This window comes from Streptomyces achromogenes subsp. achromogenes (assembly GCF_000720835.1).
Lineage (GTDB): Bacteria > Actinomycetota > Actinomycetes > Streptomycetales > Streptomycetaceae > Streptomyces > Streptomyces achromogenes.
Genome location: NZ_JODT01000032.1, coordinates 1 through 87,241 on the forward strand (window position 1 = coordinate 1; position 87,241 = coordinate 87,241).

The 87,241-nt window shown below is 72.5% G+C and carries 84 protein-coding genes and 5 pseudogenes; 55 read left to right on the forward strand and 34 right to left on the reverse strand.

Going from position 1 to position 87,241, the window contains the following annotated elements; translation table 11 throughout:
* From IH25_RS0128315 to ctaE, 3 genes are all read right to left on the reverse strand, one after another.
* On the reverse strand, positions 1-692 hold a 692-nt coding region (locus IH25_RS0128315; RefSeq protein WP_030616640.1), incomplete at its 3' end, for a hypothetical protein.
* Positions 689-1,501: a cytochrome bc1 complex diheme cytochrome c subunit gene (qcrC, locus tag IH25_RS0128320; protein WP_030616643.1), complete on the reverse strand. Its 813-nt coding sequence runs from the start codon at positions 1,499-1,501 to the stop codon at positions 689-691. The genes IH25_RS0128315 and qcrC, both read right to left, overlap by 4 nt.
* Before the next feature lie 62 nt (positions 1,502-1,563).
* Positions 1,564-2,184, reverse strand: coding sequence for an aa3-type cytochrome oxidase subunit III (gene ctaE, locus IH25_RS0128325; RefSeq protein WP_030616646.1), 621 nt, complete (start codon positions 2,182-2,184; stop codon positions 1,564-1,566).
* A gap of 154 nt (positions 2,185-2,338) precedes the next feature.
* Here ctaE and IH25_RS0128330 point away from each other — a divergent pair, with 154 nt between their 5' ends.
* Complete coding sequence (locus IH25_RS0128330) at positions 2,339-2,740, forward strand: response regulator (protein ID WP_030616649.1); 402 nt, start codon at positions 2,339-2,341, stop codon at positions 2,738-2,740.
* Positions 2,741-2,821: 81 nt separating this feature from the next.
* Here the strand turns inward: IH25_RS0128330 and IH25_RS0128335 are convergent, their stop codons facing one another.
* From IH25_RS0128335 to ctaC, 4 genes are all read right to left on the reverse strand, one after another.
* Complete coding sequence (locus IH25_RS0128335; protein ID WP_030616651.1) at positions 2,822-4,084, reverse strand: L,D-transpeptidase; 1,263 nt, start codon at positions 4,082-4,084, stop codon at positions 2,822-2,824.
* Between the two features lie 130 nt (positions 4,085-4,214).
* Positions 4,215-4,613, reverse strand: coding sequence for a cytochrome c oxidase subunit 4 (locus tag IH25_RS0128340; RefSeq protein WP_030616654.1), 399 nt, complete (start codon positions 4,611-4,613; stop codon positions 4,215-4,217).
* Positions 4,610-6,343, reverse strand: coding sequence for an aa3-type cytochrome oxidase subunit I (gene ctaD / locus IH25_RS0128345; RefSeq protein ID WP_030616657.1), 1,734 nt, complete (start codon positions 6,341-6,343; stop codon positions 4,610-4,612). The genes IH25_RS0128340 and ctaD overlap by 4 nt, the downstream gene beginning before the upstream one ends.
* The gene (gene ctaC / locus IH25_RS0128350; RefSeq protein ID WP_030616660.1) at positions 6,340-7,299 is read right to left on the reverse strand and encodes an aa3-type cytochrome oxidase subunit II; all 960 of its coding nucleotides are present in this window, start codon (positions 7,297-7,299) and stop codon (positions 6,340-6,342) included. The genes ctaD and ctaC overlap by 4 nt, the downstream gene beginning before the upstream one ends.
* A 258-nt stretch (positions 7,300-7,557) precedes the next feature.
* Between ctaC and IH25_RS0128355 the strand changes: the two genes are divergently transcribed.
* Positions 7,558-8,934: a cysteine desulfurase/sulfurtransferase TusA family protein gene (locus tag IH25_RS0128355; protein WP_030616663.1), complete on the forward strand. Its 1,377-nt coding sequence runs from the start codon at positions 7,558-7,560 to the stop codon at positions 8,932-8,934.
* Positions 8,935-8,948: 14 nt separating this feature from the next.
* On the opposite strand, the gene IH25_RS0128360 is transcribed toward IH25_RS0128355, so the two are convergent.
* A complete protein-coding gene (locus IH25_RS0128360) occupies positions 8,949-9,923 on the reverse strand; it encodes a carbohydrate kinase family protein (protein WP_030616667.1) in 975 nt (324 codons plus the stop codon).
* A gap of 129 nt (positions 9,924-10,052) precedes the next feature.
* Between IH25_RS0128360 and IH25_RS0128365 the strand changes: the two genes are divergently transcribed.
* A complete protein-coding gene (locus tag IH25_RS0128365; RefSeq protein ID WP_030616669.1) occupies positions 10,053-10,262 on the forward strand; it encodes a hypothetical protein in 210 nt (69 codons plus the stop codon).
* A 97-nt stretch (positions 10,263-10,359) separates the two neighbouring features.
* Positions 10,360-11,853: a hypothetical protein gene (locus IH25_RS0128370; protein ID WP_051754165.1), complete on the forward strand. Its 1,494-nt coding sequence runs from the start codon at positions 10,360-10,362 to the stop codon at positions 11,851-11,853.
* Between the two features lie 82 nt (positions 11,854-11,935).
* On the opposite strand, the gene IH25_RS0128375 is transcribed toward IH25_RS0128370, so the two are convergent.
* On the reverse strand, positions 11,936-12,292 hold the full coding sequence (locus IH25_RS0128375) for an iron-sulfur cluster assembly accessory protein (RefSeq protein ID WP_030340884.1): 357 nt from the start codon (positions 12,290-12,292) through the stop codon (positions 11,936-11,938).
* Positions 12,293-12,564: 272 nt separating this feature from the next.
* On the opposite strand from IH25_RS0128375, the gene nadA reads away from it, so the two are divergent.
* Positions 12,565-13,749: a quinolinate synthase NadA gene (nadA, locus tag IH25_RS0128380; RefSeq protein WP_030616673.1), complete on the forward strand. Its 1,185-nt coding sequence runs from the start codon at positions 12,565-12,567 to the stop codon at positions 13,747-13,749.
* 62 nt (positions 13,750-13,811) lie between these two features.
* Here nadA and IH25_RS0128385 read toward each other — a convergent pair whose 3' ends face one another.
* From IH25_RS0128385 to IH25_RS0128395, 3 genes are all read right to left on the reverse strand, one after another.
* On the reverse strand, positions 13,812-16,910 hold the full coding sequence (locus IH25_RS0128385; RefSeq protein WP_030616677.1) for an efflux RND transporter permease subunit: 3,099 nt from the start codon (positions 16,908-16,910) through the stop codon (positions 13,812-13,814).
* Positions 16,911-17,043: 133 nt separating this feature from the next.
* A complete protein-coding gene (locus IH25_RS0128390; RefSeq protein WP_030616679.1) occupies positions 17,044-17,724 on the reverse strand; it encodes a response regulator in 681 nt (226 codons plus the stop codon).
* A complete protein-coding gene (locus IH25_RS0128395; RefSeq protein WP_030616681.1) occupies positions 17,721-18,938 on the reverse strand; it encodes a sensor histidine kinase in 1,218 nt (405 codons plus the stop codon). The genes IH25_RS0128390 and IH25_RS0128395 overlap by 4 nt, the downstream gene beginning before the upstream one ends.
* A gap of 164 nt (positions 18,939-19,102) precedes the next feature.
* Between IH25_RS0128395 and IH25_RS0128400 the strand changes: the two genes are divergently transcribed.
* Both IH25_RS0128400 and IH25_RS0128405 read left to right on the forward strand, forming a co-directional pair.
* Positions 19,103-19,594, forward strand: coding sequence for an EF-hand domain-containing protein (locus IH25_RS0128400; protein ID WP_030616685.1), 492 nt, complete (start codon positions 19,103-19,105; stop codon positions 19,592-19,594).
* A 127-nt stretch (positions 19,595-19,721) separates the two neighbouring features.
* A complete protein-coding gene (locus tag IH25_RS0128405; RefSeq protein WP_030616688.1) occupies positions 19,722-21,086 on the forward strand; it encodes a hypothetical protein in 1,365 nt (454 codons plus the stop codon).
* A gap of 6 nt (positions 21,087-21,092) precedes the next feature.
* Here IH25_RS0128405 and pspAA read toward each other — a convergent pair whose 3' ends face one another.
* The gene (pspAA, locus tag IH25_RS0128410) at positions 21,093-21,371 is read right to left on the reverse strand and encodes a PspA-associated protein PspAA (RefSeq protein ID WP_030616691.1); all 279 of its coding nucleotides are present in this window, start codon (positions 21,369-21,371) and stop codon (positions 21,093-21,095) included.
* A gap of 33 nt (positions 21,372-21,404) precedes the next feature.
* Positions 21,405-22,196, reverse strand: coding sequence for a PspA/IM30 family protein (locus IH25_RS0128415; RefSeq protein WP_078844462.1), 792 nt, complete (start codon positions 22,194-22,196; stop codon positions 21,405-21,407).
* Between the two features lie 304 nt (positions 22,197-22,500).
* Between IH25_RS0128415 and IH25_RS0128420 the strand changes: the two genes are divergently transcribed.
* The 3 genes from IH25_RS0128420 to IH25_RS0128430 all read left to right on the forward strand — a co-directional run bounded on the left by IH25_RS0128420 (position 22,501) and on the right by IH25_RS0128430 (position 25,027).
* On the forward strand, positions 22,501-23,097 hold the full coding sequence (locus IH25_RS0128420) for a DUF3043 domain-containing protein (RefSeq protein WP_030616695.1): 597 nt from the start codon (positions 22,501-22,503) through the stop codon (positions 23,095-23,097).
* 83 nt (positions 23,098-23,180) lie between these two features.
* Positions 23,181-23,882, forward strand: a complete 702-nt coding sequence (locus tag IH25_RS0128425; protein WP_030616698.1) for a class I SAM-dependent methyltransferase — start codon at positions 23,181-23,183, stop codon at positions 23,880-23,882.
* 56 nt (positions 23,883-23,938) lie between these two features.
* A complete protein-coding gene (locus IH25_RS0128430) occupies positions 23,939-25,027 on the forward strand; it encodes a S1C family serine protease (RefSeq protein ID WP_030616701.1) in 1,089 nt (362 codons plus the stop codon).
* Between the two features lie 55 nt (positions 25,028-25,082).
* Here IH25_RS0128430 and IH25_RS0128435 read toward each other — a convergent pair whose 3' ends face one another.
* Complete coding sequence (locus tag IH25_RS0128435; protein ID WP_030616705.1) at positions 25,083-25,295, reverse strand: hypothetical protein; 213 nt, start codon at positions 25,293-25,295, stop codon at positions 25,083-25,085.
* 79 nt (positions 25,296-25,374) lie between these two features.
* On the opposite strand from IH25_RS0128435, the gene IH25_RS0128440 reads away from it, so the two are divergent.
* The gene (locus tag IH25_RS0128440; protein WP_030616706.1) at positions 25,375-26,577 is read left to right on the forward strand and encodes a bifunctional adenosylcobinamide kinase/adenosylcobinamide-phosphate guanylyltransferase; all 1,203 of its coding nucleotides are present in this window, start codon (positions 25,375-25,377) and stop codon (positions 26,575-26,577) included.
* 99 nt (positions 26,578-26,676) lie between these two features.
* On the opposite strand, the gene IH25_RS0128445 is transcribed toward IH25_RS0128440, so the two are convergent.
* Positions 26,677-27,660, reverse strand: coding sequence for a class I SAM-dependent methyltransferase (locus IH25_RS0128445; RefSeq protein ID WP_030616708.1), 984 nt, complete (start codon positions 27,658-27,660; stop codon positions 26,677-26,679).
* Positions 27,661-27,793: 133 nt separating this feature from the next.
* Between IH25_RS0128445 and cobT the strand changes: the two genes are divergently transcribed.
* The 11 genes from cobT to IH25_RS0128500 all read left to right on the forward strand — a co-directional run bounded on the left by cobT (position 27,794) and on the right by IH25_RS0128500 (position 43,324).
* A complete protein-coding gene (gene cobT, locus IH25_RS0128450; RefSeq protein WP_030616710.1) occupies positions 27,794-28,939 on the forward strand; it encodes a nicotinate-nucleotide--dimethylbenzimidazole phosphoribosyltransferase in 1,146 nt (381 codons plus the stop codon).
* A 102-nt stretch (positions 28,940-29,041) separates the two neighbouring features.
* Entirely contained in the window at positions 29,042-30,838 is a 1,797-nt protein-coding gene (locus IH25_RS0128455; protein WP_030616712.1) for a phosphatidylglycerol lysyltransferase domain-containing protein, read from the forward strand.
* 7 nt (positions 30,839-30,845) lie between these two features.
* Positions 30,846-31,583: a hypothetical protein gene (locus IH25_RS41960; RefSeq protein WP_037655768.1), complete on the forward strand. Its 738-nt coding sequence runs from the start codon at positions 30,846-30,848 to the stop codon at positions 31,581-31,583.
* Between the two features lie 71 nt (positions 31,584-31,654).
* Positions 31,655-32,479 carry an adenosylcobinamide-GDP ribazoletransferase gene (locus IH25_RS0128465; protein WP_030616718.1) on the forward strand — a complete coding sequence of 275 codons (825 nt, stop codon included), beginning with the start codon at positions 31,655-31,657 and terminating at the stop codon, positions 32,477-32,479.
* Between the two features lie 228 nt (positions 32,480-32,707).
* The gene (locus IH25_RS0128470) at positions 32,708-34,246 is read left to right on the forward strand and encodes a leucyl aminopeptidase (protein WP_030616721.1); all 1,539 of its coding nucleotides are present in this window, start codon (positions 32,708-32,710) and stop codon (positions 34,244-34,246) included.
* Positions 34,247-34,538: 292 nt separating this feature from the next.
* On the forward strand, positions 34,539-35,927 hold the full coding sequence (gene lpdA, locus IH25_RS0128475; protein ID WP_030616724.1) for a dihydrolipoyl dehydrogenase: 1,389 nt from the start codon (positions 34,539-34,541) through the stop codon (positions 35,925-35,927).
* Between the two features lie 62 nt (positions 35,928-35,989).
* On the forward strand, positions 35,990-37,810 hold the full coding sequence (sucB, locus tag IH25_RS0128480; protein WP_030616726.1) for a 2-oxoglutarate dehydrogenase, E2 component, dihydrolipoamide succinyltransferase: 1,821 nt from the start codon (positions 35,990-35,992) through the stop codon (positions 37,808-37,810).
* Between the two features lie 257 nt (positions 37,811-38,067).
* Positions 38,068-38,691, forward strand: a complete 624-nt coding sequence (locus IH25_RS0128485; RefSeq protein WP_030616728.1) for a GntR family transcriptional regulator — start codon at positions 38,068-38,070, stop codon at positions 38,689-38,691.
* Positions 38,692-38,970: 279 nt separating this feature from the next.
* A complete protein-coding gene (gene aceE / locus IH25_RS0128490; protein WP_030616731.1) occupies positions 38,971-41,673 on the forward strand; it encodes a pyruvate dehydrogenase (acetyl-transferring), homodimeric type in 2,703 nt (900 codons plus the stop codon).
* Between the two features lie 90 nt (positions 41,674-41,763).
* Positions 41,764-42,747: a helix-turn-helix transcriptional regulator gene (locus tag IH25_RS0128495; RefSeq protein ID WP_030616735.1), complete on the forward strand. Its 984-nt coding sequence runs from the start codon at positions 41,764-41,766 to the stop codon at positions 42,745-42,747.
* Positions 42,748-42,805: 58 nt separating this feature from the next.
* Positions 42,806-43,324: a DUF4240 domain-containing protein gene (locus IH25_RS0128500; protein WP_030616737.1), complete on the forward strand. Its 519-nt coding sequence runs from the start codon at positions 42,806-42,808 to the stop codon at positions 43,322-43,324.
* Between the two features lie 194 nt (positions 43,325-43,518).
* Here the strand turns inward: IH25_RS0128500 and IH25_RS0128505 are convergent.
* A pseudogene (locus tag IH25_RS0128505) lies at positions 43,519-44,346 on the reverse strand (peptidoglycan recognition protein family protein); the annotation flags it as partial.
* A gap of 165 nt (positions 44,347-44,511) precedes the next feature.
* On the opposite strand from IH25_RS0128505, the gene IH25_RS0128510 reads away from it, so the two are divergent.
* Positions 44,512-45,693 (forward strand): MarP family serine protease, encoded by a 1,182-nt coding sequence (locus IH25_RS0128510; protein WP_030616742.1) that lies wholly within the window; start codon positions 44,512-44,514, stop codon positions 45,691-45,693.
* A 37-nt stretch (positions 45,694-45,730) separates the two neighbouring features.
* Here the strand turns inward: IH25_RS0128510 and IH25_RS0128515 are convergent, their stop codons facing one another.
* On the reverse strand, positions 45,731-46,219 hold the full coding sequence (locus tag IH25_RS0128515; protein WP_030616745.1) for a GNAT family N-acetyltransferase: 489 nt from the start codon (positions 46,217-46,219) through the stop codon (positions 45,731-45,733).
* 74 nt (positions 46,220-46,293) lie between these two features.
* Between IH25_RS0128515 and IH25_RS0128520 the strand changes: the two genes are divergently transcribed.
* Positions 46,294-47,187, forward strand: a complete 894-nt coding sequence (locus IH25_RS0128520; protein WP_030616748.1) for a TIGR01777 family oxidoreductase — start codon at positions 46,294-46,296, stop codon at positions 47,185-47,187.
* A 183-nt stretch (positions 47,188-47,370) separates the two neighbouring features.
* Positions 47,371-48,822, forward strand: a complete 1,452-nt coding sequence (locus tag IH25_RS0128525; RefSeq protein WP_030616751.1) for an NAD(P)/FAD-dependent oxidoreductase — start codon at positions 47,371-47,373, stop codon at positions 48,820-48,822.
* Between the two features lie 25 nt (positions 48,823-48,847).
* On the opposite strand, the gene IH25_RS0128530 is transcribed toward IH25_RS0128525, so the two are convergent.
* Entirely contained in the window at positions 48,848-50,317 is a 1,470-nt protein-coding gene (locus IH25_RS0128530) for a hypothetical protein (RefSeq protein WP_030616754.1), read from the reverse strand.
* Between the two features lie 240 nt (positions 50,318-50,557).
* Between IH25_RS0128530 and lipB the strand changes: the two genes are divergently transcribed.
* From lipB to IH25_RS0128560, 6 genes are all read left to right on the forward strand, one after another.
* Positions 50,558-51,355, forward strand: coding sequence for a lipoyl(octanoyl) transferase LipB (lipB, locus tag IH25_RS0128535; RefSeq protein ID WP_030616757.1), 798 nt, complete (start codon positions 50,558-50,560; stop codon positions 51,353-51,355).
* 114 nt (positions 51,356-51,469) lie between these two features.
* Entirely contained in the window at positions 51,470-52,435 is a 966-nt protein-coding gene (gene lipA / locus IH25_RS0128540; RefSeq protein WP_030616759.1) for a lipoyl synthase, read from the forward strand.
* A gap of 253 nt (positions 52,436-52,688) precedes the next feature.
* Positions 52,689-52,889: an SCO2195 family GlnR-regulated protein gene (locus tag IH25_RS0128545; protein ID WP_030616762.1), complete on the forward strand. Its 201-nt coding sequence runs from the start codon at positions 52,689-52,691 to the stop codon at positions 52,887-52,889.
* Between the two features lie 81 nt (positions 52,890-52,970).
* Entirely contained in the window at positions 52,971-53,672 is a 702-nt protein-coding gene (locus tag IH25_RS0128550) for a DUF4191 domain-containing protein (protein WP_030616766.1), read from the forward strand.
* 122 nt (positions 53,673-53,794) lie between these two features.
* Positions 53,795-54,880, forward strand: coding sequence for a right-handed parallel beta-helix repeat-containing protein (locus tag IH25_RS0128555; protein ID WP_030616769.1), 1,086 nt, complete (start codon positions 53,795-53,797; stop codon positions 54,878-54,880).
* Between the two features lie 112 nt (positions 54,881-54,992).
* The gene (locus IH25_RS0128560) at positions 54,993-55,988 is read left to right on the forward strand and encodes a methyltransferase (RefSeq protein ID WP_030616772.1); all 996 of its coding nucleotides are present in this window, start codon (positions 54,993-54,995) and stop codon (positions 55,986-55,988) included.
* A 76-nt stretch (positions 55,989-56,064) separates the two neighbouring features.
* On the opposite strand, the gene IH25_RS0128565 is transcribed toward IH25_RS0128560, so the two are convergent.
* From IH25_RS0128565 to IH25_RS0128595, 7 genes are read right to left on the reverse strand one after another with little or no spacing between them, the layout of a single operon-like run.
* Complete coding sequence (locus tag IH25_RS0128565; RefSeq protein WP_030616775.1) at positions 56,065-56,397, reverse strand: TcmI family type II polyketide cyclase; 333 nt, start codon at positions 56,395-56,397, stop codon at positions 56,065-56,067.
* A gap of 20 nt (positions 56,398-56,417) precedes the next feature.
* A complete protein-coding gene (locus tag IH25_RS0128570; protein ID WP_030616778.1) occupies positions 56,418-56,897 on the reverse strand; it encodes an SRPBCC family protein in 480 nt (159 codons plus the stop codon).
* Between the two features lies 1 nt (position 56,898).
* On the reverse strand, positions 56,899-57,153 hold the full coding sequence (locus IH25_RS0128575; RefSeq protein WP_030616781.1) for an acyl carrier protein: 255 nt from the start codon (positions 57,151-57,153) through the stop codon (positions 56,899-56,901).
* Positions 57,154-57,175: 22 nt separating this feature from the next.
* A complete protein-coding gene (locus tag IH25_RS0128580) occupies positions 57,176-58,420 on the reverse strand; it encodes a ketosynthase chain-length factor (RefSeq protein WP_030616784.1) in 1,245 nt (414 codons plus the stop codon).
* 9 nt (positions 58,421-58,429) lie between these two features.
* Positions 58,430-59,689 carry a beta-ketoacyl-[acyl-carrier-protein] synthase family protein gene (locus IH25_RS0128585; RefSeq protein ID WP_030616787.1) on the reverse strand — a complete coding sequence of 420 codons (1,260 nt, stop codon included), beginning with the start codon at positions 59,687-59,689 and terminating at the stop codon, positions 58,430-58,432.
* Positions 59,686-60,126, reverse strand: coding sequence for a cupin domain-containing protein (locus IH25_RS0128590; RefSeq protein ID WP_030616790.1), 441 nt, complete (start codon positions 60,124-60,126; stop codon positions 59,686-59,688). The genes IH25_RS0128585 and IH25_RS0128590 overlap by 4 nt, the downstream gene beginning before the upstream one ends.
* A 35-nt stretch (positions 60,127-60,161) precedes the next feature.
* On the reverse strand, positions 60,162-61,235 hold the full coding sequence (locus tag IH25_RS0128595; RefSeq protein ID WP_030616793.1) for a SchA/CurD-like domain-containing protein: 1,074 nt from the start codon (positions 61,233-61,235) through the stop codon (positions 60,162-60,164).
* A 203-nt stretch (positions 61,236-61,438) separates the two neighbouring features.
* Between IH25_RS0128595 and IH25_RS0128600 the strand changes: the two genes are divergently transcribed.
* Entirely contained in the window at positions 61,439-63,097 is a 1,659-nt protein-coding gene (locus tag IH25_RS0128600) for an FAD-dependent oxidoreductase (RefSeq protein ID WP_030616796.1), read from the forward strand.
* A gap of 116 nt (positions 63,098-63,213) precedes the next feature.
* Here IH25_RS0128600 and IH25_RS0128605 read toward each other — a convergent pair whose 3' ends face one another.
* A complete protein-coding gene (locus IH25_RS0128605) occupies positions 63,214-63,681 on the reverse strand; it encodes an RDD family protein (protein WP_030616799.1) in 468 nt (155 codons plus the stop codon).
* 210 nt (positions 63,682-63,891) lie between these two features.
* On the opposite strand from IH25_RS0128605, the gene glnA reads away from it, so the two are divergent.
* From glnA to pspAB, 4 genes are all read left to right on the forward strand, one after another.
* Positions 63,892-65,301 (forward strand): type I glutamate--ammonia ligase, encoded by a 1,410-nt coding sequence (glnA, locus tag IH25_RS0128610; RefSeq protein ID WP_030616802.1) that lies wholly within the window; start codon positions 63,892-63,894, stop codon positions 65,299-65,301.
* Positions 65,302-65,457: 156 nt separating this feature from the next.
* On the forward strand, positions 65,458-65,715 hold the full coding sequence (locus IH25_RS0128615) for an SCO2583/SCO2584 N-terminal domain-containing protein (RefSeq protein WP_030616805.1): 258 nt from the start codon (positions 65,458-65,460) through the stop codon (positions 65,713-65,715).
* A 76-nt stretch (positions 65,716-65,791) separates the two neighbouring features.
* Positions 65,792-66,712 carry a zinc metalloprotease HtpX gene (gene htpX / locus IH25_RS0128620; RefSeq protein ID WP_030616808.1) on the forward strand — a complete coding sequence of 307 codons (921 nt, stop codon included), beginning with the start codon at positions 65,792-65,794 and terminating at the stop codon, positions 66,710-66,712.
* Between the two features lie 47 nt (positions 66,713-66,759).
* Complete coding sequence (pspAB, locus tag IH25_RS0128625) at positions 66,760-67,344, forward strand: PspA-associated protein PspAB (protein ID WP_030616811.1); 585 nt, start codon at positions 66,760-66,762, stop codon at positions 67,342-67,344.
* Positions 67,345-67,365: 21 nt separating this feature from the next.
* Here pspAB and IH25_RS0128630 read toward each other — a convergent pair whose 3' ends face one another.
* Positions 67,366-67,641 carry a hypothetical protein gene (locus IH25_RS0128630; protein ID WP_030616813.1) on the reverse strand — a complete coding sequence of 92 codons (276 nt, stop codon included), beginning with the start codon at positions 67,639-67,641 and terminating at the stop codon, positions 67,366-67,368.
* 173 nt (positions 67,642-67,814) lie between these two features.
* On the opposite strand from IH25_RS0128630, the gene IH25_RS0128635 reads away from it, so the two are divergent.
* Positions 67,815-68,555, forward strand: a complete 741-nt coding sequence (locus IH25_RS0128635; protein WP_245172904.1) for an alpha/beta hydrolase — start codon at positions 67,815-67,817, stop codon at positions 68,553-68,555.
* A 46-nt stretch (positions 68,556-68,601) separates the two neighbouring features.
* Here IH25_RS0128635 and IH25_RS0128640 read toward each other — a convergent pair whose 3' ends face one another.
* Positions 68,602-68,916 (reverse strand): hypothetical protein, encoded by a 315-nt coding sequence (locus tag IH25_RS0128640; RefSeq protein ID WP_030616819.1) that lies wholly within the window; start codon positions 68,914-68,916, stop codon positions 68,602-68,604.
* Positions 68,917-69,136: 220 nt separating this feature from the next.
* Between IH25_RS0128640 and IH25_RS0128645 the strand changes: the two genes are divergently transcribed.
* The 8 genes from IH25_RS0128645 (at position 69,137) to IH25_RS0128675 (ending at position 76,603) form a co-directional block, all read left to right on the forward strand.
* A complete protein-coding gene (locus tag IH25_RS0128645) occupies positions 69,137-69,505 on the forward strand; it encodes an arsenate reductase family protein (RefSeq protein WP_030616822.1) in 369 nt (122 codons plus the stop codon).
* A 253-nt stretch (positions 69,506-69,758) separates the two neighbouring features.
* Positions 69,759-70,790 carry a glutamine synthetase gene (gene glnII, locus IH25_RS0128650; protein ID WP_030616824.1) on the forward strand — a complete coding sequence of 344 codons (1,032 nt, stop codon included), beginning with the start codon at positions 69,759-69,761 and terminating at the stop codon, positions 70,788-70,790.
* A 281-nt stretch (positions 70,791-71,071) separates the two neighbouring features.
* Positions 71,072-71,194 (forward strand): hypothetical protein, encoded by a 123-nt coding sequence (locus tag IH25_RS42880; RefSeq protein ID WP_258564973.1) that lies wholly within the window; start codon positions 71,072-71,074, stop codon positions 71,192-71,194.
* A gap of 119 nt (positions 71,195-71,313) precedes the next feature.
* A complete protein-coding gene (locus tag IH25_RS0128655; protein WP_030616828.1) occupies positions 71,314-71,892 on the forward strand; it encodes a winged helix-turn-helix domain-containing protein in 579 nt (192 codons plus the stop codon).
* Positions 71,893-71,953: 61 nt separating this feature from the next.
* Positions 71,954-72,952 carry an NAD-dependent epimerase/dehydratase family protein gene (locus IH25_RS0128660; RefSeq protein ID WP_030616831.1) on the forward strand — a complete coding sequence of 333 codons (999 nt, stop codon included), beginning with the start codon at positions 71,954-71,956 and terminating at the stop codon, positions 72,950-72,952.
* A 93-nt stretch (positions 72,953-73,045) separates the two neighbouring features.
* Complete coding sequence (locus IH25_RS0128665) at positions 73,046-74,368, forward strand: sensor histidine kinase (RefSeq protein WP_051754168.1); 1,323 nt, start codon at positions 73,046-73,048, stop codon at positions 74,366-74,368.
* Positions 74,308-74,961, forward strand: a complete 654-nt coding sequence (locus tag IH25_RS0128670) for a LuxR C-terminal-related transcriptional regulator (RefSeq protein ID WP_030616837.1) — start codon at positions 74,308-74,310, stop codon at positions 74,959-74,961. Before IH25_RS0128665 ends, IH25_RS0128670 begins: the two co-directional genes overlap by 61 nt.
* Positions 74,962-75,097: 136 nt before the next feature.
* Entirely contained in the window at positions 75,098-76,603 is a 1,506-nt protein-coding gene (locus IH25_RS0128675) for a DUF1996 domain-containing protein (protein WP_030616840.1), read from the forward strand.
* Positions 76,604-76,679: 76 nt separating this feature from the next.
* Here the strand turns inward: IH25_RS0128675 and IH25_RS0128680 are convergent, their stop codons facing one another.
* Positions 76,680-77,072, reverse strand: coding sequence for a hypothetical protein (locus IH25_RS0128680; RefSeq protein ID WP_030616843.1), 393 nt, complete (start codon positions 77,070-77,072; stop codon positions 76,680-76,682).
* A 116-nt stretch (positions 77,073-77,188) separates the two neighbouring features.
* Here IH25_RS0128680 and IH25_RS0128685 point away from each other — a divergent pair, with 116 nt between their 5' ends.
* From IH25_RS0128685 to IH25_RS42555, 6 genes and pseudogenes are all read left to right on the forward strand, one after another.
* Positions 77,189-77,689: a tetratricopeptide repeat protein gene (locus IH25_RS0128685; RefSeq protein ID WP_209445388.1), complete on the forward strand. Its 501-nt coding sequence runs from the start codon at positions 77,189-77,191 to the stop codon at positions 77,687-77,689.
* Between the two features lie 208 nt (positions 77,690-77,897).
* A pseudogene (locus tag IH25_RS37875) lies at positions 77,898-78,460 on the forward strand (transposase).
* 5 nt (positions 78,461-78,465) lie between these two features.
* On the forward strand, positions 78,466-78,789 hold the full coding sequence (locus IH25_RS42550) for a hypothetical protein (RefSeq protein ID WP_245172905.1): 324 nt from the start codon (positions 78,466-78,468) through the stop codon (positions 78,787-78,789).
* 66 nt (positions 78,790-78,855) lie between these two features.
* The gene (locus IH25_RS0128695; RefSeq protein WP_030616847.1) at positions 78,856-79,263 is read left to right on the forward strand and encodes a hypothetical protein; all 408 of its coding nucleotides are present in this window, start codon (positions 78,856-78,858) and stop codon (positions 79,261-79,263) included.
* Between the two features lie 92 nt (positions 79,264-79,355).
* On the forward strand, positions 79,356-80,630 hold the full coding sequence (locus IH25_RS40000; RefSeq protein ID WP_157847030.1) for a VanZ family protein: 1,275 nt from the start codon (positions 79,356-79,358) through the stop codon (positions 80,628-80,630).
* A gap of 258 nt (positions 80,631-80,888) precedes the next feature.
* Positions 80,889-81,377: pseudogene (locus tag IH25_RS42555) on the forward strand (transposase); the annotation flags it as partial.
* Here the strand turns inward: IH25_RS42555 and IH25_RS42560 are convergent.
* Positions 81,299-81,682 (reverse strand): annotated as a pseudogene (locus tag IH25_RS42560) (YbaK/EbsC family protein); the annotation flags it as partial. The pseudogenes IH25_RS42555 and IH25_RS42560 overlap by 79 nt on opposite strands.
* A pseudogene (locus tag IH25_RS40010) lies at positions 81,630-81,835 on the reverse strand (transposase); the annotation flags it as partial. The pseudogenes IH25_RS42560 and IH25_RS40010, both read right to left, overlap by 53 nt.
* 81 nt (positions 81,836-81,916) lie before the next feature.
* Here IH25_RS40010 and IH25_RS0128710 point away from each other — a divergent pair.
* The 4 genes from IH25_RS0128710 (at position 81,917) to IH25_RS0128725 (ending at position 86,629) form a co-directional block, all read left to right on the forward strand.
* The gene (locus IH25_RS0128710; protein WP_030616850.1) at positions 81,917-83,869 is read left to right on the forward strand and encodes a hypothetical protein; all 1,953 of its coding nucleotides are present in this window, start codon (positions 81,917-81,919) and stop codon (positions 83,867-83,869) included.
* A 97-nt stretch (positions 83,870-83,966) separates the two neighbouring features.
* On the forward strand, positions 83,967-84,845 hold the full coding sequence (locus IH25_RS0128715; RefSeq protein ID WP_030616853.1) for a metal-dependent hydrolase: 879 nt from the start codon (positions 83,967-83,969) through the stop codon (positions 84,843-84,845).
* The gene (locus tag IH25_RS0128720) at positions 84,845-85,903 is read left to right on the forward strand and encodes a PDR/VanB family oxidoreductase (protein ID WP_030616857.1); all 1,059 of its coding nucleotides are present in this window, start codon (positions 84,845-84,847) and stop codon (positions 85,901-85,903) included. The genes IH25_RS0128715 and IH25_RS0128720 overlap by 1 nt, the downstream gene beginning before the upstream one ends.
* 36 nt (positions 85,904-85,939) lie before the next feature.
* Entirely contained in the window at positions 85,940-86,629 is a 690-nt protein-coding gene (locus IH25_RS0128725; RefSeq protein ID WP_107058487.1) for a TetR/AcrR family transcriptional regulator, read from the forward strand.
* A 14-nt stretch (positions 86,630-86,643) separates the two neighbouring features.
* Here the strand turns inward: IH25_RS0128725 and IH25_RS0128730 are convergent, their stop codons facing one another.
* Both IH25_RS0128730 and IH25_RS0128735 read right to left on the reverse strand, forming a co-directional pair.
* Positions 86,644-87,006 (reverse strand): 5-carboxymethyl-2-hydroxymuconate Delta-isomerase, encoded by a 363-nt coding sequence (locus tag IH25_RS0128730; protein ID WP_030616862.1) that lies wholly within the window; start codon positions 87,004-87,006, stop codon positions 86,644-86,646.
* Between the two features lie 32 nt (positions 87,007-87,038).
* A partial coding sequence (locus IH25_RS0128735; protein ID WP_030616865.1) for an alpha-1,6-glucosidase domain-containing protein occupies positions 87,039-87,241 on the reverse strand: 203 nt, incomplete at its 5' end.

Consider the following 87,241-nt stretch of genomic DNA (forward strand, 5'->3'; position numbering starts at 1 on the left):
CCGTCGGGCATGGCGAAGGTCAGCGAGCCGACGGCCACGTCCTCGGGACGCAGCGGCTGGTTGGTGTTCATGTTGACCAGGCGCTTGCCCTTGGCCCACATCGTTTCCCGCAGCTTCGTCTTCGGCGCCGGGCCGAGACCGCCCAGCAGCATCACGCCGGAGAGCGGCACCAGCGCCATCGCGCCGAACATGGTGTTGCGGATCAGCTTGCGGCGCCCGAAGCCGGACTCCGCGGCACCCTGGCGGAAGTCCGCGTGGACCTTCGCCCGCACCTCCGGCGAGGCCTCGATCGGGTGCCGGTCGTCGGCGATCTCCACGTCCGACATCAGGGTGCGCGCCCAGTGGACCGCGCCCGCGCCGATGCAGAACAGCGCCACGCCCAGCGTCAGACCCAGCGCGAAGTTCATCGCGCTCAGGTGCCCGATCGGGAAGACGAAGATCGACTTGTCGTTCGGGATCGCCAGGTACGAGACGATGAAGCCGATGGTGGCCAGCATCGACACCGTGAACAGGAACGCCACCGCGCGCTCGGACCGCTTGGCGGCCCGCTCGTCGACGTCCTGGATCCGGTGCTCGTGCGGGGGCAGCCCCGGGTCCGCGAACGGGTTCTCCTCGTCCGCGGTCGCTACCGCGCCGTGTGCGTGGTCCTGCTCAGCGGGCAGGTTCTCTTCAGGAATGTCTTGGCTACTCATGACTTCTTGGCCTTTGCGGTCCGAGCGGCGACCCAGACGGCGACCGCGATCAGCGTGCCGAGGCCGAAGATCCAGCCGAACAGACCCTCGCTGACCGGCCCGAGGCCGCCCAGCTCCAGACCACCCGGGTTCTCCGTCTTGTCACCGTTGACCGCGTTCAGGTACGCGATGATGTCCTTCTTGTTCTTCTCCGACATCGTGGTGTCGGGGAAGGACGGCATGTTCTGCGGGCCGGTCTGCATGGCCTCGTAGATGTGCTTCGGAGCGACACCCTCCAGCGTCGGGGCGAACTTGCCCTTGGTCAGGGCACCGCCCTTGCCGGTGAAGTTGTGGCACTGCGCGCAGTTGGTGCGGAACAGCTCGCCGCCCTTGGCGATGTCCGCGCCGTCGGGGCCGTACTGCTGCTTGGTGGGCACGCTCGGGCCGGCGCCCAGCGACGCGATGTACGCGGCGAGCTGGTCGATCTGGGCCTGCGTGTAGGTGGGCTTCTTGCGCGGGACCTGGGCGCCCTGCGAGGTCGCGGCGGGCATACGGCCGGTGCCGACCTGGAAGTCGACGGCCGCGGCGCCGACGCCGACGAGGCTCGGGCCGTCGGAGGAGCCCTGGCCACCGGTGCCGTGGCAGCTGGCGCAGCCGACCTCGTAGAGCTTCTTGCCCTCCTTGATGGTCAGGGACTGGGAGGATTCATCAGCCTGCGCCTTGCCCGCGGGCGCGAACGCGGCGTACAGCCCCCCAGTGGCCGCCAGCGCGAGGAGTAGGACGACGACCGCCGCCAGCGGATGGCGTCGTCGTGCGGAGAGCTTTTTCACGGATTACCCCGGTGTCAGGATCTTCTGCGTCGGTGCTTCTGGATGTGCGGGAGCGATCCCCGCTACTTGATCAGGTAGATCGTGGCGAAGAGGCCGATCCAGACGACATCGACGAAGTGCCAGTAGTAGGACACGACGATGGCGGCGGTCGCCTGCTCGTGAGTGAACCTCTTGGCCATGTAGGTACGGCCGAGGACCAGCAGGAAGGCGATGAGGCCGCCCGTCACGTGCAGGCCGTGGAAGCCGGTGGTCAGGTAGAACACCGAGCCGTACGGGTCCGAGGACAGCGAGATGCCGTCCTTCTTCACCAGCTCGGTGTACTCGTAGATCTGACCGCCGATGAAGATCGCGCCCATGATGAAGGTCAGGATGAACCAGCCACGGAGCTTCTTCACATCGCCGCGCTCGGCCGCGAACACGCCGAGCTGGCAGGTGAGGGAGGAGAGCACCAGGATCGTGGTGTTCGTCGCGGAGAAGGGCACGTTGAGCGCGTGCGCCATCTCCTTCCAGTGATCCGGTCCGGTCACCGACCGGAGGGTGAAGTACATCGCGAAGAGGGCCGCGAAGAACATCAGCTCGGAACTCAGCCAGATGATGGTTCCGACGCTGGTGAGGTTCGGCCGATTGACCGACGGGTGCGCGTGCCCGGTTTCTACTGTCGTTGCTGTCGCCACGACCGACATTATGTCGGTCGCTTATCTCGCGCTCACTCCGGGGGGTGCCGTTCGGAGTGTTGCCGCCCGCCGAACCGGTGCTGACGTGGTGTTCGGGGGAGTAGCATCCGCCCAGACGGCCCTGCCCGTCCCGTCCGTACGACGCCGACGTCCCGGAGGAACAATGCAGCCGACCGCCACGGTGCTGGTCTATAGCGACGACTCCACCACTCGCGAGCAAGTACGGCTGGCCGCCGGGCGCCGGCCCGCCCCCGACGTCCCCTTGGTGGAGTTCGTGGAGTGCGCGACCCCGGAGGCGGTGATCCGGGAGCTGGGCAAGGGGGGCATCGACGTCTGCGTGCTGGACGGCGAAGCCGTGCCGATGGGCGGCATGGGCGTGTGCCGGCAGATCAAGGACGAGGTGTTCGGCTGCCCGCCGGTGCTGCTGCTCATGGGACGGCCGCAGGACGCGTGGCTGGCCACGTGGAGCCGTGCGGACGCGGCGGTGACGCTGCCGGTGGATCCGGTGGAGTTCGCCTCCGCGCTGGCCTCCCTGCTGCGTCGGAAGAGGCTCGTGAGCGCCTAGGAGCCCGGGGCGCGAGGAGCGTGCGCGCGGGCGGCCCGGTGGGGTCGTCTCGCGCCGTTCCCCGCGCCTCTTCCGGGGCGTTTACGCCGCCCTCGGCTGGAGGCGTACCGCCTCCGCCGGTGGTGGGGCGTCGGGGGCCTTGTTCGTCAGGGCGCTGCCCGTGCGCCACTTCTTCCAGTCGACGTTCCAGTCGCCGAAGCCGTTGCCGAAGGGCTCCATGGTCTGGCCCTGGGAGTTGACGACCCTGACGATGTCGCCCTCGCGGATGTTGTCGTAGAGCCACTCGGCGTTGGACGTGCTCATCCCGACGCAGCCGTGGCTGACGTTCTCGTAGCCCTGCGAGCCGACGGACCACGGGGCGGCGTGGACGTACTCGCCGGACCAGGTGACCCGGGTGGCGTAGTACACCGGCAGGTCGTAGGAGTCCGAGGTGCCCTCCGCGATGCCGACCGTGGTGCCGCGCATCCGTACGAAGTACTGCTTCTCCAGTACGACCTTGACGCCGTTGCGGGTCTCGAAGCCGGTCTTGCCGGTGGTGACCGGGATCTGCTCGATGGGCTGGTCGTTCCTGTAGTACGTCAGCTGGTGCGCGGCGGCGTCCGTGACGACCTCGACCTTGTCCCCCGTGGTGATCTTCAGCGGCTTGGACGTGCCGCCCCACAGCCGGTCGCCCACGCGGACGCCGTCCAGGTTGCTGTGCACCCGGACGGTCGCGTGGACCGGCCAGTACTCCTTGGGGCGGTAGTGGAGTTCCTTGTCGTTCACCCAGTACCAGGAGCCGGGCACGGCCGGCACGGACTCCACCCGCAGGCCCCGCTCCACGACGGCGCGCTGCGCCTTGTCCTTGATCCCCTGGTCGAGTTGGGCCGTGATGGGCTGTCCGACGCCGTAGGTGCCCGTGCCCGGCCCGAAGGTGACGCCCAGGCGCTTCTTGCCGGCGGGCTTGCTGGTGTCGAACGTGAGAGTTCTGCGGCCGGGCGCGCCGTCCTCGTCCTCGGTGCTCACCGTGACCGTGTAGTGGGCGTTCGCGGCCAGCGGGGAGGTGCTGTGCCAGCGGCTGCCGTCGGCGGCCAGTTCGCCCGTCACATAGCGTCCTGTGGAATCCCGGGCGGTGACGTCCGTGATCCGGCCCTCGCCGCTGTTGGCGGTGACCTCCAGGGGCTTGTCCGGGTCGGCTCGCCCGCCCGCTTCGGTGGGGCCGTTGAAGGAGATCAGGTCCGCTGCGTCGTACGGCCTGGCCGACAGGGGGTTGCCGTCCGAACCGCAAGCGGTGACGCCCGCACCGAGGGCGGTCACCAGCAGGGTGCAGCCGATGACGGTACGGGTCCGCACAGTGTGGTTCATATGATCACGCTATGAGATCAAATGATTACTGGCACGGCGGGTCACTCATCCGAGCGAACGATGCTCCGGCAAACGAGTGGAGCCCGGACCCTCCGTGAGGAAGGTCCGGGCTCCCGGTGCGTCCGGCGCCCTACTGGGTCCGGTTCTCACCGTGGTAGTACTCGAACACCCAGCCGAACAGGCCGATCAGGATGAACGGGGCGGAGAAGTAGATCAGCCACCAGCCGACCGCGATGCTGAGGAAGGCGATCGCACCGCCGAAGCCCAGCATGAGCGGCTGCCAGCTGTGCGGGCTGAAGAAGCCCAGCTCGCCCGCGTCGTCCGCGACGTCGGCCTCCTTGTCGTCCTGGGCGCCCGCGTCGACCCGCCGGGCGGTGAAGCCCAGGTAGAAGCCGATCATGACGGCCAGGCCGAAGGCCAGGAAGAGCGCGGTGGTACCGGCCGGCTCCTTCGACCACACGCCATACACGATGGCCATGATCAGGATGAAGACGCTCAGCCAGATGAACATCCGACCCTGGATCTTCACTTGCCGGCCTCCTTGCTGCCCGCGACGGCGGTGCCGTGACCGGCGTGCTCAAGCTGTTCGAGCGCGGCGATCTCGGGGTGGTGCAGATCGAACGCCGGGGATTCGCTGCGGATCCGCGGCAGGGTGAGGAAGTTGTGCCGCGGCGGCGGGCAGGAGGTCGCCCACTCCAGGGAGCGGCCGTAGCCCCACGGGTCGTCCACGCCGACCGGCTTGCCGTACTTGGCCGTCTTCCAGACGTTGTAGAGGAACGGCAGGATCGACAGGCCGAGCAGGAAGGAGCTGATGGTCGACACCGTGTTCAGCGCGGTGAAGCCGTCGGCGTTCAGGTAGTCGGCGTACCGGCGCGGCATGCCCTCGGCGCCCAGCCAGTGCTGGACCAGGAAGGTGCCGTGGAAGCCGATGAACAGCGTCCAGAAGGTGATCTTGCCGAGGCGCTCGTCCAGCATCTTGCCGGTCCACTTCGGCCACCAGAAGTGGAAGCCGGAGAACATGGCGAAGACGACCGTACCGAAGACCACGTAGTGGAAGTGGGCCACCACGAAGTACGAGTCGGAGACGTGGAAGTCCATCGGCGGCGAGGCCAGGATGACACCGGTCAGACCACCGAACGTGAAGGTGATCAGGAAGCCGGTGGCCCAGAGCATCGGCGTCTCGAAGGACAGCGAGCCCTTCCACATCGTGCCGATCCAGTTGAAGAACTTCACACCGGTCGGCACGGCGATCAGGAAGGTCATGAAGGAGAAGAACGGCAGCAACACCCCGCCGGTGACGTACATGTGGTGGGCCCACACGGTCACGGACAGACCGGCGATCGCGATCGTCGCGGCGATCAGGCCCATGTAGCCGAACATCGGCTTACGGGAGAACACCGGGATGACTTCGGAGATGATGCCGAAGAACGGCAGGGCGATGATGTACACCTCTGGGTGTCCGAAGAACCAGAAGAGGTGTTGCCACAGCAGTGCGCCGCCGTTGGCCGCGTCGAAGATGTGGGCGCCGAACTTGCGGTCCGCCTCCAGGGCGAACAGCGCGGCGGCCAGCACCGGGAAGGCCAGCAGGACCAGCACACCGGTCAGCAGCACGTTCCACACGAAGATCGGCATGCGGAACATGGTCATGCCCGGGGCACGCATGCAGATGATCGTGGTGATGAAGTTGACCGAGCCGAGGATCGTGCCGAAGCCGGAGAAGGCCAGACCCATGATCCACATGTCGGCGCCGACGCCCGGCGAGCGGACCGCGTCCGACAGCGGGGAGTAGGCGAACCAGCCGAAGTCGGCAGCACCCTGCGGGGTGAGGAAGCCGGCCACCGCGATGAGCGAGCCGAACAGGTACAGCCAGTAGGCGAACATGTTCAGCCGCGGGAACGCCACGTCGGGCGCGCCGATCTGCAGCGGCATGATCCAGTTGGCGAAACCGGCGAACAGCGGCGTCGCGAACATCAGCAGCATGATCGTGCCGTGCATCGTGAACGCCTGGTTGAACTGCTCGTTCGACATGATCTGCAGGCCCGGACGGGCCAGCTCGGCGCGCATGATGAGCGCCATCACGCCACCGATCAGGAAGAACGCGAACGACGTCGCCAGATACAGCGTGCCGATCGTCTTGTGGTCGGTGGTCGTCAGCCACTTCACCACGACATTGCCGGGTTGCTTGCGCCTGACCGGCAGCTCGTCGGCGTACGAGCCTTCAGCTGCCGCGGCACCCTGGGGTTCGTTGAGGATGCTCACAGGTTGTTCGTCTCCCGGTTCTTCTCGTGGCTCGTCTGCGCGATGCCGGCGGGAATGTAACCGGTCTGCCCCTTCTTGGCGAGGTCCTTGAGGTGCTGCTCGTAACGCTCGGGGGAGACGACCTTCACGTTGAACAGCATCCGGGAGTGGTCGACGCCGCAGAGCTCGGCACACTTGCCGAGGAAGGTGCCCTCCTTGTTGGGGGTCACCTGGAAGGCGTTGGTGTGGCCCGGGATGACGTCCTGCTTCATGAGGAACGGCACCACCCAGAAGGAGTGGATGACGTCACGCGAGGTCAGGACGAAGCGGACCGTCTTGCCCTTGGGGAGCCAGAGCGTCGGACCGGGGTTGTTCGTCTGCGGGTTCCGCGTGCCGGGCGTACCGACGTCGTAGACACCGCCGGCGTTCGCCGGGAACTGGTCCTTGAACCGGTCCGGAATGGCGTCCAGGTTCTTGTCGGTCTTGGCATCGCCGGTGGAACCGGGGACGTTCTCGATGTAGTTGAAGCCCCAGCTCCACTGGAAGCCGACCACGTTGACCGTGACGTCGGGCTTCTTGGAGGTGTCCAGGAGCTTCGACTCGTCCCGGGCCGTGAAGTAGAAGAGCACCGAGATGATGATGATCGGGACCACGGTGTACAGGGCCTCGATCGGCATGTTGTACCGGGTCTGCGGAGGAACCTCGACCTTGGTGCGGCTGCGCCGGTGGAAGAAAGCACTCCACAGGATCAGGCCCCACACCAGCACGCCGACGGCGAGCGCGGCAGCCCAGGAGCCCTGCCACAGGGAGAGGATCCGCGGAGCCTCTTCCGTGGTCGGGGTGGGCATGCCAAGGCGGGGGAAGTCCTTGTATGTGCAACCGGTTGCGGTCGCCAGGACCAGGCCCGCGGTCAGTGCCTGCAGCAGCTTCCGCCGCATCGGGCGCCGCGGCGAGCGGTCGGAGCCGTTGGGACTCACGTAGCGCCTTCCCGAGAGTCTCGCCCGCGCGGTCGGCTGCGGCCTTCTCGCTGGTCGGTCGCCGCCCTGCGTCGGGCAGGGGTTTGGATGTTTATGCGGACCAAACCCTAGCCCACCCTCTCCGAGGGTTCGCGAGGAGGGGTGCCTACTGGGTGGGGTGGTTCGCTTGATTGGCGGCCGAGGGTGCGTCGTGGCTGGTCGCGCCGCGCCTCGCGCCCCTGGAAGACGCCGCTCTGACCGGCGGTTTAGCGTTGCCGTATGGCCTACTTTGATGCTGCTTCCGCCGCTCCTCTCCATCCCGTGGCCCGTCAGGCGTTGTTGGCCTCTTTGGATGACGGGTGGGCCGATCCCGCGCGGCTGTACCGGGAGGGGCGCAAGGCGCGGATGCTGCTGGACGCGGCCCGGGAGGCGGCCGCGGAGGCCGTCGGCTGCCGGGCGGACGAGGTGGTGTTCACGCCCTCCGGGACGCGGGCCGTACACACCGGGATCGCGGGGGCGTTGGCCGGACGGCGGCGGGTGGGACGCCACCTGATCGTGTCCGCCGTCGAACACTCCTCCGTACTCCATTCGGCGGAGGCGTGGGAGGCGGACGGCGGGACCGTCACCCGGGTGGCCGTCAACCGGGCGGGAGCGGTCGACCCCTCGGGGTACGCGGAGGCGCTCCGGGCGGACACCGCGCTGGCCTGCCTTCAGTCGGCCAACCACGAGGTGGGCACCGAGCAGCCGGTGGCCGAGGTGGCCGAGGTGTGCCGGACCGCCGGGGTGCCGCTGCTGGTGGACGCGGCGCAGTCGCTGGGCTGGGGGCCGGTCGGGGGCGACTGGTCGCTGCTGGCGGCCAGCGCGCACAAGTGGGGCGGGCCCTCGGGGGTGGGGCTGCTCGTCGTCCGCAAGGGGGTGCGGTTCGCCGCCCAAGGGCCGGTGGACGAGCGGGAGTCGGGCCGGGCGCCCGGCTTCGAGAACATCCCGGCCGTCGTGGCGGCCGTGGCCTCGCTGCGCGCGGTACGGGCGGAGGCGGCCCGGGAGGCGGTACGGCTGCGGGAGCTGACGGAGCGGATCCGGGCCCGGGTGCCGGAGCTGGTGCCGGACGTGGAGGTGGTCGGCGACGCCGGGCGCCGGCTGCCCGGGATCGTCACCTTCTCCTGCCTCTACGTGGACGGCGAGGCCCTGTTGCACGAGCTGGACCGGGCCGGCTTCTCGGTCTCCTCCGGCTCCTCGTGCACGTCGAGCACGCTGACGCCCAGCCATGTACTGAAGGCGATGGGGGTGCTGAGCGAGGGCAACGTCCGGGTCTCGCTGCCGCCCGGCACGGCGGAGGAGGACGTGGAGCGGTTCCTCCAGGTGCTGCCGGGGGCGGTGGCGGGCGTCCGGGAGAAGCTGGGCGCACCGGCCCCGGCGACGGCCGTCCGGGCCGGGGAACTGCTCGTCGACTCCCTCGGCAAGCGCTGCCCGATCCCGGTCATCGAGCTGGCGAAGGTGTTCGGCGAGGTCCCGGTGGGCGGCCTCGTACGGGTCCTGTCGGACGACGAGGCGGCCCGCCTGGACATCCCGGCCTGGTGCCAGATGCGGGGGCAGGAGTACGTGGGCGAGGAACCGGCGGAACGAGGGACGGCGTACCTGGTCCGCCGGGTGAGCTGACCGCCCCGCGGACCTCAGCTCAGGTGGGCCCGGACTTCCGCCCCCGCCTCGTCGCCGTACGCCTTCACGAAGCGCTCCATGAAGTGGGTCCGCCGCAGCTGGTACTCCTGCGTGCCCACGGTCTCGATGACCAGCGTGGCGAGCATGCACCCGATCTGCGCCGCGCGCTCCAGCGAGACGCCCCAGGCCAGCCCGGACAGGAAGCCCGCGCGGAAGGCGTCGCCGACGCCGGTGGGGTCGGCCTTGCGCTCCTCCTCGGGGCAGCCGACCTCGATCGGGTCCGCGCCGGTCCGCTCGATGCGTACGCCCCGCGAGCCGAGCGTGGTGACCCGGTGGCCGACCTTGGACAGGATCTCCGCGTCGCTCCAGCCGGTCTTGGACTCGATGAGCCCCTTCTCGTACTCGTTGGAGAACAGGTAGGTGGCGCCCTCCAGCAGTATCCGGATCTCCTCGCCCTCCATCCGGGCGATCTGCTGGGAGAAGTCGGCGGCGAACGGGATGTTCCGGGAGCGGCACTCCTCGGTGTGGCGGAGCATCGCCTCCGGGTCGTCGGCGCCGATGACGACCAGGTCGAGGCCGCCCACGCGGTCCGCGACGGTCTTCAGCTCGATGAGCCGGGCCTCGCTCATCGCGCCGGTGTAGAAGGAGCCGATCTGGTTGTGGTCGGCGTCGGTGGTGCACACGAAGCGGGCGGTGTGCAGGGTCTCGGAGATGCGGACCGAGTCGGTGTCCACGCCGTGCCGGTCGAGCCAGGCGCGGTACTCGTCGAAGTCGAAGCCGGCGGCGCCGACCAGGATCGGGCGGGTGCCGAGCTGGCCCATGCCGAAGGCGATGTTGGCGGCGACGCCGCCGCGGCGGACGTCGAGGTTGTCGACCAGGAAGGAGAGCGAAACCGTGTGCAGCCGGTCCGCGACGAACTGGTCGGCGAAGCGGCCGGGGAAGGTCATGAGGTGGTCGGTGGCGATGGAGCCGGTGACTGCGATGCGCACGACGGGGATTCTCCTGGGGAGGCTGGATTGACAGTTCACGCTACCGGTTCGGCCGCACTCACTGAAGCTGACGAAACTACCCGATAGTAGATCTTTCTTGGCGGGCGCCGCCGTGCGTACGGTGCGCTCATGACGAACCCCGAGGTCTTCTCCTCCGCCCCGGCCGAGCCCGACGGCGGCCTCGCCTCCCTGTGGGGCGACTGCGCCCGGATGGTTCCGCACTGGGCGGCCCCACAGCGGGCCGAGTCCCGTCCGGTGTCCCCGTCCCGTATCCACGGGGTGTCCGTGCCGGCGCGGTCCGCGCGGCTGCTGGACGCGATGTCGGACTACGGCGACTGACCCGGGCACGCCCTCGGGAACCGCGCGCCGCCGTCCCGCGTCCCATCGCCGTCCCCCGCGCGGGGAGCGCGGGACACGACCAGCGAGGAGCGATGCGGTGAACACCGAGCACCCCGAAGACTTGGGCGCCCCGGAGCGCCACGGGACCGGGCGGACGAGGCGGCACCCCACCGCGCTCGTCGTCTCCGTCGCCACCGCCGCCGTGCTGCTCGTCGGCGGCGGCGGGGCCTACCTGGCGGCCGGCGACCAGGGCGAATCCACAGACGGCCCGGCCGCGCCCGCGGGGGCCACCTCTCCCCCGCCGCTCGCCCTGGACGGCCGGACCGGTTCCGGCACCGGCGGTATCGCGCCCGGCGAGCCCGATCCGTCCGGCGCCCGGTACGTGGCCGCCGGGGCACTGCCGGACGGGCCCGGCTCGGCACCGGTGTACGGGCCGGGGGCCGAGGTCGGCCGGGAGCGGGTGGCGCGGCTGGCGCGGGCGCTCGGCATGGACGGGACCCCGGTGGCCGAGGGGCGGATCTGGCGGGTCGGCGGCCAGGACGGCTCCGGACCGGCGCTGACGGTGCACCGGGACGCGCCGGGCGGCTGGTCGTACAGCCGGTACGCGCCCGGCACCGACAACTGCCGCAAGGTGACCGTCTGCTCCCCCGGCCCGGGCGCCCCGGCCGGCGATCCGGTGAGCGCGGCCGACGCCGGGCGGGCGGCGGCGCCGGTGCTGGCGGCGGCCGGGCTGACGGGCGCGCGGACCGACGCGGGCCGGGTCGTGGGCGGCCGGCGGGTGGTGAACGCCGATCCGGTGGTGGGCGGGCTGCCCACGTACGGCTGGACGACCGGCCTGACCGTCGGTCGCGGGGGCGAACTGCTCGACGGCCACGGGCTGCTGGCGGCGCCGGTGAAGGGGGACACGTATCCGGTGCTGGGCGCGGCGCGCACGCTGGAGCTGCTGAACGGGGCGGCCGGGGGCGGGCACCGGACGGGGATCGGCGGGTGCGCGAGCCCGGTGCCGCTGAAGGACCGGCTGGAGCAGCCGTGCGGGGCGTCCACGGGGGTGCCGAAGCGGACGCGGGAGACGGTCACCGTGGACAAGGCGGTGTTCGGGCTGGCCGCGCACTCGGTGGGCGGGCGGCAGACGCTGGTGCCGTCCTGGCTGTTCCGGGTACGGGGGGCCGGCGGGGGCGAGGCGTTCACGGTGACGCATCCGGCGGTCGACCCGGCGTACCTGACACCGGCGTCCCCGTCCGCTTCCGCGTCCCCGTCCGCCGCGCCCGCGCCCGCGCCGTCCGGGAAGAGCCGGAGCGTGCCGGTGACCTCGTACTCGGCCGACGGGCGGACGCTGAGGGTGGGGTTCTCCGGCGGGGTGTGCGCCGACTACCGGGTCTCGGCGCGGGAGAGCCGCGACCGGGTGACGGTGACGGTCACCGAGACGCCCTGGCCCGACCGGGTGTGCGTGCTGCTCGCCAAGGAGTACGTGAAGACGGTGACGCTCGACGCGCCGCTGGACGGGCGGACGGTGGCCGGCGCGGACGGCCTGGAGATCCCCGAGGCCGGGCCGGACGCGCTGCGGCCGGACGCGTCGGCGCGACCGCGCTGACCCGGCGCGCGGGTTCCCGGCGGACGAAGGCGGCGGCCCCCGGGAGGGGACCGCCGCCTTTACCGTCCGGTGTCGGCTCGGCTCAGCTGAAGGAGTCGCCGCAGGCGCAGGAGCCGGTCGCGTTCGGGTTGTCGATCGTGAAGCCCTGCTTCTCGATCGTGTCCACGAAGTCGACGGTGGCGCCGCCGAGGTACGGAGCGCTCATGCGGTCCGTGACGACCTTGACCCCGCCGAAGTCCTTCACGACGTCGCCGTCGAGCGAGCGCTCGTCGAAGAAGAGCTGGTAGCGCAGGCCGGAGCAGCCGCCGGGCTGGACGGCGACGCGCAGCGCGAGGTCGTCGCGGCCTTCCTGGTCGAGCAGGGCCTTGACCTTGGCCGCGGCGGCGTCGGTCAGGATGATGCCGTCGGTGACGGTGGTGGTCTCGTCCGATACGGACATCTACATCTCTCCCGGGTTGTACGGAGACTGCTTGCCGACGTATGCAACCGGCGCTGCCGCGGTTTCATTCCGGGGCGGGCGATCGCGCTGTCGCGTTGTCGCGTTTTCTGTGGCTTCCTCATGCTCGCACATGGCCCGTCGGGGGGACAGCGGCCCGGAGAGGGGCCCCTACGGGATTCACGTCACATCGACGCTATGGCCATCGTCAAAGTGACATGAAGCGGTTATGATGGATAGCGTCAGTTAGACGAAAAGTAGAAAGGGTGCGTGCCGTGACCACCGCCCAGACCCCGGAGCTCGACGTGCAGCCGAGTCCGCTCGCCCTGCTGCTGCTCGGCCGTGAGGCCGACCCGAAGAGCGAGCGGGGCGTCGAGTGTCCCGGCGACCTGCCGTCGCCGTCCGACCCCGACCTGGTCGAACGCGCCCGCGCGGCCAAGGAGAAGCTCGGCGACAAGGTCTTCGTGCTCGGCCACCACTACCAGCGCGACGAGGTCATCCAGTTCGCCGATGTCACGGGTGACTCCTTCAAGCTGGCCCGGGACGCCGCCGCGCGCCCGGAGGCCGAGTACATCGTCTTCTGCGGTGTGCACTTCATGGCCGAGTCGGCGGACATCCTGACGTCCGACGACCAGAAGGTGGTCCTGCCCGACCTGGCCGCCGGCTGCTCCATGGCGGACATGGCGACGGCCGAGCAGGTCGCCGAGTGCTGGGACGTGCTGACCGAGGCCGGGATCGCCGAGCAGGTCGTCCCCGTCTCTTACATGAACTCCTCCGCCGACATCAAGGCGTTCACCGGCAAGCACGGCGGCACGATCTGCACCTCCTCCAATGCCAAGCGGGCGCTGGACTGGGCGTTCGAGCAGGGGGAGAAGGTGCTCTTCCTGCCGGACCAGCACCTGGGCCGCAACACCGCCGTCCGGGACATGGGGATGTCCCTGGACGACTGCGTGGTCTACAACCCGCACAAGCCCAACGGCGGCCTGACCGCCGACGAGCTGCGGGCCGCGAAGATGATCCTCTGGCGCGGCCACTGCTCGGTGCACGGCCGTTTCAGCCTGGACTCGGTCAACGACGTGCGCGAGCGCATCCCCGGGGTGAACGTCCTGGTGCACCCCGAGTGCAAGCACGAGGTCGTGGCGGCGGCGGACTACGTCGGCTCGACCGAGTACATCATCAAGGCCCTGGAAGCCGCCCCGGCCGGCTCCAAGTGGGCCATCGGCACCGAGCTGAACCTGGTCAGGCGGCTGGCGAACCGTTTCGCGCCCGAGGGCAAGGAGATCGTCTTCCTCGACAAGACGGTCTGCTTCTGCTCGACCATGAACCGCATCGACCTGCCCCATCTGGTCTGGGCGCTGGAGTCGCTGGCCGAGGGCAACCTGGTCAACCGGATCGAGGTCGAAAAGGAGACGGAGGCGTTCGCCAAGCTGGCGCTGGAGCGGATGCTGGCGCTGCCGTAACCTCCGGCGGTACGACGTGAGAAAGGGGCCGCACCCGAGGGTGCGGCCCCTTTCCGCCGTGACTAGACCCCGGCCGGCTCCGGCGTCCGGTCCGCGTCCGGCCGCCGCTTCGCCGCCCGCTTCTCCGCCCGGCGCTCCTTGCGCAGCTCCAGCATCGCGTAGAGCGTCGGGACGAGGAGCAGGGTCAGCAGGGTGGAGGTGATCAGGCCGCCGATGACGACCACGGCGAGCGGCTGGGCGATGAAACCGCCCTCGCCGGTGACGCCCAGGGCCATCGGGAGCAGGGCGAAGATGGTCGCCAGCGCCGTCATCAGGATCGGGCGGAGCCGGTGCCGGCCGCCCTCGACCACGGCGTCCACCACCCCGTAGCCCTGGGACCGGTACTGGTTGATCAGGTCGATCAGCACGATCGCGTTGGTCACCACGATGCCGATCAGCATCAGCATGCCGATCATCGCGGGCACGCCCATCGGGGTGCCGGTGGCCACCAGCAGGCCGATGGCGCCGGTCGCCGCGAAGGGGATGGAGACCAGCAGGATCAGCGGCTGGGCGAGCGAGCGGAACGTCGCGACCAGCAGCAGGAAGACGATCGCGATGGCCGCCAGCATGGCCAGGCCCAGGTTCTTGAACGCGTCGTCCTGGTCGGAGGAGACACCGCCGATCTCGGCCGTGGCGCCCGCCGGGAGCTTCAGCGCCTTGATCCTCGACTGGAGCTTGCCGCTGATCGTGCCCGTGTTGTCACCCGTCGGCCGGGCGGTGACGGTGGCCGCGCGCTGCCCGTCGATCCGGGTCATGGACACCGGGCCGTCGACCAGCTTCACCGTGGCGATGTCACCGAGCTTCACCGGCCCGAGGCGCAGGTTCCTCAACTGTGCCAGCGTGGTCGCGGGCTTCGCGGACCGTACGACGACGTCCCGCTCGGTGTCGTCCAGGACCGCCTTGGCCGCGGTCGTGCCGCGCACCGCCTGTGCCACCGCCGCGCCGAGCTTCCGGTCGTCGAACCCGGCTGCCGCCGCCTTCGCGTTGGCCCTGACCGAGATCCGCGGCACGCTCTGCGCGAGGTCGCTGGTGACGTCGGTGACGTGGTCGAGGCCGGCGACCGCGCCGCGGACCTGCTCCGCCGCCGTGCGCAGCGCCTTCGGGTCGGATGCCTTGACCACGACGCTCAGGTCCTGGCTGCCGAAGCCGTCACCGGCCGAGACGGTGGTCGTCCCGATGCCGTCGAGCTTCTTCAGCCCGTCCTCCAGGTGCCGCTGCACCTCGTCGTAGGAGGCGGAGTCCTCCAGCATCACCTGGTACGACGCCTGGTTGGTGTCGGTGCCGCCGCCGAAGGCCGCCAGCAGGCCGGAGGAGCCGACGGTGACCTGGTAGTCCTTCACCCCCTCGGTGGAGGCCAGCAGCTTCTCCACCCGCCGGGCCTGCGCGTCGGTGGCCGCCAGGCTGGTGCCGGGCTTCAGCTTCTGCTTGACCGTGAGGACCTCCTGCTCGCCCTGGTCGAAGAAGTTCGTCTTCAGCAGACCGGACATGCCGAAGGTGACGACCAGGACGACGATCGCGATGAGCACGCTGGTCAGCCGGCGCCGGGTGGCGAACCGCAGCACGGGGACGTAGGCGCGCTGGAGGCGGCTGTTCGCCTCCTTCTCCTCGGCCTTGCGGCGGGCCTCCGCGGCGTCTCCGGGGGTGCCCTTGGGGGCGCGCAGGAACCAGTACGACAGCACCGGCACGACCGTCAGCGACACCAGCAGGGAGGCCAGCAGGGCCGCCGTCACGGTGATGCTGAACGAGCCGAACAGGGCGCCCACCATGCCGCCGACCAGGCCGATCGGCAGGAACACGGCGACCGTGGTGAGGGTGGAGGAGGTGACCGCGCCGGCCACCTCGCGCACCGCGGTGAGGATGGCCTCCTTGCGTTCCTCGCCGTAGCCGAGGTGCCGCTTGATGTTCTCCAGGACCACGATCGAGTCGTCCACGACCCGGCCGACGGCGATGGTCAGCGCGCCGAGGGTGAGCATGTTCAGCGACAGGCCGCGGGTCCACAGCACCAGCAGGGCGAGGACCACGGACAGCGGGATGGACACCGCCGTGACCAGGGTCGAGCGGACCGACGCCAGGAAGACCAGGATGACCAGGACCGCGAAGAGCAGGCCGAGCGCGCCCTCGGTGGTCAGGCCCTTGATGGACTTCGACACGGCCGGGCCCTGGTCGCTGACCACCGTGAGCCGCGCGCCGGAGCCGAGGTCCGCGCGCAGTGCGGGCAGCTTGTCCTTGACCGCGTCCGAGATGGAGACCGCGCTGCCGTCGTGGGCCATCGTGACGTTGACGGCGAGGCTGGGCCGGCCGTCGGTGCGGGCGAGGGAGTCGGCCGGGGCCGGCCGCTCCTCGACGCGGGCCACGTCACCGAGGCGGACCGGCCCCGCACCCTGGCCGGTGACCATCAGGTCCTCGATCTGCGTCAGCGAGGTGAAGCCTCCGCCGACCTGGACGGTGCGGTTGGCGCCGCCCTCGTCGAAGGAGCCGGCCGGGACGGTCGCGCCGCCCGCCTGGAGGGCCTGGCCGAGGTCGGCGGCGGTGAGCCGGGCACGGGCGAGCTTCGCGTCGTCCGGGGTGACGGTGACCTGGCGGTCGCGGACGCCCATGACCTGCACCCGGCCGACGCCGTCGATGTCCTTCAGGGCCGGGACCACCGTGGTGTCGAGCTGGTCCGCGAGCGCCTGCTGGTCCTTGTCGGAGGTGACGGCCAGGACCACGGTCGGCAGATCGTCGGTGGACCCGGAGACCACCTGGGGGTCGACGTCGTCCGGGAGCTGATGGCGGGCCCGGTTCACCGCCTGCTGGACGTCGGCGACGATGCGCTCGGTGTCGTTGCCGTAGTCGAAGGACGCCATGATCACGGCGTTGCCCTCGCTCGCGGTGGAGGTGACACCGGTGACGCCGTCGACGCCCTGGAGGTTGTCCTCGATGGGCTCGACGACCTGCTTCTCGACCACGTCGGGCGAGGCGCCCTGGTACGGCGCGATCACCGACACCATGGGCAGTTCTATGGTGGGCAGCAGCTGCTGTTTGATCTGGGGTATCGCGATCAGCCCGAAGGCGAGCGCGACCAGCGACACGAGCCCGACGAGGGCCCGTTGCGCGAGGCTGAAGCGGGACAGCCAGGACATGGATCAGGTTCTCTCATCCGGGAGCGGCAGGAGTCTTTCACCACCCTGGGCCATCCCGGACGGCCCTGCCGTAGGCCCCAGGTCCCGTTCCCCGCCGGGCCCCTACTCCGCGCGCAGTACGCGCGGGTGGAGATCAGTCCATCCTCGGACGGACCAGCCCGGACTCGTACGCGATGACGACGAGCTGTGCCCGGTCCCGCGCGCCCAGCTTGGCCATGGCCCGGTTGACGTGCGTCTTCACCGTGAGCGGGCTGACCGCGAGGCGCTCGGCGATCTCGTCGTTGGAGTGTCCGCCGGCCACCTGGACGAGGACTTCCCGCTCCCGGCCGGTGAGGGTGGCGAGCCGCTCGGCGCGGGCGGGGTCGGGCGCGGCGCCGGTGCCGCCCTGGGCGAGGAAGCGGGCGATGAGGCCCTTGGTGGCGGCCGGGGAGAGCAGGGCCTCCCCGCCGGCCGCGACCCGGATCGCGGTCAGCAGCTCCTCCGGCTCGCTGCCCTTGCCGAGGAAGCCGGAGGCGCCGGCGCGCAGCGCCTGGACCACGTAGTCGTCCACCTCGAAGGTGGTCAGGATGACCACGCGGACCTGGGCCAGGGCGGGGTCGGCGCCGATCTCCCGGGTGGCGGCGAGGCCGTCGGTGCCCGGCATCCGGATGTCCATCAGGACGACGTCGGGGGCGTGCGCGCGGGCCAGCCGGACCGCCTCCGCGCCGTCGGACGCCTCCCCCACCACCTCCATGCCGGGCTCGGAGTCGACCAGCACCCGGAACGCGCTGCGCAGCAGTGCCTGGTCGTCGGCGAGCAGGACACGGATGGTCATACGGGCTCCCCCTGGGCGGTCGTCGGGTGGACCGGCAGGATCGCATGGACGCGGAAGCCGCCTCCGTAGCGGGGTCCGGTGGTCAGGGTGCCGCCGAGGGCGGTGACCCGCTCGCGCATGCCGAGCAGCCCGTGCCCGCCGCCGTCCTCGGGCGCGCCGGGCCCGCCCTCCCCGTCGTCCAGCACGGTGACCTCCAGGTGGGGGCCGACGCGTACGACGCTCACCTCGGCGCGGGCCGCGGGACCGGCGTGTTTGCGCACGTTGGTCAGGGCCTCCTGCACGATCCGGTAGGCGGCCAGGTCGACGGCGGCGGGCAGGTCGCCGGGCCGGTCGGCGCAGGCCACCTCCACCGGCAGGCCGGCGTTGCGGAAGGTGGCCGCCAGCTCGGCCAGGCGGCTCAGGCCGGGGGCGGGCTCGGTGGGCGCCTCGGGGTCGTCGGACTGGCGCAGCAGGCCGACGGTGGCGCGCAGTTCGTTCAGCGCGCTGCGGCCGGCCTCGCGGACGTGGGCGAGGGCCTCCTTGGCCTGGTCGGGCCGCTTGTCCATGACGTGGGCGGCGACCCCGGCCTGCACGTTCACCAGGGCGATGTGATGGGCGACGACGTCGTGCAGGTCGCGGGCGATGCGCAGCCGTTCCTCGGCGACCCGGCGGCGGGCCTCCTCCTCCCGGGTGCGTTCGGCGCGTTCGGCACGGTCCCGGATGGCCTGTACGGCGGCGCGACGGCTGCGTACGGCGTCCCCGGCGGTGGCGCCGATGCCGGTCCAGGCGAGCACGCCGAGGTTCTCCTGCGCGTACCAGGGCAGCGGGCCGGCGAGCATGGCGGCGGCCGTCAGCACGGTCATGGTGAGCAGGCCGAGCCGCCAGGTGGTGGGGCGGTCGGTGGTCGCGGCGACGGTGTACAGGGCGACGACGGCGGACATCGCGACCGGGGCGCGCGGGTCGCCGGTGACGCACTCGACCACGGAGAGGGTGCCGGTGAGAGCGAGCACGGCGCGGGGCCGGCGGCGGCGGAAGACCAGCGCGACGGCGCCGAGCAGCATCAACAGCAGGCTGAGGGCGTCCGGGGTGTGCACGCCCCAGGTGACGCCGTGCCCGTCCCTCGGCACCACGAAGGAACCGGCGACCATGCACACCAGGACGCCGGCGGCCAGGGCGGCGTCCAGGGCGAGGGGGTGGGCCTTCAGACGGCACCGGGCGCGTTCGAGAGTGCTCACCCAGGAACAGTACGGCGCTCCTCCGGCCCGGTGACCCGGGGTGGCGGGCTCCCGGGTCGCCCGATCGGGTGATCACCGGGTGTACGTCCGTTGCGGCGCTCCGCTCCTTCGGCAGCCTGGGGCCGCACGTGACCGGCGAGACCTATGAGAACGGGTGAGAAGCCATGGTGACCCAGGCCGAGCGCGACCACTTCCAGACGCTGTTCAGGCAGCTCGACACCGACGGGGACGGGAAGATCGCGCAGGTGGACCTCGACCACCTGGTGCAGACGACGCTGATGCGGTCCGGCACCTTCCCGGGCAGCGAGCGCTGGCGGCGCGTCACCGACCTCGGCAACCGGCTCTGGGACGAACTGCGCGCCGGGCTGGACACCGACCAGGACGGCACGGTCTCGGCCCGCGAGTTCGTCACCGCCTACCGCCGCCCCGAGTTCCTGGAGCGGACCGCCATTCCCTTCGAGGTCGCCGTGCTGGAGATGTCCGACGAGGACGGCGACGGCAGGGTCTCGGTGACCGAGTGGGTGGCGTGGCAGCAGGCCAAGGGGGTGCCGGTGCACGAGGCCCTGGCGGAGTTCGGGGAGATCGACGCCGACGACGACGGGTACCTCGGCCGGAGCGAGTACACCCGGTACCTGGAGACCCGGTACAAGTCCTAGGAGCGCCGGGCGCACCTCTCCCGCTGTTGGGCGCGCCGTCGGCCGGCCGACCACCGGCCGTCAGGCCCCGTTGGTCCGGCCCGCTCAGCCTTTCCCCTCGACACCGCCCCTCGAGGAAAGGCCTCCCGTGCGCCCACGCTCACCGCTCTGGTCCGCCGCCGCGCTCGCCCTGCTGGCGGCGGCCGCCACGCCCGCGCACGCCGTCACCTACGGCACGCCCACGATCAAGCTGTCGGCCGGGTATCTGTCCGGTGCCGTCGGCGCCACCGGCGACCCCGCCGTCACCGTGACCGTGGCCCAGAACGGTGCCGACGCCTCCGCCCTGACGGTCACCGCGACCGGGAGCAGCAGGAGCACCGTGGCCGCCACCACCGACGTCCGGGTCACCGGCACCGGTGGCAGCCGGAGCGTCGCCGTCACCGCGCACGCCCAGGGCTACACCGACCTCACGCTGAAGGTGACCGGTCTCGGCGGCAGGACGGCCACCACCACCCTGCACTACGCGGCCTCACCGGCGGTCGCGCACAGCGCCGACGCCCGCTATCTCACCGGTGCCGCGGACGCCTCGGCAGCCGTCGACGCGGGCGGCGGGTACCTCCTCGTCGCCAACGACGAGGACAACACCCTGCGCCTGTACGACGGCACGGTCTCCGGCGCCCCGGTGCGGACCTGGGACCTCGACGGCGCGCTGGACGCGGACAAGGAGGTCGACATCGAGGGCGCGGCCCGGGTCGGGAACACCGTCTACTGGACGGGTTCGCTGGGCAACAACAAGGACGGCGAGTACCGGCCGGACCGCAACACGGTGTTCACCACGACCCTCTCCGGGTCGGGTGCCGCCACCCGGCTGTCGTTCGGCACCGCCGGGCACCGGCTCCGCGACGACCTGGTGGCCTGGGACGAGGCCCACGGCGACCGGTACGGTTTCGCCGCCGCCACCGCCGAGGGGCAGGACCCGAAGCGGGCCGACGGCTTCAACGTGGAGGGGCTGGAGTTCGCGCCGGGCTCCGCCACCACCGCCTACGTCGGCTTCCGCGCCCCGCTGGTGCCGCCGCGGGCGGGCGGGAAGGCGCTGCTGGTACCGGTGACGAACATGGACCAGGTGGCACGCGGGAGCGAGGCGGTGTTCGGGACGCCGGTCGAGCTGGACCTCGGCGGGCTGTCGGTCCGGGATCTGCGCCGCGACGACCGGGGCCGGTACCTGGTCCTCGCCGGGTCCTGGGCCGCCGAGGACAACAGCGCCCCCTACGCCCTGTTCTCGTGGGACGGGACGGCCGGGCACCAGCCGGTGAAGCTGCTGGACCTGCCGACCTCGGACGCCGGCGGCTGGGAGTCCGTGGTGTCCGTGCCCGACCTGACCGCCGCCGGGGCACGGGTGCGGCTGATCACGGACGACGGGGCCGCCGATCTCTACGGCGACGGCACCCAGGCGAAGGACCTCGGCCACCCGGAGTGGCAGAAGTCGCGCACCACGTGGTTCACCGTGAGCTGACCGGGGTCAGCCCGGGATGAGGCCCTCGTCGGTCAGGAGTTCCCGGACCTCTTCCAGGGTCGCGTCGGGTGCCGGCAGGATCAGGTCCGACGGTTCCAGCGCGGCGTCCGGGAGCGGGGTGCCGAGGCGGCGGACGGCGTCCAGCAGCGCGGTGAGCGTGCGACGGAAGCCGTCCTCGTCGCCGCTCTCCATCTCGGCGAGCAGTTCGTCGTCCAGCCTGTTCAGTTCGGCGAGGTGGGCGTCGTCCACCCGCACCTGGCCCTCCCCCATGATCCGTACGATCATGTCGGCCTCCTCGGCTCGGGCCCCGGCGCCCGGCTACTGCTTGTCGAAGCGCGGGGTGTCCTGCGGCTGCTGCTGGGACTGCCCCTGACCCGCGCCGCCCTCGATGGCCTGCTGCGGGGTGCCGCCGGCCAGCTCGGCCTTCATGCGCTGCAGTTCCAGCTCTACATCCGTACCACCGGAGAGCCGGTCCAGCTCGGCCTGGATGTCGTCCTTGCGCATGCCGGAGGGGTCGTCCAGGGCGCCGGAGGCGAGCAGCTCGTCGATGGCGCCGGCCCGGGCCTGCATCTGGGCGGTCTTGTCCTCGGCGCGCTGGATGGCGAGGCCGACGTCGCCCATCTCCTCGGAGATGCCGGAGAACGCCTCGCCGATGCGGGTCTGGGCCTGGGCGGCGGTGTAGGTGGCCTTGAGGGTCTCCTTCTTCGTACGGAAGGCGTCCACCTTGGCCTGGAGGCGCTGGGCCGCCAGGGTGAGCTTCTCCTCCTCGCCCTGGAGGGTGGCGTGCTGCGACTCCAGATCGGTGACCTGCTGCTGGAGCGCGGCCTTGCGGGACAGCGCCTCGCGGGCCAGGTCCTCCCGGCCGAGCGCGAGCGCCTTGCGGCCCTGGTCCTCCAGCTTGGCGGACTGCTGCTGGAGCTGGCCGAGCTGGAGCTCCAGGCGCTTGCGGCTGGTCGCCACGTCGGCGACGCCGCGCCGCACCTTCTGCAGCAGTTCCAGCTGCTTCTGGTACGAGTAGTCGAGGGTCTCGCGCGGGTCCTCGGCCCGGTCCAGGGCCTTGTTCGCCTTCGCGCGGAAGATCATCCCCATACGCTTCATGACACCGCTCATGGGCTTCGCGCGCCCCCTTCTGACGGACTCCAGCTCACCGATCCTGCGACAAGACCCACAGTACGGGCCCTGTCTCCATTACCGCACTGTTCGCGGGGCGATGCGCTCCTCCCCGAGGACGACTGCGGACCGCTCCGCTCCGGCTCAAGGAGTAGGTGACCCCACTCCCCGGCCCCCTGCGCCCTTCCCGCGTCTCCCTGCGCCCTTTCCGCGTCGCCCTCTGTCCTTTTCAGACGTGCGGCGTTGCCGGATCGTTCCCCACCGGGCTGGGTCCATGCCGGTGCAGCCCTTACCCTTGGGATTTGTGTTCCGTAGCCGTGCCAAGGAAGAGAAGGCCCCCGCCACCAAGGCGGCGGTGACCGACTCCAAGCAGCCCCGTGACCCGCAGGCCCCCAAGGGCAGGCCCACGCCCAAGCGCAGTGAGGCCCGTACCCAGCGCCGCAGCGTCGCCCATACGCCGACGAACCGCAAGGAGGCCGCGAAGCGCCAGCGCGAGGAACGGCGGCAGGCCCTGGAACGGCAGCGCCAGGCGCTCGCCAACGGGGACGAGCGCTATCTGCCCGCCCGGGACAAGGGCCCGGTCCGCCGGTTCGCCCGGGACTGGGTCGACTCGCGGTTCAACGTGGCGGAGTTCTTCCTGCCGCTCGCCGTGGTCATCCTGGTGCTGAGCGTGGTGCGGGTCGGCGCGATCCAGAGCCTGGCGCTGCTGCTGTGGCTGATCGTGATCGTGCTGATCGTGCTGGACGCGGCGGTGAGCGGCTTCCGGCTGAAGAAGCGGCTCGCGGAGCGCTTCCCCGGCGAGAACACCCGCGGCGCGGTGGCCTACGCGCTGATGCGGTCCCTCCAGATGCGCCGGCTGCGCCTGCCCAAGCCGCGGGTCAAGCGCGGAGAGCGGCCCTGAACGCCGACGCGTTTCCCGGGGGAGCGTCCCCGGCCCGGCCGCACGAGCTGGGCGGGCTGCGCGACCTCGTGTCCCAGGAGCTGGTGACCCGGCAGCTGGACGAACAGATAGCCGGGCGGTTCCCGGTCGGGCGGCGGCTGCGGGTGCTCGACGTGGGGATGGGCCAGGGCGAGCAGGCGCTGCGGCTGGCCCGGCTCGGCCACGAGGTGACCGGGGTCGAACGGGACCCCAGGATGATCGCCGCCGCCCGCGCGAACCTGGCCCGGGAGCCGGAGGGCATCCGGCAGCGGGTGCGGCTGGTGCAGGGCGACGGCCGGGACACCGGGGTGCACTTCCTGCCCGGCAGCTTCGACGTGGTGCTGTGCCACGCCGTGCTGATGTACGTGGAGGACCCCGATCCGCTGGTGGCGGGGCTGGCCCGGATGCTGGCCCCGGGCGGTCTGCTCTCCCTGCTGGTGCGCAACGGCGACGCGCTCGCCATGCGGCCGGGTCTCACCGGTGACTGGGCGGGCGCCCTGGCCGCCTTCGACACCACCACCTACCGCAACCGGCTGGGCCTGGACGTGCGCGCCGACCGGCTGTCCGCCCTGACCGCCACGCTCGCCGGGATCGCCGCCCCGTTGCAGGCCTGGTACGGCGTCCGGGTCTTCACGGACACGGCGGCGCACAACGCGGCGCTGCCCCAGGACCTGCCGACGCTGCTCGCGGTCGAGGAGCGCGCCGGGCGCACGGACCCCTACCGCGGGGTGGCGGCGCTGCTGCATCTGTGCGGGGTACGGGGCTGAGCCCGTTCGGGGCAAGCGCACGGGACGGCTGATCACCGGGCGGTGACACTCGGGACATGGACGCTTCCCGAATCCGCGCGCGTTCCCCCCGCAGGGCCGTCTTCGCCGCCGCGCTGGCGTGCTGCGCGGCCCTCACCGCCGGCTGCACGGTCCCCGCCGCCCCCGCCGCCCCCGCCGGGCGGGACGCCCCGGCGAGCCCCCAGGCGGCCGTGCCGATGGCCGCGGGCGACTTGCAGAGCCAGTACCTGCGCGTCATCAAGGAGGTGCTGCCCTCGGTGGTACAGATCCAGGCGAGCCGGGACCTGGGCTCCGGGGTGGTGTACGACGACAAGGGGCACATCGTCACCAACGCGCACGTGGTCGGCTCCGAGAAGTCGTTCCAGGTGACCATGCCCAACAACGAGGAACCGCTCACCGCGAGCCTGGTCTACTCCTACCCCGAGCAGGATCTCGCCGTGATCCGGCTGGAGAAGAGGCCGGACGGGCTGAAGCCGGCGGTGTTCGGGGACTCCGAGAAGGTGGCGGTGGGCCAGATCGTGCTGGCCATGGGGTCGCCGCTGGGACTGTCGTCCAGCGTGACCCAGGGCATCGTCTCGGCGACCGGGCGGACCGTCAGCGAGGGCGACTCGGGCGGCGGCACCGGCGCGACCATCGCCAACATGGTGCAGACCTCGGCCGCGATCAACCCGGGCAACAGCGGCGGCGCCCTGGTCGACCTGGAGGGGCGGGTGATCGGCATCCCGACGCTGGCGGCCGTCGACCAGAATCTCGGCGGGGGCGCGGCGCCGGGCATCGGGTTCGCCATCCCCGCGACGATGGTGAAGACGGTCGCCGACCAGATCGTCAAGGAGGGCAAGGTCGTCGACTCCGGGCGGGCGGCCCTGGACATCACCGCGCGGACCTTCGTCGACGACCGCTACCAGCCGGCCGGGGTGACGGTGGTGACCGCCCGTCCGGGCGGCGCCGCCGACAAGGCGGGCCTGAGGCCTGGTGACATCATCACCGGGCTGGGCGGCCGGCGGATCACCACCATCACCTCGCTCGCCGAGGTCCTGGCCACGGCCCGGCCGGGCCGGCGGATGCAGGTGACGTTCGTCCGCGACGGCCGCAGCCGCACGACGCAGGCGACGCTGGGCGAGCAGTGAGCGGCGGCGCGCGGTGAGGAGAGCGGGCCCCTCCCCACCGCCCGGGCCGGTCCGGTCAGGCGTCGGCGCCGTGCAGGCTCATCGGCCCGTAGATCTCGGTGCCCTCCTCGAACAGCCGCACCTGGTCGGCCCCGCCCTCCAGCAGCGCCTTCCAGTTCTCGCCGATCCAGGACTCGGCATCGCCCTGCGTGGTGAACTCCTCGGGCCGGACGGCGGGCTGGACCTCCGTCCCGTCGGCCTTCTCGAACCGCCACGTCCATGCCGTCATACAGGCCTCCTTTGATCCAACACCTGCTGGCAGCCTAGCCGGAAGCGCAAGACCCACCGGGAGGGGCGAAAATCGGTCCGTGGAAATCACTCTGCTCGGTACCGGTGCCCCCGCGGGACTGCCTCGCCCCGACTGCTCCTGCGCCGTCTGCGCGACCGCGCTCGGGCCGCACGCGCGGGCCGCGACCGCGGTGCTCGTGGACGACGCGCTGCTGCTCGACCTCACCCCGGGCGCGGCGTTCGCGGCGGCGCGCGCCGGGCATTCGCTGGGCGGGGTACGGCAGGTGCTGCTGTCGCATCCGCACGACGGCCCGGCGGTGGAGGTGCCGGCCGGGCTGCCGCAGCCCGGCCGGGTGCCGGACGGGCGGGAGTTGGCGCTGCTGACGGGGCATCGGGTGCGGGCGGTGGCGATGGACGCGGGCGGCACCGGGTACGCGGTGACCGGGCCGGAGGGGCAGCGGCTGCTGTATCTGCCGCCGGGCGCGGCACCGGCCGGCCTGGAGCAGGCCACCGCGCAGTCCTACGACATGGTGCTCGCGGACGTCGTGGGCCGCCCGGACGCGCTCGCCCGGCTGCGGGCGGTGGGCTCGGCGGGCCCCACGACGGACGTGGTCGCCGTCCACCTGGACCACGATGTGCCGGCCGGCCCGGAGCTGCGGCGCCGGCTCGCGGCGGCCGGGGCGCGGGCGGTGCCGGACGGTACGACGCTGGTGGTCGGGGCGTACGAGGAGGTGCCGGACGTGCCGCGCCGGACGCTGGTGCTGGGCGGGGCCCGCTCGGGCAAGTCGGTGGAGGCGGAGCGGCGGCTGGAGACGTTCCCGGAGGTGCTGTACGTGGCGACGGGCGGCACGCGCAGCGGGGACACCGAGTGGGCGGCCCGGGTGGCCGCGCACCGGGAGCGGCGGCCGGGGTCGTGGCGTACGGCGGAGACGACCGACCTGGTGCCGCTGCTGGCCGAGGACGGGCCGCCGGTGCTGATCGACTGCCTGTCGCTGTGGCTGGCGGACGTGATGGATTCCGTGGGGGCGTGGGACGACGCGGAGTGGGCGGGCGGGGGCGAGAAGCTGCTGCGGGAGCGCGTACGGGAGCTGGCCGACGCGGTGCGCTCCACCCGGCGGACCGTGGTCGCGGTGTCCAACGAGGTCGGCTCGGGCATCGTCCCCGCGACCGCCTCCGGCCGCCGCTACCGCGACGAACTCGGTCGCGTGAACACGGCGTTCGCGAACGAGTGCGAACAGGTGGTGCTGGTGGTGGCGGGACAGGCGGTGGTGCTGCGGGGCTGAGCGGGGCGCCCCGTAAGGGGCGCGGGGCTCTGTTCACATGCGGCTCCGCCGCGGGGCGCGAGCAACCACGACGCACCCGCGGCCGGCGACGCACCGCGGCTACCCCCTCCCCTTGCGCACCACCACCCGGTACGCGTTGGAGAACCGAGTCCGCCGAAGCAGCGGAGCGCCCCCGTGGTCCAGGGCCGACGCCAGCGCCAGCGCCGGCGTGGCGGCGAGGTGGAGCGCCGGGTGGGCGTGGGCCAGGGAGAGGGCGACGGCCGCCGACAGGTCGTAGGGGATGTGCGGGGCCCTGCGGTCCACGACGAGGATCGCGCAGCCCAGCCCGGCCAGCTCCGCGCACAGGTTGGCCCGCGGCACCAGGTGCAGATGGCGCGGCTGCCCGTAGGGGAGCCACCACCGGCCCAGCAGGGTGGCGAACAGGCAGGCGGGGTCCGGGACTTCCACGACCAGGTGGCCGCCGGGACGCAGTACCGTCAGCGCGGCGCGGAGTTCGGCGCGCGGGTCGGGGGTGTGCTCCAGATGGTGGAACATGGTGACCACGTCGTAGCGGGCGCGCAGCCGGGCCGCCATCCCGGGGGTCGTCAGATAGCCGCGGTGCGCCTCCTCCACCCGGCCCTCCAGCAGCGCCTGTTCGACCCGCGCCGTGGGGTCGAGCCCGTCGAAGCTGGTGTACGGGAAGAACTCCTTCGCGGCCTCGGGAAAGCGGGCGTGCCCGGTGCCGACGTCCAGCCAGCTCTCCGGTTCGCCGAGTGCGGACAGGCGCCAGGCGGTGGCCCGGTGCCGGCGCCGGACCGCGCGGGCGGACAGCACCCGGGCGGCGAACTCCTCCAGCTGCCGCTCGTAGTAGTCCCGGTGGAAGAAGGCGAGTCCCTCCGCGCTGAGCCGGGGGTTCTGGAAGGCGTGGCCGCAGTCGCCGCACGCGTCGACGGTGAAGGTGCCGGCCCGGTGGCGCAGCGGGTCGGGGGCGCGCAGCCGGGTGCGCAGGCGCCGTGAGCCGCACCAGGGGCAGTCCTCCCGGCGCGGCTCCTGGAAGGGGTCGTAGGGGGTGGTGAACTGCGGGGTGAGGGGCGTGGTCGGCATGGGCGGCTCCCTGTGCGACATTCCGCGGCAAAGCGGAACGTATGGGATGCCGCTCCGAGGTGCAAAGACATCGCGGGGGTGTGGTGGCGATGTGGCGCCGGCCCGTCCGTACCCGGGCGGTACTGTTCGGCGAATGAGCAGCCTTAATCTGGACGACTTCACCGATCTCATCGAGCGCCCGGACGGGGGCGTACGCCGTGACGCCGAGGCCCTGCGGGAGCGCCGGACCGTGCCGCCCGGGGCGCTGGGCCGCCTCGACGAGCTGGGCGAGTGGCTGGCCGCCGCGCGGGGCGAGGTGCCGGTGCGGCCGGTCGAGCGACCGCGGGTGGTGCTCTTCGCCGGTGACCACGGCATCGCCCGGCTGGGCGTCTCCGCGCGGCCCGCGGGCGGCGCGGAGCAGCTGGTGCGGGCGGTGCTGGAGGGCGCGAGCCCCGTTTCGGTGCTCGCCCGCCGGCTGGAGGTGCCGGTACGGGTGGTGGACATGGCCCTGGACTGCCCGCCGGACGCCTTCCCGCCGGACGTGGTGCGGCACCGGGTGCGGCGCGGCAGCGGCCGTATCGACATCGAGGACGCGCTCACCCTGGAGGAGGCCGAGGCCGCGCTGCGGGCCGGGGTCGCGATCGCCGACGAGGAGGCCGACTCGGGCACCGATCTGGTCGTGCTCGGCGATGTCAGCGTGGGCGGGACCACGCCGGCGGCGGTGCTGATCGCCGCGCTGTGCGGCACCGACGCGTCCGTGGTGACCGGGCGCGGCGGGCTCGCGATCGACGACCTGACGTGGATGCGCAAGTGCGCGGCGATCCGGGACGCGCTCCGGCGGGCCCGGCCGGTGCTCGGCGACCAGCTCCAGCTGCTGGCGGCCGTGGGCGGGGCGGATCTGGCGGCGATGACCGGGTTCCTGTTGCAGTGCGCGGTGCGCAGGCTGCCGGTGATCCTCGACGGGGTCGTGGCCACCGCGTGCGCGCTGGTCGCCCAGCGGATCGCCTTCCGGGCGCCGGACTGGTGGCTGGCCGGGCACGCGAGCGGGGAGCCGGGGCAGGCCAAGGCGCTGGACCGGATGGCCCTGGAGCCGCTGCTGGAGCAGGGGGTGAAGGTCGGCGAGGGCGTGGGCGCGCTGCTGGCGCTGCCGCTGGTGCGGGCCGCCGCCGCGCTGGCCGCGGAACTGCCCGAGAAGGAGCCGGCGGAGGCCGAAAAGGCGGCAGAGGCCGAAAAGGCAGCCGAGGCGGTGGAGACGGCGGAGGCGGCGAAGGCGGCGGAGAAGGAACAGTCCATGGACTGACGCCGCTGCCGCTGCCCGTGCCACTGCCGCTGCCGCTGCCACGGGCGGACAAGGGGGCGAAAAGTGCGATTTACTGCAATCGCCCCCATATGATCATCCCTTATGGGAGACGCCCGAATCGTCCTGATGCGGCGCGCGAGGGCGCGGTGGGCCGCCGGGGCTTCCCGGCGGGCCGCCGCGTGCGCCGTCTGGTATCTGCGGACCGTCGCGTTCGTCAACTTCCTCAGCGCGGTGTGGGTGACGCTCGGCCAGGACGTGCGCCGGCACAACCAGGACGACTTCTTCACGCCGTACCTGCTGACGGCCGGCTTCGCCTCCGGCGCCCTCACCGCGTTCCTGGCCATCACCATGCGCCGCCGCAAACGGGCCGCGTGGATCCTGAACCTGGTGCTGAGCGGGCTCTTCCTGGTCCTGTTCGCGTTCGCCATGACCTTCCCGGAGATCCGCCGGTACGCCCAGAACTGGGTCTCCCTCGCGCTGACGGCCGCCTTCGTGGGCGCGCTGCTCCTCGGCCGCCGGGAGTTCTACGCCAAGGGCGACCGCTCCAACCCCCGGCTCGCGGCGACCGTGGCCGTCGGCGGCGGCCTGGCCGCGAGCCTGCTGGCCGGGCTGCTGGTGACGGTCACCAACCAGGCGCCGGACGCGGCCCGCTCGACGTTCCCCGAGCGCTGGTACTACGGCACCCTGCGGCTGGTGTCGGTGGCGGCCGAGGAGTCCCGCTTCCCCGGCATCGACCCGCCCAACTGGGCGAACGTGGCGGTGAACGTGCTCAGCACCGCGCTCCTGCTCGCCGTGCTGTACGCCGCCTTCCGCTCCCGGCGCGCCGTCGACCCGCTCACCGAGGACGACGAGAAGCGGCTGCGCGCACTGCTGGAGCGGCACGGTGACCGGGACTCGCTCGGCTACTTCGCGCTGCGCCGGGAGAAGAGCGTGGTGTGGTCCCCGACCGGGAAGGCCGCCGTCGCCTATCGCGTCGTGGGCGGGGTGAGCCTCGCGTCCGGGGATCCGCTCGGGGACCCGGAGGCCTGGCCGGGGGCGATCGTGCCGTGGCTAGCCGAGGCGCGGGCACACGGCTGGATCCCGGCGGTGATGGGCGCCGGCGAGGAGGCCGGGACGGTCTACGCCCGGCACGGCCTGGACGCGCTGGAACTCGGCGACGAGGCGGTCGTGGAGGTCGCCGAGTTCACCCTGGAGGGGCGGGCGATGCGCACCGTCCGGCAGGCGTACAACCGGGTGCGGCGGGCCGGGTACCGGGTGCGGATCCGGCGCCACGAGGACATCCCGGCGGCCGAGATGGCGTACCTGGTGCGGCGCGCCGACGACTGGCGGGACGGCGCGACCGAGCGTGGCTTCAGCATGGCGCTGGGGCGGCTCGGGGACCCCCGCGACGGGCGGTGCGTGATGCTGGAGTGCGTGGACGCCGAGGGGCGGCTGCGGGCGCTGCTGTCCTTCGTGCCCTGGGGCCCGCACGGCCTGTCGCTGGACCTCATGCGGCGGGAGCGGGACGTCGACGGCCACGCCAACGGGCTGATGGAGTTCATGGTCATCGAGCTGCTGCGGCGCGCCCGCGAGATCGGGATCACGCAGGTCTCGCTCAACTTCGCGATGTTCCGCTCGGTCTTCGAACGTGGCGCGCGCCTCGGCGCCGGACCGGTGCTGAGGCTGTGGCGGTCGCTGCTCGGCTTCTTCTCCCGCTGGTGGCAGATCGAGTCGCTGTACCGCGCCAACGCCAAGTACCGGCCCATCTGGGAACCGCGGTTCCTGCTCTTCGAGAAGACCGCGGACCTGCCGCGCATCGGCCTCGCCTCGGCCCGCGCGGAGGGGTTCCTGGAGGCGCCGGGACTGCCCGGCCGGCCGCGCCGGAGGCGACTGCGGAACGCATCGACCGTACGGGGATGAGGAGCACATGAGGAGAACGCTCGCCCGCTGGGCCCGGGCCGAATGGGGCCCGCTGTACGCCGCCGTGCGCGGCCCGCTGCGCCGGCGGGGGCCGGCCGCGCTGCCGCTGACCCTGGCCGCGGTGGGCCTGACGGCGTTCCTCCACTACGCCCAGCACCAGCCGTGGGGAGACCCGCTGGTGCGGAACCTGGGCGCCGTACGGGCCGACGACCCGCTGGGGCCGGCCCTGCTGCGTACCCCGCTGTCGCTGTTCGTGCCCGCGCCGGACCTGCCGGTGTGGGGGGCGCTGGCGCAGATCCTGCTGGTGTTCGGGATCGCGGAGCTGTGCCTGGGCCGGTGGCGGACGCTGGCCATCGCCTACGCCGCCACGCTCGCCGGGACCCTGTACGCGCGCCTCGGCATCACCCTCGGCGCGCACGCCCCGTTCGGGCTGCCGTGGACCGACGCGCAGGTGGTGGACACCGGCCCGTCGGCCGCGGTGGTGGGGCTCGCGGTGTACGTGGGCTGGCGGTACGGCGCCTACGCGACGGCGGCCGCGGTGACCCTGGCGATGGTCGCCGAGGTGCTGCTGAAGGAGAACCTGGCGGGCAAGGAGCACCTGGCCGCGCTCACCGTGGTGGGCCTGCTGTGCCTGCTGGCGGCGGTGCGGGACCGCCACCCGGACCACCCCGGCCGCCCCCGCCCGCACCGGAACCCGCCCGGCTGGACCGGCCGGGGCCCGGGCACCCCACCGGTCCGGACCTGAGGCCCGCCCGTCGAACGGTTGCCCCCTCCCAGGTGCCCCGGGGGTCCCGGACCGCCCGGTACCCTGCGCCGGTGCTCACGTCGTCCTCGTCGTCCTCTCCGCCGCCCCCTTCTCCCCCGTCCTCCGTCCGCGACGGTCTGCGGTTCGCCTTCGGCACGCTCACCGTGCTGCCCGTGCGGGTGCGCCGCTGGGACCGGGCGGCGGCGCGCGGCGGGATGCTGTGCGCCCCGGCGGCCGGGCTGGTCGTCGGCGGCTGCGCGGCCGGGCTCGGCCTGCTGCTGCTCCTCCTCGGCGCCGGTGCGCCGCTCGCCGCCGTCGCCTCGGTCGCCGTACCCGCCGCGCTGACCCGCGGCCTGCACCTGGACGGGCTGGCCGACACCGCCGACGGGCTGGGCAGCGGCAAGCCCGCCGAGGACGCGCTGCGCATCATGAAGCAGTCGGACATCGGGCCGTTCGGCGTACTCACCCTCGTCCTGGTGCTGCTGGCCCAGACGGCCGTACTGGCCCAGTTGTACAGCGCCTCCTGGGCACGGGGCGCCCTGGCGGCCGTGGTCTCCGCGGTCACGGCCCGGCTGGCGCTCACCCTGGCCGCCCGCGCCGGGGTGCCGGCCGCCCGCCCGGAGGGGCTGGGGGCGGCCGTGGCCGGGGTGGTGCCGAGGCCGGCCGCGCTGGGTGCCGCGGCCGTGGTGACGGCGGCGGCCGGGGCGGCGGGCGCCTGCCTCGGCGGGTACGACGGCGTGCGCACCGCCCTCGCGGTGGCCGTCGGTCTCGCGGTCGCCGAACCGCTGCTGCGACGGTGCGTGCGCCGCTTCGGCGGGGTCACCGGGGACGTGTTCGGCGCGGTCGCGGAGACGGCGGCGACGACCGCGCTCGTGGTGCTCTCGCTGGGCCGCTAGCGTGCGGCGGGAAGCCCGGCCCGGACACGACGCCACACGCGGGTGAACACCCGAAGGAATGATCGAACGCACCCACGCGCGTAGTCTCGTCCCGGGTGTTCGCCGACAGGGTGAAGGCCCCGGTTGCCACCTGTCCCCAGGCCTGGACCTAGGGTCGGCTGTCGGGCCCGGTCGACCCACCCCATTTCGGCCACTGCAACTTCACATCGGAAGCGAGAATTCACCACCGTGACTGCTCTGACTCTCAGCACCGCCGCGGCGCCCGGCCTGCGGGCCGACGCGATCGTGATCGGTGTCGCCAAGGGCGCCCAGGGGCCCGTCGTCGCGCCGGGCGCCGAGGCCGTGGACAAGGCGTACGACGGCAAGCTGGCCGGCGTCCTGGAGACCCTCGGCGCCTCGGGTGCCGAGGGCGAGCTGACGAAGCTGCCCGCGCCGGCCGGCTTCAAGGCCCCGCTCGTGGTGGCGGTGGGCCTGGGCGCCCGGCCCGCGGACGACGACGCCGGCTATGACGCCGAGGCGCTGCGCAAGGCCGCCGGTGTGGCCGCCCGCGCGCTCTCCGGGTCCAAGAAGGCCGCGTTCGCGCTGCCCGTCGACGGCCCCGGCGCGATCGGCGCGATCGGCGAGGGCGTCCTGCTCGGCGCCTACTCCTTCGACGCCTACAAGGGCGGCGCCCAGGACGCGAAGAACGCCAAGGCCAAGAACGGCAAGGCGCCGCTGGCCGAGGCCGCGCTGCTCGGCGGCAAGCCGCGCGACGCCGCCCACAAGGGCGCGCTCGCCCGCGCGGTCGCGGTCTGCGAGGAGCTGAACCGCGCCCGCGACCTGGTCAACATGCCGCCGAACGACCTCACCCCCGCCGCCTTCGCCGCGCTCACGCAGACCGCGGCCAAGGAGCACGGCATCAAGGTGCAGGTGCTCGACGACAAGGCCCTGGTCAAGGGCGGCTACGGCGGCATCCTCGGCGTCGGCGGCGGCTCGGCGGCCACCCCGCGCCTGGTCAAGCTGTCGTACAAGCACCCGAAGGCGGAGAAGCACCTGGCCTTCGTCGGCAAGGGCATCACCTACGACTCGGGCGGCATCTCGCTGAAGCCGGCCGGGCACAACGAGACGATGAAGTGCGACATGAGCGGTGCCGCCGCCGTGTTCGCCGCGGTCGTCGCCGCCGCCCGGCTCGGCCTGGAGGTCGAGGTCACCGGCTGGCTGGCACTGGCCGAGAACATGCCGTCCGGCTCCGCCGTCCGCCCGGGCGACGTGCTGCGCATGTACAGCGGCAAGACGGTCGAGGTGCTCAACACCGACGCCGAGGGCCGGCTGGTGCTCGCCGACGCGCTGTGGGCGGCCTCGCAGGAGAACCCGGACGCGATCGTGGACGTCGCCACGCTGACCGGCGCGATGATGCTGGCGCTGGGCACCCGGACGTTCGGTGTCATGGCCAACGACGACGCGTTCCGCACCGCGGTGCACGAGGCGGCCGAGGAGGTCGGCGAGCCGGCCTGGCCGATGCCGCTGCCGGAGCACCTGCGCAAGGGCATGGACTCGCAGGTGGCCGACATCGCGAACATGGGCGAGCGCTGGGGCGGCGGGCTGGTGGCCGGCCTGTTCCTGCGCGAGTTCGTGGGCGAGGGCATCACCTGGGCGCACCTGGACATCGCCGGGCCGGCGTTCAACGAGGGCGGCCCGTTCGGGTACACCCCGAAGGGCGGCACGGGCTCCGCGGTGCGGACGCTGGTGCGGCTGGCCGAGCTCACGGCCGAGGGTGACCTCGGGTAACGGGTCCCCGGGGGCTCGGTCCCGCCCGATGTCCGACGGCTCCGCCGCGTGCGGGCGGGTCGCGCCCCCGCGGCGGAGCCGCGCATCGGATACGGCCCCGCGCCTCGCGCGGGGCCGAACGTGGGACGTCTCACACACCGGCCCGGCGTCTCGATCCCGTCCGACAAGTGCAAAGATGGAGCCCGGCAGGACAGGGCCCCCACCGAAGGGCCGAAGCATCAAGCGGCCGGACACCAGCCGCCTGCCGGTCATCGCCGACCGGCGCACGGCGCACATGCATGGAGGACGTGACGTGGCGAACGACGCCAGCACCGTTTTCGACCTAGTGATCCTCGGCGGTGGTAGCGGTGGTTACGCCGCGGCCCTGCGCGGGGCTCAGCTGGGCCTGGACGTCGCCCTGATCGAGAAGGACAAGGTCGGCGGCACCTGCCTGCACAAGGGTTGCATCCCCACCAAGGCTCTGCTCCACGCGGGCGAGATCGCCGACCAGGCCCGCGAGAGCGAGCAGTTCGGCGTCAAGGCCTCCTTCGAGGGCATCGACGTCCCGGCCGTCCACAAGTACAAGGACGAAGTCATCTCGGGCCTGTACAAGGGTCTGCAGGGTCTGATCGCCTCGCGCAAGGTGACGTACATCGAGGGCGAGGGCCGGCTGTCCTCCCCCACCTCCGTCGACGTGAACGGCCAGCGTGTCCAGGGCCGCCACATCCTGCTGGCGACCGGCTCCGTGCCGAAGTCCCTGCCGGGCCTGGAGATCGACGGCAACCGCATCATCTCCTCCGACCACGCCCTGGTCCTGGACCGCGTGCCGAAGTCCGCCATCATCCTGGGCGGCGGTGTCATCGGCGTCGAGTTCGCCTCGGCGTGGAAGTCCTTCGGTGCCGACGTCACGGTCATCGAGGGCCTGAAGCACCTCGTCCCGGTCGAGGACGAGAACTCCTCCAAGCTTCTCGAGCGCGCCTTCCGCAAGCGCGGCATCAAGTTCAACCTGGGCACGTTCTTCCAGAAGGCCGAGTACACCCAGGACGGTGTGAAGGTCACCCTGGCGGACGGCAAGGAGTTCGAGGCCGAGCTGCTGCTCGTCGCCGTCGGCCGCGGCCCGGTCTCCCAGGGCCTCGGCTACGAGGAGCAGGGCGTCGCGATGGACCGCGGCTACGTGCTCGTCGACGAGTACATGCGCACCAACGTCCCGACCATCTCCGCCGTCGGTGACCTCGTCCCGACCCTCCAGCTCGCGCACGTCGGCTTCGCCGAGGGCATCCTGGTGGCGGAGCGCCTGGCCGGCCTGAAGGTCGTCCCGATCGACTACGACGGTGTTCCGCGGGTGACGTACTGCCACCCGGAGGTCGCCTCCGTCGGCATCACGGAGGCCAAGGCCAAGGAGGTCTACGGCGCGGACAAGGTCGTCTCCATCAAGTTCCCGCTCGGCGGCAACGGCAAGAGCCGGATCCTGAAGACCGCGGGCGAGATCAAGCTCGTGCAGGTCAAGGACGGTGCCGTGGTCGGCGTCCACATGGTGGGCGACCGCATGGGCGAGCAGGTCGGCGAGGCGCAGCTGATCTACAACTGGGAGGCGCTGCCGTCCGAGGTGGCCCAGCTCATCCACGCCCACCCGACGCAGAACGAGGCGCTCGGCGAGGCCCACCTGGCCCTGGCCGGCAAGCCCCTCCACATGCACGACTGACGCCTTCCGTCTTCGGGCGCGACGACACAGACTTCCGCAATTCGTTAGGAGTAACCGAAACCATGGCGGTTTCCGTAACCCTTCCGGCGCTCGGCGAGAGCGTCACCGAGGGCACTGTCACCCGCTGGCTGAAGGCCGAGGGCGAGCGCGTCGAGGCCGACGAGCCGCTGCTCGAGGTCTCGACGGACAAGGTCGACACCGAGATCCCCGCCCCCGCCTCGGGCATCCTGGCCTCCATCAAGGTGGCCGAGGACGAGACGGTCGAGGTGGGCGCCGAGCTGGCCCTCATCGACGACGGCACGGGTGCGCCCGCCGCCGCTCCGGCCCCGGCCGCCGAGGCCCCCGCCGCCGAGCCCGCCCCCGCCGCCGAGCCCGCCCCCGCCGCCGAGCCCGCCCCGGCCGCCGAGGCTCCGGCCCCGGCTCCGGCGCCCGCCGCCGAGGCCGCTCCGGCCGCTCCGGCCGGTGGCGCCGAGGGCACCGACGTGGTCCTGCCCGCGCTGGGCGAGTCCGTCACCGAGGGCACCGTGACCCGCTGGCTGAAGTCGGTCGGCGACACCGTCGAGGCCGACGAGCCGCTGCTCGAGGTCTCCACGGACAAGGTCGACACCGAGATCCCCGCCCCCGCCTCGGGTGTGCTGCTGGAGATCGTGGTCGGCGAGGACGAGACGGCCGAGGTCGGCGCCAAGCTCGCCGTCATCGGTGCGCCGGGTGCCGCTCCGGCCCCCGCCGCCGAGGCCGCCCCGGCCGCCCCCGAGGCCGCCCCGGCCCCCGCTCCCGCCCCGGCTCCGGCCGCTGCCCCGGCGCCCGCTCCGGCCCCGGCGCCGGCCCCCGCCGCTCCGGCTCCGGCCCCCGCCGCTGCCGCCCCGGCTCCGGCGCCCGCCCCGGCTCCGGCTCCGGTCACCCCGGCCACCGCGCCGACCTCGCCGACCGCCACCCAGGCGACCGACGAGGGCGCCTACGTGACCCCGCTGGTGCGCAAGCTCGCCGCCGAGAACGGCGTCGACCTGGCCACCGTCAAGGGCACCGGCGTCGGCGGCCGGATCCGCAAGCAGGACGTCCTCGCCGCCGCCGAGGCCGCGAAGGCCGCCACCGCTGCCCCGGCCCCCGCCGCGGCCGCCCCGGCCGCCGCCGCCAAGAAGGCGCCGGCGCTGGAGGCCTCCCCGCTGCGCGGCCAGACCGTCAAGATGCCCCGCATCCGCAAGGTCATCGGCGACAACATGGTCAAGGCGCTGCACGAGCAGGCGCAGCTGTCGTCGGTCGTCGAGGTCGACGTCACCCGTCTGATGAAGCTGCGCGCCCGGGCGAAGGACTCCTTCGCGGCCCGCGAGGGCGTCAAGCTCTCCCCGATGCCGTTCTTCGTCAAGGCCGCCGCGCAGGCGCTGAAGGCCCACCCGGTCATCAACGCCAAGATCAACGAGGCCGAGGGGACCATCACCTACTTCGACACCGAGAACATCGGTATCGCGGTGGACTCCGAGAAGGGCCTGATGACCCCGGTCATCAAGAACGCCGGCGACCTGAACATCGCGGGCATCGCCAAGGCCACGGCGGAGCTCGCGGGCAAGGTCCGGGCGAGCAAGATCACCCCGGACGAGCTGTCCGGCGCGACCTTCACCATCTCCAACACCGGTTCGCGCGGCGCGCTGTTCGACACGATCATCGTGCCGCCGGGCCAGGTCGCGATCCTCGGCATCGGTGCCACGGTCAAGCGTCCGGCCGTCATCGAGACCGAGGAGGGCACGGTCATCGGCGTCCGCGACATGACCTACCTGACCCTCTCCTACGACCACCGTCTGGTCGACGGCGCCGACGCGGCCCGTTACCTGACCGCGGTCAAGGCGATCCTGGAGGCGGGCGAGTTCGAGGTCGAGCTCGGCCTCTGAACGGCTCCCGGGTGCGAGGACCGAAGCGGCGCCAAGCCGGGCCTGTGACCCATCGCGCCTGATCAGGCGTACGAACACCCCGTCCGGGGCTTTTTCCGGGCGGGGTGTTCGTGTTTGTCCGGGTGCGCAGCGTGTAAGGCTCGTCTCACCTGCGTCAAAGCGCCTCCGCACGCCCTCCCCGCGGAGCGAAGCAGCCGTATTGTCTAAGCGTCAAAGCCCCCGGGGGCCGCAGGCCGGCCCCTCCCTAAGGAGCCGTCATGACCGCGCCCGTCGTCCACTCGCTGCGCGAGCAGATCCGCGAGCACATCGTGGAGGGAATCGTCAGCGGGCGCTGGCAGCCGGGTGAGCGCATCGTGGAGCGGCGGATCGCGACCGAGCTGGAGGTCAGCCAGACCCCGGTGCGGGAGGCGCTGCGCGAGCTGGAGTCGCTGCGGCTGATCGAGTCGGCCCCGAACAAGGGCGTACGCGTCCGCAATCTGACGGCGGCCGACCTGGAGGAGAGCTACCCGGTCCGGGCGGGCCTGGAGGCGATCGCCGCCGAGCTGGCGGCGGAGCGGCTCGCGGAGGACTGCTCGGCGCTGGAGCCGCACGTCACGGCCCTGTACGAGGCCGACCGGAAGGCGGACGGCACGGCCCAGGTGCGGCACACGGTCGGCTTCCACCGGGAGCTGGTGCGGGCCGCGCACAACTCGGTGCTGCTGCACACGTGGGAAGGCCTGGGCATCGAGGTCTTCACGGCGCTGTCGATCCGCTGGCTGGGCACCGTCCAGCAGTCGTACGCGGAGGAGCACGAGGAGCTGGTGCAGGCGTTCCAGCGCCGTGACCCGCGGATCGCCGAACTGGTGAAGGCGCATGTCCTGGGGTGCGCCCCGCGCGCCTGACCACGCCCGACCACGCCTGACCCAGGCGAGCATCCCCCCGCTCACCTGCGAAAACCCCGCTCCAGGGCGGCACCGGGTGCCCATTTCGAAGGCACCGGGTGCCTACTTTCTCGGATTCGAGACTTTTTCCCCCTCAACCCTTTGATCGATCATCGATCAGAGGGTTACAGTCGCCGACGGACTTCCACCGAAGTCCGCTGCCCTGTCCTGCCAAAGACCTAGGGCACCCCCGAACCCTTGACGATGAGGGAACCCCCTTCGACTGAGGAAGGCGGCGACATGACCGACCCCAACGCCATCCAGCCGAGCGCGCTCGACCAGCTCCCGGACCGCGACCCGGAGGAGACCGCCGAATGGCAGGCCTCCCTGGACGCCGTCGCCAGGGAAGCCGGACCGCACCGCGCCGCGTACCTGATGCGTCGCACGCTGGAGCGCGCCGAGGCGGGCGGCATCGCGCTGCCGAAGCTCCTCGAGACCGACTACGTCAACACCATCCCCACCTCCGCGGAGCCGGCCCTGCCCGGTGACCCGGAGCTGGAGGCCCGGATCACCGCGTGGAACCGCTGGAACGCGGCGGCCATGGTGACCCGGGGCAGCAAGCACGGCGTCGGCGGCCACATCGCGACCTTCGCCTCCGCCGCCTGGCTGTACGAGACCGGCTTCAACCACTTCTTCAAGGGCAAGGAGGGCGACGGCTCCGGCGACCAGCTGTACATCCAGGGCCACGCCTCCCCCGGCATCTACGCCCGCGCCTTCCTCGACGGCCGGCTCACCGAGCAGCACCTGGACAACTTCCGCCAGGAGGCCGGCGGCAACGGCCTGCCCTCGTACCCGCACCCGCGGCGGCTGCCCTGGATGTGGGAGTTCCCGACGGTCTCCATGGGCCTCGGCCCGCTGTCGGCGATCTACCAGGCGCGGTTCAACCGCTACCTGACCAACCGCGGCATCAAGGACGTCTCCGCCTCCCACGTCTGGGCCTTCCTCGGCGACGGCGAGATGGACGAGCCGGAGTCCACGGCCGCCCTCGCGCTGGCCTCGCGGGAGCAGCTGGACAACCTCACCTTCGTCATCAACTGCAACCTCCAGCGCCTGGACGGCCCGGTCCGCGCCAACTTCAAGATCGTGCAGGAGCTGGAGGCCCAGTTCCGCGGCGCCGGCTGGAACGTGATCAAGACGCTGTGGGGCACGGCCTGGGACGAGCTGTTCGCCTTGGACACCACGGGCGCGCTGGTCCGCCGGCTGCGCGAGGTACCGGACGCGCAGGTGCAGACGTACCAGACCCGCGACGCCGCCTACATCCGCGAGGACTTCTTCGGCAAGGACCCGGCGCTGGTCGAGATGGCCAAGCTGCTGAGCGACGACAAGATCCTCGAGTGCTTCCACCTCTCGCGCGGTGGTCACGAGGCGAGCAAGGTCTACGCCGCGTACAAGGCCGCCGTCGAGCACAAGGGCGCGCCGACCGTGATCCTGGCGCAGACGGTCAAGGGCCACACCCTGGGCGAGGGCTTCGCGTCGAAGAACGCCAACCACCAGATGAAGAAGCTGACGGTGGACGAGTTCAAGGCGATGCGCGACCGCCTCGACCTGCCGATCAAGGACAGCGACTTCGTCGACGGCGTGGTGCCCTACGGCCACCCGGGCGCCGACTCCCCGGAGGTGCGCTACCTCCAGGAACGCCGCGCGGCCCTCGGCGGCCCGGCCCCGGCCCGCCGCACCCACGCGCTGCCCGCGCTGCCGGCCCCGGCGGAGAAGGCGTTCGCCTCCTTCGACAAGGGCTCCGGCTCCCAGAACGTGGCCACCACCATGGCCTTCGTCCGCCTGATCAAGGACCTGGTCCGCGACAAGGAGACGGGCAAGCGCTGGGTGCCGATCGTCCCGGACGAGGCGCGCACCTTCGGCATGGAGAGCCTCTTCCCGTCGCTCGGCATCTACTCGCCCAAGGGCCAGACGTACGAGCCGGTCGACCGCGACCAGCTGATGTACTACAAGGAGGCCAAGAACGGCCAGATCCTCAACGAGGGGATCACCGAGGCCGGCTCGATGGCCGACTTCATCGCCGCTTCGACGTCGTACGCGACGCACGGCGAGGCGATGATCCCGTTCTACATCTTCTACTCGATGTTCGGCTGGCAGCGCACGGCCGACCAGATGTGGCAGCTCGGCGACCAGCTCGGCCGCGGCTTCCTGATCGGCGCGACGGCGGGCCGTACCACCCTGACGGGCGAGGGCCTCCAGCACGCCGACGGCCACTCCCCGGTGATCGCCGCGACCAACCCGGCCGCGCTGACGTACGACCCCGCGTTCGCCTACGAGGTCGCGGTGATCGTCCGTGAGGGTCTGCGCCGGATGTACGGCGAGGCCAAGCCGGGCGAGGACCAGAACGTCTTCTACTACCTGACGGTCTACAACGAGCCGCTGCCGCAGCCGGCCAAGCCGCAGGGGCTCGGCATCGACGAGGGCATCGTCAAGGGCCTGTACCGCTTCAGCACGGCCGAGTCCGCCGGCATCGCCGTGGCGGCGGGCGCCCCGCGCATCCAGCTGCTGGGCTCCGGCACGGCGATCCACTGGGCCCTCAAGGCGCAGAAGCTGCTGGCCGAGGAGTGGGGCGTGGCCGCCGACGTGTGGTCCGCGACCTCCTGGACCGAGCTGCGCCGGGACGCGCTGGAGGCCGACGCGGCGCTGCTGCGCGGCGAGGACCGGGTGCCGTACGTCCGCCAGGCCCTGCAGGGCGCCGAGGGTCCGGTGCTCGCGGTGTCCGACTACATGCGCCAGGTCCCGGACCAGATCGCGCAGTGGGTCGAGCAGGACTGGTCCTCGCTGGGCGCCGACGGCTTCGGCCTGTCGGACACCCGTGAGGCCGCCCGCCGCCACTTCGGCGTCGACGCCGAGTCGATCGTCGTGGCCGCCCTGGCCCAGCTCGCCCGCCGCGGCGAGGTCAAGGCGACGGCGGTCAAGGAGGCCCGGGAGAAGTACGGGCTGTAGAAGTACGGGCCGTAGAAGTACGGTCTGTAACGGACCGGTCCGGTGAGCAGGCCCCCGCTTCGGCGGGGGCCTCTTTGCCATCATGGGCGCATGCGTGCGGCCCGGCTCATCAAGATGGTTCTGCTGCTCCAGTCCCGGCCCGTGATGACCGCCGGTGAGCTGGCGCGGGAGCTGGAGGTGTCGGAGCGGACCGTGACGCGGGACGCCCAGGCCCTGTCCGAGGCGGGGGTGCCGGTGTACGCCGACCGGGGGCGGGCCGGGGGCTACCGGCTGGTCGGGGGGTACCGGACGCGGCTGACCGGGCTGGCCCGCGGCGAGGCCGAGGCGCTGTTCCTGAGCGGGGTGCCGGGGGCGCTGCGGGAGATGGGCCTGGCGGACGCCGCCTCGGCGGCCCGGCTGAAGGTGTCGGCGGCCCTGCTGCCCTCGCTGCGGGACGCCCCGGACACCGCCGCGCAGCGCTTCCACCTGGACGCGCCCGCCTGGTTCCGGGAGCCGGAGACGCCCGCGCTGCTGCCGGTGCTCGCCGAGGCGGTGTGGGACGACGCCCGGGTCCTCGCCCGGTACCGGCGCGGGCAGGACACGGTGGAGCGGCGGCTGGAGCCGTACGGACTCGTGCTGAAGGCCGGTGTCTGGTACTTGTGCGCGCGGGTGGACGCGAGCGGTTCCTTCCGGACGTACCGGATCGACCGGTTCACCGCCGTGGACCGGCTCGGCGAGCGGTTCGAGCGCGACCTGGAGTTCGACCTGCCGGGTTTCTGGGCGGAGCAGGCCGAGCGGTTCGCCCGGTCGATCCTGCGTGCCGAGGTCGTCGTACGGCTCTCCCCGGAGGGGGTGCGCCGGCTGCCGCACGCCGTGGATCCGCTCGCCGCGCGAACGGCTCTCGTCCGGCCGGGCGCGCCGGATCCGGCGGGCTGGGTGACGGTGACGCTGCCCGTGGAGTCGGAGGAGGTCGCGCACGAGCAGCTGACGGCGCTCGGGCCGGAGGCCGAGGTGCTGGCGCCGGCCGCGCTGCGCGAGCGGTTCGCGGCGGACGCGGCCCGCGCCGCCGCGCTGTACCACGGCGGGGCCGGCTGAGCACCTCGGCCGTACTCCGGGTGCGTGCCACCGGGTGAGGCCCGATGCTGGTGGCGTGATGGACGAGACGGAGTTCTGGGAGCTGATCGACTCCACCCGCCAGGCCGCCGGGGGCGACCCCGAGGAGCAGGCCGACCTGCTGGTGGAGCGGCTTCTCGCGCTGGATCCCGAGCGGGTCCTGGACTTCGCCCGCCACTTCGAGGCCCGCTACAACCGCGCCTACCGCTGGGATCTGTGGGGCGCGGCCTGGCTGCTGCTGGACGGGTGCAGCGACGACGCGTTCGACTTCTTCCGGTGCTGGCTGATCGGTCAGGGCAGGGAGGTGTTCGAGGGGGCCCTGCACGATCCGGACGCGCTCGCCGGGCTGCTGGGCGAGTTCGACGAGGAGATCGACGGCGACGGCGAGGAGCTGGGGTACGCGGCGGACGAGGCGTACGAGCAGCTGACCGGCACCGTCGCCCCCGAGCTGGGCCTTGCCCCGGCCCCGGCCGAGCCGGAGGGCACACCGCTGGACCTGGAGGACGACCGGGTGCTCGCGGAGCGGTTTCCCCGGCTGTGGGAGCGGCTGCGGACATGACGGCCTCACGGCTGTTTCCCGTGTGTCCCGCCTGCCGTCGGCTCGGCTCCCCGGCCGGGGGTGCCGGGCCCGCCGGTGCCCGCCGCGGCCGTGGGGCGCAGAGGGGGACGCGGACCGTGGGTCTTCGGGGACGGCGTCGTGACCGGCTTCCGGGGTGGTGCCGTGACCGGTTTCCGGGGTGGCGTCGTGGCCGGGCGGCCCTGGAGCAGGGCGGCGCGTTCCCGGATGGCCGGGAGGCGGGCGGTCAGGGCCGCGCCGGGGCAGCTGGTGTGGAATCCGGCGTCGTGCCCGGCGAGGGCGGGCAGGGTGGCGGCGGCGCCCGCCCGGTAGCGGCTCTCGCCGCTGCTGGAGACCAGCCGGGCCCGGCCGCGCGGGTCGATGTCGGCGAGCCCGAGCTTCCAGGCCGCGAGGGCGGCGATGGCGTCGGTCATGGCGCGGGGCACGGGGACGCCGGCGGTGAAGGTGCCGAGGGCGGCGATCCCGGCGGTGCGGTGGTTGAAGCCCTGGGTGTGGGCGCCGGTGACGGGCCGGTCGATGCCTCCGGCCCGGCCCTCGTAGATGGTGCCGCAGCGGTCGACGAGGAAGTTGTAGCCGATGTCGTCCCAGTGCCGGGCGCCGGTCTGCCCGGCGTACAGGCCACGGATGATGCGCGGCGCGTCGGCGCAGGCGTAGCCGTTGGGCGAGTCGGTGTGGTGCAGGAAGACGGCCACCACCTTGTCGTCGTAGCGCGGGGGCGGCTGGGTGTGCCCGGTGACGCGGTCCAGCCAGGCGGAGCGCGGCACGATGCGCGGCCGGGCGGCCCGGTGTCCGGCGGGCGGACGGGCGCCGGCGGCGGGGCGGTCGGGGCGGGAGACGGCGGCGCGCTCGGCGCCGCGGGCGCATACGACCAGGGCGCCGACGGCGAGCAGCCCGGGCAGGCAGCCGAGCAGCACCAGCAGCGCCCCGGGTATCCGCCGTGCGGTACGGGGGTTCCCCGCGGCGGGCCGTGCCGGGGCCTGCGGGGCTCTTCGGAGGACACGCATGATCCCACTGTCAAGCCGCCGGGCCGTACCCGCGCCGCACGTTCTGCCACCTGGCGGAACCTTTGTCCCGGTCCGGGTCCCTTCCGGGGAGTGCTCCGCGTCCGGGTCCGCCGGGGGCAGGGGTTCGGCCGGCCCGTACCGGGGGTCCGAGAGAAAGGCGCTGCCGTGAACCTGCTGGATCTGCTGCTCGCCGTGGTGGCCGTCTGCTCGGCGGTGTCGGGATACCGGCGCGGGCTGGTGGCCGGGTGTGTCTCGCTGGCCGGGTTCGCGGGCGGCGCGGCCGTCGGAATGCGGCTGCTGCCGTGGGCGACGGGCCAGGTGCGGGGGTCGGCGGCGGTCACGGCGCTCGCCGCGGTGACGCTGCTGGTGCCGGCGGTACTGGGGCACGCGCTGGCGGGCCGGGCGGCGCGGCGGCTGCGCGGGCGGCCGGCCCGGGGCCCGCTGCGGGTGGCGGACGGCGTCGGGGGCGCCGCGGTGAAGGCGGGGGCGGTGCTGGTGGTGGCGGGGGTGGCGGCGAGCGTGCTGGGCGCGGCCCCGTCCCCGGGGCTGGCGGCGGAGGTACGGGACTCGACGCTGCTGGGCGTGGTGCGGCAGCGGATGCCCGGGACGACGCCCGCCTGGTTCTCACGGGCCACGTCCGTGCTGTCCGAGGCGGGTCTCCCCCGGGTGTCCGACCGGTGGGGGCCCGAGCCGGCGGCCCGGGTGACCCGGCCCGGCAGCGACGGTGTCACCCCGGCCGCCACCCGGGCGGCCCGGCGCGGCACGGTCAAGATCCAGGGAGTCGCGGGCGCCGAGGGCCGCGAGGGCAGCGGGTTCGTCTACGCGTCCCAGCACGTGCTGACCAACGCGCACGTGGTGGCCGGCATCGACCGGCCGAGCGTGCGGGTCGGCGGGGCCGGGCGGTCGTATCCGGCCCGGGTGGTGCTGTTCGACCCGGGCCGGGACGTGGCGGTGCTGTATGTGCCCGGGCTGCGCGCCCCCGCGCTGCGGTTCGCCCCGGACGCCGGGCGCGGGGCTTCGGCGGTGGTGGCGGGCTACCCGGAGAACGGCGGCCTGGGCCTGCGGACGGCGACGGTGGCGGACCGGGTGCGGGCGGTCGGCCCGGACATCCACGACGAGCGCACGGTCACCCGGGAGGTGTACGCGATCCGCTCCGAGGTCCTGCCGGGCGACTCCGGGGGCCCGCTGCTGACCCCGGACGGCCGGGTGCTCGGGATGGTCTTCGCCCGGTCCGCCTCGGACGCGGGGACGGGGTATGCGCTGACGGCGGCCGAGCTGACGGGCGACGCCCGGCGGGCGGCCGCGGCGACGGCGCGGGTGGACACCGGAGAGCTGGTCGCCGCGTAGGACCGGTGTTGTCACCGGGACTTCGTGACAGCCGTGTTCACAGGGTCCGGCCCATGAACACGTCGTCCACGTAGCGGCCGTCGAGGAAGAACTCCCCCGGCAGCACGCCCTCGACGGCGAACCCCTCGGACTCGTACAGCGCCCGGGCCGGGGCGTTGTGCCCGAGCACCCGCAGGGTCAGCCGGCGGGCGCCGCGCTCGCGCGCGCGGTCGACGGCGGCCCGGACCAGCGCGCGCCCGACACCCCGGCCGCGCGCCTCGCCGGCGACGGCGAACCCCTGGATCTGCAGGACGTGCGCGTTGGAGGCGAGCGGGGTGGGACGGGCGAGGCGGATGTAGCCGAGCAGGCGTCCGCCGTCCTCGGCGACGAGGAAGTCCTCCGGGCGGTGCCTGTCGTCGAAGAACGGCGGGTACGGCGGCGTCGGCCGGGGCATCACGGCGTGCAGGGGGGACCAGGTGGCCCGGTCGAGGAGGGCCAGTTCCTCCTCGTCGCGGGCCTGGGCGGTGCGTATGCGGGGCTCGGACATGACGATCACCCTAGGGGCCGCCATGCGGGCGGCCAACGGGTTTCCGGGGCGGTGGTGGGGTCATGCTTGGGGCCATGGAACGTTCACGTATCGCGGTGGCCGGCGCGTCCGGTCTCATCGGCGGTGCCCTGGTGCGCTCTCTGGCCGCCGACGGGCACGAGGTGGTGCGGCTGGTGCGCCGGGCGCCCCGGGGCCCGGACGAGGTCCGCTGGGACCCGGAGCGGGGCCGGGTCGACGCGGCCGGGCTCATCGGGTGCGAGGTGGTGGTCAACCTCGCGGCGGCCGGGGTGGGCGACCGGCGCTGGACCCCCGAGTACAAGCGGGTGCTGCGGGACAGCCGGGTGCTGGGCACGGCCGCGCTCGCCGAGGCGGTGGCCTCGCTCCCCGAGCCGCCCCGGGCGTTTCTGAACGGCAGCGCGATCGGCTTCTACGGCGACACCGGCGAGCGGGTGGCGGACGAGGACGCGCCGCCGGGCGACGGCTTCCTGGCCCGGCTGTGCGTGGAGTGGGAGGAGGCGGCGGCGCCCGCCGAGGAGGCCGGGGTGCGGACGGTGTTCCTGCGCACGGGTCTGGTGGTGGCCCGGGGCAGCGGGGCCTGGGGGCGGCTGTTCCCGCTGTTCCGGGCGGGGCTCGGGGGGCGGCTGGGCGACGGGCGGCAGTACTGGTCGTACATCGCGCTGCACGACGAGGTGGCCGCGATCCGGCATCTGATCGACCGGGCGGACCTGTCCGGCCCGTTCAACCTGACCGCCCCGCAGCCGCTGACGAACCGGGAGGTCACCGCGGCGATGGGCCGGGTGCTGCGCCGGCCGGCGGTGTGCGCGGTGCCCGGGCCGGTGCTGCGCGCGGCCCTCGGGGAGCTGGCCGGGGATGTGCTGGCCAGTCAGCGGGTGGTGCCCAGGCGGCTGCTGGAGTCGGGTTTCCGGTTCGCGTTTCCCGGCATCGAGGAGGCGATCCGCGCGGCGTAATGAGCCGGTTGGCAACACGGGCGAACAAAAGTGACCGTATGCGACCTCCATGCGACCGTGCCCTGTTGATGCGCGACTCCTCCTGACCGATCACCGCCCTAACCTCGATCCGAACTCGGGTATCCGTGGCGCCAGTCGGAGGCATGGCTCCTCCACCGGCCGCGTAACCACAGGAGGGGCCTCGTGCTTGAGCCCGCGTACCAGGTGGACGTCGTCATCGTGGGGGCCGGCATCGCCGGCCTCTCGGCCGCTCACCGGCTGACCAGCGCCGGAATCACCACCGCGGTCCTGGAGGCCGCCCCGTACGTCGGCGGTCGCATGTCGACGGAGAAGGTCGACGGCTTCCGGCTCGACCGCGTCGGACAGCTGCTGTCCACGTCCTACCCCGAACTCCGGCTGACCCCGGGCCTGGCCGAGCTGACCGTGCGCCGCTTCGCGCCGGGCGTGCTGCTGCACCGCGACGGGCGCCTCCAGCGCGCGGGCGCCCCGGCGCCCGGCGGAAGCGCGAGGGGCGCACGGGGCGCACTCCACGCGGTCCGCGCCCTCGCCGGCACGCCCAGGGCCGCGGCCGTCCGGGACATGGCCGCCCGGGGTACGGCCGCGCGGGCCACGGCGGCCCGGGCCGCGACCGGCCGGGGTACGACGGTCACGCCCGGCCGGACCGGCACCGCGCCGGTGGGCGGCGCGGTGGACCAGGCCCGGCTGGGCGCCGCGCTCGGCCGGCTCGCGGCGACCCCCGTCGAGCGCGTCCTGGCCCGCCCCGAGCTGCCCGCGGCCCAGGCGCTGGCCCGGCGCGGGGTGCCGGCGCGCACCATCGACGGCTTTCTGCGCCCGCTGCTGGCCGCGCTGCTGTGCGACCCGGAGCTGACCACGTCCAGCCGGTGCGCCGACCTGGCGCTGCGCGCCTTCGCGAGCGGCCGGCTGTGCGTGCCGGAGGGCGGCGCGGAGGCGCTTCCGGAGCTGCTGGCCCGCGCGCTGCCGCCGGGCACGGTGCACACCGGGGTACGGGTCACCTCGGTGTCCACGACCTCGGTGACCACCGCCGAGCGCGGCGAGATCCGCTGCCGGGCGGTGCTGCTGGCCACCGGCGCGCGGGCCGCGGCGGAGCTGCTGCCGGGGCTGCGGGTGCCGGACTTCCATCCGGTGACGGTGGTCCACCACACCACGGACGAACCCGCCGAGGCCCTCCCGGCCGGCGCCTCGCTGCTGCTGGACGCGGACCGGGGCGGGCCGGTGGCGCACACGGCCGTGCTCAGCACCGTGGACCCGAGCCGGGCGCCGGCCGGCCGGGCGCTGATCTCCTCGACGGTGCTGGGCCCGCCGCCGGAGGGCGTCGACACCGCCGTGCGCATCCACCTCGCCCGGCTCTACGGCACCTCCACGCGCCGCTGGGAGACGCTGGCCGTGTTCCACACCCCCGAGGCGGTCCCGGCCATGCGCCCCCCGCACGACCCGCGCCGCCCGGTGCGCCTCCTGGCAGGCCTGTACGTGTGCGGGGACCACCGCGACACCGGCACGGTCCAGGGCGCGCTGCACTCCGCCCGCCGGGCGGCGTCGGCCATCCTGACGGACCTGGGCACGACGGGTTCGATGCACCGCGCGGACCCGGCCCCGGTGCTGCCGAGGGCGGCGTAGCCGCAGGGCGCGGCTTCGGGCGGTCCTACCCCAGCGCCGCGACCTTCTCCCGGTAGCCGCGCACCGGCGCCGCGTCCCGGTAGGGCTCCAGCCGGCGTTCGAAGTCCTTGACGTACTCCACCGCGCGGGCGGACCGCATCTCGGCGGCCTGCCCCGCGGCCTCCGCGGCGAGCGCGCACGCCTGGTCGAGTTCGCCGAGGCCGAGCCGCGCGGTGGCGAGGACGACCCGGCAGAACAGCCGGCTGCGGGCGAAGGCGGGCGCCCGCAGCTGCAGGGCGCGCTCGGCGTGCTGCGCGGCCGCCCGGAACTGCTGGAGGTCCCGGTGGCAGTGCGCGAACTCGTCGGCGAGCTGCCCCTCGTCGAAGAACCGGGCCCAGTGCGGCACCTCGTCCCCGGGCCGGGCCGCCTCCAGCGCGCGCTCGGCCCGCACCAGCGCCGCGGTGCACGCCCGTACCTCGCCGAGGAGGGCGTGCGCCCGCGCCTCGGAGGCGTGCAGCAGCGACTGGACGACGGGCGGGGCGCCGGTGCCGACGCCCTGCTGGGCGACCCGGGTCAGCTGCACGGCCTCCCTGCCGTGCCCGAGGTAGACGGCCTGGCGGCTCATGGTGACCAGGACGTAGGAGCCGTAGGCCCGGTCGCCGGCGGCCTGGGCGAGCCGCAGGGCCTGCACGAAGTAGCGCTGGGCGAGCCCGTGCGCGGCGATGTCGTACGACGTCCAGCCCGCCAGCCGGGTCAGGTCGGCGGCGGCGCCGAACAGCCGGCGGCCGGTCTGCTCGCCGTAGCCGCCGCGGAGCATCGGCTCGCACTCGTGCTCCAGGTAGCGCACCAGCGCCTGCCGGGCGTGGCCGCCGCCGAACCGGTCGTCGAGGGTGCGGAACAGCTCGCCGACCGAGCGCAGCGCGGCGATGTCGCCGGTGGTGACCCGGTGGCCGGGGGCGCGTTCGGCGCTCGCGCGGGCGCGCGCCACGGCCGCCGCCCCGGGCGGGAGCGGGGACCTGGGCGCACCGGGCCTGGCCTGCTGCGGCACCCGGGGCCCCGGCTCGCGGGCCACCCGGTCGTCGGGCTTGCCGATCAGCCAGTCCCGGCTGGGCACGACCAGGCCAGCCGGGGTGAAGGCGATCTTGCGCAGCTCGGCGTGGCTGCCGGAGTCCTTGCGCCACAGGCCGCTGACGATGTCGACGGCCTCCTCCGGGGTGGCCGCGAACTCCAGCCCGGCGTACACCGGCGCACAGGAGTCCAGGCCGAGATCCTGGGCGGTGAGCCGGCGCCCGAGCCGGCGGGTGAAGACCTCGGCGATGAGGGCGGGGGTGGTGCCGCGCGGCTGCTGCCCGCGCAGCCAGCGGGTGACCGACGTCTTGTCGTATCTGAGGTCCAGCCCGTGTTCCAGACCGAGCTGATCGACGCGACGCGCCAGACCCGCGTTGGAGAACCCCGCTTCTGCGATGAGCGCGGCGAGCTGGCGGTTGGGGGTGCGCTGCGCGGGTCGGTCCGTCATCTGCGGTGCGGTCTCCTGCCTTCCGGGCCGGTGCATGTGCCCGGATTGCCTTTGAGCAGCCCTTATGGCCTCACGAACGGCGCGAATGTAGCGGAGAGTGAGCAGACGATCACACACTTTGCGCCACCTTCATTCGATCGAGTGAGGAACGCCCGCCGGGCTGACGCGTGCGGTCCGGACGTACAGTGGCGTGGGCGCGATACATGCCTGACACACCCATCGCCGAGGGAGGCGCTTGCCGTGAGTGAGTTGCGGTTCGTCCGCAGGGGATTCGGTGCCGATGCCGTCGACTACCAGGAGGCCTGGGACGAGCAGCGCCGGATCCACGCGGCCCGGTTCGCCGACGAGGTCCCCGACACCGTGATCCTCCTGGAGCACCCCCCGGTGTACACGGCCGGCCGGCGCACCGAGGACAGCGAGCGCCCGCTGGACGGCACCCCGGTCATCGACGTGGACCGCGGCGGCAAGATCACCTGGCACGGCCCGGGCCAGCTGGTGGGCTACCCGATCCAGAAGCTGCCCCGCCCGGTGGACGTCGTCGCGCACGTACGGCGGCTGGAGGAGGCGCTCATCCGCACCTGCGCCGAGTTCGGCCTGGAGACCACCCGGGTCGAGGGCCGCAGCGGCGTCTGGGTGCTCGGCGACCCGGTCGAGCAGCGGCCGGCGCTCGGGGGGCTGTCGCTGGACTTCGACCCGCGGCTGACCGACGAGGAGTTCGACCCCCGGCTCAACGGCCCGGAGTACGCCCCGTCCAACGCGGGCCAGCGGCGCGAAGACCGAAAGATCGCACAGATCGGCATCCGGGTGGCCAAGGGCGTCACGATGCACGGCTTCTCGTTCAACGTGAACCCGGACATGAAGTGGTTCGACCGGATCATCCCGTGCGGCATCCGCGACGCGGGCGTGGCCTCCCTCGCCAGCGAGCTGGGCCGGGACATCACGGTCGAGGAGGTCGTGCCGGTGGTGGAGAAGCACCTCGGGGACGTCCTGGAGAACGCGGTCCTCAAGCCCCGGGAGATCGAGAAGGCGTCCGCCTGACCGTCGGCGCCGGGAATGCGCCCTGCGGTCAGGAGGTTGGTCTCCCCGGCAGGGCGCGATGAGCACGGGCGTACCCTGGTGTACGCCGAAGAATCGAAGTCACAGGGAGCCGACGTGTCCGCAGTCTCACCCGACGGACGCAAGATGCTGCGCCTGGAGGTCCGCAACAGCCAGACCCCCATCGAGCGCAAGCCCGAGTGGATCAAGACCCGGGCGAAAATGGGCCCCGAATACACGAAGATGCAGAACCTCGTGAAGAGCGAGGGTCTGCACACGGTGTGCCAGGAAGCCGGCTGCCCGAACATCTACGAGTGCTGGGAGGACCGCGAGGCCACCTTCCTCATCGGCGGCGACCAGTGCACCCGGCGCTGCGACTTCTGCCAGATCGACACCGGCAAGCCCGAGGCGCTCGACCGCGACGAGCCGCGCCGGGTGGGCGAGTCCGTGGTGACGATGGACCTGAACTACGCCACCATCACCGGCGTGGCCCGCGACGACCTGCCGGACGGCGGCGCCTGGCTGTACGCCGAGACCGTGCGCCAGATCCACGCCCAGACGGCCGGGCGCGAGGGCGGCCGGACCAAGGTGGAGCTGCTGGCCCCCGACTTCAACGCGGTGCCCGAGCAGCTGGCGGAGGTGTTCGAGTCCCGCCCCGAGGTCTTCGCGCACAACGTCGAGACGGTCCCCCGGATCTTCAAGCGGATCCGCCCCGGCTTCCGCTACGAGCGCTCCCTGAAGGTCATCACCGAGGCCCGCGACTTCGGCCTGGTCACCAAGTCGAACCTGATCCTCGGCATGGGCGAGACCCGCGAGGAGGTCGGCGAGGCGCTGAAGCAGCTGCACGAGGCGGGCTGCGAGCTGGTCACCATCACCCAGTACCTGCGCCCCTCCGTCCGGCACCACCCGGTGGAGCGCTGGGTGAAGCCGCACGAGTTCGTGGAGCTGAAGGAGGAGGCCGAGCAGATCGGCTTCTCCGGTGTGATGTCCGGCCCGCTGGTGCGCTCCTCCTACCGCGCCGGGCGGCTGTACCAGATGGCCGTCGAGAAGCGGGGCGCGTTCGTCGCCGCCCAGGCGGTGTGAGCCCCGCGGCGGTTCCGCGCGGTGAGCCGCGCGTGTGAATCGTCGCACAAATTGCTACTGGCCGGTAATGGCCGAGTCGACGCGGTCCCGGCCGTCCTCGCTGATGAGGGCTTGCGCCGGGGCCGCGCCGTTCGTTCCGGCTCCGGCCCCGGGGGTTCACCACTGTTTGACCGGTCGGTCACGCCCTGGTAACACCAGACAGTGACCCTGGTGTCACGCCCCTGACTCCACCGTTTCGAGGGGGATCCCGATCATGCAGGCACCACCCGTGCGCGCCACCGCCATCCCGTCCTTCACCGACGCGCTGCGCCGCGTCGAGTCCCTGCTGCTGAGCGGCGGCCAGCGCACCGCCCGCCGCAACGCCTGGACCTCCGTCCTGGAGGACCGCCGCCGCGCCAAGGACCGGGTCGAGGCCCAGCGGTTCCTGGAGCGGGCCGCCGCCGGCCGCTCCTGACCCCGCCCGGCCCCGCCCCCGGGCCGGCCCCGCCGGGCACTGCCGTCGAAGGCGCTCCCGGGGGCACGTAGACTTCGTGGCATGGCGAGGAAGGAAACCGCGGCGGACGCCGCGAATGCCGGGCGACTGAAGCAGATCGCCCTCACGTACCAGATGACCCGCAAGGCCGACAAGAAGATCGGCCTTGTACTCGCGGCCGTCGGCATCGGCACGCTCGGTGTCTTCCTCGCGATCGGCTTCCTGCTCGGTCACCCGGTCTACCTGGGCATCTTCGGCCTGCTGGTCGCCCTGCTGGCGACGGCCGTGGTGTTCGGCCGCCGGGCCGAGCGGGCCGCCTTCGGCCAGATGGAGGGCCAGCCGGGCGCCGCAGCGGCCGTGCTGGACAACATCGGCCGGGGCTGGACGACGACCCCGGCGGTGGCGATGAACCGCAGCCAGGACGTGGTGCACCGGGCCGTCGGCAAGGCCGGCATCGTGCTGGTCGCCGAGGGCAACCCGAACCGGGTGAAGACCCTGCTGGCCGCCGAGAAGAAGAAGATGAACCGGATCGTCGCGGACGTGCCGGTGCACGATGTGATCGTGGGCAACGGCGAGGGCCAGGTGGAGCTGAAGAAGCTGCGCACGACCCTGCTGAAGTTCCCGCGGGTCCTGACCGGCCCCCAGGTGACCGCCACCAACGACCGGCTGCGCGCGCTCGGCGACCTGATGAGCAACATGCCCCTACCCAAGGGCCCCATGCCCAAGGGCATGAAGCTGCCGAAGGGCGGCCCCCGGGGGCGCTGACCCGCACCCCGTACGCCATCGACGAAGCCCCGCACCCCCGTCAGGGTGCGGGGCTTCGTTGACACGCCACCGAACGGAGCATCCGGCCGGTTATCGGCTCATCCGCTTTTAGCCTTCGGAATGTGACAAAACGCCATATTACGTACCTCGCATGCGCCACGGCCCTCGTCGGTGCGTTCGCCGGCGCCGCCCCGGCGTCGGCGGCCCACCGGACCCTCGTGGTGCACCCCGGTGAATCCATCCAGAAGGCGGTGAACGCCGCCCGGCCCGGCGACACCGTACGGGTCCTGGCCGGCACCTACCGCGAGAGCGTCACGCTCCGGACGCCCGCGGTGACCCTGCGGGGCGTCGGCCCGCGCACCGTGCTCCGGCCGCCCGCCGGGACCAAGGTCGCCCCGCCCGCCAAGGGCGCCACCCCCACGTGCCTCGGCTCCGGCAACGGCATCTGCGTGGTCGGCAAGAAGAACAAGGCCCTGCGGGACGTCACCGTCGCCGATCTGACGGTGACCGGGTTCGCCAAGGTCGGCCTGTGGTCCACGGGCACCGACCATCTGACCGTGACCGGGGTGACCGCCGACGACAACGGCCAGTGGGGCATCGCCCAGGAGCACTCCACCCGGGGTGTCTTCCGCCGTGACACCGCCCGGCGCAACGGCGACGCCGGCCTGTTCCTCGCCAACAGCGTCAAGGCCGAGCAGGGCGCCAAGGACAGCAAGGGCACGGTGGTCGAGCGCACCCTGCTGGAGGGCAACCGGATCGGCCTGACCGTCCGCCGGCTGCGCGACCTCACCGTCCGGCGCAACCACGTCACCGGCAACTGCGCCGGCGTGTTCGTCGTGGGCGACGAGAACAAGCCCCGGGCGGGCGCGCTGACCGTGCGCGCGAACCTGGTCGAGCGGAACAACAAGTACTGCCCGAAGACCGCCCGGCTGCCCTACCTCCAGGGCTCCGGCATCGTGCTGACCGGTACCGAGCAGACCCTGATCAGCCGCAACACCGTCACCGGCCACTCGGGCCGGTCCCCGCTGTCGGGCGGCATCGTCCTGTTCAAGAGCTTCGTCGGCGCCACCAGCGAGCGGAACCGGATCACCGGCAACCACCTGTCGGACAACTCCCCGGCGGACCTGGTCAACCAGGAGGCGGCGAAGAGCGGCAACGCCTTCACCCGCAACTCATGCCGCGCGTCGAAGCCCGCGGGCCTGTGCTGACCGGACGGCCGTACCCGACCCACGCAAGGAAGGAAGGCGGCACATGACCGCACCATCCCCCGCGCTCTCCACCGCGCCGGAGTCCGGGGCATCCCCCACCCCGCCGCCGTCGATGCGGCTGCGCGAACTCGTGTTCGGGGCGGCCTGCGCCGCCGCCGTCCGCGCCGCCGCCCGGCTCGGTGTCGCCGACGCCCTCGGTGAGGCGCCCATGACCGTGCAGAGCCTGGCGGCGGCCGTGCGCACCGAGCCGGGGCCGCTGCGCCGGCTGCTGCGCGCCCTGTCCTGCTACGGCGTCTTCGCCGAGCGGCCCGACGGCACGTTCGCCCACACCGAGATGTCCCGGCTGCTGCGCGAGGACGACCCGAACAGCCTGCGCGCCATCGCCCTGTGGTGCACCGAGCCGTGGACCTGGGACGCCTGGCCCCGGCTGGACCGGGCGGTGCGCACCGGCCACAACGTCGTACAGGACCTGTACGGCAAGGAGTTCTTCGAGTACCTCAACGAGGACGCCCCGGAGTCCGCCGACGTCTTCAACCGGGCGATGACCCGCTCCAGCGAGCAGTCGGCCCGGGAGGTCGCCGCGCTGCTCGACCTGTCCGGCAGCGACTCGGTCGCCGACCTCGGCGGCGGGCAGGGGCACGTGGTGGCCAGCCTGCTCGACAAGTACCCGGCGATGCTCGGCTATCTGCTGGACCTGCCGCGGGTGGTGGACAACGCCCTGCCCCGGCTGCGCGAGGGCGGCGACCTGGCCGGCCGGACGCGGATCGTGCCGGGCGACATCCGCGAGGCCGTCCCGGTCAAGGCCGACGTCTACATCATCAAGAACATCCTGGAGTGGGACGACGACTCCACCACCCGGCTGCTGCGCAACGTGGTCGAGGCGGGCGGTCCCGGCACCCGGGTCGTGGTGATCGAGAACCTGGTGGACGACACGCCGTCCATGCGGTTCAGCACCGCCATGGACCTGCTGCTGCTGCTCAACGTGGGCGGGGCCAAGCACACCACGGCCAGCATGACCGGCCGGCTGCGGGCGGCGGGCCTGGAGGTCGGCGGCATCCGCCCGGTCAACCCCTTCCTGCACGCGTTCGACTGCACGGTCCGCGGGTGAGACCGCTCCCCCACGGCACACCGGTGCCGGGTCCGCGTCCGACGCGGGCCCGGCACCGGTGCTCCGGACGGGGACCTCAGATTCCGGTGTCGCGCTCCCAGACGTAGAAGCGCTGGGCCATGGCGTCCTTCGGGGACCGCCAGGTCTCGGGGTCGTACGCGCTGACGTACGCCGACAGCCGCTCGCTGACCTCCTTGAACTCGGGGTGGGAGGTGACCTTGGCGATGGCCGGTCCGGGCTCGCGTTCGGACTCGATGAGGTGCATGTACACATCGCCGAACTGGAAGAGGCTGCGCCGGACCACCCCGACGAGGTGCGGCAGCTCTCCGCGGTCGGACTCCGCGAACACCTTGGCGATGTCCGGTGCGGAGCCCGGCGCCATGCGGGCGACGATCAGGGCCTGGTGCACGTCGTCTCCTGCTCTCCGGCTCAGTCGGCCAGGGCCGGGGCGGGCCGCCGGCCGGCCGCCGCCTGCTCGATCTTGTCCCGGATCAGGGCGAGCTGGACCTTGGAGTTCTTGTTGATGTTGTCGGTCATCCAGTCGTCGTCGACCGGCGCGTCCGGCTTCATCTCGAAGTCCTGGGTCCACACCATCCGGGTGCCGGCCGGGACCTCCTCGTAGCTCCAGTGGATGTTCATGTGGGCGAAGGGGCCGGTCTCCACCCGGCGGGCCGTGACGGTGCGCGCGTCGCGGTCCGGCTCGCGCTCGGAGACCCAGCTCCAGACGGTGCCGTTCTCGTCCGGGTGCATGGTCAGCCGGAACGTGGTCTTGGCGCCCTCCCGCTTGAGGACCTCCACCGACGCGTACTCGCTGAACAGCTGCGGCCAGCGCTCCAGGTCGTTGGTCATGTCCCAGACCAGATCCAGCGGGGCGGCGATGGTGATCTCGTTCTGGGTGTGTCCTGCCATGTCAGGCTCCTGCCATCAGGGTGGTGTTGACGAGGTTGAGGAACTGCTGCGGCGTCTTGCAGCGTTCGGCGTCGACCGGCATCGGGGTGCCGTGGGTGTTCTCCAGCTCGCCGACGATGCCGAGCAGGCCGAGCGAGTCGACGCCGAGGACGTCGAAACCGGTGTCCGGCCTCTCCACCAGCTGTTCCGGGCTGACGGTGACCCCGGCGGCCTTCTTCATCAGCGCGGCGAGTTCTTCCACGGTGATCTGCGGCATGTGCTTTCCTCCTTTGCTGTGCTCACTGCCTGGTGCCGGCTCGCAGCACCAGCGCCGAGTTCGACCCCATGAGTCCGCGGCTGAGCACCAGGGCCGTGCGCGGTGCGGCGACGCGGGCGTGGCCCGTCACGAGGTCGAGGTCGTGGCAGACGTCGAAGACGTTCGGCGTCGGCGGGATCAGGCCGTGCTCCATCGCCAGCACGGCCGCGGCGGTGTCCAGGACCGGGGCCGCGCAGTAACCGCGGCCGGTCCCGGTCTTCGGTGCGGTGACCGGGACCCGGGCGGCGTGCGGGCCGAGGGCGTCGGCGAGCGCGAGTACCTCGGCCCGGTCGGCCTCCGGCACCCCGAGGGCGTCGGCGAAGACGACGTCGATCTCCTCGGGGGCGCACCCGGCCTCCGCCAGGGCCTGCCGGATGGCGTGCGCGAGGCCGTGGCGGGACTCCGTCCAGCGGGAGGCGCCGGTGAAGGTGGCCCCGTGGCCCGCGACGACGGCCCGGATGGCGGCGCCGCGGTCCTCGGCGGTGCCCGCCGCCTCGATGACGAGCATGGCGCCGCCCTCGGCCGGCACGAACCCGCACGCCCCCTCGGTGAAGGGGCGGTAGGCCCGGGTGGGGTCGGTCTCCCGGCTCAGTTCCGCGTAACCGAGCTGGCAGACCATCGAGTACGGCGCGAGCGGCGCCTCGGTGGAGCCGGCCACGATCACATCGGTGCCGCGGCGCACCGCCCGGGCCGCGTGGGCGAGGGCGTCCAGTCCGCCGGCCTCGTCGGAGGCGACGACCGAGCAGGGCCCCTTGAAGCCGCGGCGGATGGAGACCTGGCCGGTGCTGGCGGCGTAGAACCAGGCGATGGACTGGTACGGCCCGACGAACCGGCTGCCCTTGCCCCACAGTCGCTGCAGTTCGCGCTGGCCGAACTCGCCGCCGCCGGAGCCGGCGGCGGTGACCACGCCGATGGAGTACGGCGCGTCCGGGATGCCGGACGGCCCGAGCCGGGCGTCGTCCAGCGCGAAGTCGGCGGCGGCCATGGCGTAGTGCGTGAACCGGTCGGTCTGGACGAGGAAGCGCTCCTCGATGGTGGCCGCCGGGTCGAAGGCGCGGACCTCACCGGCCACCTTCAGGGGAAGGTGCTCGCAGCCCTCGCGGGTGACCCGGTCGAGGACGCTGTGGCCCTCCTGGGTCGCCTTCCAGAAGGTGTCGGTGCTGGTGCCGTTGGGTGCGACCACCCCGATGCCGGTGATGGCCGCCTGCCGGTCCTTCGGTTCGCTCATCGTGTGTCCTCACTCCCTCGGCCGGGTCAGGATCACCGCGGACTGGAAGCCCCCGAACCCGCTGCCCACGGACAGCACGCTGGTCAGCTTGCGTTCGCGGGCGACGCGCGGGACGTAGTCCAGGTCGCACTCCGGGTCGGGGATCTCGTAGTTCGCGGTCGGCGGTACGACCTGCTTGGCGAGGGCCAGCACACAGGCGACCAGTTCGATGGCGCCGATCGCCCCGAGGGAGTGCCCCACCATGGACTTGATGGAGCTCATCGGGGTGTCGTAGGCGTGGTGGCCGAGCGCCCGCTTCACGGCCGCCGTCTCGTGGCGGTCGTTCTGCCGGGTGCCGGAGCCGTGCGCGTTGACGTAGTCGATCGCCGTGGGGTCGAGCCGGGCCTGGCCGAGAGCGGTCTCGATGGCCCGCGCCATCTCCAGGCCCTCCTTGGTCAGGCCGGTCATGTGGTAGGCGTTGCCGAAGGTGGCGTAGCCGCCGAACTCGCAGTACACATGGGCACCGCGGGCCCGGGCGTGCTCCAGCTCCTCCAGGACGAGCACCGCGCCGCCCTCGCCCATGACGAAGCCGTCACGGTTGTTGTCGAAGGGCCGGGAGGCGTGCGCCGGGTCGTCGTTGTTCGGGGACGTGGCCTTGATCGCGTCGAAGCAGGCCATGGTGATCGGGGATATCGGGGAGTCCGAGGCCCCGGCCACGCATATGTCGGCCCGCCCCTCCTGGACGGTGTGGAAGGCGTAGCCGACGGCGTCCAGGCCGGAGGTGCAGCCGGTGGAGACGGTCTGCACCGGACCCTGGGCGCCGAAACGTTCCGCCACCGCGGAGGCCACGGTGCTCGGCGAGAACGCCCGGTGCAGCTGCGGCTCCGCCTCGGTGGGATCGACGTCCCAGCGCTGCCCGCGGTGGCTGACCAGGACGTAGTCGTGCTCCAGGCGAGTGGTGCCGCCGACGGCGGTGCCCAGGGAGACACCGACCCGCCAGGGATCCTCCCGGGCCAGGTCCAGTCCGGAGTCCCGGACCGCCTCCTCCCCGGCGACCAAGGCGAACTGGATGTACCGGTCCGCCCGCTGGATCTGTTCCGCGTCCAGGCCGTGCGCGGCGGGGTCGAAGTCGCACTCGGCGGCGATCCGGGACCTGAGCCCGGCCGGGTCGAAGAACGTGATGCCCCGCGTCGCGGTACGGCCTTCGGCCAGCAGGTCCCAGAACGCCGGTACGCCGATCCCGCCCGGAGCGACGACGCCTATGCCGGTGACCGCCACGCGCCGGGTCATGAGCGGACCTGTTCCCGGCCGGCGGGCTCGGCGACGGCGGCCAGGGGCTGCGCCGTCTCCTCGGTGTCGACGTGGCCGAGGGCCGGCTTCGGGGCGAGCGGGCCCAGGTGGAAGACCAGCCGCGCCTCCACGTTGCCGACATTGCGGAACCGGTGGCGCATGTTGATGGGGATCATCAGCCCCTGCTCGGGCCGCAGCGGGTGCGGCTCGCCGTCCAGGTCCACCTCCAGCTGCCCGCACAGGACGTAGACGAACTCCTCGGAGTAGGGGTGGTAGTGCTCACCGATGCGGTCGCCGGGCCGGATGAGGGCCACGCCCATGAAACCGCTGGTGGCACCCACCGTCGTGGGGGTGAGCATGGCGCGCAGATCACCGCCGCGCCGGGTGTTGGGCTCGATCTCGCTCAGGTCGATGATCTTCGGAAGGGGTTTGATCACGGTGATCCTCCGTTGGTTGGGCCGGCCCCGGGGGGTCAGGCGTCGGGCGAACGGCGGTCGGTGACGAGGTCCATGCCGACGGGCTCGCCGTCCAGCAGTGCCTCCAGCCCGGCCGGGTGCCCGGGCTCCGGCGGGGCGCCGAGGCCGGGGCGTACGTCGAGCAGCCGGACGACGACGTCGTCGCGCTGGAAGATCGTGCTGCGCAGCACGGGGCTGTCCGGGTCGTCCGCCGCCGCCTCGTCCCGCTGGGCGAGCAGCTCCGCCAGCCGCATCCCGCTGCCCGGCCGGGCCGGGTAGTACCGGGCCAGCCGCTCGCCCTCGGTCAGCTCGTCCGCGGTGACGTGGTGCACGGCGGGCAGCGCCGCCCGGGTGAAGAACACCCGCGCGGACTCCTGGTCGTTCAGGTCCCGCTCCTGCTCCAGATAGGGGTTGATGGCCTCCTCCACGGCCCGCACCTCGGGCTGCCGGGCGACGTGTCGCAGCGCCGCGAGCAGGTCGCCGCGCACCTCGATGGCCCGCACCACCCGGTTGCCGTGCATGAACAGGGAGGTCCGGCACAGCCGGGTGGTCTCGTCGACCCGGGCCCGGGGCGAGGCGTAGTCCGCCAGGATCCGCTTCACCTCCGCCTCGCTGCCGGGCCGCACCGTGAAGGTGAGCGCGTGCCGGATCACCCCGTCGCCGATCCGGGGGGACGCCTGGAGCCTGCGCCGCCCGGCGGAGCGGGCGGCCGCTCCCCCGGTCTCGCGGACGACGTGGAAGCGCAGCGACCGGGTGTCCCGCACGCAGCTGTGCAGCGGCTCCACCATCCGCACGTGCTCCTCGCTGTTCACCCAGGTGAGGAACGGCGGGGCGCTCTCCCACTCGCTGGTGATGAGCCATTGGGAGGGGTTCTCGATGGACTGGCACAGCTGGTCGCTGACGTGACCGGGAACCTGCGCCACCTGGTTGCACAGCTGTTCGTAGGCCTCCAGGAACTGCTGCTGGGCGCCGTCGTGGACGTCCACGAGGAGGACGACCCGCAGGCGGGAGCCGTCGAACACCGACTGGGAGACCCGCTTCGACACCTGGCGCGTCGAGGGGGCCGAGGGCTTTTCCGACAAGGTGGTCATGCTGCGCACATCTCCTTCACGGGGGCAGAGGCAACGCCGGCCGCCGAATGACGCGACGTCAGCGCTTCTTGATCCTGTGCCGCTTGTGCCGGGTCGCGCGACTCGCGTGAACCACGCGGGTGATTGAGCACGCGAAAGCCGTCCCAGAGGGCACACAAACACCGATGCGCCCCGTATCCCGAACCTTCGCCTCTGGAGCCCTGATGCAGCAGAAAGCCGATCACCGGGTGCCCGTCCTCGTCGTGGGCGGGTCCCTGGTGGGCCTGTCCCTCTCCCTGTTCCTGGGCCGTCTCGGCGTACCGCACATGCTCGTCGAGCGGCACTCCGGGACCTCGATCCACCCGCGTGGCCGCGGCAACAACCTGCGCACGATGGAGCTGTTCCGGGTGGCCGGCATCGAGCCGGACATCAAGGCGGCGGCCTCGCTGCTCGCGGACAACCACGGCATCCTCCAGACGCCCACCCTGGCGGGTGACGCCGGGGAGTGGCTGTTCCGGCACATCGACCCGGGCGGCGGGCTCGCCAAGTTCAGCCCCACCACGTGGTGCCTGTGCAGCCAGAACGATCTGGAGCCGGTGCTGCTGAAGGGGGCCCGGGCGCTCGGCGGCGACCTGCGCTACTACCACGAGCTGGAGTCCTTCTCCCAGGACCCCGAAGGAGTGACGGCGTACGTCCGCGACCGCGACAGCGACGAGCTGTACACCGTCCGCGCCGACTACCTGGCGGCCTGCGACGGCCCGCGCAGCCCCGTGCGGCGCCGGCTCGGCATCGGGCAGAGCGGCCCCGGCGACCTGTTCGCCAACGTCAGCGTCACCTTCCGGTCCAAGCTGCTCGCCGAGACCGTCGGCGACCGGCACTTCATCTGCTGCTACCTCACGAACCCGGAGGCCGACGGCGCGCTGCTGCCGGTCGACAACAAGGAGCACTGGGTCTTCCACGCGCCCTGGCACCCGGAGCACGGCGAGCGGCTGGAGGAGTTCACCGAGGAGCGGCTGCAGCGGCACATCCGGCTGGCCGTCGGCGTGCCGGACCTCGACATCGAGATCACCGGGAAGGCGTCCTGGCGCGCGGCCGAACGGGTCGCCGAGCGGTACACGGCCGGCCGGGTGCTGCTCGCCGGGGACTCGGCCCACGAGATGTCACCGACCGGCGCGTTCGGCTCCAACACCGGCATCCAGGACGCGCACAACCTGGCCTGGAAACTGGCCGCCGTGCTGGACGGCTGGGCCGGGCCCGAGCTGCTGGAGACCTACGACACCGAGCGCCGGCCGGTCGCCCTGGCCACCAGCGCCCGTGCCTCGGCGCGCTCCGTGGAGCACAGCCACCCCGGCTTCGCCCCGACCCCGGGCGTCGGCGGCGGCCCGCGCAGCGGCATCCTCCCGGTGGTCCTCGCCTACCGCTATCTGGAGGGCGCCGTCCTGGACGCCGACCCGGCCCAGCCGGTCGTACCCGACGGGGTGCGGCTGACCGCGGACCCCGGCAGCCGGGCCCCGCACCTGTGGCTGCGCCGGGCGGGTGAACGGCTCTCCACGATCGACCTCTACGAGCGCTCGCTGGTCCTCCTCAGCGACGCCGGCTCGGCGGCGGGCGCGGCCTGGCAGTCCGCCGCGCGGCGCGTCGCGGGCACCGAGGGGGTACGGCTGGAGACGTACCGCGTCGGCAGCGGCCCGGACGCCGACCTCACCTACGACGGCGAGGGCCCCGGCGGCGGCACCGACTGGGCGGCGCTGCACGGCACGACGGCCGACGGCGCGGTGCTGGTCCGCCCCGACGGCTTCGTGGCCTGGCGCGCCCCCGGCGCGGTGGCGGACCCGGAGGCCGAGCTGCGGCGGGTGGTGGGGGCGGTGCTGCGCAGGGGGTGAGCCGGCGGAGACGGCGCGCCGGAGGTCACCCGTAACGGTGGGGCGGGTGACCTCCGGCGCATCCGGGGGGATGCTGTCAGGTGCGGACCCCGACGGTCCCGGCGAGGCGGGTGCCGTCAGATGCGGACCTCGACGGTCTTGGCGAGGCGGTCGTGCAGGCCGCGGCCGTCGCGGTCCCAGATCAGCGCGGGGACCGCCAGGCACAGCAGGACCGTGCGCAGCAGGGCGCGGCCCGGGCTGACCGTGCCGGTGCTCAGGGCGACCACCCGGATGCCGAAGAGCCGCTTGCCGGGGGTGCAGCCGACGGTGCCGACGGTGAGGGCGCTCAGCACGAAGAACACGCCCAGCGCCCAGTTGCTCGTGAGCGCCCCGTTGCCGTGCGTGATCAGGCCGTATGCGATCAGGACGCACAGCGCCCAGTCCACGGCGAGCGCGCCGAGCCGCCGTCCGGGCCGTGCGATCGAGTTCGGCCCGTGCTCCGGGAGCCCGAGCTGCTCGCCCCGGTAGCCGAAGTCGGCACCCGCCTCCTCCATGGCCGCGCGCGGGCCGGAGAGCCACGATCCGATTGCCTGCCTGTTGTCCACCCGTCCACGGTACTGCGCCCGGTTTCGGGCACTACGCGCAGGGGTGTGCGGGGGCTACGGTGGACACGTGGCCGGTTAACGTCTGCGAAACAAACGGGTCACGCCCGAGAAATCACCCGTCCCTAGGGTCGAGACCAGCGTGTGCCACCGCACTGGCCGCACGAACGATCTACCACCCCGGCGAGGACGGTCGGGAGTAGGAGGAGCTGGATGTTCCAGAACGCCGACGAGGCCAAGAAGTTCATCGCGGACGAGGACGTCAAGTTCGTCGACGTCCGATTCTGCGACCTGCCGGGCGTCATGCAGCACTTCACGGTGCCCGTTGAGGCGTTCGACCCGGACGAGGAGCTGGCCTTCGACGGATCGTCGATCCGCGGTTTCCAGGCCATCCACGAGTCCGACATGGCTCTGCGTGCCGACCTGTCCACGGCCCGTGTCGACCCGTTCCGCCGGGACAAGACCCTCAACATCAACTTCTTCATCCACGACCCGATCACGGGCGAGCAGTACTCCCGTGACCCGCGCAACGTGGCGAAGAAGGCGGAGGCGTACCTGGCGTCGACGGGCATCGCCGACACCGCGTACTTCGGTCCCGAGGCCGAGTTCTACGTCTTCGACAGCGTGCGCTTCGCCACCTCGGCGAACGAGTCCTTCTACCACATCGACTCCGAGGCGGGTGCCTGGAACACCGGCGCCCTGGAGAACAACCGCGGTTACAAGGTCCGCTACAAGGGCGGCTACTTCCCGGTCCCGCCGGTCGACCACTTCGCCGACCTGCGCGCCGAGATCTCCCTGGAGCTGGAGAAGCAGGGCCTGAAGGTCGAGCGCCAGCACCACGAGGTGGGCACCGCCGGACAGGCGGAGATCAACTACAAGTTCAACACGCTGCTGGCCGCCGCCGACGACCTCCAGCTCTTCAAGTACATCGTGAAGAACGTGGCCTGGCGCAACGGCAAGACCGCGACCTTCATGCCGAAGCCGATCTTCGGTGACAACGGCTCGGGCATGCACGTGCACCAGTCGCTGTGGAGCAACGGCGACCCGCTGTTCTACGACGAGGCCGGGTACGCGGGCCTGTCGGACATGGCCCGCTACTACATCGGCGGCATCCTCAAGCACGCCCCGTCGCTGCTGGCCTTCACCAACCCGACGGTGAACTCGTACCACCGTCTGGTGCCGGGCTTCGAGGCGCCGATCAACCTGGTGTACTCGCAGCGCAACCGCTCGGCCGCGATGCGCATCCCGATCACGGGCTCCAACCCGAAGGCCAAGCGCGTCGAGTTCCGCGCGCCCGACTCCTCCGGCAACCCGTACCTGGCCTTCTCGGCGCTGCTGCTCGCGGGCCTGGACGGCATCAAGAACAAGATTGAGCCGGCCGAGCCGATCGACAAGGACCTGTACGAGCTGGCTCCCGAGGAGCACGCGAACGTCGCCCAGGTCCCGACCTCGCTGAACGCCGTCCTCGACGCGCTGGAGGCCGACCACGAGTTCCTCCTCCAGGGCGACGTGTTCACGTCCGACCTGATCGAGACGTGGATCGACTTCAAGCGCACCAACGAGATCGCGCCGCTCCAGCTGCGTCCGCACCCGCACGAGTTCGAGCTGTACTTCGACGTGTGACGGTCCCCGCACCACACCCGAGGCCCCGCCGCTCCCCGTGAGCGGCGGGGCCTCGGTCTTTCCGGTGGTGGCTGTGCAACCTTTCCCGGCTCTCAGACTTCCTATTGTCGGAGGATCATGCCTCCGCGGTGCCGGACGAGAGAGGTTGTACGGGGTATGGCGGAACAGGACGAGTGGGAGCGCGAGTTCGATCACGCGTGGGTGAACTCGGCCGAGCACAAGGAGCCCTCCGCGCGGGCCCGGATGCTCGCCGCGCGGTGGAAGGAGAACCCGCCCGAGCCGGCGCCGTTCCGTGCCGATCCGGACCCGGTGGGCCCGCGCCGGTCCTCCTGGGTGTCGACGGCCGTGGTACTCGGCTGCGTGGCCGCGGTGATCGTGCTGCTGGGGTACGCGCAGCTGCGGTCCCCCTACTGATCTCCCCCGGGCCGGCGGGCACCGGCGGGTGCACACTGGACAGCGGGGCGAGTGCCCGGCTGCGGGGTGATGCGAGATGCCAAACCGCTTCCACAGTGATCGGCGGCTGACCGTGCGGATGGGTCTGACGCTGTTCCTGCTCGGGCTGCTGTACGTCGGCTCCGTCGCGGCGCTGATCGTGCTGCTGAGGTCCTGGGTGCTGGTCGCCGTCCTGATCGGGGCGCTGTTCGTGGCCCAGTTCTGGTTCTCCGACCGGATCGCCCTGTTCGCGATGCGCGGCCGGCCCGTGGCGCGGGAGGAGTATCCCGAGCTGCACGCCGTGGTCGACCGGCTGTGCGCGATCGCGGACCTGCCGAGGCCCGTGGTCGCCGTGTCCGCGATGGACATGCCGAACGCGTTCGCGACCGGGCGCGGTCCCGACCACGCCGTGGTGTGTGTGACCACCGGGCTGCTCCGCCGGCTGGAGCCCGCCGAGCTGGAGGGCGTGCTCGCGCACGAGCTGTCGCACGTCGCGCACAAGGACGTCGCCGTGATCACGGTGGCGTCCTTCCTCGGGGTGGTCGCGGGCCTGGTCGTACGGTTCGCCTTCTACTCGCAGATCTTCGGCGGGGGCCGCCGGGACCAGAACACGGCCATCGTCTTCGCCGCCGTCCTGGGTGTCTCGGCGGCCGTGTACGCGCTCAGCTTCCTGCTGATCCGGGCGCTGTCCCGGTACCGGGAGCTGGCGGCCGACCGCGCGGCGGCGCTGCTGACGGGGCGGCCGTCGGCGCTGGCGGCGGCGCTCACCAAGGTCTCCGGGGAGATCGCGCGCATCCCGACGAAGGACCTGCGGACGGCCCAGGCGTTCAACGCGTTCTACTTCACCCCGGCGGCCGGCCGGGAGCCCGGCATCGAGCGTTTCTTCTCCACCCACCCGCCCCTGGCACAGCGGCTGGAGCAGCTGGGCCGGATCTCGACGGAGCTGGGGGAGGCCGCCGCCCCGGGGAAGGCGGGCTGACCTGGAAGGCCGGTCCGGCCGAGGCCGCCTGCGGAGGAGGGCTGATCGTGCGGCTGCTGGACGTACTCCTGGGGCGTACCCGGCCGGTCGCGCCCGATCTCGACCGGCTGTTCGCGCTGCCGTCGGCGGCGGTGACGCTGGAGGCGGCGACCGGTCTCGCACCGGCCGGGAGCGGGGCGGTGTGCTTCGCCACGGTGGAGGGGGCGGCCTTCGAGCGGATCCGCCAGGAGGCGCGGGCGCTGCTGGACGCCGACCGCGACCGTACCGGCCCGCCGGTGCAGCCGTACCGGGACGCCTACGGCTACTCCTGGCTGGTCTCCCGCCGCTCCCCCGGACAGCTGCCGCAGCTCGTGGCCGATCTGCACGCGGTGAACAGCTCGCTGGAGTCGGCCGGCTTCGGCCCGCAGCTGCTGTGCTCGCTCGTGTCCTTCACGAACGGCGCCGAACGGCGGGTGGCACTCGTGTACCTCTACAAGCGCGGCACCTTCTATCCGTTCGCCCCGCTGCCCGGTGCCGCCGAACGGCGGGACACCGCGCTGGAGCTCCAGCTGAGGTCCGTCCTCGACGGTGATCTGCCCGTCGAGCCGGAGCTGGGGCGCTGGTTCCCGGTGTGGGGCGCCCCCGGCCTGTGACGGCCGGGGGCGCCCCCGCGTTCACCTCGTCTTCTCGCGTTCCTGCCGGCGGGCCTCGAAGGGACGCTCACGGCGGTAGCGGCGCTCCCAGCGGGCCTGGCGGTCCCGGCGCTCCCGGTACGCCCGGTAGTCGTCGGGGAGGGTGCCCGCGGCGGTGCCGGGCGGGGTCGTGCCGGGGGAGCCGCGGCCGTGCGTCGCGTACAGATACAGCAGCGCCACCGCGGCCGGCCACCAGAGGTGGTTTCCGATTCCGAGGATCACCAGGACCACGGTCCCGGTCGCGAGAATGCCACGCATGACGGACCTCCGTGGGGTGAGGAGGGGGTGGAAGCGGAGCGTGTCTGTTGCGTCTCCGTACGTACAGCGTAGGGAGGGCGCGATCACCGGCGCATCCCGTTTTCCGCGCGCCCCTGAGGGGTTTTGGGGGGTTTCCGCGGGGCGGGTGAGGGCGCCGTGAGTGAATGGCCCGCATGGACCAGATCTCCACCTTCACCCACGCGTACGACGGTGAGCGGCTCAGCGGGGCGGTCGCCGGGCCGGCCGGCCGGGCCACCGCGCTGCTGCTGCACGGCGCGGGCAACGGCAGCAAGGAGCGGTCGCTGCCGTTTCTCGCCGACTTCGCCGGCCAGGGCTGCCGCGCCCTCGCCTTCGACTTCTCCGGGCACGGTGAAAGCACGGGCGAACTCGCGGACTTGAGCCTGCGCCGCCGGTACGAGCAGGCGGTGGCGGTGCTCGACGCGCACGCCCCGGGGGACGATCCGCTGATTCTGATCGGGTTCAGTATGAGCGGGCAGACGGTCGCGGATCTCATGCGGCACTACGGGCGCCGGGTCGCGGCCGTGGGGCTGTGCGCGCCCGCCGTCTACGGACCGGACGCCTGGGACGTGCCGTTCGGCACCGGCGACAGCCGCTTCTCGGAGCTGATCCGCACGCCGGACAGCTGGCGGGACTCCCCCGCCCTTGAGGTGTTCCGCGCGTACGAGGGCCGGACGGTGCTGGCGGTGCCGGGCCACGACACGGTCATCCCGGCGGCGGTCACCGAGGCCATACAGGAGGCGCTGTCGGAGCGCTCCCGGTTCTCCCGCCTCGACCTCCCGGACGCCGAACACATCCTGGGTCTGTGGTTCCGCGACCACGACGGGGACCGGCGGGCATTCGTGACGCGGCTGCTGGCGGGCCTGGACGGGCACACGGAGGCGCCCCCTCGCTGACGGCGCCGGGTGCCCCGCGGCGACGCGAGGGCACCCGGCACCCGGCTCAGCGCGAGTAACGCATCAGCGCCCGCACCATGTGGCAGGTCGTGTCGGAGGGCGGCCGCATGCCGATCCGCTCCGCCGTCCCGCGGATCGTCTCGTCGTGCGCCTGGTCCGGCAGATAGACCCCGGAGTCGAGCAGGGCTATGGCGAGGCGCATGGCCTTCAGACGCCGGTTGTGCGTGACGTACCACTGGCGCGGCCGTCCGGCGGGCAGCGGTCGCTTCGCCTCGGGCTCGTAGGGCGAGTCGAACAGCACGGGGTGCTTGGCGGTGGACTGGGTCGGCAACGGCTTCGGCTTGAGGGCGGCAGCGGGCACAGGCATCCTCCTGTCGCGGTCAGACCGGTCGCCGGCGGCCCGGCGCCCGGTCTCGAACACTGCTTCCAGTCTACCGGCGGCCACTGACAATCGGTCGGCTGCGGAAGCGAGTGAATCCGCAGCTCACGCGGGAAATTGGCGTTCCGTCACCGGTGGTGGGGATGAGGCTGCCGAGGTGCCATGAATTCGAACAGAGCCGATACCGCGTACCGTGTCGCCCATGGAGATCTGGATCAATCCCGCCTGCTCGAAGTGCCGTAGCGCGCTCACCCTGCTCGACGCCGAGGGGGCCGAGTACACCGTGCGGCGGTACCTGGAGGACGTGCCGGGCGAGGACGAGATCAGGGCCGTACTGGACCGGCTGGGCCTGGAACCGTGGGACATCACCCGTACCCAGGAGGCGGCGGCCAAGGAGCTGGGGCTCAAGGACTGGCCGCGCGACGCGGAGACCCGGGACCGCTGGATCGCCGCGCTCGCCGGGCATCCCAAGCTGATCCAGCGGCCGATCATCACCGCGGACGACGGGACGGCACTGGTGGCCCGCAGTGAGGAGGCCGTACGGGAGGCCCTCTCCCACAGCAAGCGCTGAGCCTCCCGTCGTACCAGGGGGTCCGGTGCGGGAGACCCGGTCGTACGCAATCCGCACGGCCGGAAACCGCCCCCTCTCACCACGTGAACCTCGGCACACAGACACCAGGTAACACGGGGTTCACATTCGGGCAATGGCCGGGAAACCGCCTGTTGACAGGCTGCCCGCAGTTCGAGCGGCGCCCCAGTGCCGCAGCGCCGCGGCATCCGCCCAGGCGGACGCACCCGACCCACCCCCGAAGGATGTGGCCCCCGTGACCTTCAAGGCCGAGTACATCTGGATCGACGGCACCTCGCCGACGGCCAAGCTCCGTTCCAAGACGAAGGTCATCACGGGTGCCCCGGCCGGTCTCGACGCGCTGCCGCTGTGGGGCTTCGACGGCTCCTCCACCAACCAGGCCGCGGGCCACTCCTCGGACTGCGTGCTCAAGCCGGTCTTCACCTGCCCGGACCCGATCCGCGGCGGCGACGACATCCTGGTGCTGTGCGAGGTGCTGGACACCGACCTGACTCCGCACCCGACCAACACCCGCGCCGCGCTGGCCGAGGTGGCCGAGCGGTTCGCCGCGCAGGAGCCCATCTTCGGCATCGAGCAGGAGTACACCTTCTTCGCGGGCTCCCGTCCGCTCGGTTTCCCCGAGAACGGCTTCCCGGCCCCGCAGGGCGGCTACTACTGCGGTGTCGGCGCCGACGAGATCTTCGGCCGGGACGTCGTCGAGGCCCACCTCGACAACTGCCTGAAGGCGGGCCTCGGCATCTCCGGCATCAACGCCGAGGTCATGCCCGGCCAGTGGGAGTTCCAGGTCGGCCCGCTGGCCCCGCTGGAGGTATCCGACCAGCTGTGGGTGGCCCGCTGGCTGCTGTACCGCACCGCCGAGGACTTCGGTGTCTCCGCGACCCTGGACCCCAAGCCGGTCAAGGGCGACTGGAACGGCGCGGGCGCGCACACCAACTTCTCCACCAAGGCCATGCGCGAGGGCTACGACGCCATCATCACCGCCTGCGAGTCGCTCGGCGAGGGCTCGAAGCCGCTGGACCACGTGAAGAACTACGGCGCCGGCATCGACGAGCGCCTGACCGGTCTGCACGAGACGGCCCCGTGGGACAAGTTCTCCTACGGCGTCTCCGACCGGGGTGCCTCGGTGCGCATCCCGTGGCAGGTCGAGAAGGACGGCAAGGGCTACATCGAGGACCGCCGCCCGAACGCGAACGTCGACCCGTACGTGGTGACCCGCCTGCTGGTGGACACCTGCTGCTCCGCGCTGGAGAAGGCCGGCCAGGTCTGATCCGTCCCGCACCTTCGAGGGCGCCCGCCGTGACGGCGGGCGCCCTCGTCGCGTATCCGGCCTCGGAGAGGGGCCGTTGAGCCCCCGCCGTGATGGCCGGGCCAGTAGGCGCCGTCCGGAATGTGAGACGGCGTTCCGGACTCCCCCGGCCCGCTCCAGGCCGCTGAACAGGGCAGAAAGCCGGTGCTCCGAGGGGTTGTCACGTCAATGTCACACCAAGGAAGCGTCCAAGCAGTGAGAGGAGGCTCCTGCGCGCCGCGCGGCTCTGCTTCAATGGGACCATGGCCAGCATCCAGCAGATCACCGCGACGGGTCGCTACGACCTCCAGCCGTTCTGGCCTTCCCGTCAGCACCACGACTTCGACCGTGTGTGTCGCCCCGCGAGGAACGCGCGGGCCCTCTAAAGCCGTACCCCCGGCCTTCGGCCAGCGCGAAACGACGTACGTCCTCCGGCGACGCCCGACCACGAATCGGGGCCGCCGCACCTCCCGACGACCTCCTCGCGCGAAAGAGCTGACCTCCCATGGCGACCACCCGATCCCTCTCCACCGCCACCCTGCCCACCCCCGCCCGGCACCGACTGCGTGCCGTGGACCGGGACGAGGCGGTCCACGTGGCGGACTTCCTGCCGCCGGGCGCCACCTGGCTGCCCGCCCCGCAGCACGCCCTGCCCACCCTGCCGGGCCAGCCGCCGATGGTCGGCTACCTGGTGCTGGTCCCCGCCGACCAGCGGCCCCCGTTCCTGCCGGTCGCCGTCCCCGACCAGCCGCAGCCCGGGGACGAGACGGCGGCGCCGGACGCCGGCACCGAGCCGCTGGTGCGGATCGACGCCGTGCGCCGCACCGCCAGCGTCGAGGGCCGCGAACTCGACCTGACCTACCTGGAGTTCGAGCTGCTGGCCCACCTGGTGGCGCACCCGCACCGGGTGCACACCCGCGACCAGCTGGTCACCACGGTATGGGGCTACGGCCACGTCGGCGACGGCCGCACCGTGGACGTGCACATCGCCCGGCTGCGCCGCAAGCTGGGCGACCGGCACCGCAAGTCGATCCAGACCGTGCGCCGGGTCGGCTACAAGTACACCCCGCCGGCCGCCCGCTGACCGTTCTGCCCTCGGCAGAGCCCCGCGCGCACACCGCCCCGCACCGGGCAGGATCACCGGCATGAGACTTCTCGTGCTGGGCGGTACGGAGTTCGTGGGGCGCGCCGTCGTCGAGGCCGCGCTCGGGCGGGGCTGGGAGGTGACCGTCTTCCACCGGGGACGGCACCGGCCCCCGCCCGGGGTGCGGTCGCTGCACGGCGACCGCGCCGCGTCCGACGGCCTCGCCGCGCTCACCGCCGAGCGGGCCGGCTGGGACGCCGTGGTGGACACCTGGTCGGGCGCCCCGCGCGCCGTGCGCGAGGCGGCCCGGCTGCTGCGCGGCCGGGCCGGGCGGTACGCGTACGTCTCCAGCCGGTCGGTGTACGTCTGGCCCTGGCCGCCCGGCGCCGCCGAGGACGCCCCGCTGGTCGAGGGCGCCGCCGACGCCGACGCCACGGACTACGCGGCCGACAAGCGCGGCGGGGAACTGGCCGCCGTCGGCGCCTTCGGCGCGGCGGACTCGCTGCTGGTACGGGCCGGGCTGATCCTCGGCCCGTACGAGAACGTGGGCCGGCTGCCCTGGTGGCTGACCCGGATCGCGCGCGGCGGCCCGGTCCTGGCACCCGGCCCGCGCGAGCTGCCCCTCCAGTACATCGACGCCCGCGACCTCGCCGACTGGCTGCTCGGCGCCCTGGAAGGCGGCCTGTCCGGGCCGTACAACGTGGTGAGCCCGCCCGGCCACACCACCATGGGCGAGCTGCTCGACGCCTGTGTGCGGGCGACCGGCGCGGACGCGGAGCTGCGCTGGACCGACCCGGAGACGGTCCTGGCCGCCGGGATCGAGCCGTGGACCGAGCTGCCGGTGTGGGTGCCGCCGGGCGGCGAGACGCACGGCGCGGTGCACGGCGCGGACGTGTCACGGGCGGTGGCGACCGGGCTGGTGTGCCGCCCGGTGGCGGAGACGGTCGCGGACACCTGGCACTGGCTGAGCGGGCTCGGCGGCACCGGACCACTGCGGCCGGACCGCACCCGTCCGGGGCTGGACCCCGAGGTGGAGGCGAAGGTGCTGGGGCTGGTGTGACGCCGGGGCCCGGCCCGGGGTGTACCTGGCACCACCCCCTGACGTGGGGCTCCGCCCCGTGACCGGGCCCGGCGGACCGGCCAGACTGGCGGCATGAACACCGACGTCCAGCGGGACGACTTCCGCGCCCGCACCCGGCAGGCGGTGCTGGCCGCCGTACAGGGCCTGGTCCTGGCCCTGGTGATGCCGCCGGTGACGGTGCTGTGCCTCGCCTTCACCGTCATGTCCCTCGAACTCCTCCCGCTCGGCCTCGGTCTGTTCCTGGTGCCCCCGGTGCTCGGCGCGGTGCGCAGGTACGCGCGGGCCCGGCGGGAGCTGGCCGCGGAGTGGGGCGGGGTGGTGATCCCGGTGGTGTACCGGCCGGTGCCGCCGGGGGCGGGCCCGTGGACGCACACGGTCACCCTGCTCCGTGACCCGCAGACCTGGCGGGACCTGCTGTGGCTGCTGACCGACATGACCGCGGGCACGGTCACCGCGCTGCTCCCGGCCGTGCTGCTGTTCTTCCCCGTCCAGGGGTTCCTGGTGGCGGCCGGGCTGTGGCGGGCGTACGTCCACGGGCCGGGCGACACCTACTGGTACGCCTTCGTGCCGGTCACCGGGCAGGCGACCGCGCTGCTCGCCGCCGTCCTCGCCGCCGTGCTGCTGGTGGTCGCCCACCGCTTCACCCCGTCGCTGCTCACGGCGCACTTCCGGCTCACCCGGGCCGTCCTCGGCGGCGGCCGGGGCGACCTCACCGAACGGGTGCGGGTGCTGACCGAGACCCGGCGGGACGCGGTGGACACCTCGGCCGCCGAACTGCGCCGCATCGAACGGGACCTGCACGACGGCGCGCAGGCCCGGCTGGTCGCCATGGGCATGGACCTCGGCACCATCGAGATGCTGGTCGAACGGGATCCGGCCGCGGCGAAGGAACTGATCGCGCGGGCCCGCCGGAACTCCGCCGAGGCCCTGGAGGAGCTGCGCGACCTGGTGCGCGGCATCCATCCGCCGGTCCTCGCCGAGCGCGGACTCGGTGACGCGGTACGGGCGTTGGCGCTGCGGCTGCCGCTGCCGGCCGAGGTGAGCGTGGAGCTGTCCGGCCGGGCGGAGGCGCCGGTGGAGTCGGCCGCCTACTTCGCGGTGAACGAGGTGCTGACCAACGCCGTCAAGCACTCCGGTGCCGACCGGGTCTGGATCGACGTGCACCACACCGACGGCCGACTGCGGCTCACCGTCACCGACAACGGCCGGGGCGGCGCGGCGGCGCGGGCCGGGTCGGGGCTCGCGGGGGTGGAGCGCCGGCTGGGTACATTCGACGGCGTCCTGGCCGTCAGCAGCCCCGCCGGCGGTCCCACCATGGTGACCATGGAGATCCCGTGCGTGTTGTCCTGGCCGAAGACCTCTTCCTGCTGCGCGACGGGCTGGTGCGGATGCTGACGGCCTACGGCTTCGAGATCGCGGCGGCCGTCGAGTCCGGCCCGGAACTCGCCAAGGCGCTGGAGGAATTGACGCCGGACGTGGCCGTGGTGGACGTACGGCTGCCGCCCACGCACACCGACGAGGGCCTGCAGTGCGCGCTCGCCGCCCGCCGGACGCGGCCCGGGCTGCCGGTGCTGGTGCTCTCCCAGCACGTGGAGCAGCTGTACGCGCGCGAGCTGCTCGCCGACGGCAACGGCGCGATCGGCTATCTGCTCAAGGACCGGGTGTTCGACGCGGAGCAGTTCGTGGACGCCGTACGGCGGGTGGCGGCGGGCGGTACGGCCATGGACCCGCAGGTGATCCAGCAGTTGCTGTCCCGGCGGTCGGCCGAGGACCGGCCGCTCGCCCGGCTGACCCCGCGGGAGCGGGAGGTGCTGGAGCTGATGGCCCAGGGCCGGTCCAACGCGGGCATCGCGGCCCAGCTCGTGGTGACGGAACGGGCGGTCGCCAAGCACACCTCCAACATCTTCGCCAAGCTGGGCCTGGAGGTCTCGGACGACGACAACCGGCGCGTCCTTGCGGTGCTCGCCTATCTGGACCAGGACCGGTGAGACATCAACTCCGCTGATTCTCCGGGGAATTCGCGGGACCGGTGAACACCTCTGGGGCGGCGTCCGTATGGAAGGGCGCCGCTTCACTCCTGTCGGGCGCCTCGGTGCCGCCCCACAAGGACGTCAGAGGAGTTCCATGGGACGCAACACACGAAAACGCCGTACGCCGCCGGCCGCCAAGGCCATCGCCGCAGCGGCGGCCCTAGCGCTCGGCGGGGGCGGGCTGCTCTGGGCGAACTTCCACGCCTCGGCGCACGAGCCGGACCAGCGGGCCTGGGGAGGCAACCAGACCAAGGCCGCGACGGCCCAGGTCGCCACCGTCTCCTGCCCGGACGTCGGCCAGCGGCTGACGAACGTGCCGGACGCGGCACGGCAGGGCGTGGCACGGGAACTGGCCGCTCTGGACCGGCAGATCGCCGAGGCGTACGCCCGGCTCGCCGCCACCCGCGACGCGCAGGCGAAGGACCCCGGCTTCGTGCGGAACGCGATCGTCGGCCCGCTGGGCGAGAAGCGGGCGGCGACGATCGACCGGATCCGGATCGGCATCCAGCGGGCCGGCGGGTCCTTCGACAACACGCTGGCCCAGCTCGCCCCCTGCACGACGCGGGCCGCGAACCAGACGAACGCGGGCGGCGGACAGCAGAACGGGGACGGACAGCAGAACGGCGGGCAGCAGCAGGACAACGGCGGCCGGCAGGGCGGCGGGACCGGCGGGCAGGCCGGCAACGGCCCCGTCGCGGCGGACTTCGTGGACATCACCAAGGTCGCGCCGAACGTCCAGGGCAAGCCCCGCCGGACGGCCAACGCCTCGACCGGCACGTTCACCACCCGCTGCGGGGTGAACGCCAACAAGAACCACAACACCGACAACGTGATCGTGGCGCCCGGTGTCAGCAACGGCGCGCACCATCTGCACGACTACGTCGGCAACCAGAAGGTCGACGCCTTCGCCAACAACCAGACGCTCCTCCAGGGCGGCACCAGCTGCCGGAACCCCGGCGACCTGTCGTCGTACTACTGGCCGGTGGTCCGCGTCCAGGACGGCACCCGGGACTTCGACCAGAACGCCGACGGCGGCGGCAAGGAGGGCAACGTCGGCCGGATCCTGACCCCGGTCCAGGCCGAGATCAAGTACGTCGGCAGTCCGGCCGCCAAGGTCGTCGCGATGCCGCGGTTCCTGCGCATCATCACCGGTGACGCCAAGACCACCACCAACGGCCTGGCCAACGCCAACGCGCACTGGAGCTGCACCGGCTTCGAGAACAAGGTGCAGCTCACCGAGCGGTACCCGATCTGTCCGCAGGGCAGCAAGGTGGTGCGCTCGTTCGCCTTCCAGAGCTGCTGGGACGGGCGGAACGCCGACAGCGCCAACCACCGCACGCACGTGGCCTTCGCCGACCCGGCCAGCGGGGCCTGCCCGAACGGGTTCAAGGCGATCCCGCAGCTGACCATGCGGCTCGTCTACGCCGTCCCCCCGCCGGTGATCCGGAACGGCCAGGTGAAGAACGCCTACGCGGTGGACGGCTTCCCCGAGCAGCTGCACAAGCCGGCCACGGACCACGACGACTTCATCAGCGTCACCAGGAACGGACTGGCCAACCAGATCGCCAACTGCCTCAACCGCGGTCAGAACTGCGCGTGACCCCCACCACGGGCAGCTGACCGAAGGCCGGTGACGTCCCCCGTCGTCACCGGCCTTCCCCCTGCCCGCGACCGGGTCAGCCGCCGTGCGCGTGGTGGTCGGCGCCCGCCTCCAGCTCGCCGCCCAGCGTGCCGCGCAGCGCCCGGACCACTCCTTCGTCGCCGACGGCGACCCACTTGCGGCCGACCAGGTAGTGGCCGCCGTAGTCCTTGGCCTCGTCGGTCCACTCGCGCCGGCCCCGGTCGGTGGCGAAGGTGGCGAGGACGAACCGCCCCTGCTCCGTACGGCAGATGGCCTGGCGGATCTCGTCGGCGTCGGTCTGCACGTCCGGCTCGCACTTCACCTCGGCGGCCAGTTCCTCCAGGCTGCCGGTCGCGGTGGGCGGCACCCGGCCGGTGTCCCCGCCCGAGCCGCAGCCCGCCAGCGCCAGCAGCACGGCCCCGACGGGCACGAGTCGCGTCACCCTCATCTGTCCCTCCGGATCCTGGTGTGCCGGGCAGGCCCCGGCGCCCACGGATACGGCTGCCGGGCCCGGGGCGCTCAAATCCGGAGACCCGGCGCGCACACGTGTGCGAGGGTGGCGCGGTGAACCAAGACTGGGAAGACCGCGTGACCGCCGCCTGGGCCTCGTTCGACGACTATCCGCAGGAGCGCGCGCACGAGTTCCGCGCGCTGATCGACGCCCTTGTCGCCGAACTGCCCGACGACAGCCCGCTCGGCCCGTTCGAGCGGGCCTGCGCCTGGGACTCGACCGGGCACTCGGACAAGGCGGTACCGCTGTACCGGGAGGCGCTGGCCCGCGGCCTGACGGGCTACAAGGGCCGCCGGGCGAGGATCCAGCTGTCCAGCAGCCTGCGGAACGTCGGGCAGCCGGAGGAGGGCGTGAAGCTGCTCACCCCCGAACTGGACGGCCCGTCGGACGAGTTGGACGACGCGGTCCGGGCGGCCCTCGCCCTGTGCCTGTCCAGCCTCGGCCGCGACCGCGAGGGCCTCGCCCTGGTGCTCGGCGCGCTCGCCCCGCACCTGCCGCGCTACCAGCGGTCGATGGCCAACTACGCGCGCGCCCTGGTCGATACGGAGGCCTGAACCGGTCACCTCTCAGAGCTTGGTCAGATTCACTCGCCGGTGGTGTGTCCGCTTGATCGTTTGTTCCGTCGACCTGATGTGATGGGTGGCGAGCTGGCTGCTGACCGTGTAGTCTGGAGGATTTCGCGGCGGAGATGGGCGACCCGTTCGTGTCCGCGCCCGCCGGGCCTGGCCGCTACAGCATGTGATCAAGCCGATCTCGCTGATTGTGGATGACACCAGCTTCCTCAGGGACGGGGACGCCTCAGCGTGCGTGGCCCGGCAGTACACCGGCATCGCCGGCAAGGTCACCAACTGCCAGGCCAGAGTGTCCCCGCACCTGGCTCGGACAGCGCGTCGGCGCCTGTCGACTGGCGGTTGTCTCTGCCTGAGAGCCGGCATCCCGCCTCGCCGAAGGCGGATACGGTCAAGGTGGCCCGCCGCACCACGTGGGGCATCGCAACCGACGTCGGCCATGTCGAGAAGTGGCAGCCGGCCCTGGACATGATCGACGAGATCAGGTCGTGGGGGATCGATGTCCCGCTCGTCGTCGCCGACCGCGGCTACGGTGACGCGGCGGCCTTTCGGCTGGGTCTGGAAGAACGCGACTTGAACTATGTAGTCGGCATCTCCATCACGACCACTGCCCACACGGAAACCACGGCCGCGTACTCCGACCTACGGCGGTCGCGGCCCGAGGCCCCGGCCGGTCTGTCCCGGGCCGGCCCAGACGGCGAAGAAGCTGGTCATCGCGGTCGGCAAGCAAGCCGCCCGGCCGGTGCAGTGTTCTGAAGCGCATGTACGCGCGGTTCGTAGCCCTGCGGATTCGTCCCGCCGGATGCGGGATCCGCGAAGCAGCCGACGGCCCCGACCTGCCGGTGCGCTGGCTGCTGGCCAAACCGCCCGCCACCCAGCCCGAACCCGTCCAGTCTGACTCTCCTTCTGCACTTTCCAGCGCATCACCGGTCAGCAAAAGGGGCGGCGCCGGCCTGAACCCCTACCAAGTCGCCCGCGAACTGCAGCTACTCCTCACGGTCTGGACTGGCGCCCATCCCACCTGGCACGGCGACATGCCAGAGCCGATATCAACCTGGCCAAAAAATGACATGTGTAGATCATGAACGTGGCTAGACTGCTCGGCGACCACTCTTAGCCCAGCAATGGGCTTTGACGGAAGGACCTTTAACATGGCTACCAGCCGCATGTTAACCATCGTCGCCGCAACCGCGGCGCTGGTTTTCGGGGGTACTGCGACCGCCTTCGCCGGAACCGGGGGCACCACCAGCACCAAGCTGTCCAACGGCACCTTGAAGTTCGAGGCGCGCAACGGCTCCGTCATCGACGGTAACTCCAGCGTCTTCTACAGCGCTACTGAATACGACAAGAGCAGCGGTAGCAAGGTCTACGCCACTCTTAAAATGGAAACGAGCAACGCTCAATTCAGCGACGCGCAGAAGGCGGTGTCTGCGGGACAGTCGATCTCGCACTCCTTCGGAGCCAAGTCCATAGCCAAGTACGCCCCGGACTGCTGGGCAGTGGGTCTGATGGACGCAAGCACGGGCAAGTACTACACGCCACACGTCAGCTTCTGCTGATCCTACCGGCGGCCATCTGGGTAAGGAGTCCAGCGCGACGGACTCCTTCACCATCCCATCCCGTTGCTTATCGTGAAAGGGTCGCTGCTCACTTGATCGACGCGTCTATACAGGCCGTCCCCGGGCTGTTCATCTCCTTCGTAGTGATCGCTGCGATCCTGGCGATCCCGACGGGGCTGATCGCACGCGTACGGGAGAAGCCGGTCACGGTGCGTGTACTTCTTTCCGTCTGCATTGCCGGCATTTTGGCTGTGACACTGCTACCCACTGGCGGAGGACCCGTCGGCGGAGGAGCAGAGTGCGACCTGAGTTCGCCGTTCCCTCAGATGTTCACCTCGTCAAGTGCGTTGCTGAACATTGCTCTGTTCATCCCGGCCCCCCTCTTCGCCGGTCTGATCTTTCGTCGTCAGCTGACCGTTATCGCCGTAGCAGCAGTGGGAAGCGGCATTGTCGAACTCATCCAGGCGGAGGGCGCAATGGGGCGCTCGTGCAGTGCGACAGATCTCGCAGCCAACACCACCGGGGCTCTATTTGGAGCGGCAGCAGCGACCGTATGGTTGTGGCGTACCGGGCAAGGCATATGGAGAGGCAAGCGCGATGCGCTCTGGGGACTAACTCTCACCGTTACGGGATCTACCGCATTGATCGGCGTATTCCATTCGTCCATCACTCCTTATATCCCGCTGACAGAGCGCCCAGGGTTCGAAGCCGACCAGCGAGCCATTGAGGGCGCAGACACTTGGATCACCGACGCCGCTACGTATGTCTTCGGTAAGGGCACTCAGGTTGAGCAGACCGAGGTATCAAAGCGCAGTGGTCTGGTGTCAGCAAAAACCAATCGGGGCGAGATCTCCGGATGGTGGCCCGCGAAGAAATTGGAAGAAGCCTCATTCACGGACAATAAAGCTGAGGCCGGCTCTCTGAACCAGCATCAGGCCCAACAGGTCTCAACTCGCTTCGTCGAGCGTTGGTTCCCTGCTGAGGTTCGTGGAGCCAAGCTAACCGTCCACGTCAGCGGATCTGGCAACACCGCGGTCTACGCGTTCATATACCGTCGGTACAGCAAGGGCGTAATGATGCCCATGCGGCTGAACGTCATGGTGACCTCAGGCGGTCGCATCCTCAATTTCACTGCCCGTGCCGTAAAGGACCCCAAACTACCCGAGTGTGCCGTTTCAAAGGATGAGGCCTCGAAGCTTGCACACGCATACACGGGTCGCACCGTGCAAGGCGCGGTACTTATTGCTCAGAAGGTCAAGGATTATGGGTGGCGGCCGGTGTGGATGATGGGCGTCGAGAGCGGTGATGTGTTCATTGATGCCGTTACCGGTAATCAGATCCCCCGGGGCAACGTAGCCTCCTACTGACGACCAGGTGCTTCGAGAGATCCCGATCAACCTGTGGGAACGGATGCGGCCACCGTTGATCGTCGTGAGTTGGGAATGCGCACCTGCTGTGCTGGGCTGTCTGGGACGCCGATGCCCTCCATGACGACGTGCGCGACTACGTCTTCGAGATCTTCGAGCACCCACGACAAGGGCGCGGTGCTGGTCGGCGACGTGTAGAAGGGCACGCACACCGTCGGGGCCCAGCGCAAGCACACCAGTACCGCCAGACGGTTCGAGAAACTCTTTGGTCGCCGTCTACCTCGTCTAGCCGACGAGTGCGGGCACGCGGCGGTGGAGCGGGAGCTGTGCATCCCGCGCTCCTGGACGTGCGACCCGGACCGTTGTCGGGCCGCAGGGCTCAGTGAGGTCACTGTCTTCGCGACCAAGCCGGAACTGGCTCGGGTGATGACCGAACGGTTCCTAGCCGCCGGACACCGCGTCGACTGGGTCACGGGTGACGAGGCCTATGGCGGCAACCCGAAACCGCAGACGGCTTTGGAGGAACGCGGCATCGGTTACGTCCGCGCGGTGGCCTGCTCGGCCGAAGTACCCACCGCCGCAGGCATGCTCCACGCCGATGCCCTGGTACGGAAGGTGACAAAGCCAGCCTGGCAGGATCTCTCGGCCGGACGCGGCGCAAAGGGGGCGCGCGTGCGGTGCCCGAAGGGCAGCATGCCGCCGATGGCGTACCCGGTGGTCTCGCGTACGACACCGACGCCGGCCTGAGTGACCCTGCCGGCACCGAGCGCCTCGCGCACCCGTTCCACGTCGACGCGCGAGGCCCTGTCCAGGAGAACCAGCACCGGCACACCGTCGGCAGCGGAGATCAGGGACTTGCAGATCCGGCTGAGCTCGCACCCGATGCCGCAGCGGCCTCGGCGGCGGTCCGAGTGGCCTCCGGGAACCTCCCGCGCGAGCACGTCGTCGAGGCCCGGCGCAAGCATCGCTTCAGCGAACCGGGGGTTGGCTCCGGGCTCTCCGAAAGGATGCCGCGTCGCCGTAGCCGGGGTCGGCGACGACGAGCGGGACATCGATGCCCCACAACCTGGTCACGTCGATCATGTCCAGGGACGGCTGCCACTTCTCGACATGGCCGACATCGGTCGGTCGGGATGCCCCACGTGGTGCGGCGGGCCACCTTGGCCGGATCCGCCCTGGGGCAAGGCAGGATCCCGGCTCTCAGGCGCATGGCGTCGCGAGGCAGGCGGGAGTCCGACGACAGGGCCCGGCGGTGACCGACCACCGGCTCGCTCGTTCTTCCGGACGTGCAGTCACAGGATCTCTCCCAGCGCCACGCACCCTCCGCCGGCCCCGGCCCGGTCGACGTCGAGCAGGCCGAGGCCGTGCTCGCCGAGCACTACCCCCGGCTGGTCCGGCTCGCCTACCTGGTGCTGCCACCGGGCCTCGGCCGCGGCCGCCGCGTGCTGACCGCACACGCCCTCGCCCAGCGCGCCCTGCCCGGGGGCCGCAAGCAGCCGGCCCCGATCCCGGCCCAGGGCGGCGGCCGGGCGGACGACCCCGGGTACGCGTATCTGCGCGAGCGGGTGCTGCGCATGGCCCTGGCGGCGGCCCGCCCCCGCCGGGGCCTGCCCCGCCTGGCCCAGCTGCCGCCGCCGCTGCCGCAGGTGTGGGGGCTCAGGCTGTTCCCGCGCTCCGGCGGCGCCGACGAACTCGCCCTGGACCAGCGGCTGTCCGCCCTGTCCGGCCCGGCCCGCGCCGCCTATGTGCTGCGCGGCCTGGAGCAGCTGCCCGACGCCGACATCCGCAAGCTGCTGAAGGCGGCCGGGGTGTCCGACCCGGGGGGCGCGCTGGCCTCGGCGAACAGTGTGCCCGCGCACCCGGGGCTGCTCTCCTCCCCCGAGTTCGACCCGTGCACGCTCCAGGCCCGGCCCACCGATCTGATGCGCCGCCGCCAGCACACCAAGGCCGCCCTCGCCGCCGCCGCCGCGCTCGCGCTCTGCGGCGCGCTGGTCGCCCTGCCGGGCGGCGGCTGGGGCCCGGACGGCGCCGCCGCGCCCGTGTACGCCGGGAACCCCGCCGCCGAGGCCGCCCTCGACCCGGGCAAGCTGACCCGGGCCGCCCCCGACGCCTGGCGGACGGCGGACCGTACCGGCTTTGCCGTGTGGCCCGCGCGCGGCCCGCTCACCGGTGACCGGGCCCTGCTGCGCCGCGCCCTGGCCGTGTGGGCCCGCCCCGGCGGCAGCGTCCGGGTCTCGGCGACCCCCGGCACCCCGACCGGCGGCCCGGCCGGCCCGCCGCAGCTGCTGTACGCGGGCGAGGTCGACGCCGCCCGCGTGGTGCTCCTCCACGACGGGCTGCGCATCGCCCGGTACGCCGAGCCGAAGGACGGCACCCAGGGCGCGGCCCTGGACTTCGCCCGGGTCGACGGCGCGACGGGTGCCGGGGCGAGCGCGCTGGTGCTCGGCCGCTCCGACGGCAACGTCCGCTATCTGACCGCCCCCTGGGTGACGAAGGCGGCCCAGCGGGACCTGACGAAGCCGGACTCGGCCGCGATCCCGCTGCCCCTCACCGACGGTGTGACCGGGCCGCTGGCCAGCCCCGCCCTCCAGTCCGGCGGCTGCGCCTCGTGGACCGTGCTCCAGCTGACCGACGCCTCCGGCACCCACCTGGGCACCGACCTCGGCGAACTGGTCCCGGCCCGGCTGACGGCCGGCCGGCCCGGCGCGGCCGGGGACGCCTCGGGCGCGCGGGGGCTGCGCACCTGGGCGCCGTTCGCCTGCTCGCTGGCGGCCATGCACTCGGCGGGCGTCCGCAGCGTGAACGCCTGGGAGTTCGCCGAGCAGCCGCTGCCCGGCGCGAGCGAAGCGAGATGGGGGTCCCCCCGCCCGGAGGGTGGGGGAGGGTCCGGCACCTGGGTGTGCACCCGGGCGGAGACCTGGCGCGGGGACGGCACGGCCGCGCTGGCCCAGTTCCGGGCGCCGGGCGCGGCGTCCGGGGCGGTCGTCGCCAAGGGCGCGGACGTGCCGGCCTGCGGGCCGCGTGACCCGCGGGTGCTGGCCGGGGTGCTGTGGAAGTCGGCGGCCGGGAACTGGTACCTGCTGGCGGCGGGCAGCAAGGACACGGCGTCGATCGAGGCCACGGGCGGGGTCACCGCGTCCGCGCCGGGACCGCTGCTGGTGGCACGGGCCGAGCAGGGGGCGCGGGCCGAGCTGAAGGGCGTGTCGGCGGACGGACGGGAGATCACCGGCCTGCGGTAGCTGCGCCGGCGTCGACGAGGTCGGGCGTGGGGGTTCACAGCGCGAAGGTGGGGTGCGGGGGGTTCTCAGCCGCGCTACCCGTCAGTACATTGACGCCATGTCTAATACTCAGGCCCGGGTGCCGCTCAAGGCACGCCCTGTGTCCTTCTCCTGGGACGGCACACCGCTGCACTGGGTGCCGGGGGATCCCCTCACCACGCACACCATCAATGTGCTGCACCTGCTGCTGCCCGCCGGGGAGCGCTGGTTCGTGCGGGTGTACCAGCAGGCGCTGCCGCTGATCCGGGACGACCGGCTGCGCGAGGACGTCATCGGCTTCATCGGGCAGGAGGCCGTGCACTCCCAGGCGCACGACGAGGTGCTGCCGCACCTGAGGGAGCTGGGGCTCGACCCGACGCCGTACACCGCGCAGGTCGACTGGTTCTTCGAGAAGCTGCTGGGCGACCGGACCCTGCCGCCGGGCCGGCCGCGCCGGTGGTGGCTGCTGGAGCGGGTCGCGCTGATCGCGGCCATCGAGCACTACACGGCGTTCCTCGGGAACTGGGTGCTGAACGCCGGGGAGCTGGACCGGCGCGGCGCCGACCCCACCATGCTGGACCTGCTGCGCTGGCACGGCGCGGAGGAGGTCGAGCACCGCTCGGTCGCCTTCGAGCTGTTCACGCACCTCGACGGAAGCTACCGCCGGCGGGTGCGGACCTGGGCCACCGCGTTCACGGCGCTGGTGTTCCTGTGGCAGCGCGGGACGCGGTTCTTCCTGGCGAACGACCCGACCCTCACCGACGGCAAGGCCACCTTCAAGGACTTCCACGACCGGGGCAGGCAGGGTCTGCTGCCCGGGACCGGCGACATGCTGCGGTCCATACCCCGCTACCTGAGCCGCGCCTACCACCCCTCGCAGGAGGGCGACACCGAGCAGGCCCTCGCCTATCTGGCGGCCTCCCCCGCGGCCACGGCGGCGGAACGGAGGGCCGCGTGATGCCGGCGCCGCGCACCGCCGCGCTCGCCCTGGGCGCCACGGCCGCCGCCCTGCTCACCCGGCGGGCCCTGCGCCGCCGGGTGAGCGCCTCGCCGCTGTGGCCGCTGCCCGCCCTGGACCCGCCGGTATCCGGCCAATCCCGGCCCCGGCCGGCGCGGCTGCTGCTCACCGCGCACGAGACCATCGCCGACGGGGTCGTACGGCTGCGCCTGGAGGGGCCCGGGCTGCCGCGCTGGGAGCCCGGGGCGCATGTCGACCTGGTGCTGCCCTCGGGGCTCGTCCGGCAGTACTCCCTGTGCGGGGACCCCGCGGACACCTCCGCCTACACCCTCGCCGCCCGGCTGGTGGCGGACGGCCGGGGCGGCTCCCGCGAGGTGCACGAGCAGCTCACCGAGGGCATGGAGCTGGAGGTGCGCGGACCGAGGAACCGCTTCCCCCTGGTCGCGGCGCCCGCCTACGTCTTCGTCGCCGGCGGCATCGGCATCACCCCGCTCCTGCCGATGCTGCGGGCCCTGCCGGACGGCACCGAGTGGCGGCTGCTGTACGGCGGGCGGACGCGGGCCTCGATGCCGTTCCTGGACGAGGTGGCGCAGCTCGCGGGTGACCGGCTGACGGTGGTCGCCGAGGACGAGGACGGGCGGCCGGACCTGGCCGCGCTGTTCGCCGGGACGGCCGAGGGCACGGCGGTGTACTGCTGCGGCCCCGAGGGCCTGATGGCGGCCGTGGAGCAGGCGCTGCCCGAGGGGGCCACGCTGCACCTGGAGCGGTTCGCGCCGGGTACGGCGGCCGGCCCGGACGCCGCCTTCGAGGTGGAACTGCGCCGCAGCGGGCGCACGGTGACGGTCCCGGCCGGCTCCAGCGTGCTGGCCGCCGTACGCCGGGAGCTGCCCGGCACCGCCTACTCCTGCGAGCAGGGCTTCTGCGGCACCTGTCAGCAGCGGGTGCTGGAGGGCGAGGTCGAGCACCGGGACGAGCTGCTGACGGACGCCGAACGGCACGACTCGATGCTGATCTGCGTCTCCCGGGCCCGCGGCGACCGGCTGGTGCTCGACATGTGATCACCGGCGGCCGGATCCGCTCGGTAAGGTGTTCGTATGAGGACCGGGGTTCGCCGCAGGATGGGCGTCGAGGAACGTCGGCAGCAGCTGATCGGCGTCGCCCTGGAGCTGTTCAGCCAACGCTCGCCCGACGAGGTCTCGATCGACGAGATAGCCACGGCGGCGGGCATCTCCCGCCCGCTGGTGTACCACTACTTCCCGGGCAAACTCAGCCTGTACGAGGCCGCGTTGAAGCGGGCGTCGGAGGATCTGGCGAGCCGCTTCGACGAGCCCCACGAGGGACCGCTCGGCGCCCGGCTGCTGCGCGTGATGGGCCGCTACTTCGACTTCGTGGACGAGCACGGCCCCGGTTTCTCGGCGCTGCTGCGCGGCGGCCCGGCGGTCGGCTCGTCGGCGACCAACGCCCTCATCGACTCCGTACGGCAGGCGGCCTACGACCAGATCCTGTCGCACCTGGGCGTGACCGAGGCGTCCCCGCGGCTGGAGCTGGTGGTCCGCTCCTGGATCTCGCTCGCGGAGTCCACGGCCCTGATCTGGCTGGAGGGCCGGCGGGTGCCGCGCGCCGAGCTGGAGGTCCAGCTCGTGCACGACTTCGCCGCGCTGGCCGCCGTCAGCGCCGTCCACGACGAGGACATGGCCGAGCTGCTGCGCACGATGGTGAAGGACGAGCCGGCCGACGGCCCCTTCGCGGTGCTGGCCGGCCGGCTCATCGCCCTCGGTTCCTGAGCGGGCGCCCGCCCCTAGCCTTCGGCCTTCCGGTACGACGGGTCGAGGTCGCGGATCTCGGCGGAGGCGTGCAGGGTGAACGCCCCGCCCGTCACATGCTTCCGCAACAGCTCCACGGCCGTCTCCGTCAGCCGTGCCTTCGTCTCGTCGGTGCGCCCGGCGAGCAGCCCTATGGTCACGTGCGCGACGGCGTGCCCGCGCGCCCCCGGGTCCTCGTACCCGAACGCCGTGAACGCGCTGGGGCGGAACTGCGTCTTGCACGCCTCCGGCTTCGCCGCCGCGATCTCCACGGTGGCCTCGTGCAGCGCCCGCGCGAACCCCTCGCGGTCGAAGGCGTCCTCCATGAGGTCGGAGTAGTCGATGGTGATCTGCGGCATGCGCACTCCTGTTCTAAGGCAACGGCCTCACCCTAGTTCCCCGCCCGGGTGAACACCGCGACGGTGCGGGCGGGGACGGTGAAGGTCCCCGAAGCGGCCGTGTAGGACGCCGACTTCACGGTGTCGTCGGAGCCGTTGGCCTGGACGGGGTGGAGGGTGTAGGGGGTGCCGGCGAGGGCGCTGATGCGCTGTTGCTGCTGCTCGGGGGTGGCGTTGAAGACGACGACCAGACCGC

Excerpts from the sequence above, each read along its gene's own strand:
- ctaE (WP_030616646.1), bottom strand. The coding sequence starts at position 2,184 with ATGTCGGTCGTGGCGACAGCAACGACAGTAGAAACCGGGCACGCGCAC.
- IH25_RS0128330 (WP_030616649.1), top strand. The coding sequence starts at position 2,339 with ATGCAGCCGACCGCCACGGTGCTGGTCTATAGCGACGACTCCACCACT.
- IH25_RS0128335 (WP_030616651.1), bottom strand. The coding sequence starts at position 4,084 with ATGAACCACACTGTGCGGACCCGTACCGTCATCGGCTGCACCCTGCTG.
- IH25_RS0128355 (WP_030616663.1), top strand. The coding sequence starts at position 7,558 with ATGGCCTACTTTGATGCTGCTTCCGCCGCTCCTCTCCATCCCGTGGCC.
- IH25_RS0128365 (WP_030616669.1), top strand. The coding sequence starts at position 10,053 with ATGACGAACCCCGAGGTCTTCTCCTCCGCCCCGGCCGAGCCCGACGGC.
- IH25_RS0128375 (WP_030340884.1), bottom strand. The coding sequence starts at position 12,292 with ATGTCCGTATCGGACGAGACCACCACCGTCACCGACGGCATCATCCTG.
- IH25_RS0128385 (WP_030616677.1), bottom strand. The coding sequence starts at position 16,910 with ATGTCCTGGCTGTCCCGCTTCAGCCTCGCGCAACGGGCCCTCGTCGGG.
- IH25_RS0128390 (WP_030616679.1), bottom strand. The coding sequence starts at position 17,724 with ATGACCATCCGTGTCCTGCTCGCCGACGACCAGGCACTGCTGCGCAGC.
- IH25_RS0128400 (WP_030616685.1), top strand. The coding sequence starts at position 19,103 with ATGGTGACCCAGGCCGAGCGCGACCACTTCCAGACGCTGTTCAGGCAG.
- pspAA (WP_030616691.1), bottom strand. The coding sequence starts at position 21,371 with ATGATCGTACGGATCATGGGGGAGGGCCAGGTGCGGGTGGACGACGCC.
- IH25_RS0128415 (WP_078844462.1), bottom strand. The coding sequence starts at position 22,196 with ATGAGCGGTGTCATGAAGCGTATGGGGATGATCTTCCGCGCGAAGGCG.
- IH25_RS0128430 (WP_030616701.1), top strand. The coding sequence starts at position 23,939 with ATGGACGCTTCCCGAATCCGCGCGCGTTCCCCCCGCAGGGCCGTCTTC.
- IH25_RS0128435 (WP_030616705.1), bottom strand. The coding sequence starts at position 25,295 with ATGACGGCATGGACGTGGCGGTTCGAGAAGGCCGACGGGACGGAGGTC.
- IH25_RS0128445 (WP_030616708.1), bottom strand. The coding sequence starts at position 27,660 with ATGCCGACCACGCCCCTCACCCCGCAGTTCACCACCCCCTACGACCCC.
- cobT (WP_030616710.1), top strand. The coding sequence starts at position 27,794 with ATGAGCAGCCTTAATCTGGACGACTTCACCGATCTCATCGAGCGCCCG.
- IH25_RS0128455 (WP_030616712.1), top strand. The coding sequence starts at position 29,042 with ATGGGAGACGCCCGAATCGTCCTGATGCGGCGCGCGAGGGCGCGGTGG.
- IH25_RS41960 (WP_037655768.1), top strand. The coding sequence starts at position 30,846 with ATGAGGAGAACGCTCGCCCGCTGGGCCCGGGCCGAATGGGGCCCGCTG.
- sucB (WP_030616726.1), top strand. The coding sequence starts at position 35,990 with ATGGCGGTTTCCGTAACCCTTCCGGCGCTCGGCGAGAGCGTCACCGAG.
- IH25_RS0128485 (WP_030616728.1), top strand. The coding sequence starts at position 38,068 with ATGACCGCGCCCGTCGTCCACTCGCTGCGCGAGCAGATCCGCGAGCAC.
- aceE (WP_030616731.1), top strand. The coding sequence starts at position 38,971 with ATGACCGACCCCAACGCCATCCAGCCGAGCGCGCTCGACCAGCTCCCG.
- IH25_RS0128495 (WP_030616735.1), top strand. The coding sequence starts at position 41,764 with ATGCGTGCGGCCCGGCTCATCAAGATGGTTCTGCTGCTCCAGTCCCGG.
- IH25_RS0128500 (WP_030616737.1), top strand. The coding sequence starts at position 42,806 with ATGGACGAGACGGAGTTCTGGGAGCTGATCGACTCCACCCGCCAGGCC.
- IH25_RS0128515 (WP_030616745.1), bottom strand. The coding sequence starts at position 46,219 with ATGTCCGAGCCCCGCATACGCACCGCCCAGGCCCGCGACGAGGAGGAA.
- IH25_RS0128520 (WP_030616748.1), top strand. The coding sequence starts at position 46,294 with ATGGAACGTTCACGTATCGCGGTGGCCGGCGCGTCCGGTCTCATCGGC.
- IH25_RS0128530 (WP_030616754.1), bottom strand. The coding sequence starts at position 50,317 with ATGACGGACCGACCCGCGCAGCGCACCCCCAACCGCCAGCTCGCCGCG.
- IH25_RS0128545 (WP_030616762.1), top strand. The coding sequence starts at position 52,689 with ATGCAGGCACCACCCGTGCGCGCCACCGCCATCCCGTCCTTCACCGAC.
- IH25_RS0128550 (WP_030616766.1), top strand. The coding sequence starts at position 52,971 with ATGGCGAGGAAGGAAACCGCGGCGGACGCCGCGAATGCCGGGCGACTG.
- IH25_RS0128560 (WP_030616772.1), top strand. The coding sequence starts at position 54,993 with ATGCGGCTGCGCGAACTCGTGTTCGGGGCGGCCTGCGCCGCCGCCGTC.
- IH25_RS0128570 (WP_030616778.1), bottom strand. The coding sequence starts at position 56,897 with ATGGCAGGACACACCCAGAACGAGATCACCATCGCCGCCCCGCTGGAT.
- IH25_RS0128575 (WP_030616781.1), bottom strand. The coding sequence starts at position 57,153 with ATGCCGCAGATCACCGTGGAAGAACTCGCCGCGCTGATGAAGAAGGCC.
- IH25_RS0128580 (WP_030616784.1), bottom strand. The coding sequence starts at position 58,420 with ATGAGCGAACCGAAGGACCGGCAGGCGGCCATCACCGGCATCGGGGTG.
- IH25_RS0128585 (WP_030616787.1), bottom strand. The coding sequence starts at position 59,689 with ATGACCCGGCGCGTGGCGGTCACCGGCATAGGCGTCGTCGCTCCGGGC.
- IH25_RS0128595 (WP_030616793.1), bottom strand. The coding sequence starts at position 61,235 with ATGACCACCTTGTCGGAAAAGCCCTCGGCCCCCTCGACGCGCCAGGTG.
- IH25_RS0128600 (WP_030616796.1), top strand. The coding sequence starts at position 61,439 with ATGCAGCAGAAAGCCGATCACCGGGTGCCCGTCCTCGTCGTGGGCGGG.
- glnA (WP_030616802.1), top strand. The coding sequence starts at position 63,892 with ATGTTCCAGAACGCCGACGAGGCCAAGAAGTTCATCGCGGACGAGGAC.
- IH25_RS0128615 (WP_030616805.1), top strand. The coding sequence starts at position 65,458 with ATGGCGGAACAGGACGAGTGGGAGCGCGAGTTCGATCACGCGTGGGTG.
- htpX (WP_030616808.1), top strand. The coding sequence starts at position 65,792 with ATGCCAAACCGCTTCCACAGTGATCGGCGGCTGACCGTGCGGATGGGT.
- IH25_RS0128630 (WP_030616813.1), bottom strand. The coding sequence starts at position 67,641 with ATGCGTGGCATTCTCGCGACCGGGACCGTGGTCCTGGTGATCCTCGGA.
- IH25_RS0128635 (WP_245172904.1), top strand. The coding sequence starts at position 67,815 with ATGGACCAGATCTCCACCTTCACCCACGCGTACGACGGTGAGCGGCTC.
- IH25_RS0128645 (WP_030616822.1), top strand. The coding sequence starts at position 69,137 with ATGGAGATCTGGATCAATCCCGCCTGCTCGAAGTGCCGTAGCGCGCTC.
- IH25_RS42880 (WP_258564973.1), top strand. The coding sequence starts at position 71,072 with ATGGCCAGCATCCAGCAGATCACCGCGACGGGTCGCTACGACCTCCAG.
- IH25_RS0128655 (WP_030616828.1), top strand. The coding sequence starts at position 71,314 with ATGGCGACCACCCGATCCCTCTCCACCGCCACCCTGCCCACCCCCGCC.
- IH25_RS0128660 (WP_030616831.1), top strand. The coding sequence starts at position 71,954 with ATGAGACTTCTCGTGCTGGGCGGTACGGAGTTCGTGGGGCGCGCCGTC.
- IH25_RS0128665 (WP_051754168.1), top strand. The coding sequence starts at position 73,046 with ATGAACACCGACGTCCAGCGGGACGACTTCCGCGCCCGCACCCGGCAG.
- IH25_RS0128675 (WP_030616840.1), top strand. The coding sequence starts at position 75,098 with ATGGGACGCAACACACGAAAACGCCGTACGCCGCCGGCCGCCAAGGCC.
- IH25_RS0128680 (WP_030616843.1), bottom strand. The coding sequence starts at position 77,072 with ATGAGGGTGACGCGACTCGTGCCCGTCGGGGCCGTGCTGCTGGCGCTG.
- IH25_RS42550 (WP_245172905.1), top strand. The coding sequence starts at position 78,466 with ATGTACGCGCGGTTCGTAGCCCTGCGGATTCGTCCCGCCGGATGCGGG.
- IH25_RS0128695 (WP_030616847.1), top strand. The coding sequence starts at position 78,856 with ATGGCTACCAGCCGCATGTTAACCATCGTCGCCGCAACCGCGGCGCTG.
- IH25_RS0128715 (WP_030616853.1), top strand. The coding sequence starts at position 83,967 with ATGTCTAATACTCAGGCCCGGGTGCCGCTCAAGGCACGCCCTGTGTCC.
- IH25_RS0128720 (WP_030616857.1), top strand. The coding sequence starts at position 84,845 with ATGCCGGCGCCGCGCACCGCCGCGCTCGCCCTGGGCGCCACGGCCGCC.
- IH25_RS0128725 (WP_107058487.1), top strand. The coding sequence starts at position 85,940 with ATGAGGACCGGGGTTCGCCGCAGGATGGGCGTCGAGGAACGTCGGCAG.
- IH25_RS0128730 (WP_030616862.1), bottom strand. The coding sequence starts at position 87,006 with ATGCCGCAGATCACCATCGACTACTCCGACCTCATGGAGGACGCCTTC.